Raw genomic sequence first — 102383 nt, forward strand, 5'->3', positions numbered from 1 at the left:
GAAGGTGAGCCCAGACATGCGGCCGACAATAAGTGAACTGGCTGCCAGCACGAGGACGAGGCTATAAAGTATCTTGAAACGTCGGCTTGATGATTCCGGACGGAGCCAGCGATATCCCCGCCACCCGATATAATAGACGAGACCGCCATAAAGCAGCAAGGCGATGATCAGAATGAGGATGAGCATATGGATTCTCCTAACGTTCTATTTTTCAATCTCCTTTTTTTCTTTTATTATCTCTGCAAATGAAGCTAATTTCCACTTTCATTATAATTGTAAGAATCATACATCAAATGGCTACAAAATTCCTTTTAAATGTTTTTAACTAGATTGCGAGAAGCGTACGCTTGGTGAGATGAAATCTCATTATTAAAGATTCAAAGTAGAAAACCCATACCAATTGTCATGGGTTTTCTATAGTACATTACTTATTTAGATGGCCCTCAAGTAATAGTCAATCTTTGACTTCATCCCCATTCATGCAAAAAACTTCATTACGGGCTCAAGCGTTTTACCATATTCAGTGAGTGAATACTCTACTTTCGGTGGGACTTGTGGGTACACAACCCGTTCGATTATATCTTGGTCCTCAAGCTTAAATATGGACAGCTTTAAAAGAAGCAGGATTAGGGGCATCTTTACAACATTATAATCCACTAATCGATGACAAAGTGAAAGAAGAATGGGATATACCAATCAACTGGAAATTAATTACCCAAATGCCGTTTGGTAATCCGATTTCTCTACCGGTGAAAAGGTATTTAGGCAAGTGACTTACCCCTATGTCATAAATTATAAACAGGAAACAACAAATGATTATGAGTTTTTCAAAATCAACCAAGAACTTTAACACAGCCTATATTATTTATAAAATTTGAAGCGATCTTCAACTGGTTTAATTTTAAGCTAAAGCTGTGGTAGATACATAAAGGGTACCTCGCTTAAAGTAACGGGTTCTCTTTTTTGATAATCATTGATAAGTTTTGGTGGGAAATTTTGGAGATTTAATGTATGGTATTAGTATTCACCAAGCGAATGATAACGAAAATTGTTAGCGGAGAAACAAAGCCGTTCATTTAAAGTGGGAATGAAAGGGGATTAAAAGTATGTTACTAAAAAACATTTTGAATTTTTACAATTTATTGTTGTCTTTAGGAGCTTTTTATATGGGTGTGTCAATGCTTTTAGGAAGAGGAGTTTTCGATACATTCCCACCTGAGTGGATAGGTAAATTGCCATTTAATAGTTGGGCGAGCCTAGCTTCATTTGGAATGATTATTTTTGGAATGGGAAATGCCTTTGCTTCCATTTGGGGATTTATAAAGAAAGAAAAAATAATATTTATAATGACCTTCACTATGGGTGCTTTGCTTTTCTTCTGTACCATTATATCAACTAGGTTGGTGGGAGAATGGTACTTACCAACAGGACAATTTCTGATATTAAGCATCATCCAAATATTACTTGGATTAGTTGGCTTCGTTATTTCTTACTTCACTAACAGAGCTTTGGTCGAAGAATAAATCAATAGGCTTTATTAAAGGTTTTTATGTGCTTTTTTAAATCAACCAATAACTTAAACATAGCCATAATATAAAAGGGAAATCCGTAAATATAAAAGTCTGATACGATTTGACAGGTATCAGACTTTTACTTGCGACTTCAATCCAACGGAATCTCAATCACTTGATCGTAAAAGGTAGTGATGGAATACCCCTCAATCTCTATCCCGATGGGGGCAAAAGGTTCCTTTCGATCATCCGTTGATAGCTCGATTTGATGATTGGTCGAGAAGAATCTCGGTTGCTCCAATTCGTTCAAACGGTGAAAGTTCTCGCTTGCTTTATACGTATGCCCCTCTTTATCTCTGTAATAGCCATCCCTCCTATTACCTGATGATCCTTGCCCATCTTTATCATAAAAATGAAAATGAAGCGTTTCATATTTCCGTTTGGGTTGAAGCTCTTCGGTCATCACGACTTCAGTAGGCTTACCGACCTTTATCGAATCGATGGAAATCCCACTCCCCAAATATTCAAATGTTTGTGGGAGCTCTTTTGAAGGGTCAATCGCGAAACGGGCTGAATCCTCTACAAAGAATGAAGCAGGACCCATATGAACACGGATTTCCTTAGGTTGATTGAAATATAGGGATTCAAATGTTGCCTCCGTTGAATTCCAGCCAGCTGCGCTTCCTCCCCCACCACCGCTACCCATTATTGGATAAACAAATGTTCCGTCACTTTCGATACTGGCCATTTGAAGGTACTCCATGTTTTTCTCATCATTATCGTTCCGGTAGCGATAGGATAAGATTGTCGCCGTCGGGGCGATCGTCACTTTATCAAATATAACGGGATTGCCTTCGATCTTCTTTTCCTTTTTAATCGCATATACGAGGGCTGGATGCTTCTTCACAGGAATGTCAAAATGCCATTTCCCTTCAATGAACTCATTGCTTCCCCCAGGAATCCCTTCAGAACCTTCTCCTTCTGATGATTGATTTATCATTTTCTCAAGCTTAGTAAGCTCCAGTTGAATCGTTCCTTCCTCAGCGGACATCGGTAACGCGCCAAGTTCGCCTTTATACACATAATCCTTTTCCGAATAGAGGGCCGAACTACTATTGATGGGTGAAAACGTAGAATCATCTTTCTTGTCCCAATCTCGATCTTGATTAGCGATTTTCAGCCCTTCAGTGAAATTGATGCCATATTTGTTCTCCTTCTTTCTATCTTCCACTTCATAATAAATCAGCGTCTGGATGTCATCGGCCACCACATTCGTAATGGTCACCTTCACCCCATTACTTTCAGCCACAAGGTTCAACTTCTCTCCAAGCCCCTGCTCGATATAGCTTTCCACCTGCTCAGTTTGCTTGTTGGTTGAATCCTTCCACCAATCCATCATACTTCCAAAGCCATTCGTCGCTACCGCCGTCCCCATGAATACCAGTAAGAATAACGCGGCGGCCATCCCCATCATCACCCGAAGTCGATGGTTGGGTATAAACGTGCGCCTGCCTTTTTGCGTGGTGGAAACCCTAGCGCGAACCCCAGTCATGAAATCCTCCGGAACTACTATGCTATCGTTTCCTGACTCAAGGCTCGCAATCACCTGTTTCAACCCGTTCATTTCCTTTCGGCAGCCTTCGCATTCCTGTATGTGTTCTTCCATCTCTATTGTTCTCATCTCATCTAGAACGCCTTCCAGATAATCCAGTAAATCGGCTTGTATATCTTTACACTTCATCTGCGTCACCGCCTTCGATTATTTTTCTCAGCATCAAAAGTCCTCTATATATTCTGGATTTAACGGTCCCGACCGGTAGTTTAAAAATGGTGGCGATTTCCTTTTGCGAATAGCCTTGAAGGTACCGTAACATGATCATTTCCCGATACTTTTCATCCAGGCGGTCCAGGTCATCCAACATTTCCAACTCATCCTGAAAGTGAGAAGCCGCCCCCATATCTTGTGAGAATTCCATTTCACTAGGCTTCCTTTTCCGATAAATGGCCCGGCACTCATTGATGAATATCGAAGTGACCCATGATTCAAACGATCGGTCTTCCTTCAACTGGCCGATCTTGGCATGCACCTTCATGATTGTATTGTGAAAAACATCCTCCACATCCTGATGGTTCTTCAGATACGACCACCCCAGTTTATAAAACTTTGATTGTCTAGTAGTAAACCAATCTATCACAGCGCTCATATCTTGTTTCTTAATTTTCTCCAATACCTTATTTTCCGAAATCGATGTGATCACAAATGCTAGTCTCTCCTTTCCAATTTCCCCTTTTATAAGTAGAGCATCTAAATATGGATAAAGTTCCCTCATTCATAATTTTTTTTCAACCTTGCCTCCATTTTATAGTAAAATAGTTCAATAATAAGGAAATAAGTAGGAGGTAAAGAGATGTTTATACATAAGATTGATGAAGAAGTTTCTTTGAAGATGCTAGAAATGAAGGATGCCAAGAAAATTTTCCAGCTAACGGACCTATCAAGAAATTATTTACGAGAATGGCTGCCATGGTTGGATAGGACAACCAAGATTGAGGATACACAAGCCTATATTCAACACTGCTTGAACGGGTTTGCTGATAATGCGAGCATGACAACGGTCATTTTATATCAGGGGGAAATTGCCGGGGTAGCCGGGTACAACCAGCTGAACTGGGCAAACAAAACAGCCTATATCGGATATTGGCTGGGAGAAGAATTTCAAGGGAATGGAGTGATGACCAAAGTGGCCAAGGCATTGACTGACTATGCTTTCAACGAGTTGCACCTGAATAAGGTGGAAATCAGGGCAGCGGTCGCGAATAAAAAAAGCCGGAGCATTCCCGAGCGATTGGGGTACGTAAATGAAGGCTGTATCAGACAAGCCGAATGGTTATATGACCATTATGTGGATCATATCGTGTATGGGATGTTGGCCGAAGAGTGGGAGAAGAAGAGGGTGTAAGTCACGTTATATCAGGAGGGGAAAATGGTGAATAGTACGAGTGAGAAACGACACATGAGGAAAATCAGGACTTTTATTTATCTGTCGATGGCCTTGCTTTTTTCGATGATTTTTATTTTGGTTAGTATGTTCCTTTTATATTTTCCTATGGTAAGTCTATTAGATTTTGCCTATTTCCCACCAAAACTCGCTCTTGGATCTTTCTTGGCAGCGCTTGTATTTTCTATTTTGGCCATAAAAAATCCCTTTGGTAAGATCTTGATAGCCGTGAACGTAGTTTTCGTGCTCTTCATGATTTTTCAGGGAGTATAGTGGAGAAAAGCCTTCAATCGGCTTTCTTCCACTTTCTTTAATGAACTGGAAAAACAGCTGGAAATGGGAGAAAGGAGTGTATTCCCGTTCTCAATAACGCATCACCCTTTAAACCCTTGTCATATAACAGGGGCAGACAGGGAATCGAAGCATTTTTTTGTTTATCGTCCCCTATATAGAAGGAAAAAACAGCGATGATATTTGTAACCGTTTTCCTGTTAATCCGTTGGGAATTATATGTTTAAACGCCCTCCACGATGGCTAAAGTATTAGTAGATTACTATTTTGGAGGAGGAGATTTTTTTGAATATCTATGAACAGCAAAAAAACGGACAACCGGGACAAACACAGTCCAAACAGCCTGGAATTGAATCAGAGATGAATCCGCTTCCGGTTCAGCCAACGGACTACATAGGAAGCGGTAAGTTAAAAGATCAAGTCGCCTTGATTACAGGTGGAGATAGCGGCATCGGACGTGCGGTCGCCATCGCGTATGCAAAAGAAGGTGCCCATGTGGTCGTGAATTATTTGGACGAACACAGTGATGCAGAAGAAACGAAAAAGCTGATTGAAGCGGAAGGCGTGCGATGCCTACTACTTCCTGCTGATGTTTCCGTGGAATCGAATTGTAAGGAATTAGTTCAAAAAACATTGGAAGAATTCGGTAAACTAGATATCCTGGTCAATAACGCAGCCGTACAATATCCGACCGAGAAAATCGAAGATATTACGGGCGAGCAATGGGACAAAACGTTCCGCACCAATATCTACTCCGTATTTTACATGAGCAAATATGCGGTTCCTCACATGAAACAAGGCAATTCGGTCATCAACACGACATCCATCAACCCTTATAGAGGACACGCGACATTGATGGATTACACTGCTACAAAAGGTGCAATCGTCGGATTCACTCGAAGCCTCGCACAGAATGTGGCAAGTAAAGGAATCCGTGTCAACATGGTAGCGCCAGGCCCAATCTGGACTCCACTTATTCCAGCGACATTCGATGAAAAATCCGTAGCTGAATTCGGCACCGAGGCACCACTCGGCCGCCCAGGTCAACCAGCCGACCACGCCGGAGCCTACGTTTTACTCGCATCGAATGAAGGTGCCTACATTACAGGACAATGCATTCATATCAATGGCGGAATTACGATGTCATCTTAATCCCAGGATTCAAAAACGACCGGGGCACAAAGCCTTCGGTCGTTTTTTCAAGGAGCACTTTTAATTAACTATTTTTTTCTCGATTTCATGAATATAAGCATTCAAAATACCAATTTGCTCCTCTAATTTTTTCTTATGCTGAAACAAAATCTCTTTAGTATTTATATCTTCATGTTCTAATTGTATGGATGACATGCTTGCTCTTATCTCTTCAATCGACATGCCTAGATTTCGGAAACATCTTATTAAATTAAGGATTTCTATGTCTTTATCATCGAATGTACGATGGGCTTGTTTATTTCTTTTAATAGGAGGAAGTACGTTTATTTTTTCATAATATCTGATAGTGCTAGAAGGTATTTGAGCTAATTGGCTAGCTTCTTGAATGGAATACAAAATGCTTCCTCCTTGACTTAAAGTATGGTTTAACCTTTAAGGTAAATACTATCAAACAAAAAGGAGAATGTATAATGAAAAATATCTTAGTAGTAGTCACTAATGTTTCTAAATATCCAAATCAGGAACGTGCAACAGGATTATGGTTGGGAGAAGCCGTTCACTTCGTGGACGAGGTGGAAAAGGAAGGCTATAAAATCGATTACGTTAGTCCTAAAGGTGGGTTTACACCGATTGATCCACACAGCTTGGAAGCCGATCAAATGACTGAATTGGATTGGAACTATTATTCAAACAATGAATTCTTAACGAAACTAGGCACTACTTTATCGGCAGATGAGATTAACCCTAAAGATTATGATGCCATTTATTATACAGGTGGGCACGGGGTAATGTGGGATTTCCCTGAAGATGAAAAGTTACAAAGTATCGCTAGTGCAATCCATGAAAATGGCGGGATCGTCTCAGCTGTATGCCATGGTTCTGTAGGCTTATTAAATATTAAAAATGCGGCAGGTAACTATTTAATTGCTGACAAAAAGGTTGCAGGCTTTGCAAATACGGAAGAAATCGCACTTGGACTAGACAAAGCGGTTCCATTCTTAACAGAAGATGAGCTTGTCAATAGAGGAGCCAATTACGTGAAGGGCGATGACTGGGCAGCATTTGCTGTAGCTGATAATCGCGTTGTCACTGGACAAAATCCAGCATCAGGCGCGGCCGTTGCGAAAAAGGTCATAGAACTATTAAAATCCGCACAATAATAGTAGGGTATTCGAATCCAACTGCCTCACGTCCCTGTGTCAGCCACTATTCTGACAACTGACATAGATGTATTCGCATTTTCTATAAAAGAAGAAGTAACCAGATGGAACACGGTTGCTTCTTCTTTTTTTATTGGATGTAGAGATTGCTTGTTCAAGGTTGTTTGTCCAAATTAAATTACATTTACCTTCTAAATAAATCCTTCGTTTTTAAGAGCTTGAACGCCTTTTAAGTAGTTCTCCTTAGGGCGGGATACATGCTATTTTGTTTGATCTCAACTCAGCCCTACTATTAAAGCACACACACTACTCTGCATTTTAACAAACATGACTTTTTTCGAAAATCTTCGAGATATTGCACTCATATTTATAGTATGATAAATATGGTTATTTTTGTATGTTTAGTTAAATTATATAAAGTACGACCAAAACGAAGGCTAATGCTCGCCTTTGGTATTTACACAAGAAATGGACAAGTAGTACCTTTTTTACCTAATTCGGTATTTACCCAAACACTGTACTAGTCTGATAACTGAAACAAAGAAAACAGCTTGGCTGATTTTATGCATGTTTATGCATCCATACTTTTTATTTTTGTTCTTAATAACGACCATAAATTTAATACGTTCGTTATTTTTACTATATTAATATAATAAAAGGTGAATTTTCAGTGATTATTACGCATTATGGGGGGTTTTTGGCGATATTGGACTCATCAACAAGGATTTGGTCTCTTTTGTTGATGAGTTTTTTGCTATTTTTCGATAATCCTTCTCCATATCGGCCCATTTCGATGGTTTATCGGTCAAGTTGCAGCTTTTATCGGTCAATTTCAGTATTTTATCGGTCAAATCCCACTATTTATCGGTCAAACGCCGCCCCTACCAAAGCTCCATCAACACAGAAAAACCCCCGGATGCAGATGCACCCGGGGGTAGGTCGTCATTTAGTTTTAACGATTTGCGACATGATTTCGTACGAACGAACACGTGCTTCGTGATCGTAAATATGTGAGCAGACCATGATCTCGTCCACTTGCGTTTCATCCAAAAATGCTTGTAGTTCATGGCTGATTTTAGTAGAATCGCCGATGAATGTGTACTCCAACATCTGATTGACGGCGGCTTTTTCGTATGGACTCCAGTACGTATCCAGGTTATCGACAGGCGGTTTCAGCAGTTCCTGCCCTCCCCTGATCACGTTTAGGAAGAACAATTTCAGGGATGTTGCTAAGCGTTCGGCTTCTTCAGTAGTATCGGCTGCCACTACATTCACGCAGGCGATTGCATAGGGTTCCTTTAACTGTTCAGATGGTTGGAAGGAATCTTTATAGAGCTTTAGCGCGTCCTTTAAATACGATGGAGCAAAGTGGCTCGCAAACGCATATGGCAAGCCCATCATGCCGGCAAGTCTTGCACTGAATAGACTCGATCCGAGTATCCATAGAGGGACATTCGTGCCTTCTCCAGGAAACGCCCGGACTGGACCGGATTTATTCGTGCTTAAATAGTTTTGCAGCTCGACTATATTGGAAGGAAAGTCTTCCCCGGAGCCACCGACATTCCGTCGTAGGGCCCGTGCTGTTATTTGATCCGTTCCCGGTGCTCGTCCCAAGCCTAAATCAATTCTCCCCGGATAAAGTGATTCCAGCGTTCCGAATTGTTCCGCGACCACTAGCGGTACATGGTTCGGTAGCATGATTCCTCCAGAACCGACTCTGATTTTGGTTGTACCGCCGGCGATATAACCGATTAATAGCGAAGTGGCCGAACTTGCGACACCTGGGCTATTATGGTGCTCTGCCAACCAATATCGTTCGTAGCCAAAGTCCTCTACTTTTCTAGCCAGAGCGAGTCCATTGTGAAAGGAATCCGCAGGCACTTTTCCTTGTAAAACCGTCACTAAATCCAAAACGGATAAAGAAAGGTCTTGAAGTTGTTTATTCGTGTTTTTCATGTGTGTTATCCCTTCTTCCAACAATTTCATTTCAACATATCTAAATATGTAGATATGATATGGTAAAAAAATAGGCAGAGTTTCCGCGAAATTCTACCTATAACTCTTTTTTGATGAACTCCCCTAATTCCTTGATGACTTGCTCATTACGGCGATAATAGGTCCACTTACCAATCCGTTTGGATTCCAAGAGCCCTGCCTTTTGCATCATATCAAGGTAACTGGAGATGACCGATTGTGCGAGACCCGATTTTTCCTGGATACTCCCGACGCACACGCCATCATTGAACTGTCCATCATGTTGTTGATGAATAAAGTTTTCTTCAGGATTTTTTAACCACTGTAAGATTAACTGTCTTTTTTCATTAGATAATGCTTTAAAAATGAGTAAATGATCCATGGGTTCATTATATCTATTTAAGTAGATATGTCAATCAGGCGGATTGGCCCACTTTTTTGCCCGCTTATCGATCTCTTGTATATACTTGTTCTTTCCTTCTATGTATTCAGCCCTCTCATTCGGGAACACCTTCGCTAACCTTTTCTTGAGTTGGCTGTACTTATGCGCTTCTTCTGGATGGGCAATCATATAATCCCTGAATCGTACGTGACGGATAATTTCTTCATTGCCGCGTTGAAAGACATGAACATGATGAGTCCTCTTGTCCCCACCTTTCACGAAAAAACGTCGATGGGCGATTCCATACTCACCCATGGCTTCATACCCGATCCTATCCATATCCGCATTATACTCATCCACTCGATTCAACCACTTCACTTCAACCACCATATCGATGACCGGTTTGGCATGAATTGTAGGGATGGCTGTACTCCCAATATGATGGATGTTCAAAATATCGTTCACAAAGATCTTTAGTAACTTTTCGCATTCATCCTGAAACATGTGCGGCCACTTCTCCTGATGAGAGACAACCTCCACTTTCCTCATACGAACCACCTTCTTCTTACACGATTTCTCTTAATCGATTTATTACCGCACTCACCTCTTTCGCTCCGCTTCATTCATTCACACTAGCACTATACTCTTATGTTATATATTCTTGACCGACCGATAAAAACCCTTTCTATTATCCAATATAAGGAATTATCTGAATGACACCCACCCCACTTTTATCCTATACACAAATCATCATGGTTGTTTTTACCAATTCCGTGATATAGTTTAGTAATCATAACCAATCGACTGGGGGAGTCATTGTGGCAAAAAATACATCAGAGAAAGCAGTGTGGTGGCGCTTTTCCTTACTGTTCATCCTATTTTCTTCACTGTGGTTCTTTCTTTTCTATTGGATCAACAGGAAGATACATGATACGGGAGATGTCCTGTTTTACGGAACGCCCGCTAGTTCCTATTGGGTATATTTCATCTGTGCAGTCGTATATGGCCTCACAACGTGGGGGATCTATTTTACGATGAAACAAGGCATCCATGAAAAATCCTTTCAGTCATTCAAAAAGGGTGCTCAATTTATTATGACATTAGCAGGATTGCCCCTCCTTCTTTCTTTGCCCTTTCTTTATTTAGGCGTGACACATGCCCTCGTGGTAAGTGACGAAAAGATTCAGTTTGCATCGTTCTGGAGTTTGAAAGAAACCGAGTATTCCTGGGAAGATGATGTACGAGGCGTTGTCATCGACTATTCCATTACCACCACCACGAAGATTCCCCACAAACGTCATTTTAACGGTAGGTACATCATCCATTTTAATGATGGGAAGAAAATCGATATGTGGGAAGGGGTTTTGGAAGGAAACCTTCCTGCGATCAAGAAGATAGATGAAATGATTCAAAAGAAGCAAATCCCTTTTGCGGTTCAACGAAAGCCATCTGCAGAAGAAATAGACGAATTCTTTAACAATAAAGACACTGAATTCATCAATGACCTTTATTCAAGGTGAAATTTTACATATTTTAAAAAGCCCGAATTGATTAATGGGAGTCAATTCGGGCTCACACCAGGTAAGTTTCCGCGTCAGTAGCCACCTTCATGCAAATCTTTAACAGAAGCTTAAATAAACGATTCCTCTAAAAAGGAATCGTCCGGCCTTCTCTTATTGACAAATGATCGTCACTTATAATCACGTGACCAATTAATAACGGGATCCTGAATACTCGGTTCATAATAAATTCCTGTGTACTCCTTCTCCTTGCCCGTTATTCTATTGGTCCGTGTCACAGTGTATTCTCCTTTATCGTAATTCTTCGTCCGATAAAATTTACGCACCTTAAATCCTTTATCTGGACCAATCAGTGTACTTTCCCCTCCGTACTCCCTCGGCTCATTTAAGCTTTCGGCCACAACACTTTCAATATCTAGAGGTGCTCCCTCAATCTTTACATCCGTATGATACACCCCATTCATTTTCTTCTTCACTTCTCCTGACGGCACGGATGCCACTTCAACCGTCTTATCCGTATGTTCCGAAAAGGATTTCGTGACGTTATATGTATACAAAACATGCATGGGACTGCTCTTCACCTTTTTTGCTAGCGGAGGAGTCACGGATATCATAATAACAATGGCTACAAGCAGGGTCAGTACAATAATAATTTTTCTTTTCCTTTTCATAATTTCTCCTTCTTTATACGCTCTGGTTTATTAGGACCCACTACCAAAGTAGCAAACACTAAAACCACAAGAAAAAGTATACACCCCAAGCTCGTGTTATTTTCTGTAAAAAACGCATTCGGGACAAGCTGTGCACCTATCAGGATATTCAAGATATAGGTCGATAAAAACCCGGCGTAAGCGATGCAACGCAAATAGGATCCATATAACACCCTTTTTTGTATCGTTTTGTTATGTTTTCTAAGCAGTAATAACTGTTGAAGCTGCATGGCAAATCCGCATGTGAATGCGATGACCAAAATCCCGGCAATCAGATAATCCATCCCCTCACTCATGATGCACCTCCCCCTACTTCGTTTTCTTTGCTCCCTTTCTTATCACTATTATCTGCCCATAGCCACATCATAAAGATATAAAATGTAACGTAAAACAACGAATCAAATAAGTTTTCCATCCAATGGAATTCGTGCTCCTCTTTATAATCCCAATATACCTTCATAGCAAAAATGCCAATAAAGAACAGGGTGAATTTCAAGTAAGCATGTTTTCTTATATAAGCCATCCAATTCTCCTATCCATCACAATCTGTGACCCCATTATATACGATTCGAACATTAAAAAGTTTCTAAATAAGGAATAAAATTGAATGATAACACAAAAAAAAGACCGCCTAACCGGCAGTCCCTTCATCATTTTACATCCGTAAATCCGTATTCTTCAAAAATCTTCATGGCCTCTTCCGTTTGAAGATAATCATAGAATAACTGGGCTTCTTTTGGATGTGAACTATCCTTGATCACACCTGCTGGATAGATGATCGGGTCATGTAAATCTTCCCCAGCCGTTGTGACGATATCCACTTTCGATGAAGTCAGCGCATCCGTTTTATACACCATGCCTGCATCGACATTCTCCGTTTCCACATATGTAAGCACTTGGCGAACATCTTTGGCATAGATTACGTTCTTTTCAACCTCTTCCCAAAGGCCGCTGTTTTTCAGCGTTTGCAACGCATACTGACCTGCGGGAACGGATTCAGGAGTACCAATTGATAGTTTCGTAGCTTTCGTAACATCTTTCAACGTTTTGATTCCTTTATCCGATTCCTTTGAAACCACCAACACAAGCTCATTGCCGACTAGGTCGGTGCCTTGTTTGTCATCGATAAGCCCCTCATCGACTAACGTATCGAATTTATCTTCTGCCGCTGAGAAAAACAGGTCGACAGGCGCTCCTTTGGAAATTTGTTGTTGTAGTGCTCCTGACGCTCCAAAATTAAAGTTCACATTCACATCTGGCGTTTCTTTTTCAAAGCTTGCTTTAATGTCGTTCAAGGCATCCTGCAAACTTGCAGCTGCCGAAATGGTCAAATCGACTTGCTTCGTTGCTTCCTTTTTTTTCGTTTCGGTGTTTTCATCCGATGAACATCCAGCCCCGATTACCATGACAAATAGAATCGAGATGATAAGATGGAATTTCTTCAAAATCAATCCCCCTTTCTATCTAGTTATAAGTAGATATAACTAGTTATAACTCATTATAATAAGAAACACGATGAAATGTAATACTTACTTTTCCCTTCTCGGAATTTATTTATATAAGCCACTAGGATACAATAAAGTTGGAGGGATGCACATCATGTCGAAAGAGCTATCCTATACGATTGAAGAAGTATCACAATTATTAAAGGTATCCAAACTAACGATCTATGATTTGGTTAAAAAAGGCGAGCTCCCTGTCTTCCGGGTCGGCAGGCAGATGAGAATGGATGCAAAAGACTTGGACGACTACATTCAAGGTCATAAGTCCCCATCCACCACAGCTCCGGTTACCGAAAATCAAAAAGCGCAATCGAAGGAACCGCATAACCTTGTCATAAGCGGACAAGATATGGTGCTAGATATTCTTGGTCAATATATCGAAAAGGATTCACCTTATAAAACGTTACGGTCCAACACCGGCAGTTTGAACGGACTGATCTCGATGTACAACGGGAAAGCGGATATCGCCAGTATGCATATGTTTGACGGAGATACAGGAGAATATAACCTTCCTTACATAAAGAAAATTTTGGTTGGATATCCCTATATGTTAATCAACCTTGTTTCAAGGAAAGCAGGTTTTTACGTCCAAAAGGGCAACCCGCTCCATCTTCACACATGGTCTGACTTGAATCAGGACTTGACGATCATCAATCGGGAAAGAGGGTCCGGCGCCCGTATCCTGCTTGATGAGCAGCTTAGACTCCATCAGATATCCGCTCAAAGCCTTAAGGGCTATGAACAGGAAGAAACCAATCATCTGAGTGTAGCCTCGGCTGTCTCGGCAGGGTTGGCGGATGTTGGAATCGGGATTGAAAAGGCGGCCAAAATCGTCGGGGTGGACTTCGTTCCATTAATAACCGAACGGTACGATTTGGTCATTCTAAAGACGCCAAAAACTGACCAGCTCTTAACGGTTGTTAAGGAGATATTAACATCGAAACCCTTTCAGTCCGAAATCAACGCATTGGGTGATTACGACATATCCAGGACGGGTTCGGTCATTTGTGAAACATTTTAAACGGGGAGGACTCTTTGAGGAGCCTACCCGTTTGGCATGCCTTCCAATCATTAATAATTTTCCCTCTGTAAAAGCAGGCTTGATGACGAAGGATAGTGAATATAGTAGGAAACACTATTTCTTTTATAGGAGGCTTTGAACGTGAATGTTCTAGGAAAATACAAAGAATTCCCCCATGCTCTTCAAGCATTGACTAAATTAGATCAAGATTTACAAAAGGAGGGACACAGCTTATTCGATCAGTTATCCCTATTCTTACAAGATGATGATTATTCCTACGATGTCACGCCCTATGATGTCATCCCATTCGCAAGCATTGGGGCTGATGGGATCCACTATGGATTCCTCACCGATTTTGGCAGGGTGCAACATTTAGACGAGGCCTTCATTGTTTGCGTGAGCCCCATGAATTTCGGAAATCACGTAAAAATCATAGCTAGAAATCTTGCAGAATTCATAGATGTAATTCTGACCTTGAATGATGCCTCGGTGATCGAAAACCTATTAGGTTATTCAAAAAAAGAAGAATATCAGGAATTTTCGGATTGGGTCACTAAAGAAGCAACCGCGGATCCGGAGTTTTCAGCGCAAAGTGCCTACGTCTGCAACAGGATCCAACAAGAACTCAACCGTAAACCCCTTGATGATTTATACGAATATGTCGAAGTCACTGTACGTGATCAAAGAAAAAAAGTGGCCTCCCTCCCTACTTTTGATACATTAGGGGTTGTAAGCGATGACCGTCCTAATCAGGAGACGTTTTCCATGAACAGAGATTCAACGATCAATCTAAAAGACTTGGGGAAATTTTTTGATAGAAGTGATGAGGCAACCAAATTAGCAACCATCCGAAACTTGCAATACTTCTACCTCATACAGGAAGACGATGAATTGAAAGAATGTGTAAAAACCGAAATGCTTAAGATGGGTTTGACGGATGAAGTGAACAGGATGGACATGACATGATAAGTGAGGCGTTCCCATAGTGTTAATAATGGATGAACTATATGGAACCTGCTTCTACCTTATCAGAAACTATTAAAACGATGAACGAAAGCGCTAAACGGAAAGCCAAAAAAGGAATGTACGTGAAGATCATTTCAAACTGACCATCGTCTCCCCCTCTGATTCAAATCAATAGAAAAAGCATGTTTTGAAACCGATCAAAACATGCCCTTCTATCATTTATTGTTCTTTCAAAATAGGCTACCTACCGGTTAACCCATGAAAAAACTCTGGATGGAAACCAAGAAAACAAAGAAAGCAATCCCAATGCTCAGGTGCCCCTTAAAGCCCTTTTTGTCTTTTTGAAGTTCGGCTATCCCTGTCACCAATATAAGCGCCCCTAAGAAAAACATATAATACGGCATTAACTCGGTTTCCGTTTTTAGACTATAAGCGGCTAGACTAATAACAATGGCTGCTAAGATGATTTTAACTACTTTCAAGAAAACATTTCCCCCTACTAAGTTCTGTACCATTTCTTATTAATCATATCATTTATCATCTTTTCATTTATGAGGACAAGGAACGTTTATTATGAACGGAAGTACCGTTCTAGCTCACAATAAAAAGGCCGCCTCAACACCTACTGTAACCCATGTTCCCTGTGGCTTTTTATGTTTAGGATTATTGGCCATTCTTATTACTTTTTTTGGCACGCATTCAACGTTCATATGGAGTTTAAGTACACACTCGTATTCATTTATGCTTGCCAGGTATTCTAGCATGGGGCGCTTATCAATTAATAGTTGGAGAATGAAAAGGCGTTCGTGCTAGACGAACGCCTTTTCTGCTAGGAATTTATACGTATTTAAACGGCTATCAAGACTGAATTGATTGCAGTTAATCATGGCTTCATCAAAGCCATACAAATCCATATGTGTCTGGATTTGGTCGAGTACTTCCTCTGCCGTACCAGCTAATAATAAATGACGGTTTTGCTCTAAAATCATTTTATCCATCTCCGTTAACGGATAATCATTTGCTTCTTCAGGCGATAATGTCGGATCTAAGCGACCTCGCATTAAATTCAGGCGCGAAATTTGAATCGGCATCGATAAATATTGTGCTTCTTCCGTTGTTTCGGCAACACTTGCGGCATAGGTCACAAGAATTTTTGGCTCCGGCATGTAATAGGACGGGCGGAAGGCAGATTTATAAATGTCGAGGATTCGCTTTGATAGCTGTCCTTGGAAAAACTGCGCAAACGAATACCCCACACCCATTTCACCTGCTTGCCTGGCGCTTTGTCCAGTTGAGCCGAGTAGCCACGCTTCAGGCAGTTGGATTTTTGAAGGTGCTGCGACAACGGCATCGTATACGGCATCGCCAGTTGGTTTTTCGTTGATGATGCGTAAAATCGTTTCTAGTTTGTCATATTGCTCATCTACATATGGACGTTTTCCACTTGCAAGAGCCACCATAGCAGCCATATCTCCACCTGGTGCGCGACCCACACCTAGGTCAATGCGACCAGGGCTGAGTGCAGATAATGTTTTGAACACCTCGGCAATTTTATACGGTGAATAATGCATCATCATGACACCACCTGTACCAATTCGCATACGGTTTGTAATAGCAGCTAAATGGGCAGCACTAATTTCAGGAGCAGAGCTTGCAATTGACGTTGTATTGTGATGCTCCGCCAGCCACATGCGTTCATAGCCGAGTGCATCCCCAAGCTTGGCGATTTCGATACTTCCAGCATGTGCCTCTGTTGATGTACCGCCCTTCGCTACAGGCATTTGATCTAAAATACTAAGTTTCATACGGATCACCCTTTCTTCATTCGTTCTATTTCATTTTAACGTTTGTTGCGCATTATTACAGTTTGCTGCTCTTATGTAATGAAGAAGCAAAAATGAATCGGAAGTTTCCATATCATATACTCCCCAAGTCAAGGACAAACTGAAAAAAGGGGTTAAGCAACTAGAAGATGGTTCCTGTATTGTACAGGAACCATCTTTTTAGCTGTATGAACAAAACTCTACCTCTAAAGGGTCACTACCTGAGTAACCCGTTCAGAAACAGATCCTGGACCTCAAAGGCAAACACCATAAGATCCTTCGGGTAAAGGAAGGCAAAACGCAAAAAATTCGCGACATGTATATCGCGAATTGCATCAAAGAGGTCTTTGCGTACGCCAAAAACGTCCAGAGTCCCTATTTATTCCGTCTAGGAAGCGGTGAACACCCCCTCCCCTACCCCTTACACAGGCTTACAGACAGCTAAACAAGGCCGCAGAGTTTGCGGGCGTGGAACATGTCGGCAACCATACGTTACGGAAAACGTTTACTGGTTTTATAAGGCCACAAAGGATATTGCCATGTTGCAGCGAATCCTCCATCATTCCCACCCTTCCGTCACCCTGCGTTATATCCATTCCGGAAAAAGAAACGAATAACGTCTTGAAAACATTTAGTGTCATTCAATAATTATTGCTTACTTATTAGAAATTGTTTCAAAATCAACTCGTCCAGCCTTTGACTACATGTCAGTGTTTCCCTATGATTTAGACCTTTTTGAACCCCTGTTTTAATAAGGATATTCCTAAGATGTTTTATTTTGAGTTCTAACTCTCTATATAATTTAATTTCGCACAAAGTAAGTGACTCCTTTACAGATCAGTGGTACCCCATTCAAAAAGTATATTACATTTATGGAATTATATAAACTTGTGAAATAAAGTATTTGTTATGGATTATCTAAACTACGCCAGAGTTCGTTGAAACTGCGAAATGAAAAATCAAGAGTGATATATTCAATGCTATTTCAAAATAAACAGCTAGTTCACATAAACCTTCATTATCGGTTTTACCGTTTTTATAGTTCCTGATAATGAATTATCTTTTGACATATACAGCATATTTTTGTGGATTGCTGAAGCCTAATTTATTCCCTAATTGAATAGAAGCAGTATTATCAATATTACAATCCCAACGTGGTTGAATATTTTGGGATAGACAATAGTCAATAAATTGTTCAGCAACTAAATTGGCTAATCCTTTCCCTCTATAATTTGAATCGGTTATTATATCTATTTCTGCATAATCCACTGATTTGAATATTGACACACCTTCACTAATAATCTGATTATTTTCCTTTATACAAAACCCAAAACCATTTTGAAGAAAATTAGAAGTGGAATCCCAATATTCATCATAGTACTGTTTATCAAATTCTAAGCAATTTTCAATATGAACTTGATTTATTTTTTCTATATTGTAGTTATTATGCGATATTCTTTTTCTTTTTTGTTGAGCATTCAGGTCAAAGCAGAAAGTAAATCGTTCAATTCTTCTTATTCTTTCACCTAATGTTTTTTCTCTTTCACCTAATGTTTTTTCTATAACTTGGCACCAAGATTCTGTATTAGAAAACAGTGTAAATCGTCTACCTTTAACGACCGATTCTACAAAAATACTAACTAAATTCCCGGAAAAATATTCGTCCGTTGAGGTACCTGTAACATAATATAATCCCGAATTAGTTTTAATGAGAAGAGATTCAAGGTTATTAGAATTTGAATATACAGTTCCATTAATTATGTTATCTAATATACTAAAAACAAATATTGGTGCTTCTTTTATTTTCTCTTTCACTACATGAAAATCTTCTTTAGATACTACAATCATTTAACTTCCCCTCATTATTATTCCTTTGGCCATCTAGTTATTTATATTGCCTGTTCCAGCCCATTTATAATACCTCTAACTAAAAGAACAAACGAATGGGTGGTGGATAGCCTGCTTCGGGTAAAAAATAAGCAACGAACGTGAAAAAAGTGATCAATACAGAAAAGAATAGGATGCATAGCGAGATGGCACCATATGATTTTTTCGCTAGTAAATAGGCGCTGATCAATAAACTGACAAACCCAATCAGCAAGCCAGTAGCAGCACCTATATAGACATGCAGGTTAGAAAGAATTCCGGTGAAAAAGCCGATGAAAAATATGGATTCAAGTATGATGGCTAGCGCCAGTATAACTCTTAATTTCGGCTCTGGTATTTCCGTAGTTTTTATTTTAACCGCTCCCTTCCCTTGGCCATTCCGCCTATTCCCTCCGAAGGAATAGCCAATTATTTCAAAACCACTTCCTAAATGTAACCACAATTGTATAATATAGAGAAGACATAAAATTCCACTTGAGGGGAGGGCACATTATGGTTGGCACAATAACCGTTGTCATGATATTCTCTATTCCTATTATCGCGATCGTGACAAACCATTTTCAGGAACAAGCGAAAATTAAGCATAAAATGCTTAAAGACGAAATAGAACTCGAAAAACTCAAACACGAAAACTATCTGATAGAAACAGAGAAGTTGAGGATTGAACTCGATCAAATGAAGCTTCATTCTCCTGCCGATGAATCCAAAACTCTCTAATCTTTTTCCGCTTAGAAACAGAGGTCAACATGGACGTTCATTTCTTCCACCACGATACACTTCAACCTCCGCTTTTTTCATGAAACGGTCCCATTACTTTTGATAATAAATACCACTTCTATAGGCACAAGGAAGGTCATATCTTAGTTAAAAACCACCAGGGAAAATTCACCCTATAAAAAATGAATTATTTTACAAACTTTTAAGGCTTTTGTAGTTATATTATAGTAGAATTATCACGAGGTGGGAAAGCATCATGAGCAAATCAAATTATAAAAAAGTATTTATTTCTCTTTTATGTCTAACTGTGGTTTTGGGCTTGTCCGGATTGGCTATTAAACTGTTGAAAAATAAGCATACAGTTTCCGCTTATTCCATAGATGAAAATTATCCGGATGCGGATATTCAAACGGATGTTAACGATTATACAAAAGGTGGATTTTCAGTAAGCAGGCCGATATTCCATCAAGAGTCAATCGATGAGCAGCTAGAATCCTATATTCATAAAGAAATAAAGGAGTATCAAAAGAAATGGAAGGCTGTCGATGGAGAAGCTTCTTCTGAGTTGAACATCACTTATGAAATCCTTCATTTCAGCAAACAGACCATCACGATTTCCTTCGATAAATATCAACAAATTGCAGGTAAAAAACAATCGGAATATAACATTTTCACATATGATATTCCCTCTCAAGAAATCCTCTCTTTAGATGACATTTTTTATTCTGATACTGATTATTTATCGGTCTTATCCGACATTGCCTTTGAAGAGTTAAGTGATAAGAAAGACAAAACACTTACCGAAGACATGATCAAGAAAATGACAGATCCGAAAATGGACAATTTTGATTCATTTTCCGTATTGAAAAACACGCTGGTTTTCTATATGAAACCGAAAAAAGACGGAGATTCATCCACCATACAATCCATCGCTATCAAAAAAGAGTTATTCAAAGATAGCTTGCTAGATACATATCAAAACAAGAACATGAATCAAGATCGCGTGAAGGAAAGGCAGCCCAAGCATATTGTCGCCAAGCTTCCTCCAAAGAATGATTGGATCGATCCATCCCAAAAGGTGATCGCCCTCACATTCGATGACGGACCTCATCCGGACAATACGACGGCCATCCTGAAGTCCTTGAACAAACATCAAGCACATGCGACCTTCTTCGTATTAGGAAGCCGTGTCGAGCACTATCCAGAGGTCTTGCAAAAAATGATTGCACAAGGAAATGAAATCGGGAACCATTCCTGGGATCATCCGCAACTGACACGCCTAAACAAGAAAAAGATCAAGAGTCAAATTAACAAAACACAACTTGCCGTCCTAAAAGCCAGTGGTTACGAGCCATCCCTTATCCGTCCGCCATATGGTGCAATAAACGATAAGGTTCGCAAACATATAGGCGATATGGATGTCGCACTCTGGGAAATAGACCCGGAAGACTGGAAGCTCCGGAACAAGAAGAAAGTGGTCCGCAAAGTCATGAACAAAGCGGAAGACGGGAAGATCATCCTCATGCACGACATTTACAAAACCAGCGCCCAAGCGGCTGACGAAATCATAAAACAGCTGGACCAGCAAGGCTACCAACTCGTTACCGTGTCCGAACTTGAAAAAGTGAAACAAGACCGTAAACGATATGGAATCAAAGTAAAAGAATAAATGTGAAGAGCCTGTTTTGTCATCAAAACAGGCTCTTTTCCATTCCTAATCCGTTAAAAAAGGCCTGTGATTATATCTCACAGGCCCGCTTTTCTATATAATCAACCAAGATCCACATTGTGATAAACTTGTTGAACGTCTTCTAAGTCCTCTAATGCATCAATCATTTTTTCGAATTGCTCTTGTGCATCAGCAGGAAGTGTTAGGTCATTTTGTGCAAGCATGGTAAGCTCGGCAACCGTGAACTCCGTGATGCCTACATCTTTGAATGCTCGTTGTACAGCATGGAATTGATCAGTTTCCGCATACACGATAACCGAATCTTCTTCATCGATGATATCACGAACATCAACGTCCGCTTCCATCAATAATTCTAGTACTTCTTCGGAATTCTTTCCTTCTATCCCGAAAACGGCCGTGGCATCGAACATATAGGCAACAGATCCGCTGACCCCCATGTTTCCTCCATTTTTACCGAAAGCGGCACGTACATCAGAAGCAGTACGGTTAACGTTGTTTGTCAGTGCGTCCACAATCACCATGGATCCATTAGGTCCGAAGCCTTCATAGCGAAGTTCATCATAGTTCTCTTCAGAACCACCTTTTGCCTTCTCGATTGCACGGTCAATGATCGCTCTTGGTACATTGTACGTTTTCGCACGTTCCAATACGACACGTAAAGCCTGATTCGATTCCGGATCAGGTTCACCTTGTTTGGCTACCACATAAATTTCACGTCCGAATTTTGCATAAATACGGCTAGTATTTGCATCTTTAGACGCTTTTTTTTCCTTGATATTATTCCACTTACGACCCATTATATTCCACTCTCTTTCATCATTGGATAAACAAAAATCGATTGATATGGTAAATTCCATTACCATTTTTCCATAGATCCACGAGTGAATCTACAAATTATATTCTAGTAAAAATATCACATACCGTCACTCGCTTATATTATACATCAATTGCATTAATTTGAAAAAGTCCTACACACTATGAATTTTCCACTAGAAAAAGTATCAGGTCTGCCTTCTGTTTCTTATCCCTACAGTAATCATGGCCAGAATCAGGAAGACCGTCCCTATACTCACGCCGATAAGCATGGGGTATTCCGAAACACTCCTTAACGCTAACCCCAAAAAAATGCTGGAACTGAATAAAAGCAAACAGATCGAGGTGTAATTTTTCAAAAGAATCGCCCCTTTTCCACTATTATACAATAAGACAAACCGGCAGAAGACGTAGTATAGTAAAAAAAAGAAAGTCGAGGTGCGTCATGACCGAAATTATTATCGGAATACCTGGAGTGTGGAAGAACCGCACGGAATTGATTCAGGCGGTGGCTACGCAAAGCGATGGATACCTGTTGGCTGGACACGTTTTGCATAACAAAGAAAAGAATATTACATTTCCTATCGAAGTGTATGAGTATGAACCTCATTTGAAAGAGGCCTTCGATTATGCCAGTAAAGGGGCATTTCCTGAAAGTCTGTTGACCGAAATCGATCATCATACCTTCACGGTCTATATCATTGCGGAAGTATCTGACTTTGAGGCCGTCATAAACCTGATTGATGCTGGGTCGGCCTTGCTTAAAGCTGGCGGCATGGCTGTGAAAATCGAAACGTCGGGCATGGCTCATACGAAGGAAGCCTGGCAAACTTTACAGAAGAACCCGGATATCATCCCGGTTTATGCCCACTTTGTCACCATCATCGGCGAGGACGACCACTATGGTTCATTCGGAATGAAGGCTTTTGGCCTCCCAGATGTCGTCACGCCAAACACGATGAGCCCAAAAGATGCGGTGACATTACTGAGCACCTTCAACTTTTATAACCTTGGGGAAAGACCTACCTTCACAAATGGCCAGGATTTCCGGATAAAATCGGATGCCCCCACCTTTACATTGACTAGCCGTCAAGACTTCAGGTACGAGGAAGACCATCCTTTTTACAACCCGTATGGATTGTGGAGTTTAGAAAAATAAATGTGTTATACCATATAACGATCAGGAAGCCACTTATACAGAATAGGTGGCTTTTTCATAAATTTTTCTCCATGTTCCTTCAAGGTGATTCCCCGTCTAATCTCTGCTTTTCACTTTACTTCCAACCTATTAAATTCAGGTCCTAAAATACATACTAAGGAAAATTTCCTACTATATTGACAGAAACTCTTCTTATAATGATATAATTTTATTTTGTAAATGTTTAATTAAGCAAGATAAAAAGTATAGGAGATAATTAAATGAACCAACCATTATTAAAACAAAATAAACAACCATCATTTCCAAATGAACAAAGGAAACCTTTAATTAATATTGAAAGGAAATTCAGACCCGAAATCGAGGGGTTACGTGTTATTGCTGCACTACTAGTAGCGGTGTATCATATATGGCTTAACCGTGTTTCTGGAGGGGTGGATGTATTCTTTGTCATTTCAGGTTTTCTAATTACAACTTCCATTATCTCCACAATAAACCGAACAGGTAAATTTAGTTTTCGGGCATATATTACAAAATTAGCAAAAAGATTGCTTCCTTCCGTATTTTGCATTCTCGGAATTGTTCTGATTTTAAGTTGGTTTTTACTACCAGATTCAATTTTAAGTAAAACTATACGCGAAGTATTTGCCTCCATGTTTTTCTATCAAAATTGGCAACTCGCTTTTTCTAGCACAGATTATTTAGATGCCAGTCAAATGAAATCACCCGTTGAACACTTTTGGGCTTTGTCTATACAAGGACAGTTTTATCTGATTTGGTTTTTAGTGTTTACTTTAATTTTATTTATAATAAAAAAATATAAATTAACTAAAGTTAAAACATTAATTAATACGATTTTAGGAGTATTATTTGTTTCTTCCTTTATATACTCTATATATTTAACCGCTGTCGATCAACCTTGGGCTTATTTCATAACAATGACACGTGTATGGGAATTTTCTTTAGGTAGTTTGCTCTGTGTCAATTTATCATCAATTAAGATAAACAAATATATTGCTACAATTATAGGTTGGTTAGGACTAATCGGTTTAGTTTTAACTGGAATAGTTTTCAACGTTTCTGAAATGTTTCCAGGGTATGTTGCCATCTGGCCAATGACTTGCGCCTTATTCATTGTTCTGTCTGGTACACGTGAGACAAAATACGGTATCAAACGCTTTTTAGGTTCACCTCTAATGGTGAAGCTAGGAGGGATATCTTTTGGAATCTATTTGTGGCATTGGGTAATATTGGAATTTTATCGTTATAATGTCCAAGAAACTCCAGGGGTAGTCGTTGGACTTCTAATTATTATTTCTTCTGTCGCGCTTTCATTTTTAATGACACGATATATTGAAGCACCCCTTCGAAGCTCGTCTAACAATAAATATGCATTTTCAAGACTTGCGATACTCGGTAGTATAAATATACTCTTAATTGGTTCTCTTTTGACACAAATGTATATAGACCAATCTAAGCCCCAAAAGGTAATGGATACAAAGAATTATCCAGGAGCCTTAGCTGTAAATAACCCTGATGATGTCCCTGACGAAGACCCATTACCTGCCCTTTCCGATGTATTTAATGATCTACCGAAAGCACATTTGGATGGCAGTAACCAAGGGTTAAAGGAAAGTGACCTAAAAGTCGGAGAATACGGCGAAACTGAAAATTACGATGCTACAATCGCGCTGGTGGGTAGTTCCCATTCGGAACATTGGTTAGGTGCCCTATTAAAAGCAACGAAAAATGAGAATTATCGTATATTAAATATCACTCGTTCAGGTACACGATTCTCAACAGGTTACTCGGATGACGATTTGAAAGGCATCTGGGTCAATAATGCTTTAAACTATCTAAAAAATGAAGATGTGGATCTAATCGTATCCCAAGCTACGGCTGCTGATACGTCTAACGAAAAAATACAACAACAAATGATTGATCAGCTACAGTTTGTTAAAGATGAATATGACATTGAAGTATTGGCTATTCGTGATAGCCCAAGATATAGTTTTAATGTGTTGGAATCATTAGAAACAGCTGGACTTGAAGAAACCATAAAAAAAATGAATAAAACAGATAATCAGAAAGACGAAAGCTTTTGGAAGCAATTCGAAAGTGAGAACCAATCATTGAATAAAATGGATTTAACCAATTACTTTAAAATAGACGGTAAATATCAGCCTATTATAGGAAACATCGTCATTCATCGCGATGATAGACATTTAACGAATTCTTACTCTGAAAGTTTCGCGCCTATATTCAAAGAAAAAATCAACAGTATACTCAAGAATAATTGAAAAGAAATAGGGATAATAAACTGGAGATTTCAGTTTTTATCCCTATTTCTTTTTTTAATGGCCAATAGGAATTAGGGGCATAGTTTAAATTCCCAGCCACCTCCCTCAAATTCTTGTTTCGGAAGGAATACATATATGAATCATCAGATTCACCACAACTAACCTAATAATCCTTACTTATAAACCCATGCTTTTCCACTAATTGTTTTGTTTCAAGCATAGGAAATATATCACCTTCCTTCGGCATAAAAATCCCCCTCAGAATTCAGTAGTTTCCTTTACCGGTCTTCTAATTGTGCCGTGAAATGACGAACATGTTCACCCATTTCCTTATAGCGCGTCCAATGAAGATAATGATGGCCTTCTAAGACCACGAGTTCATTTAAAGGGTTCTCCCCCAATTGCTCTTGATAAAACGTTTCATTCGATTTACCATCTTCTGTTACCTTATCTCTTTTGGCAGCAAAGATCAGGAGCGGCATGTTTGAAGGGAAGGACATCTCCTTCGTCTTGTTCACATTCTCCTCTATCGCATTTGCTTCATCGACAATATTTCGGTTGTACACTTTCCAAGCCGTAATCGTTTTGGTCATGTCTAGATTTTCTTCTGAATATATACCCTCATCCGCAATCGGCAGGACATTTTCCGCGCTCACGTAAGAAGCTATTCGTGCCAATCCAGTGGGTGCAACATACTTCAAATAGGCAGGCATGCTAGGAGCAGGCTCCTCAAAATACTCCAATGCCTTCGGTAACGTGAAATCCACTCCGATAATGGCCTTGATCTCGTTTGGATATTCATGGGCATAGTACATGCTATAGATTCCGGATAGGGAGTGGGGCATCAATATGTATGGACCTTCTATCTTTGATTTTTTCAGGGCCGTTCGTATTTCCTCCACGACGTTTTCCACGGTCCTCTCCTTATTCGTCAGCTCACTCCAACCATAGCCAAATGGCTCCACTACGACGATTTTATTATCCTTTGCCATCTCGTCAATCAATGGTTCGTAATCCAAGACAGGCGCCGCCGTTCCTAAACCGCTTAATAGAACAATCGTATGCTCCCCCTCGCCTTTGGCATACACATGCATCTCCTTTCCATCCACTTCCACCATTTGCCCCCATACCGGGTGTTTCTTTTGTTCATAGGCCTTCATGACCGTATGGAAAGCGACCCAAGCCAAGGATATGGCCACAACAAATAATAGGATTGACCGCATGACCCTGAGCGTCCTATTTCTCTTTTTCATGTTCATCCCCTTTCCCTTCTATATAAATGACGCTCCAGGTTCGGAAAAGGATACAGGATAATTTGTTAAGTTATGGATGTTCTCGCCACACAGGGTAAATTCCGGCTCGATTTCCTCATGAATCATAGTCGTTCTGGTTATAGTAAAAAAGAATATAACGGAGGAGGTTTTATGCATGGAACGTTCTGAGGAATTTGTTAAGAAAATCAAGGAACAGCAAAAAAAAGAAGCGGATAATAAACGCCGTCAGGGGAACGGACACCCAGAGAAAAGGTTGCCGAACAAACAGCATTGATCAAAGAGCCAAACAAAAAGAGCCAGAGGAGATCATACATTGATCTCCTCTGGCTCTTTTTTCCTGTTTCAATATTGCTGATATCCGCCGCCTTGGCCCATGCCGCCATGCATCGGGTATGGATGAAAGGCTCCTCCATGTCCGCCCATGCCACCTGGCATCTGCATGGGAAAGCTATTCTGTCCGCCATAACCGTGGTGCATCGGAAATCCTCCTGGAAAGCCCATTCCCGGATGACCACCCATGCCACCAAACATCGGATACCCAACTGGTTGACCAAACCCTCCTGGAACACCATATCCTCCAACTCCCGGGAATCCCCCGAAGTTTCCATATCCGCCAAAGTTCTGTCTTGTGTAGTACATCTCTGTCACTCCTCATCTAGGTTACAGTCTAGAATATGATGAATAGACAGAAGCGTGCTCAAAAATTCCAGGCGTCATATTGTCTTTAATAACAGTTTCTTCAACAGCGGGGTAAAGTGCTCTGGCAATTCAGATACAGTGGGAACCATCAGCCTTTCTTTGCCATAGATGTTTTTCATCGTCAGTTCTTCGCTTTCCTCTATGCTTCCATCCGCTAGAAACATGCCAATGACATCGATTCCCTTTTTACGTGCTTCGGATACGGCAAGATGCGTATCGACGATCCCATTCTGGTCGTAATGTGCAGCAGCCGGTTCGCCATCGGAGAAGACGAGCAGAAAGCGATTCTTCTCCCGCCTTCTTTCCAATTCCTTAGTGGCGACGCGGATGCTGTAACCGTCCCGATTATCTTCCTCAGGTTCAAGCTGCATGATCTTCGCGCCGGCATTCTGGTAAAGAGAATCGGAATGGGAGTGAATCACATGAAAATAGTTCGGTTGGTACCCTTCTTTCACATCATTGGCGTCTTCCCAAAATCCGACGATTGAATGGGGGATTTTCAATTTCTTCAGCACTTCATGAAAGAGGACAATGCCACGCTTCGTTTCATCCATTTTATTGTGCATCGAGGCCGAGCAATCGACAAGAAGTGTGAACACGGCATCGATTTCCTTGGACTCCTGGTTCTTTTTATAAAAGACCCTCGGGTTTTCATCCAGTACGAGTGGCAGCAACTTCTTGGATAACCTTCCGAACGCCAAATCTCTTCTTGGTGCATTCTTCTTATTTTCAAGCGTCTTTTCGATGGTGCTGGAAAGCTTCCGCTTGAAAGGTTCGATGTCAGCCACGAACTCTCGATACCGTTTTTCCTCATCGATTGTTGACGCCCTCGCCTTTTTGGTTATCATGACGGCATCTTTATTATCCTCGCCAAACGGATAATCTCCGTTCTTCCCGGCATTCGTTTGCTTTTTCTCGAGTGTCTCCTGTTGCTTGTAGTCCTTTTCTTTACTTTCACCGGAAGAGCCTTGAATCGAGGCCAACGCCTGGTCAGCATCTTCCGCTTCCCGTGCACCGCCACCCAGCATGCTCGTTTTCGTCCCCTGCTCCAATTCAAACTGAAGGAAGGTGGAAGGGTTCTCGCCATTCTTATTCTCCCGGTGCCATGTCGAGAACTTTTCATCGATGAACTCGCTATTCTCTTCATCCACATCTTCTGTGTCATCATTCGCTAACTCATCGTTTCGCGTCAGTTCATCGAAAAGCGTGTTGGCTGTATACTGTTCCACATTCGCGACCGGGAAGATGAAATACTCATTCATGCTATCTTGATACTCTTCATTCAAACGGAAGACGATTTGTTCGCAAATTCTTGTGATATCACTCGTTTTCCTTGCTTCAAACACCATATAAATCAACGGTTTGATTTTTTCCAATGCCTCCACCTGGCGTCCGTTGGCTCGTGGAAAAATCGGATCCGGACGATCGGAATGAAGCAGTAAATAAATCAGGCAGAACAGTTCATCAAGTGCAAAGCTCCTCGTTACGTTCGCAGCCGATTGCGTTTCAAAGTATTGCGTAAGATACGCCTCGCGTATAGAAAACCACTTCTTTGTTCCCGGGCGCTCTTTTTTGATCAATTCTTCAAGTCGTACATCTTCGAATAAGGTAAACAGCTCTGCCGAAAACTTTGGAAGCCCGCTTTCCTCGATGACTTCCCGATAGGACTGTAAATCCTTCACGCTCGAATGATGAAGGGTCCCAATCGTCCTGAGAAGGACATCCGTCTTCAATCCTGCAGCCTTTACCTCTTGGTTGCCGTTTTCCCAAAAATGACTCGCCGTGACTTTACTGTTTACAGAATCAAGGAAAGATCCATAGTTGTATTCAAATTCCAGTTCTGGAATACCGGATAAAACCGTCGATAAATCCTGAAGCTGCAAAAAAAGCGCCGTATCAATAATTGAATCGTTGAATCGAATATACTTCATGCGGCATTCTCCTAGTTAGAATAATGTGTCGGCCAAGTTCTTCACAAATTCCCGCTCCCGTTCCTCATCAAGCTTATCCACGATTGAACGAAGAATCGCCCGCTTAGGTGGGATCAGTACACTTAAATCACACGCATCAAGCAGTGCCCGTATCGATGCTGCATCCTCAGCCACTTTCCCTTGATTCACGGCATGAATCAAATCACCCGATAGCTTGACGAACAGCTCAATGGTCCGTGCATCCTTCAGTTTCGTATTGGTTTCGATCAATTGCTTAAGCTGCTCTCCTTCAATATAGGGAACCTCAATCACGATGAACCGGTTTTTCAGCGCTTCATTCAACGGCACTGTACCGACATAGCCTTCATTGATGGCCGCAATCACATTGAAGTCCTCTTTTGCCGTGACGATTTCATTCGTAAATGGATTCGTGATCGTCCTTCTATAATCAAGCACCCCATTGATCAACGGCAACGTTTCAGGCTTCGCCATGTTGATTTCATCAATATAGAGGAAAGTTCCGTGATTCATCGCATTTGTCACGGGTCCCGGAACGAATTCAATCTCCTGTTTGCCCTCGTTAAAGGATAAAGTCTTGAAGCCCAACAAGCTCTCAGCATCCAAATCGACCGAACAGTTGACGCTGAACATCGGCTGGTTGAATAAATGGGATAACGTCTCCGCAAACTTCGTCTTCCCTGCCCCTGTGGGACCTTTTAACAAAATGTTTTTCCCCATGCTCAACGCTGAAATCGCATCGACCATCAAATCCATCTCGGGTGGCAAATATCCACCTTTGGAAATCAGCTCCTGAAATTGAACAGGTTTTTTCTTATTCATATGTAAAATATTCGCTATTTTTTCTGGCAACGTATTCATCACGATCTCACTCCACTCCTTTTTCCTCATTCTAAAGTTCTTTTCCAGTAAAGACAAACATCTGCATTTAATCAAAAAGGAGCCGTCAAAAAAGACAGCTCCTTTCATTCATAATCGTATCATTTCTAGCCTTACATTCTAATTCGTTACCGGTTGCCCTTTTATCAGGCTTACGATATAGCCGATTATCCCACCAACGATGGCAGGAATGACCCAACCTACCCCTACACTGAATAATGGCAGGTAGTCAGTCAAAAATTCAGTAACCGGGTTCTTTGGTATCCCGAAAGCAATGAGTCCATCATAAATCCCGAAAATCAAGGTAAGGAAAAGACTTCCCAAATACACTTCCGATCTCCCTTTGAAAAGGGGATGTAAAAATGTCAACGCGATGATGACGATGGCAACTGGATAGAGCGCCGTCAATACCGGCACCGTATACTCGATTAAGTTGCTTAGGCCGACATTGGCCACCGCTGCACTGAATGCAGAAAAAATGACCACAAAGATTTTATAGGATACAGATGGCCACAACTTGTTAAAGTAAGTAGAACATGCCGTAATCAGGCCGATGCTCGTCGTTAAACAAGCGGCAATCACAATCAGGCCTAATAACACTGCACCTCCAGAACCGAAAAAGTGGTTCGATACTTGGGCAAGAACGTCGCCGCCATTCCCTAACTGGCCAAGCAATTCCACACTAGTTGCCCCTACATATGTTAATGACGTATAAACGATCATTAACAGGAAGGCTGCAATCAAACCGGCTTTAGTACAGAACTTCAGAATTTCCTTCTTGGAAGTGATGCCCCTATCCTTGATGGTATTGATCACAATGATACCAAAAGCAAAGGATGCCAGGGTATCCATTGTTAAATAGCCCTCTTTGAATCCTTTAAAGAATGAATTGTCAGAATAGTCTGCTATAGGAGCTTGAATGTCCCCCATTGGGTTTATGATCGCCACAATGATCAGGATGGCAATGAAAATTAATAATAATGGAGTTAATATTTTTCCGACAATATCCAAAACTTTTGAGGGATTAATAGATAAGAGACAAGCAACGCCAAAGTAGATGATGGTGAAGACCAACAAAGGTAAAAAACCGACTCCATCTGGAAGGAATGGCTTAATTCCTATTTCATAAGATACGCTTCCGGTTCGCGGAAGAGCGAATAATGGTCCAAGCGATAGATAAAGAACGATTGTGAAAATCAAACCGAACATAGGATGCGCCCGGCTTACCAGTGACTGCACATCATTTTTACCTGAAATACCAAATGCCAGGATTCCGATAAAAGGCAATCCAACTCCGGTAAGGATGAATCCAAGGTTAGCCGACCATAAGTTGGTCCCAGAGGATTGACCAAGCATGGCAGGAAAAATCAAATTACCTGCCCCAAAAAACAAAGCAAATAGCATTAAACCTGTAACCAATGTAAAAGAAAGTGGTGCTTTCTGTGACATTACGAAACCTCCAATGTTCTAATTCTCCTAATCATTAGATAAGAGAAGTGCCTGCGATTCAAAGTACCGATTCGTACAAACCCACAACACAACACTCCTAACTATAAAATGCAGTGGTACGTTTGTCAAAAACTATTTTAGTAATTATTCCGAAAAATCATTTTAGTGCTTCTTATTATCTAAATAAAAATAGTTTCATGCATGATAGTGGGTCTTTCGATACAAGGAAAAAGAACTCTGAAGACTAAAATAACGTTATTTCAGTAGCCGATAATGTTTTTGTTTGGTTAACCAGAGCTGGCCTGATAAACGCAAAAGCAGGGCCATCCATTTGGGATGGCCCTGCTCATTCGTTCTTCCTATCTTATATGGAATTCAACGCTTCAGCAATTGGAGTTTCCCCTGCAATCAAATCAAAGGAACGGTTATAGGTATGTTCCTCGGTTAAGGCAGCCACAATTGTCTTGGCCACATCCTCCCGCGGGATCGTGCCCCTTTCCAGTTTCTCGGCAGCCGTCACCTGGCCTGTTCCCGGTTCGTTCACGAGACCGCCCGGCCGGATGATTGTATACGTTAAATCGCTATGCAACAGTGCTCGATCGGCATAGTGCTTGGCCACATAATACGGTTTAATGGCTTCGCTCCAGTTTTCCCGGTTGTTTGCCTGAAAAGCGCTGACCATGATAAACCGCTTCACCTGTAAATTTTCAGCCGCTTCGATTGTCTTGACTGCGCCGTCAAGATCTACCAATAAGGTTTGATCAGCCCCTGTGCTGCCCCCGGAACCTGCTGCAAACACGATGGCGTCGCACCCTTTCGCCGCTTCTGAAATTTCTTCCACCGTTCCCGTCAAGCTGACGACCACTGATTCGACTCCGATTTCTTCAAATGATTTCTTCTGTTCCTCTTTTCGAATCATGGCCCGGACACTATGTTCACTTTCTTTCAATAACGTAACTACCTTTTTCCCAATCTGCCCATTTGCTCCAACTACGAATACTTTCATATAAAATCAGCCCCCATACTGGATAATTGGTTTTCTCATCCAATTATTTCATGAACGGTGCGCAACAGCAAACAATCAGCATAACGCCAGGATGAAAATGGAATTTCCTTGCAATGTTCTTGAGATATTTTATAATAAAGGGAATTCGATAAGGAGGTGTAATGATGGCAATGAAACGTGTTTTGCCACCTTCTGCAGCGTCTCATGCAAAGCCTGATAGTGGAGGCGATACTTTGCATGGGGTGGAAATGAAGTAAACGAACATCGCCCATCTTTTATCATTTCTATTAAACAGGCTTTGCCCCTTATTTCATTCGGAACAAAAAATAAGGAGCTGGCAGAAATGACGTATGTAAAAGCAACAGCCGTTTTACCCGAGGCATTGATTCAGGAAATTCAAAAGTATGTGCAAGGGGAAACCATCTATATTCCCAAACCTGATCAAACGCATTATAAATGGGGAACACGTTCTGGATCCCGGAAATTAATTGATGAGCGAAATGCCTCGATTAAATATGCCTTTAAAACCGGGACCGCTATCCATCAATTAGCGGAGAAACACTTTCTCTCAACGGAAACCATAAAAAAAATCATTTATTCCAAATAGAGCTTGTCTCGCAGCACTGATGAAAGAGATCAGTGCTATTTCTATGCCAAATTTGTTTCCTAAACATTTTCCACCTTTCATTCAAAAAGCGGATTCTGTAAAATGAAAGCAACAGGAACATGAACAGGAGTTGGGAAATGAAACCCTTTATCAAAAGTGAACAATATAACTTCATCAAATTACAAACGCAGATACTGATAAATGGACACGCAACAGCCAACGATAAAGATGTCGTCCATACAGTCAAGTCCGTTGCAAAAGAAAGAGTGCTTAATTTATTCAATGAACTGGATGACAGGCACAAGCAACTTCTGGATCCCATCGACACCATCAAGGATCCTGCCCATGCTGAAGCCTTTCTCTTGGAACTCAAACCCTATGTCATCCCTTTTAAAGAAGTAACGGAACAAACGGTCAAGAAGTTATTTCCGAAGGCGAAGAAATTAAAGGCCCCCAAAATGGAGAACATCGATTTACGAGAGATATCCTACTTGGGATGGGACGATAAGGGCTCTGGAAAGAAATTCATCATCACCCCCTGGCATAATAAGCTGGTTGGACTGCATGGGACATTCAAACCTTCTCATAAAAAAGGGATCTGCGCGATATGCAGCCGCTTTGAGGAAGTCGGGATGTTCATGTCTGAAACAAAAGGGACCGTTCAAGGCACATTCATAAAAAAAGGAAACTATATTTGTAACGATAGTATGAAATGTAACCAGAATATCACCACATTGGATAAATTGGATGACTTCATTTCGCGGATCAAATAAAGTGATAAAGGCAACCCTTTGGTATGAAGGATTGCCTTTTGCATGTTCCTCTTGTTTCACGATCCCCTCGTATATTTCAGAGGGATCAACTCGCTGATTTTCGTTTTAACCGTTACCCCGTCCACCTCTATGATCACAAAACAATCCTCTGCATAATCCGAGATCAGTTCCCGGCACATCCCACAAGGACTGACCACCTTTAACTCTCTATTGATTTCATCGGAATAGGGATGCTTCACAGCCACGATCGTATCAAACTCTTTTTCCCCTTCCGATATCGCCTTTCCAATCGCAACGGCTTCAGCACACACCGTGATTCGGCCGACATATGCTTCCATATGTACCGCAGCTACAATTTTACCCGACTTTGTCTTCAACGCTGCCCCTACATGGTGCTTATCTTCCTCGTACAGCGCTTTGATCTTTTCCCTTGCAGCCTCGATTACTGGATAATCGGATTCTTGTAAAGGATAGGTCATCATACAGCATTCCCCTTTTCTAAAAAACGACTAGCTCTAGACACGCCTGACTTATCAATCCACACCGAACTGGCAGTTACGGCTAACAAACGATGCGGTCCATAGAAAATATTTAAGTGAAAGTCTTATTCGTTTTTAATTCAAATCATTTATGGTCAATTCCTTGCCTGGAGTAAAACTAACATACTCATAATTTTCTTCTCCGTTCACCATACTTCGATATCCCACCTCGGTAGTATCATAATCGATCGATTCGTCATTCAATAGCTCCTGTATCATCTTGCACTGCTGAACCATCTGTTCTTTTGTTACATCGCCTTTTTCCATTTCCAGCATAATGTGAAGGGGCTTTGGCGTTTTCATCTGCGGCGTCCATTCCTCGGTAACTTCGTTGTATACTTCCACATCGGTATCCACAGAATCGACTTGCGGGATTTTTTCCTGGAGGAGCGTTAGAATATACTGTTCTGCCTCCGCATTTAGCTTTTTGGATGCGTCTTTCTCTATCTTGGATTCATGGATTGTATCACTATACACTTCATATGGTTCGATGCCGGAGACATAGAACCGATAGGTGGTTTCAACTGCTTTTGAATTCTTTACCACTACATGGAACTCATACGTTTCATCGGTCCATCCATACCCTACCGACCGCTTGATTTCATAGTCCATGTCGGGATAAGTCTGTTCTAAAAATTCCTCCAGGCTCTCCTTAGCTTTATACTTACCAGTTTTATTTCCGCTCATTTGCATATAAGCGAACACTATGGCGGCAATTAATGAAATGGCAATCACACTGTATATCATTTTCTTTTTCATAATTAATGCTCCTCTCTTATTTTAAGAATGCAAAAGCCGATGATGATTCCGACAAAAGTTAACAGCAGGTGGACAATTAAGGAAGTCAGTGCTATTAGAAGAGCTTCCGAAAAACTTTGAGCATAAAACTCGCCGAACCAATCCGTCATATATAACAGGCAATTCCATATGAAATTCGGTATACCCGCAAGCAGGATGGCAATGAGGACTGATCGGTAAAACAGATACGTGACCGTACCTAAAATGGCGTAGGTCAGAATAAAGCCACTATTGTCATTCATAATGGTCGTACTCATTGCCAATATAAAGGCAATGGCTACAAAGAAAATCTGTATTGTCGTCAATTTCAAGGTTATATTCCGCATCATTTTTTTAGAAGCACCGCCGGGTATTACTTCCGCGGGCAATGGAATCTGTGATTGTTCTGCTATCTGCCGACATTCTTGGCAACTTTGCAAATGCTCCTCAACAAACTGTTGAGTTTCCCGTTGCAATAATTCCTCTTCGTATAAAGGTAGTAAATCTTGTGTCACCGAACATCTTGTGTTCATAAAGTCTCCTCCATTGTTTTTTGAATCCTCAATTTCAGACGGTGAAAGGATACTCGCGCATAATTTTCAGATTTACCGATTAATGCGCCAATATCTGCAAAACTCAGCTCCCCGTATATACGCAGTAGTACAATCTCTCTCGCTGAATCCTCCAACTTTGAAATATGATACAAAAGATTTTTCGTATCCTCCTTAATTTCTGCTAGCTCTTCTAATGAATGGATTTCGGTTTCGGGCACCATGGAAAGTTTTTTCATTAAGTCAAGCTGATATTTGTTTTTGCGGTAATACTTCTTCAATAGATTATTTGCAATCGAAAACATCCAAGTTGATAAGGTGGAATCGCCATTATATGATGCGATGTTTTTACACGCCTCATAAAAGGTGTCGTGGCAAAGATCTTGAGCAGTTGCCTGATTTCCTGTCTTGGCATAAAAAAACGCATAAATTTTTGGTTGGATTTCTTCGTATTCTTCTTCAAGCTTCTTCATAACGCCCTCTCTCTCTTGCCTTTCCTAGTATTAATACCTCGGTTACATGTTTCGTTACAACTTTTTTTAAAAATCACCATATTTTAGGTTAATTTTGTAATTTTACTATATAGTTAAGCGAAAAATAGTTAACAGCCTTATAGATGAGTAGACTAAATGACCTTATAAAACCTGTACATTAAGATTAAAGAAAAAAAACCTAAAAAAAAGAAGTGCTAGAAACAGCACTTCTTACAGTTTATCGACAAAAGAACATCGCCTGTTTATTTAAAAGTCCCTTAAAGTAATCCAATCCATACTCTTTTGCCCGCGAAACATACTCAATCGTTTCTTTACGCTTCGGATATATAGATTTTACTTGATGATAATGCAAAGTGGATTGGAACGGAAGGTACGAGACTCCTGCGGGAAATGCGCGTCTAGGAGAGACACCGCAGGCGAAGTCGAGGAGGCTCCCCGACCGCCCGCGGAAAGCGAGTGCCTGAAGTGGAAATCAACGTCCACATTGTACAAACCATATATAAACAAACACATTTTTCATCAAGTGTGGCTACAGTCTAAAAGAAGTGCTAGAAACCGCATTTCTTACGCCAATACCGTGGCACCCATCAAGTAGCTGTTCACTTCCCTCGCTACTTCACGGCCTTCATTGATGGCCCAGACAATCAGGCTTTGCCCTCTTCTCGCATCTCCGGCAGCAAAAACGCCTTCGACATTCGTTCTATAATCACCATAGGCGGCATCGATCTTTTGATTGACAGTATCCACTCCGAATTGAGTGAGGAGCGGTTGCTCTGTTCCTTCGAATCCGATGGCAATGAAGACGAATTGGGCCGGCCATACTTTCTCCGTGCCCGGAATTTCTTTAAAGAGATAGATGCCATCTTCCCCTTTAATTTTTTCCATTTGGATCGTATGCAGTTCCTTTACGTTGCCTTGTTCATCGGCCACGATCTTTTTCGTTTGAATCGAGTATTGACGTGGATCGGAGCCAAATTTCGCTTCCGCTTCTTCGTACGCATACTCAAGTGAAAATACGTTTGGATAGGCTGGCCACATGTTATCCGACGTACGAGCAGTCGGCAGGATTGGGTGTTTCCCGAATTGCACGACACTGTTACATCCTTGGCGAAGGGCCGTCGCAACACAATCGGCGCCTGTATCGCCGCCACCGATGACGATGACATCCTTACCCTTCGTATTTAAAAACTTGCCATCTTCGAAGTTGGAGTCCAATAAGCTTTTCGTCGCCGTTGTTAAGTAATCCATCGCTAGGTGAATGCCTTTTGCTTCACGGCCTTCGATATCCAGTTCGCGTTGCTTCTGGGCACCTGTGCAGAGGATGACGGCATCGTATTGGTTTTGCAGTTCCTCTTTTGTGATGTCCTTCCCGACTTCCGTATTCAGGACGAAATCGATGCCTTCTTGATTCAATAAAGTGATCCGGCGTGCGACGACATCTTTCTCCAGCTTCATGTTCGGGATTCCATATGTCAATAAACCGCCGGCACGGTCAGAACGCTCATACACCGTTACCGAATGGCCTGCTTGGTTTAACTGATCGGCACTTGCCAATCCGGCAGGACCGGAACCGATGATGGCAATTTTCTTCCCGGTCCGCTGTTGTGGAATGCGCGGTGTGATCCAGCCATTTTCGAAGCCCTTGTCAATGATGGAGCGTTCGATGCTTTTGATGGCAACGGCCGGGTCGTTAATTGCTACCGTACACGACCCTTCGCAAGGAGCCGGGCAGACACGGCCCGTGAACTCAGGGAAGTTATTCGTCTTCATTAAACGCTCCAACGCTTCCTTCCATCTGCCACGGTACACTAAATCATTCCACTCCGGAATCAGATTGTTAATCGGACAACCCGTTGTGACCCGGTTCAATTCCATGCCCACATGACAGAAAGGGGTGGCACAGTCCATGCACCGTGCTCCCTGCCTGCTTAGTTTTTCGTCCGAGAAAGAAGTGGAGTATTCTCTCCAGTCCCTTAACCTTGTTAGAGGATTCCGTTCACTTGGCTTTTCACGCGGATATTCCATAAATCCTGTTGCTTTTCCCATTTGACTCTCCCCTTCCTTACAGCATCACAGCTTGTTTGGTGGATTTTTTACCTTGGATCGCATTGGCCTGAAACGCACCCATGAAGGCTTCTTCTTTCGATAGACCAGCTTGCTTATGTTCCTCGATGCTATTCATCATCCGCTTGTAATCCTTCGGAATGACTTTAACGAACCTTTTCACAAGATCGTTCCAGTTCTCCAGCACATAGGAGGCTTTCGCACTCTCTGTATAATGCAGGTGGTTCGAAATCAATTCTTTTACTTCATTACTATCTTTTATGTCGTCAAGCGTTTCGAATTCGATCATTTCTGGGTTACACAAGGCTTTGAATGCTTCCACTTCGTCTGCAAGTACATAGGCAATACCGCCTGACATACCGGCTGCAAAGTTTTTCCCGACATCCCCCAGAATCACGACACGACCGCCTGTCATATACTCGCAACCATGGTCGCCAATTCCCTCGACGACGACATGTACGCCGCTATTCCGGACCGCAAAACGCTCACCGGCACGTCCGTTGATGTATGCTTCCCCGCTAGTGGCACCATATAGGGCAATATTCCCGGCAATCACATTATCGCCCGCTTCCATCTGATTTCCAGGTGGAGATGTGACGACCAATTTCCCTCCTGATAATCCTTTACCGATATAGTCATTGACATCACCTGTCAAATACATCGACATCCCCTTTGGTATGAAGGCACCGAAGCTTTGACCGGCTGATCCCGTGAAGCGAAGGGTGATCGTATCTTCCGGCAGTCCTTCCTCACCATATCGTTTGGAAACTTCACTACCGACGATCGTTCCAACCACGCGATTCACGTTTGTGATTGGGAAACTTGCGTCCACTTGAGTTTGGTCCTCAAGGGCAGGCTGTACAGCAGGGAGGATTTCCCTGACATCCAAGGATTCTTCGATTTTATGATTTTGCGGATGCTGAAACGTACGGATTCCTTCCGGTTGGAAAAGAAGGGTCGATAAGTCCAGGTGTTTCGTTTTCCAATGAGCCTTGGCCCGCTCGCTCACCTGTAAAACATCCGTGCGGCCAACCATTTCGTCAACCGTTTTGAACCCTAGTTCAGCCATCGTTTCACGAACTTCCTCTGCAATGAAACGCATGAAATTCACGACATGATCCGGATCTCCGGCAAATTTGCTCCGTAGCTCAGGGTTTTGTGTAGCTACACCTACTGGACATGTATCCAAGTGGCACGCGCGCATCATCACACAACCAAGTACGACTAGTGGAGCGGTTGCGAAACCGAACTCTTCGGCACCAAGTATCGCCGCCATGACCACGTCACGGCCAGTCATCAGCTTTCCGTCCGTTTCAAGGACGACTCGACTACGTAGACCGTTCAGCATCAAGGTCTGATGGGCTTCGGCAAGACCAAGCTCCCACGGCAGTCCAGTATGCTTGATGCTCGTTTTAGGCGAGGCACCCGTTCCCCCATCATATCCGCTGATGACAATCACATCGGCAGCTCCTTTGGCAACACCTGCGGCAATCGTACCGACTCCCGCTTTCGATACCAGCTTGACGCTGATCCTTGCCTCGCGATTGGCATTTTTCAAGTCATGGATCAATTGCGCCAAATCTTCAATCGAATAAATATCATGATGTGGCGGTGGTGAAATCAGACCGACGCCTGGCGTGGATCCACGAACTTCGGCTACCCAAGGGTATACCTTATTCCCAGGCAACTGCCCACCTTCACCCGGTTTCGCTCCTTGTGCCATCTTAATTTGAAGCTCATCGGCATTCACGAGATAATGGCTTTTCACACCAAAACGACCGGATGCAATCTGCTTGATTCCACTGCGGCGGCTATCACCGTTTTCATCGATTTCATACCGATTCGGATGTTCCCCGCCTTCTCCACTATTACTTTTTCCGCCTAAACGGTTCATCGCAATCGCCAATGTTTCATGTGCTTCCTGACTTAACGACCCAAATGACATGGCCCCTGTTTTGAAGCGGCGCACGATGGATTCCACGGATTCCACTTCATCTATGGAGATACTTTGGTTCTTTTGGTTGAATGCGAATAAATTCCGCAAAAATCCAAGTCGCTCTTCATTCGCCAACTGGGAATATTGCTTAAATAGGCTGTAATCACCTTTTCGGCACGCCCATTGCAACGTATGAATCGTTTTCGGGTTGAACGCATGATGCTGACCATTTGCCCGATATTGAAAATCACTGCCCGCTTCAAGCGTCTGGTTGGAAAGATCGACGACAGCCCGTTGGTGACGGATCAATGCTTCTTCTGCAATGGTCTCCAATTCAATCCCACTAAGCTGTGACGCTGTACCACTGAAATAGCGTTCAATCACATTCGCACTAATTCCGACCGCTTCGAAAATTTGGGCACCACGGTAACTTTGGACCGTGGAAATTCCCATCTTCGACATGATCTTGACGATGCCTTCCGTCACGGCTTTCACATATTTGCTGACCGTTTTCTCGTAACTGATCGTTAAACTGCCGTCTGCGACTGCCTGCTTATACGTTTCAAAAGCAAGATACGGATAAATGGCATCCACCCCATATCCAATCAAAGCTGCAAAGTGATGGACCTCCCTTGCCTCTCCGGTTTCGACGATGATGCTGACCTTCGTCCGGTTCCCATGACGAATAAGCTCTTGGTGAAGGGCACTGGCCGCCAATAATGGAGGAATCGCAGCACGGTCTTCGCTCATGTTCTTATCGGATAAAATCAAGAGGCTGATGCCTTCCGTTATCGCTTGTTCCGCTTCCCGGCATATTCGATTTAATTCAAGTTCCAAATCTTCAGAAAATAAAGTCTCGATGACCCTACTTTTGAATTCCGGGTAGTTATTTTCTTTAAGCTGATTCATATGGCCTGGCGTCAATACCGGTGTATCCAGTTGAATGCGATGGCTATTCTTTTCATTCGGATTCAGTAAGTCGCCTTCTGCCCCTAGAAACGTCATCGTTGACGTAACTATTTGTTCACGAAGCGAATCGATTGGTGGGTTGGTCACCTGGGCAAAGGATTGCTTGAAGTAATTGAAAAGCGATTGCGGACCATCGGCCAATACCGCCAACGGAATATCGTTCCCCATCGAGCCAAGTGGATCTTTTCCTTCCTTAATGACCGGCAACAAATATTTTTGTACGTCTTCATACGTATAGCCGAACGCTTTCTGACTGAAAACCAAATCGGATAGAGGTTCCACATCGACCGGCTGATCTTCGTCCGTCAACTGCACAATCTGTTCGTCCAGCCACTTTTGATACGGTTGTTCGTTCGCCATTTCGGATTTGATTTCTTCATCCGAGATGATGCGGCCTTCCTCTAAATCAAGTAGAAGCATCCTGCCTGGGCTTAAACGCTCTTTATATAATACATTTTCCGGCTCGACTTCGATTACCCCGACTTCAGAGGAGAAAATGATGTAGTCATCTTTGGTCACATAATAACGGGCAGGTCTTAATCCGTTACGGTCTAGGATCGCCCCGATTTGTTTCCCATTCGTGAACGAAATCGCCGTCGGACCATCCCAAGGCTCCATCAACATGCTGTGGTATTCGTAAAAGGCTTTCTTTTCCTTGGTCATATGCGGATTTTCCGTCCATGGCTCAGGAATCAGCATCATCGCTGCATGCGCCGGCTTGCGGCCTGCCAGGACGAAGAATTCAAGGGCGTTATCCAAAATGGATGAGTCGCTTCCATCCGTATCCAAGATAGGCAGGACCTTTTGTAAATCATCCCCGAAAGCATCCGAAACGAACTGCTGTTCACGCGCTTTCATCCAGTTGACATTGCCCCGAAGCGTATTGATCTCCCCATTATGGATCAAGTAGCGGTTTGGATGGGCCCGTTCCCAGCTAGGGAATGTGTTGGTACTAAAGCGGGAATGCACTAAAGCGAAAGCGGACAAAAAATCTTCATGCTGCAAATCAAGATAAAATGCATCGACTTGTTCCGGTGTCAGCAATCCCTTGTAAACGATCGTCGCGCTGGAAAGACTCGCAAAATAAAAACGGTTTCCACGTTCCCTTGCCCAGTTTTCAGCCTGTTTCCTGATGATGAATAATTTGCGCTCGAAAGCCAAGTCTTCTGTAACGTCATCACTTGCCCCGATGAACACCTGTCGGATCGTCGGGCATGTTTCTTTGCCGACGTCCCCTAATTTCCCTGCATCCACAGGAACCGTTCTCCAGCCTAGAAGCGTTTGACCCTCTTGTTCGATTAATGAATTCAGACGCGCTTCAATCTCATTTCGTTCAGCATCATCGTTGGAAAAAAAGAGCATGCCCACACCATAGCGTCCTTTTGCCGGCAAATTCATTTCCGGGCAAGTCAGCTTGAAATACTTATCAGGAATTTGCACCATCAATCCTGCTCCATCCCCTGTTAGAGGATCGCTCCCTTGTCCACCGCGGTGGTCTAATTGGCACAGCATCTGCAGTCCTTGCTTGACGATATCATGTGTAGCTAGCCCCTTTAAATGAGCGTATAAACCGATCCCACATGCATCATGTTCAAATTCCGGACGGTAAAGACCTTGTGCTTTTGGTATTTGATTGTATGTCATACGTTTTCCCCCCTCTTATTTCTTACACCGTTATGTCACTTACATATTATTCTAGGTTTTCAAATCAATATAAACAATATATAATTAAGCCAAAATCTATCTCACTTTGAGATAGGTGGAAGGAGATGAGTAAATGGAACTACGTCAATTGCGTTATTTCGTCGAGGTTGCGGAGAGGGAACACGTCTCTGAAGCCGCCGAACACCTACATATTGCCCAATCGGCCATCAGCCGCCAGATTGCTAGACTGGAAGAAGAACTCGGCGTCACGTTATTCGAAAAAATCGGCCGGAACATCCAATTAACGCCCATCGGAAAAATATTTTTAGTTCATGCCAAAACGGCGATAAAGTCCATTGAATATGCCAAATATCAAATCGAGGAATTCCTGGATCCGGAGCATGGGATGATCAAAATCGGGTTCCCGACCAGCCTCTCCACCTATTTGTTGCCGACTGTCATTTCCGCTTTTAAAGATGAACAGCCGAACATCTCATTTCATTTGAAACAAGGCTCCTACTCCTACTTAATGGATGCCGTGAAAAACCGGGAAATCGGCTTGGCCTTCCTAGGGCCGGTCCCTACAAAAGATCCCGATATCGACGGCCATATCTTATTCACCGAAAACGTGTCTGCCCTACTTCCCATCACCCATCCGCTGGCTGAAAGAAAGAGCCTGCGCCTAAGCGACCTGCGGAATGATCCTTTTGTGCTGTTCCCCAAAGGTTACGTCTTGAACACCCTTGCCATCGAGGCTTGTAAGCAGGCCGGCTTTACGCCGAACATCGCTTCGGAAGGGGAAGACATGGATTCCATAAAAGGGCTTGTGTCCGCTGGAATCGGGGTCAGCCTCCTGCCTGATAGCACCTTCTATGAAATCGTTCCGAGGATGACCGTCAAAATTCCCATTGAAACGCCTTCAGTCAAACGGACAGTCGGTATCATCTCTCCAAGGAATCGAGAACTTGCCCCATCAGAAAAGGTATTTTACGAGTTTGTTAAAAAATTCTTTGCAAGGTTGGAGCAATACCAATGATATATTCTCAATAATGGGATAACTTCCGAAATGCCCACCTCTTGAATACTGTATCGAGACAATATGTTCAGGAGGTATTAACATGACACCCACACATTCACATCTTGCTTGGCATGAAACACTTGAGCTTCATGAATTGGTAGCTTCACAGTCCAATGCCCTTATGAAATTAAAAAAAGCCTATCCAGAAATAAAAGACCCGGTTTTAAAAACGCACTACAAACACATGATCCATTCGCTTACGCAAAACATCATGGAGTTGTTGCAGTTTTATCCGTTAACGCCTGATGCCAATCGGGAAGAGGACGATCGTATGGGAGAAATAATGCAAGGGGATGAAATAAGAGATGATGCATCGGCAATGGCTGCCGGGGATCTACTCGGGCTGGCCAAATCCTCCGTCAAGAATTATGCCACTGCCATAACTGAAACGGCCACCCCTTCACTACGGAAGGTCTTTAAAAAGCAATTAAATGGGGCCATCGATAATCACGCAAGAATTTTCAACTATCTATATGAAAGAGATCTCTATCCAGCATATGATTTCAACCAGCTTCTCCAAAACGACGTGAAAACGGCCAAAAAAGCTTTGTCCCAATTATGAACGAAAAAAGGTAAGTGGAAATCGACCGCCTCCACTTACCTTTTTATTTTCCCTAAACACCAGATAAGATAAATATGTAATATAACCCTTTATATGGTAGAATGATAAGCCGGAGGGGATTAAACCATGAGATTGTTTAAAATGATTTTCTTTTGTATCGGTCTTTCTCTATTCTTAAGTGCCTGTGCTTCAGAAAATGAGGAAACCGTAACTAAAGAACAAACCGAAAATACGACAGAGAACAAAACGGAAGAAAAAAAACAGCCTGACGAAAAAACCGAAGAGAATACGAAATCCGTCAAGCTAGACATACCGAATCAAGAAAGCTATAAAAAGCTTTCCGCACTACTTTCAAATCAGAATGATCCCAGTCTTGATCCTGAAGACTATCATAAAGTCATGACAGAACAAAAAGATATCAGGACCTTCATTGACAAAATGGATAAGATTGAAGTGAAAAAGAATAATGACGCAGCGGAACTACTAGATTACTCCATGGCCACCTTAGAAGAAACCACATATTTTTTTGAATTATTAAAGGAAGATCAGGAAAAAACCTATATTTCGATTGCGAAGCACCCTGAACTGTTACAGGAATTGAAAGATTCTCTTTCTATTAATTTCTAGTTTATCGTGTACATAATGAAAGCCTATCAAAACTATTTTGATAGGCTTTTTTGTCGTCATCCTATTAGAGGTTCAAGAAAAAAACGGCATGTCCCTTGTTAGTTATTTCAAACAAGGGGACATGCCGTTTCAGTTAACATTTTACTTTTTATATTTCTTCACAGTCACTTTCGTTGCTTTGCCTGTATTGCCCGCTTTATCTTTTGCTGTGACGGACAAGGTCGAACCTGCTTTTTTCTTGCTGATTTTCACGGTGAATTTCCCTTTTTTATCAGCTTTGGCCGATCCGATTTTCTTATCTTTGTACTTGACCGTAACCGTCGATCCCGCTTCCGCTTTACCGGTTACTTTTTTTGATTTGTCCGTTACTTTGTCGACTTTCGGTGCACTTGGTGCCGTTTTGTCCAACACAGTCACTTTCGCTGCTTTACTTTCCCGTTTCGCCGCGTCTGTAGCTGTTATGGAAAGTTTTGTCCCTGCTTTTTGTTTACTGATTTTTACTTTGTAATTCCCTTTGCTGTCTGCGTTGCCTTTGCCGATTACTTTTTTGGCGCTATTCTTGATGGAAATCGCGATTCCCGCCGTTGCTTTTCCCGTTACAAACGTATCTTTGTCACTTACTGTCTTCACAGTAGGTGCTTTAGGAGTTTCCCCCTTCTTCACAAACAGCTTGATTGAAGAGACAGCGACTTTAGAAGAATCCGAAATTACGACGTTTAGGCGTTGATCGGCCTTTTGAGCTGGAATGGCGACGCTGAACGTACCTTTGGCTGAAGTCACCGCTGTTCCGATTGTTTTGCTTCCGTTTTTCACTTCCACTTTTGAACCTGCTTTTGCCGTTCCTGTCAGCTTCGTTTGATTATCAAGGATCGGGTTCACTGCAGCTTTCAGGTCCACTTTACTAAGTGCACTAAAGCCATTCAGCCTTCCAAACCCTGAAACATAATCCCTGTCGACGGCTGGTGCTATCGGCTCTCCTTCATCTGTATAATCCTGATCCATTCCTTCATTGTCTTCTTCCTTGAAGGCAATGTAATCGGATGTTTCATGAAGGATGGTGCGTACGTCATTTATTTTCAATCCTGGATTACCGGATAGTAATAACGCGGCAACTGCTGCTACATGTGGTGTTGCCATCGATGTCCCATCCATTAACGTGACATTTCCGTTTGGCATAAGACTTGGGATCCCTGTTCCAGGTGCCACCAAATCAAGTGTCGGCCCAAAGTTGGAATAATCCGAAACGATATCATAGGCATTGGTTGCCCCGACGGATATTACATATTTAGAAGAAGCCGGATAAGAAAGCATGCTGGCTTCATTCCCGCTTGCGGCCACGATCACGACACCTTTGGATGCTGCGTAATTCAGGGCGTACTCGATGGTCCGGCTATAAGACCCGCCCAAACTTAAGTTAATGACCTTTGCTCCCTTGTCTGCCGCATAAATGATTCCGGCTGCAATTTTTTCCGTGTCCCCTGCTCCTGAAGAATCAAGGACCTTGACCGGAAGGATTTTGGCCAATGGATTGATTCCCTCCATGGAATATCCATTATTCGACTGGGCTGCGATGATGCCTGAAACATGTGTACCATGTCCATTATCATCAATTGCGTCCACTTTCTGATCGATGAAGTTCTTGCCTTGTCCCATATTGACTTTGTCTTTTAAATCCGCGAGCGTATTATCGACGCCTGTATCGATTACCGCAACCAATGTCTCTTTCAGATTGCGATTCTTAATAAGTTTCTGCAATTCGTCATTATGGATGTCAGCGCCTTTTTTACTTACTTCACGCCCGTCATTGTTCAAGGACCATTGATACGGTGATTGAATATCATTCGAAAGGGCTTTATACGTTTTAACCGGCTCGATATACTCTACATCCGAGAGGTTTTCAACCTGTGTAAGGGCTGTTGCACTCATCTTGCCCGTTCCCTTTAACTCCACCACATATGTATCATCGAGGATGACATCTTGTTTTTTGAAGGTCGAGAACGTTCCATAGCTTTGTACCTTGGTTTGAACCGAAGTCAATTTCTTACCCGGTTTCATCTTGACGATATACTTGCTCGTGATGCTTTTGGAAGCCGGTAGCTTATAACCCGCTTTGCTTGCGATATCGACAACACGCTCGCCTGCGAGGTTATTGATGCCGATCTTATCCGCAATGCCGTTCATTTCTTTTTTCAGTGAAGCTGGGACGGCATCGACCGTCACATCGAACAATTCTTTAATCGCTTGTTGCTGCTTATTTGAAATGACTGCCGTACTGCTTTCCCCATTTTCATTAAGGTCCGCAATAAGAGGTTGAAGGATTACTAGATTGTTGTATACATTGTCTCTTTTGCTCTTGCTGCCGACCATATCAAGGACCAAGAATGGTGCAGCCTTATAATACAAGGAAGATAGGGCGCGTCCTTCCTCTGACTTGGAAAGAACTCCATCTCTGAACTTGCGAATTTCACTCAATAGGTTTTTACCCGTAGATTTTCCTACAGCGCTTAACTCCACTGGGCATGAATCCATTCCAAGTTCGTCCGATGTTGCGGAAGGAGGCAATTTAACGGATTGTGCATGTATTTTGTAAGCCGTCTTATTCTCCGCTTCCGGTAATGATAGGCCCTCTTCATCCACTTCACCGAAATACTCTATTTTCACATAATAGCTTCCTTCCCAACCGAACGGGAAGTCGATGACGGCCTTTTCTTCAGGGCCACTAGTTGCCCGGTAGTTATCATACGTTTCATCTTTCTCTGCTTTTTCTAAAGTAGGATAGACTGAAATATTAAGATAATCGTCCGATTCTACATCGAACTCAACATGGGAAAACTGATTAGTATCATCTTTCGTTGGGGTGATCTGGAGCCAATGGGTCTCAGGCTTGTCAAAAGTGCCTTCAACCGTTTCTCCACTTTTAATGGAAGTTGCTTGTATGATTTTTGATGAATCTGTCGCAGCCTGAGATCTTTGTGGAATCAACATGCCAAAAACAAGTGAAAATATAAGTACACATACCGTAAATCGACTTACCTTTTTAACGTTCAATAGTTACCCTCCTAAAATTGCTAAAAATGCTTTACTATACCAAATTATCACACTGTTAAATATTATCAACCATTTTTTTGGCAATAACTTGAGAATGGTAGACTCCAAGGAATAAACAGGCATTTTGCACTAATACGTATCTTTGAATCTAGCTATTCTGCTTTTTATAAGAACAGGGTTTTCCTACTATTTCTTCCCCATTCACTTAGGATTCCGCCATATCCCCCATATGTGTCCGAATCTCGAATCTTGCTTCTTCCACTTTCTTCATCTGCGTTTTGGGAAGCCTTATTCTTAGGTACATAACCAACCATCATTAGCAAAAAAAAAAAAGAATCTTCAGCGAAGATCCCTTTTTTTCCGATTCAATTAAAACGCTCGATCATTGACCGATTCATTCTCTCTCTCTATTACAGGTTAGCTCTCAAAAGTTAGAAGAGTTACGTATTCTTCACCGATAAATGCATGACAAACTGTTCACCAATCGGACCGGTTTTTCTCTTACCTGTATCAGTAAAACCTACTTTTGCATACAGTCGCTGAGCAGGAACATTTTTATGATTAACAACTAAAACGATTTCATCACAGTAAGGAAATTCAGTTTTAACAAAATCACTTAGTAAGAGCATCGCTTGTTTAGCATAACCTTTTCCTTGCTTTGCATGGTTAACGGATAATGCAGTTAAGAGCATCGCTTTCGGATTATCCGAGTACGCCTTAACTCGTTCCGTTGAATGTAATAGAAAGAAGCCTACAGGCTCATCCTCACATAAAATAACAATACGATGTTGTCCTTCTTTCACCTCTAAAATCTTGCTTGGTAATGCTGTGAACTGCCCTTGTTCTTCAGGAAGTTCAAAGGAATGTAATACGTCCAAATATTCATTCGAAAAATGTTTTAACTCCACGTCATGAACTTTTTCCATAGTTATGGTTGCTCCTTGGTTTTTCATTACATATTACCATAAAAATACATATCATGATATGGTCCTAGTATTTATAAATCGACGAATGTCCCTTTCCAGGGCAACAAAAAAAGAGCTGCCCCGGCCAATATGCGGGGCAGCTCTTTTGATTGTTAGTTTGCGACGATGTTGACTAATTTGCCAGGTACGGCAATGACTTTGCGGATGGTTTTACCATCAATCTGTTCTTTGATGGCGTCTTCGCCCATCGCGATTTCTTCGAGTTTTTCTTTCGTCGTATCAGTCGGCACCATAAGTTTGGCTTTGACTTTTCCGTTGATTTGAATGACGATCTCCACTTCGTTATCGACGAGCTTCGCTTCGTCGAACGCAGGCCATGTTCCGTAAGCGATACTTTCAGAATGACCCAGTTTAGACCAAAGTTCTTCTGAGATATGTGGTGCAGCCGGTGCTAACAATTTCACGAAGCCTTCGATATATTCTTTCGGAAGTGCTTCCGCTTTGTAGGCATCGTTGATGAATACCATCAGCTGTGAAATCGCCGTATTGAATTTCAATTCTTCATAGTTCTCGGTCACTTTTTTGACAGTTTGGTGATACACTTTTTCAAGCTTGCCACTGTCGTCCGTTTCGACCAATTTATCCGTCATCGTACCGTCTTCATTGACAAGTAAGCGCCAGACGCGATCCAGGAATCGGCGTGAACCGTCCAATCCGTTTGTCGACCAGGCAATGGATGCATCCAATGGCCCCATGAACATTTCGTACATGCGAAGCGTATCCGCACCATGGCTTTCCACGATGTCATCAGGGTTCACGACATTCCCTTTTGATTTACTCATTTTTTCATTGTTCTCGCCAAGGATCATCCCTTGGTTGAATAAGTTTTGGAACGGTTCTTTCGTTGGTACGACACCGATGTCATACAAGAATTTATGCCAGAAGCGCGCGTACAATAAGTGAAGCACGGCATGCTCGGCACCACCGATATAAATGTCGACCGGCATCCATTCTTTCAATTTTTCCGGATCGGCAAGAGCTTCCGTATTGTCCGGATCGATATAACGAAGGAAGTACCAGCTACTACCTGCCCATTGTGGCATGGTATTTGTCTCACGACGGCCTTTACGTCCGTTTTCGTCAACTACATTCACCCAATCCGTGATGTTCGCAAGTGGTGATTCACCCGTTCCTGAAGGCTTGATGTCCGTTGCCTTAGGTAGAAGTAATGGAAGCTCTTCTTCCTTAAGTGCTGACATGGTGCCATCTTCCCAATGGATGATTGGAATTGGCTCACCCCAGTAACGTTGGCGGCTGAACAACCAGTCGCGAAGGCGGTACGTGATTTTTTTCGTACCGATTGCTTTTTCTTCCAACCATTTAATCATGGCCGTGATGCCTTCTTCTTTATTCATTCCATCCAGGAATCCGGAGTTCACATGAAGTCCGTCGCCCGTGTAGGCTTCATTCGTCACATCTCCACCAGCTACGACTTCTTTGATTGGCAAGTCGAATTTGACTGCGAATTCATAATCACGTTCATCATGAGCAGGAACCGCCATGATTGCACCCGTTCCATAGCTGATCAATACGTAATCGGCAATCCAGATCGGCATCTTTTCGCCATTGACCGGATTGATTGCATAAGCACCCGTGAACACGCCTGATTTATCTTTTGCAAGGTCCGTTCTTTCCAGGTCACTTTTATGTTTCACTTCGTCTAAATAAGCGTCAACGGCAGCACGTTGTTCGGATGTCGTGATCTTATCCACGAAAGGATGTTCTGGAGCAAGAACCGCATAGCTTGCACCGAATAATGTATCCGGACGTGTCGTGAACACCGTGAATGATTCATCGAATCCATCGATCGTGAACGTCACTTCAGCCCCTTCAGAACGGCCGATCCAGTTACGTTGCATATCCTTGATGTTTTCTGGCCAATCCACATCATCCAAATCGTCGATCAGACGGTCGGCATAAGCCGTGATGCGCAACATCCACTGCTTCATTGGACGGCGTTCGACCGGGTGTCCGCCACGTTCACTTTTCCCATCGATGACTTCTTCATTCGCTAAAACCGTACCAAGTGCCGGGCACCAGTTCACAGCGACTTCATCGATATAGGCAAGGCCTTTTTCGTATAATTTCAAGAAAATCCATTGTGTCCATTTATAATATTCCGGATCCGTCGTATTGATTTCACGATCCCAGTCATAAGAGAAACCAAGCGCCTTGATTTGGCGACGGAACGTGTTGATATTGTGTTCCGTGAATTCAGCCGGGTCATTCCCCGTATCGATTGCGTACTGCTCTGCCGGAAGACCGAATGCATCCCAGCCGATTGGATGGAGCACATTGTACCCTTGCGCCCGTTTCATCCGTGCCAGAATATCACTCGCCGTGTAACCTTCCGGATGTCCAACGTGAAGACCCGCTCCAGATGGATAGGGGAACATATCCAGCGCGTAGAATTTACGTTTGCCGCTATCTTCTCCCGTTTTAAACGTTTTGTTCGCTTCCCAATATTGCTGCCATTTCGTTTCTATGCTTCTATGTTCAAAACTCATTAGACTTCCTCCTATTTTCCGTATAAAAAAAACAATAAAAAACCCCTCATCCCAAATTGGGACGAGAGGATTATGTATATCTTCCCGCGGTACCACCCACATTGGCGACAACAAACAATCGCCCAGCTTAAAAGTTCCGTAACGTGGATTGGACGCCAGGCATTACTATCGCTTCACACCTGTGACTCCAAGACGAGTTCACAATCAATCCAGGTTGACTTGCACCATCCGTCAACTCTCTAAACTGGTTCTAATTGCTACTACTTCTCTTCATAGTCTTTATAAGAATATTTGATTTTATTTCATTCTAGTCAATTTTACCGACAATTGCAATAGCCGGTCACCAACATTATCTCCAGGTTTTTCATTATATATGCATCACCATTCAAAATCGTGCACATTGGAAAAGGGAGCTATGCTTCCATAGCCCCCACATACACCTTTAATGACGCAATAAAATCATATCATTCTTTATATCATTCAATTGCTGTTGCATCCTTTGAAGCATATCCCGTTGCTGGGCATCCGCACTTCCATACATTTTGTCCAAGTTCGTCAAAGCCTCTTCGATATAAAGCTGTGACTTCTGGAATTCCTCATCACTGTAATGGCCCAGCCTTGATGCTTCGTTATATTCATAATCTGCAAATCGGAGAGCCCCTTCGCATTGCTCCAATAACTGACCAACGGATTGTCTTGTTGCCATTTCAAACCCTCTCCTTCACGTTCATTTGGATGACATTACATCATCACAATTAGTTTGAACTAAGAACGGGAGGATTATCATTTTTTTTCACTTATCCCAGAACTTTACCCCTTGATGGGAAATGAATTGCTCCAGCCACTCCGCGAAACCCATATGAAGCGGCTTGCTTTCATCGAAATCATCGATATGACCTTTTACCATGATATAATCCTGCTTGCCTTTGGCCACGTCATTTCCATGGATCACGATATTATCTTGATAAATGCAGGCCACCTTATAACAGCCTTCATAATCTTCTTCATACGTGTAATTTATGATATCCTCGAGGCTGTATAGATCATTTTCGCCCCCGGATTCAACATGATCGAACAGGCGGCAGCCATTCGTTATCTTCAAAAATGCTTTATATTCATCTGGCAGCAGCAAACCGGTCTTTTCCTCAAAAGCGAGGATTTGTTCGTCCGAGGCAGGAGAATTGAAGGTACACGTTGCATTGAACACAGTCCCGTCATCATTGACTTCTAGCACCTGGTTATTTTCTGCTAATTTCTTTTTCATTTGATTTATGACTTCTTCTACTTGAACGGTCATATTCATCAGCTCCCGACTCAATTTAGATAAACGAACACACCTGTTTAACTATCTAAAATTAACCTTCAAGATACATTATACGCTTCTTTTTTAAGAAAAAGACCTATTCTCCGGAATGTTGTATAATATAGGTTGCGCTTTATTACACGTAGGAGGTTGCTGATATGGATCAAGCAAACCCGTTTATATATGCAACGGATAACAAACGATATCATACTTGGAATTACCATTTACGCCATCACTTTGGCCATAAAGTTTTCAAAGTTGCGCTTGACGGCGGTTTCGACTGTCCGAACCGTGATGGCACAGTCGCACATGGCGGCTGCACCTTCTGCAGTGCCGCAGGATCGGGGGATTTTGCAGGCGATCGCGTCGAACCGCTTGATGTCCAATTTAAGAAAGTCAGTGAAAAAATGCACCACAAATGGAAAGACGGCAAGTATATGGCCTATTTCCAAGCGTTCACGAACACGCACGCCCCTGTCGCAGAGCTTCGTGAAAAGTACGAAAGCGTCCTCACTCAGGATGGAGTGGTCGGGCTTTCCATCGCGACACGCCCGGACTGCCTGCCTGATGATGTAGTCGACTATCTAGCCGAACTGAATCAACGTACCTATCTTTGGGTCGAGCTTGGCCTGCAGACGGTCCATGATGAAACGGGGAACTTGATCAACCGGGCCCACGACTATGCTTGCTACAAGGAAGGCGTCGATAAACTGCGTAAACACGGGATCCGGGTCTGTACCCACATCATCAATGGCTTGCCTAACGAAGATTATGCAATGATGATGGAGACCGCACGTGAAGTCGCTAAACTGGATGTCCAGGGAATCAAGATCCACCTGCTTCACCTTTTGAAAGGAACGCCGATGGTCAAGCAATATGAAAAAGGAATGCTTGAATTTCTTGAACGGGACGATTATGTAAATCTCGTATGCGATCAGTTGGAAGTCATTCCCCCAGAAATGATCGTCCACCGCATTACCGGCGATGGCCCCATAGACTTGATGATCGGGCCGATGTGGAGCGTCAATAAATGGGATGTCCTGAACGCCATCGATGCCGAACTGAAACGCCGCAATAGCTGGCAGGGAAAACATTATCAATCAGAGGAGGTCCCATCACCATGAAGCTGAATCGCGTTTTGGATTTTGCGAAGCTACTTCTTGAGAGAGCCGTTCAACAAGGGGACATCGCCGTTGATGGAACGATGGGCAACGGCCATGATACCGTTTTTCTCGCCCAATTGGTCGGCGAAACCGGTCATGTCTATAGTTTTGACATTCAAGAGCAAGCCATTCACACTACCGCGAATAAATTGGAAACGGAACATTTACAAAAGCGTTGCACCCTCGTCCACGATGGACATGAACAGCTTGATACGTATATCACCGGGGAACATGCGGGAAAGATCACCGGGGCCATCTACAACCTTGGCTATCTACCTGGAGGCGATAAATCGATCATCACGCAAGCCGATACGACAATCGCTTCTCTGGAAAAACTGTTCGACATGATGGCGCCAGAGGGCATCATCGTCCTCGTCATCTATCACGGCCATCCAGGAGGAGAAACGGAACGGGATGCGTTGATGCACTATGTACAGAACCTGTCTCAACAAAAAGCCCATGTCCTGAAATACGACTTCATCAACCAAGTTCATTCTCCTCCGTTCCTCATTGCGATAGAAAAAAGGTAGAACTCCCACCACCGTTCAATAAACGGTGGTGTTTTTGTAAATCCGACCGTTTATTTTGTATTTTTAAACTTTTACCCATTATAATGAGAAAAAAATGGGTGCAGAAACATGGAACATTTATCGACTTCGTTACTGGCAGGGCAGATTTATTGACTGTGAAAATCAAACCGGATACAAGTGAATCATATGGCCAATTCGTCACCAGCCTGAATGCATTGACCGAAGATAAGAACACGATGGAAGAATTGAAGCCGTTCGAACATGCCTTTGACAAATTCCTCTAAAACAAAAGCTGCTGAAGTTTCTCAGCAGCTTTTTTCTTATTTAAACGACATAGCCCAATATCTTCAACCGGTTTTCAACGAAACTCAGTGCATATTGAAATACGTCATCCCGCTCCGGTTCATTGAAAATTTCATGATATAGTTTCGGCCATTCCTTGTATTGCTTTTCGCTGGCCAAGTTATAGTTGAACCACTCCCGGACCGCCTTTTTGTTGACGACCTTGTCATCTCCGCCCTGCATCATCAGTAAAGGCACGTCCTGAAACTCCGGAATCTCTTCAAAAGCATCCTTCATTGCCTGTACAAGCTCCCGATACCAGCGAACGGAAACTTTGGTAATGTACAATGTATCGTTCGTATCCGATTCACGGATTTCCGAATTTCTTGTCGCCATTTGGGGAGTTAACCCAGAATCCACCCGGAATTTTGGCATCACGATATTCATGCCGTGTGAAATGGCGGTTAAGTATTTGGGAGGATGCGTCATCAGGCCGAGGCATGGCGATGATAAAATGACCCCCGCGATGTCCCATTCTTCCTCCTGAAGCAGGCGGATCGCAATCAACCCACCCATACTATGTCCTAATAAAAAGACAGGAAGGGAATAATCGTATGCATCTTCAATCCAGCTTTTTACTTCTTCTAAATATTCGTCAAAGGAATCGATATGCCCCCGGAAGGCGCGTGTCGTCATTCCCTGCCCGGGTAGGTCGCCCATGACGACATGGTATCCGGCTGAAAGCCACATTTGTGTTAACCACTTGTAACGGCCATGATGCTCCATTGCCCCATGAATAATGACGATGACGCCTTTTGCATCTCCGTCCGTCTCCCATTTCCACATTCGAAATCCCCCTTTCACTTTTCTCTAGTTGTAAACGTTCCATGCAGAATGAAAAATAATCTATATGGTAAATTATAACCACATTCTCGGTTTTCGACAAAAATGAAACCTAATTAATTGTGCTCAATCAAATAGTAGCCAAGGCTATTTTGATACGGTATATTAAAATAATACAGCAAAATTATCCACTTCGGAAAGGAAATGATGAAAATTGATTATTTATCCATTCAAAAGCATGGAACCAGAAATTTCCGAAAGCGCCTATCTTGCTGAAAATGCCGTCGTGACAGGCGATGTCAAAATCGGTGATGAATCAACGATCTGGTTCAATACCGTCATTCGCGGCGATGTGGCACCCACCATCATCGGGAAAAGAGTAAGCGTACAAGATAACAGCGTACTTCATCAAAGTCCCAATAACCCACTGATAATCGAAGATGAAGTGACCATCGGCCACCAAGTCATTCTACATAGCTGCAAAATACGAAAGAGAGCCCTCATCGGCATGGGTTCGATCATCCTTGATGGAGCGGAAATCGGTGAAGGTGCCTTCATCGGCGCAGGGAGCCTTGTCCCCCAAGGAAAGGTTATCCCGCCGAACACCTTAGCCTTTGGAAGGCCAGCCAAAGTCGTTCGTGAAATTAATGAGGAAGATCGCCAGGATATGGATCGCATTGTCCGGGAATATGCTGAAAAAGGACAACTCTATAAACAGGCTGACCGAATAAAGTAACACCAATCGTATGATACAAAAAAACGCTTAGCTAAAAATAGGATTCCTTGAATTATTCCCTAGGAAGCCATATTTAATCCTATTTTTGCCCATCAAAAAAGGTGCCTTGCATTAAAGCAAGGCACCTTTTCTCATATGATTTACGCTTTAGCTTGTGTTTTTAAAGCTTCTGCTTTATCCGTACGCTCCCAAGGCAAATCAACATCTGTACGGCCGAAGTGACCATATGCAGCTGTTTGCTTGTAGATTGGGCGACGTAGGTCAAGCATCTTGATGATACCAGCTGGACGTAGGTCGAAATTCGCTTCTACCAATTCCACTAGCACCTCTTCACTTACTGTTCCCGTTCCAAATGTATCGATTGAGATGGATACAGGCTTAGCCACACCGATTGCGTAGGCCAATTGCACTTCCGCTTTGTCAGCCAGGCCAGCAGCTACGATGTTCTTCGCAACGTAACGAGCGGCATATGCAGCAGAACGGTCCACTTTTGTCGCATCTTTACCAGAGAAAGCACCGCCGCCGTGACGAGCGTATCCGCCGTACGTATCAACGATGATCTTACGGCCAGTAAGACCAGCATCCCCTTGAGGTCCGCCGATTACAAAACGGCCAGTCGGGTTGATGAAGTATTTTGTATCTTCATTGATTAAGTCAGCCGGTACGACCGCATTAATCACATGTTCTTTTAAGTCGGCTTGAATTTGTTCAAGTGTCACTTCAGGATCATGTTGTGTGGAGATGACGATTGTGTCTACACGTACAGGTAGGTTATTTTCATCATATTCAACCGTTACCTGCGTTTTTCCATCAGGACGTAAATAACTTAGCGTGCCATCTTTACGAACTTGAGAAAGACGGAATGATAGCTTATGAGCCAATGAAATGGGAAGTGGCATAAGCTCTTCCGTTTCATTGCACGCGAATCCGAACATAAGACCTTGGTCCCCTGCACCGATAGCATCGATTTCCTCATCGGACATCGTACCTTCACGTGCTTCCAATGCTTTATCAACACCCGCTGCAATATCAGCAGACTGCTCATCGATCGAGCTTAGCACGGCACAAGTCTCGGCATCGAAACCATATTTCGCACGAGTGTACCCGATACCTGCAATCGTATCGCGGACAATGCGTGAAATATCCACGTAAGCCGATGTTGTAATTTCTCCAGCAACAAGTACAAGACCTGTCGTTACACTTGTTTCACACGCAACGCGCGCATTTGCATCCTTAGCTAGGATTGCATCTAAAATGGAATCTGAAATCTGATCACAAATTTTATCCGGATGGCCTTCTGTCACAGATTCAGAAGTAAATAGACGTTTCTTTGACATCTTATTTCCTCCTTGGAAGTTAGTATGTTGTAGGCATGAGCCTGATCTTTTACGGAACTCGTTTCCCTTATTAGTTTCAATCATAGACACAGAATTAATGAATAAAAACACAAAAACCTTCCCTGGCAAATGAGGAAAGGTTTAAAAATTCTATCATCTATCCTTTCACTCTTATCGTTCAAGGGTTTTTTACCTTGCTCAGGTTAGCACCATCACCACTATTCCTTGAAGGTTCATCGCTTTATTTTCGGCGATTGACCTTGGAGTCAAGTTCAATATGGCAGGTTGCTGGGTTTCAAAGGGCCTGTCCCTCCACCAACTCGGGATAAGAGAATCCGTACAATTTAAGATACTATCGTATTTAGTCTGAATTTGTCAATGTTTTTCTAAATAGAACATTTTTCCCCAATGAAAAATAAAAAAACTTTTTATCTGGCACAGCCGGAATATAAATAGTATTCTTAAAGAGTGTAAACTAAGAAGATAAGACCATTGACTTACAATGGATAAATCAGACAAAATGAACATACCATCCGAACCCCTATATTCATCCCTTTTTCAGTTACATAAATGGTTGTTCACTTCTTTTCTTCCTATTATAAATGAAAAGGTACACTAATCCTAAAACGGGACTTCACAAAGACTTGTGGCAGCAATCGTTTTTCACATCCTAGATTCACTTCATCCAGATCGTCTCCCGATTCAACCAGATTCAAAAACATCCATCCAGGATGACTCACTGCAAGTATATGCCCGCACTATACATAAGGTTACACTCGAAGTGAGATAATTGATTAATGTGACTATTCCATTTTCATTCACAAAAAAAGTTAAATAGTATAGACTATTTAATCCAATGTGTTATACTAATTGTATTATAAAAACTTAAACAAAGGAAGGTATCTCATATATGAATTCTGTTGACGTTAATGAGTTACACCAATTATTAGCAGGAAATAATGTGCAAACTCAACTCTCAGTTCCTCAATTAGTGGAAAAAGTATTAAGCAGAAATGAAGGCGTTTTAACTTCAACCGGCGCAGTAAAAGCTGAAACGGGCAAATACACAGGCCGTTCACCTAAAGATAAATATATTGTGGAAGAAGCTTCTGTAAAGGACAAAATTGACTGGGGCCCAGTGAACCAACCCATTTCCGAGGAAGTATTCAATAAACTATATAGTAAAGTAGTGGATTACTTAAAGACAAAAGAAGAAGTCTTTGTCTTCAAAGGTTTTGCTGGAGCAGACGAATCATCACGCCTTCCTATCCGAGTGGTTAATGAATATGCTTGGCACAACCTTTTTGCTCATACATTGTTCATCCGTCCGAATGAGGAAGAACTAAGAGGGCATGAAGCAGAATTCACCATCCTTTCCGCACCTAATTTCAAAGCGGATCCAGCAGTTGATGGAACGCAATCCGAAACGTTCATCATGGTATCATTCGAACGCCGTACTATCCTAATCGGTGGAACTGAATACGCAGGTGAAATGAAGAAATCGATTTTCTCAATCATGAACTACCTACTTCCGGAAGAAGAAATCCTTCCAATGCATTGTTCGGCAAACGTAGGTCGTGAAGGCGATGTCGCTTTATTCTTCGGATTGTCCGGTACTGGTAAAACGACTTTATCTGCCGACACGAACCGTAAACTGATCGGTGATGACGAACACGGCTGGTCTTCTAACGGTGTATTCAACATCGAAGGCGGATGCTATGCAAAAACCATCAACCTTTCACGTGAAAAAGAACCACAGATCTTCGACGCCATCCGTTTCGGCGCCGTATTGGAAAATGTCGTGGTAGATCCCGAAACACGCGTGGCGGACTACGATGACAGCTCATTAACGGAAAACACCCGTGCTGCATACCAAATGCAAGCGATCGATAACATTGTGAATCCAAGTATTGCGGGACACCCGAATACAATCATTTTCTTAACGGCTGATGCTTCTGGCGTACTGCCTCCAATCAGCAAACTTTCTAAAGAACAAGCCATGTTCCACTTCTTGAGCGGATACACAAGCAAATTGGCAGGTACAGAAAGAGGTGTGACGTCTCCTGAAGCAACATTCTCTACATGCTTCGGTTCACCTTTCCTACCACTTCCTGCTACACGCTATGCTGAAATGCTTGGAGAAAAAATCGACGAGCATGACGCAAAAGTATACCTGGTTAACACAGGATGGACTGGCGGAGCTTATGGAACTGGAAGCCGTATGAAGCTTGCTTATACTCGTGCCATGATCCAAGCAGCACTTGAAGGTGAATTAGCCAACATTGAAACCGTTCAAGATGATATCTTCGGCTTGAACATTCCGGTTCATGTTCCTGGTGTTCCTGATGAAGTGCTTCAACCAATCAAAACATGGGCAGACCCTGCTGCATACACAAAATCAGCAAAAGACCTTGCCGCTCAATTCCGTGCAAACTTCAAGAAATTCGGTAGCGTACCAAACGAAATCGAAGAACTTGGCGGGCCGATTGCATAATAAAGATAGGAAAAAGGACCAAGCGAAAATCGCTTGGTCCTTTTCTTTATCATCAAAGCAAGAATGCATAGTCCTTGGATATCCTCCTCTTCCCCATATTCACATTAGCTTTCTACGCGCACACCCCTTGGCTATCCCCGTCCCTTCCTCCTATTTCATGTGACAAGCCGCATTGCAACAGAAAAAACCCGAACGACTAAAACACCGTGGGAGTGGTGTTCATCGTTCGGGCTCTTCATCGTGTTCTTAAATCTTGAAGTGGCTTACTTCCTTCTGTAGGTTTTCGGCCAGGATTGCTAGTGATTGGGCGCCTGTCGTAATCTGTTCATTCGCCGCTAGCTGCTCTTCTGTGGCTGCACTTGTATCATGTGCCCGTTCAGCAGCGCTCACCGCAATTTCCTTTACGGAAGTGGCCCCTGCTGCCACCTCTTCGGTCATGGCTTGAATGTCTTCGATAGCATTGGATGCCGACTCTATCCGTTTTCCCACTTCACCGACTGCCACTTTGATCTGGTCGAACACCTGCAAGGAATTCTCCGAGGCAATGAGTCCATCTTCCGCTTTCTTGGTTCCCATCTTGATGGATTCCACCCCTTTTTTGGTCGCATCTTGAATCATGCTGACCATGTTTGCAATCTCTGAGGCGGACAATTTCGATTGCTCAGCCAGTTTCCGGACTTCATCTGCCACGACCGCAAAACCTTTTCCATGATCCCCGGCACGGGCAGCCTCGATCGCGGCATTCAATGCCAGTAAATTAGTTTGGTCGGAAATGTCCGTAATCAAGGCTGTCACTCTTTGAATATCACTTGAATGGCTCGTCATCATTTCCATGATTTTCGCCGAGTCCTGAATGGTGGAATTGATATGATTCATTTCCTTTGTCACCGCATTCATGCTGGATGATCCCTCACGAACTAGCGAATTCACCGTTTCAGCAGATTGAAGCATGTCGACATTGCTTTCCGTAACTCTCCCGACGGCTGCAGCCATTTCATTCATGGAATCCACCGAATTTTCAATAATGACCACCTGCTGATTCGTTCCTTGCATATTATCCTCTGCCGTTTTAGCAACCATCTCCGAAGAGGCAAGGCTTTCCTCGGAACTGGCTGACATTTGCTCCGCTTGAACAGCTAACTGGCTCGAAGAATCCCTCATACTCGAGACTATCGACTTCAGTTCATTAACCATTTTGTTGAATGCACCGGCCATTTCCCCAATCTCGTCCTTGTTCCGGACCTGTATGCTTTCCACCTGGAGATTTCCTCCAGCAACCTCACCAATAGCCGCAGTGAGCTTGCGGACCGGGCGGGTGATGCTGCGACTCAGGACAGTCGGCATTACGATACTAAGTATGAAGCCTCCGATGATGACCAACGTGATGAAGCTCAGCATATCCTTAACCAAAGCATCAATCTCTTTCCTTTTCTCTTGCATATAAACCTTCTGGTTGTCACTTAACTGTATGGCTTTTTCGATGATTGTTTCTTCTAGTACACTGGTCTCTTTCGCAATGACCAAAGCTTCCTGAGTTTTCTCCTTCTGGACATTATTGATTATTTCTTCTGAAAGTTCTGTATACTGCTGTTTTGCTTTATATGCCTCTTCCAGTAAAGTCCGATCTTCTTTCTTTTCCATCGTCTTTTCTAACTCTTTATAGGCACCTTCAAACCTATCATACTTCTCGGACCGGCCTTCTAAATACTTGGCATCTCCATAGATCATATATCCCCGAATATCGTTGGAGTAATCTTGCTGATTGATGATCAGGTCATCCACAAGTTGAGTCTTTTTCACGCGATTATCCAATAAAAACGTATATTGTTTATTAAGATCATCGATAATCAACAAATATACAGTCCCAATGGCCAATAAAAATACAAGTAAAGATAAAAAACTACCCCATAATTTTTTTGATACAGTTAATTTCATATAGCATCCCCCAAGTCGATTTATCTTCTTTGACCATCATTTAAGAGTATAAAGTCCTATATCCATTTTACCATATTCTTCATAATATTTTGTCACTTCAAGGAAAAAAAACCTAATGCTCGTTAAAGAGTCATTAGGTTTCCTCGTCTTATCCATATCTCTTTTTCCTTTTTAGACATAACAAAACCCCACCTCTACTATTCGTAACGGGTGGGGTTTCTATAAGGCTTCCACATCGGCTAGATCCATCTACAAGAACACGTCCTTTTCAATTTAAATGGCTAATTTACTGTATTCGTCTAACTGATCCTCGGTTAAATGTCTGATGAAATGGTGAAAGTTAATCGACTCGATTCCATATCTTTCGCAAGTCATTAAATAGGTTTCATACGCTTTATTATACATATTCATTTTACTTTTCCCCCTCTGTTATATAACAAATTATTTATTGTATAAATAATATATAACAGAGTGAATCATTCTGTCAATATTTTTTCAGAAATTTTAAAAAAACAAAAAAGACCACCGAATAGGTGATCTCTAAATTCCATGAACTCATTTACCAAAAAAGGTGCCTTCCCTTTTCAAATAAAGCAGGATGGTACAGAAAATGACTACTTCTGATAAAGGAATCGACAGCCATGCTGCATTGGTTCCGAATAGGAAAGGAAGGGTTACCAGGAATATGAGCATGAAGAGAAATTCCCGCCCAATCGTGATCCAGGCTGCCATCTTGACTTGCCCGACCGATTGAAAATAGGTCATCATGACAAAGTTGACCCCCATCAGAATATACCCGCCAAAGAAAATCCGAATGCCGATTGTCGCGAGTTCCTTCACGTCTTGTGAAAAGTCTCCGAATAAAGCAACTATATACGGTGCCGTCACTTGTCCGAGTAAGGTAATGAATACCCCCGCACCGATGGCCGTAAAAATGGCTATGCGAACCGTCTCGCGTTTTCGCTTCTCATCTTTCGCTCCATGGTAATAGCTAACGAGCGGTTGGATGGCCGATCCGATGCCCAGGAACATCAATAGCATCACACTGTGGGCATAATTGACGATGGAAAAGGCGGACAGTCCATCTGTTCCCGCCAACCGGGAAAACACATTGTTATGCGCAATCGTAAAGACGGATACACCGAGTTCAGATAAAAAGCTCGGAAAACCGATGGACATGGTCAAAAGGAAAAGCCGCTTATCAAAGCGGAATTTGACCAGACGAAGGGTATTCTTCTTCGTGAAGAAATGGGCGGAAAGCACGACGATTCCAAGCGCCGACGCAGTGATGGTCCCAAACGCAATTTCACGTACCCCTAAATCGAACACATACAAAATGATATAATTCAAGACGAAATTCGAAACAGCCGTCACAATCAATGCCGTCATGGCCAGTGTCGGATTTCCGTTATTCCGGATAAAAATACTCAAGGCATTTTCTAAGGTGAAAACAAAACCGAGCATCAAGAAAACGTTCATATAATCCGTCGCAAAGGGTGCGGTCGCGTCATTTGCCCCTAATGCGAACACGAGCTGATTGTGAAACAGATAGGCAATCAAACCAATGACGATGGTGAAGCCTGTAATTAGAACGATGGAATGCGTAAAAATGAAGCGGGAACGCACATAATCCTTCGCTCCCATGCTTTGGGAGTATAGCGTTGCGCCGCCGACACCAATCCAGATCGACATGGCGACAAAAATGGTATAAATGGGTCCAGCAATATTTACCCCTGCCAGGGCAACGGACCCAAGTTTGTTACCGACCATGACGCCATCGACGACAAAGTTCAATGCCATCAAGATCATTCCGATCATGGAAGGAATCAAATAGCGTAAGAAAATCTTTCCCGTCGATTCTATTTCCAGAAGACTTTTCTGTTGTTGTTCTCTCATTGCCATGTTCCCATCTCCTATTGCTTAACCTTACTTGGAAATTCCGCTCCAAAATACGGTCCATAATGCGTCAAATTTATCTTCCAACCGCTTAGGGTCATCGGAGTATACAAGTTCGACCAAGATGGCCACGATCACACCTGTGTAGGCCAATGTTAGCGTCCGGGCATTTCCCGAACGAATCGCCCCTTCTGATATCCATGAATCGAATAACTTTTCTAACAGTGCTTCCTGTTGATTCTCGAGATCCGCCGCTTCCCGCTGCACCACTTTATACAAATGAGTAGGCGGAAAGAACTCCATCCTGAGCCAGAACTTTAAATTCTCATTTTCCTGAAACATCCTTCTCATCTCATCCAAGAATCCATATAGCGTCCTTTCCGGATCTTGTTTTTGCTTAAAATACGCCTCATAAAAGGATAGCTCCATCTCCTTGGCATCTGTAAGGACGGCTAAAAATAAATCATCCTTTCCTTTAAAATGAGAATAAATCGATTGTTTTTTAATTCCCACATCATCAGCTATTTGAGAAAGCGACGTGCCCTTATATCCGTTAACCGCAAAATGTTTGAGTGCCGCTTTTTTAATTTCTTCACTTTTCATTACCTTCACCCTTCATCAACCAATATTTTACCCGCACTGGTACGCTCATTATCCTAACGAACGTTCGTCAGGAAATTATCACACAGAAATTCCATTCTGTAAACAAGGAAAAGCAGCCGCAGATCATTCCACGGCCACTGGTATGTATACTTGCATTTAAATCACATGGAAATAGTTCAAGATATTCTTGCCAATCAATAAGACGGTGACGCAAATGAATAATAGCCTAACATAGGAAGATCCCTTTTTAATCGCGAAGTTCGTCCCGACTAAAGCCCCGGCCACCATGGCGATTCCCATCGGAATTCCGTAAGCAAAATTGACCGTGCCCATCGATAGGAAAACAACGAGTGCTGCAATATTACTGCCAAAGTTCAAAATCTTGGCATTGCCAGCCGCTTGAACAAAATCAAATCCTATGATCAAAAAGGCAAACAATAAAAAAGATCCCGTCCCTGGTCCAAGAAAACCATCGTAAAAACCAATTGCAAAAATGACCACTAACATCAGAATGAGCTTATTCCGGGTCAATCCCTTATACAAAGTTTCTTTACCCCAATCCTTTTTGACGATCGTGTAAATCGCGACAATCACTAATATCAACAGAATCAACGGCTTCAATATGTCAGGCGAAACAAAGTGAACGACATAGGCACCCAATATCGACCCGATCACGGTCAGCGGCAAAAACTTGATGACAAATTTGAAGTTCACTTTCCCTGCCCGAATAAATGAAATCGTACTCGTCAAGGAACCCATCGAGCTCGAAAACTTATTCGTCGCTAAAGCCGCAGATGGTGAAATTCCCGTAAACAATAAAGCAGGTATGGAAATAAGACCGCCCCCGCCCACAACAGAATCAATGAACGCAGCGATGAAACCCGCTATCACCAAAAACAGCAACGTATAAAGATTAATATCCTCCATCTACATTCCTTCTTTCAACAGCAATATCTCATCCATTATACTCCGGTGTCCTGGATTTTTTATAAATATCAAACAATTCTTCATAAAATTTCGGTTTGATCTTGTAACGTGGGCGAATCAACGACCCACGACCGGTCTGCCCGCTGTGAATGTTGAATTATCCGCGTGAATGTCGAATTAATCGCACGAACGTCGAATTATGTGCCACCAATGGCGGAATGCTGGATAGTTCGGTCGAATTCCGTCCGTTCTCTACCACATAAAAAAGCGCATGCTAGATTCGCATGCGCTTCATGTATTCAATTTGTTGAATTCAGTGAGATCAATTGATATGTAATGTTGGTTTTTTCATTCATCCATTCGACCTTGCGGATGACGGCCGTTCCACTTGAATCGGATTGAATCGTTTTACGGACATCAATCGGGATGTCGATTGGATATAAGCGGTACCCTGCTTTCGTCAGGCTGAACACATTTTCTTCTTCACGAATTTCGTTTCCCTTTGTCACGATCATGGTGTTGAGTTCCATAGGCATGCCCATGTATATCTCCTCCTCTGGTCAATATACTTCATTCTACCATTATTCGGTTTTACTTTTCATCCAAGTTGTTAAATCTTCGACCACTTTTCGATTGACCGCAGGCGGGAAGAAATGCGTGAATTGTGGGAAATACCAACTTTCGACAGGCTTATCGTGGGCCTTCAACCTTTTTTCCAGTCGATAGGCATGTTCCACCGATACATTATCATCCCTTTCCCCATGAATGATCAGAACCGGAACATTCAATTCCTCGATGGCAAACAACGGCGTCCTGTATTCATATTGCTCCGGGCATTTCTTAGGACTACCACCAATGACCCTCTTCATCATCCGCCGCATATCGACTCGTTCGACATACGTCATGAACATATCCGACACTCCACCCCATGTGACAAGGGACGCAGCCGTCTGACAATGGATCGCCGTCCATAGTGCCATGATGCCACCCCGGGAAAAGCCGAGGATATGAATATGCTCCTTATTCACCCGTGGATGCTGCTCCAACAGGTTAAAGCCCGCTATCGCATCGAACCGATCTTCTCCGGCAAAATCCTCGTCCCCCTCCCCGCCTTGGTTGCCCCTATAAAAAGGAGCAAAGACGATGAACCCTTCTGCCGCATACTGAATGATACGTCCAGGCCTTACCTTGCCGACGTTTTTAATGCCACCCCGTAAATAAAGGAAAGCATCGTGAATGTCCCCATCCACAGGCTCAGCCAGTAATCCCTTTACCTTCAAACCTTGAGACATGTATGTGACTAAAAAAAGGTGAATGCCAGGATGTGGTGAAGGGAACCGTTGCTTTGAAATCATCCTTCCGTTCTCCATGTTCCGCTCCCCCTTTCTGTTTCCCTTATTGTAAAACATTCAATCGATTTTATCCCCTGTTAGGCATTCACCATTTCTCCACTCGTTCATACGATAAGATAGGCAAAATTCCTATATATCAAGGAGGAAGGTAAATTGAAGAAATGGTGTAAAGCGGGTGTCCTATTTTTACTTGTATGCATGCTAGTCATTCCCCTTGGGGCATGTGGTTCAAAGAAAGAAGAAACGACGAAGGTCCGTGTGGCCGAAGTGACACGCTCGCTTTTCTATACGCCGCAATATGTCGCGATTGAAAAAGGTTTTTTTGAAGAAGAAGGCCTAAAAATCGATTTAAAAACGACTGCTGGCGGCGACAAGACGATGACCACTTTACTGTCTGATGGTGCGGACATTGCACTCGTCGGATCGGAAACATCCATCTATGTCCAGGCGCAAGGGTCCAGCGACCCGGTCATTAACTTTGCCCAGTTAACGCAAACGGATGGGACCTTCCTTGTTTCACGTGAAAAGATTGAAAATTTCGAATGGGATATGTTGAAAGACTCCACCTTCCTAGGACAGCGTAAAGGCGGGATGCCGCAAATGGCGGGGGAATTCGTCTTAAAAAAACACAATATCGACCCACAAAAAGATCTGACGCTCATTCAGAATATTGATTTTGCGAACATCGCGACCGCATTCGCATCCAGTAACAAAATGCATGCTTCAAGGCGCCTCGCTATCAGGAAGTTCCTCCGTGTTTTCATGTAAACATTCCCGAAGAGCCAAATTGAACGTAATCTGGACTTCATTTTTTCCAAAAACCACTTTATCCACAACCCTGGAAAGCATAGCCTTTTTCAAATCATTGTCCGCCTGATCGAATTCACTCTCCCACTGGTCAGCTAGATCGACATGCCTTGATGAGGCTTCTTTTTCCTTTTCGATATTTGCTTTCAATCCTGTGATACGTGCCGTACTTTCAGCTATCTTTTTCTCTACACTTCCCATGGCACCCGACAGTTGGTCCGGGGTGAATGCACTATCTCCCCCCAATGATTTGATGATTTCACCATGTAGCTTAGCCAATTGCTTCGTTAGAACCTGATGTTCCTTCTCCAGCTGCTTTAGGTTCCGCTCAAGCTGGGCTAGATGTGATGCCTTGTGAGAGGAGAGATCGAAGTAGGAGCCCATATCCAGTTGAGACAGAACCGCCTTCACCCTTTTCATCACGATGGCATCGTATTTTCTGCCTTCCCATGTGCTGCTTACATGTTCGCCATTCATCCTGCCTTTATTGAGCGGGCACCTATAGCGATACATAACTTTGGCGGAGTGATCCTCCTTCCCCTTACTTTTGCGATACAAGTAGTTTCCACTCAACTTTGCCCCACAATACTGGCAATAGGCCAACCCCGAAAACATCAGCTTCCCTGCCAATGGGATGCCTTCCTTGTCTTGTTGGTTTAATTTACTGCTCCTTGCACTCCTGATCCGCTCCGCTTCCTTGAATACTTCATCCGGAATAATTCGTAACTTCTCATTATATGGCTGTGTATTTCCGTCTTCCCCATTAAAGCCTTTATAGCGTTTGTGCCCGATATAAATCGGGTTGGCCAAGATGCGCTGAATGGTACTTACCCCATATATGTTCCCGTCCCTATTTCGATAGCCTTTGTTGTTCAAGTAATCAACAATTTTTCGATACCCCAGGTGTCGGTCCACGTATAAACTGAAGACTAGCTTTATCATGGCCGACTCTTCCTCATCCACCGCCAACTCTTTCAGGTGCCTGTCTTTGTTCTTCCAATGCACCCGATCTGTTTCGAGGATTCTATAACCAATCGGGGCGGCCCCACCTTGAAAATAGCCTTGCTCACTTAGCTGCTTTTTAGCTTCTCGAACCCTCATAGAAGTCTTCTGGCTTTCCCCGTCGGATTGCCAGAAACTGATATAGTTCAACAGCTTGTCGATATGTGTTTCCGTGTTCCGCTTTCCTTCTTGCGTGGACCAGACCTCTACGGCATTTTGATTCAGGAAATTGACGATTAAAGGCGTTTCATCCTCCCGCCTCCCTAATCGGTCAAACATGAACACCAAAAGAACATCCAATTCCTTGTCCAGGGCCCCTTGTTTAATCGTATTCAAGGCATCCCTTTCGTCCGCTTTCTTCGACCAGCCCGAAACCCCTTTTTCTATTAATTCATGAGTGATGCGCCAATCCGGCCTATTTTTCACGAATTCATGGCATGCGCTCTTTTGAATGGGAATATCATCATCCGTAGCCATCTGCTTCATGGTGGATACTCGATACAGGCACCAAACCCGTTTCATTTCCACACCCCTTTTTCCCTGTTTCATTCGGTTAAAATAAAACCCTCAATAAAACGGTGCTTCAAAACCATATCCCCCTAAAAAACGCTTTAAGTCCTTTTCTCGCCACCTCGTTCCTCGCCTCACTCTTGGCGAATTTCAAAGTCACCTTCACCTTATAATCGGAAATCTCCAACAAATGGTCGTATTCTTCATCTGTTCTGTATTGGTATTCCGTTTCGTCCCATATAATCAGTTTCCCTTTCCCTCCATTTGCTTCCTCTGTCATCGCCATCACCCCGTTGCCATGGATTCCTATAATCTATGGCCGTTGCGATGATAGTATTAATAGTCTTCTAATCACTACCCGTAGAATACTGGGGCAGAATGAGATTCATAAGGATAGAAAAAAGCCAGTACCCGAAAGTACTGGCTGACCAATTATGATGGTTGTTTAATCTTTGCTTTAGACGGAACAAACAGGGTTAACACGAACGCGATAATCGCTAGGATGGTCATGAAATAATAGGCATCACTCGAACCCAAAATCGAAGCTAGTGCGCGGATGGATTCACCTGTAGCATTTGGTGTATCCCCCAACAATGTTTCCGCATGCTTTGTCGTTTGTGCCGTAAACACGGTAACGACAATAGCCGTTCCAATTGCCCCTGCAATTTGGCGAACCGTATTATTCACGGCTGTACCATGTGTCACTAGTGTTTTCGGTAAGGCATTCAAACCGGCCGTGTTTAATGGCATCGTAATGAAGCTCAATCCTATGCGAAGGAAAATGGTCCGCACCATCAAAAAGACGAAGGTCGTCGATTCGGTTAAATCTGTAACCACCCACATGGACGGAATGATGAAAATCAACCCGATGATGAATACCGGTTTCGCGCCTAAGCGGTCAAACAATTTCCCCGTGACCGGAGACATCAAGGCGTTGATGATAGCACCCGGCAATAATAATAAACCGGCGTCAAATGCAGTGAACCCTCTACCATTTTGTAAATAGATCGGCAACAGGATCATATCCGCATACATCATCATCGTAACAAAGATGTTAATGATGGAAGTTAGCGTAAATACTTTATTCTTAAAAACCGATAAGTTAAGAAACGGATCAGATGATTTTATTTGTCTCATACAGAAAATCGCTATCGTCACGATCCCTACAAGTATGGTCATTATGACAACCTTATCATCCCACCCATGGCTCCCGGCATTACTGAAGCCATATAGAATAAGACCAAATCCGATGGTTGATAAAATAACACTTGCTACATCCAACTTCACTTTTTCTGTTTCCGAAACATTGATTAAATATTTCATCGCTAATAATATGACGATCACGACAAATGGAATGATCCCGATGAATAACCAGCGCCATGAATAATATTCAATAACGAAACCGGCCAATGTCGGTGCAATGGCTGGAGCGAATATGATCGCCAGTCCCATCAACCCCATCATGCTTCCCCTTTTTTCTGGAGGAAAAATAAACATGACGACGCTCATTAGCAATGGCATAATAATTCCTGCCCCAATGGCCTGAATCATACGTCCCATCAGTAAAATAGCGAAATTCGGTGCTACCGCGCACAAAATAGAGCCAATTAATAAAAACAGCATCGAACTTATAAATAATTGGCGTGTAGAAAAACGTTTCATTAAATAGGCCGTAATCGGGATTAACACCCCATTCACCAACATAAACCCAGTGGATATCCACTGCACGGTTGTAGCGGATACAGAAAATACCTCCATTAAGTTACTTAGTGCGACGTTTAAAAGGGTTTGATTTAAAGTGGATAAAAAACACCCTAAAATCAACACGGTTAATAATACCTTTTTATTGATTGGTTCCGACATATTACCCCTCACTTCATTTGCTTTTTTAACACCTTGTCAATAAAATAGATAGTACCATTCATTTTTTTGGATGCCTATTCACAATTTGTTATGAAGTGTTAATTAAACAACAGATTTGTAAAATATATTGAAGAAGTTCGAAATAATAGATGAAGGAGGTTTACGTTGTCGACACAAAAAAAGCAGGATCCCCGTGCCCTTCGCTCTAAGCGAATGATTAAAAAGGCCGTCACGGATATCTTGATTGAAAACCCTGATATATCGAAGCTTACCGTCCAAAAGATATCGGACCGCGCAGAGCTGAATCGTGCAACTTTTTATTTACACTTTGTCGATATTAATGATTTGTTAAAACAATTGGTCTATGATATTTTCGACGACTTGTCGTTGGAATTGTCACCCATCCTGCAAATTGATAATTTGAATAATGAAGAGCAATTCATTACGTTTTTGGATTACTTTTATAAGCACCGAAAGCTTTTTGCCGTGCTTTTTGCCCACCCGGGTTTCAAGAAAAAATTGCATATGATCTTAAAGGACTCCATTGCCATAAAACGTGTAAGGGACCGGACAAAGGAAGTAACGTTATCCATGGATATTCTTGCCTCCTCCATCCTGGGTGTCATCATGTGGTGGCTTAAAGATGGCGTTCATTTCAGTTCCGAATACATTGCCAAACAAATTATTGAACTCTATCGATAATCGAGTAGCAAACCAAATAATTAAAATGCTCTTTTTTTACATTTATTATGCATTCTTTTCATTAAAAGGTGTAAAATAAATATCGACCGGATTTATCTCTTTATTTACGTTCTCCATTACTTTCCTTCTATAAGAAATACGGGTGGAAAATCCAATTGGATAAACTTTTTCTGAGAGTGTTTTTAAGATATAATGGAGATAATGTATAAATGGTAGGTCATGTTTCATTGGTTTTACCTATTGGTATTGGGTTTATGCTCATAACCAAAGCAGCGATATAATTTACGTTCACTACTTCACATCATCTATATTTTAACGATATAGTATTATTGGCTATTTTAATCTATTAAAAAAAGCAATACAGTATGATATGCTTATAATAAAGACAGGAATGATGTGTGACCAGGTCACGCCTTGGCTTATTGTGACGCCTAAGCAGGACCACCTACATCCTTTCTGCAAATTTTAGGGTATAAGGATGGTAATGATGAGCAACGGAGAAATCAAAACAGACGTCATCTTAATTGGTGCCGGGATCATGAGCGCGACTTTGGGGACAATGCTTAAAGAACTAGTACCGGAATGGGAAATCAAGGTGTTCGAAAAGCTTGAAAGCGCGGGGGAAGAAAGCTCTAACGAGTGGAATAATGCGGGGACAGGTCATGCAGCACTGTGTGAACTTAATTACACAACTGAAAAACCAGATGGTTCTATTGATATTAGCAAGGCCCTTAAAATTAACGAACAATTTCAACTTTCAACTCAGTTTTGGTCTTATCTAGTAAAGAACAAGCTGATAAATAATCCACAAGACTTCATCACGTCATTGCCACATATGAGCATGGTTCAAGGGGAAGAAAATATTGCGTTCTTAAAGAAACGTTTTAAAGCGCTATCAGAAAGCCCTCTATTCCAAGGGATGGAATTTTCTGAAGACCCTGCAAAATTAAAGGAATGGATTCCACTTATCATGGAAAACCGTCCATCGAATGACCGCATTGCGGCCACTAAAATCGACTCTGGAACAGATGTTAACTTTGGTGCCTTGTCGCGTATGTTATTTGACCACTTAGAAAATAAAAATGTAGATATTAAATATAAACATTCTGTTGATAACATTAAACGGGCTAACGACGGTTCTTGGGAATTGAAAGTTCGTAACGCCAAGGGTAATGTTGAACGCCATAATGCTAAATTCGTCTTCATCGGCGGCGGGGGCGGAAGCTTGCACTTACTGCAAAAATCCGGTATCCCTGAAGGGAAGCATATTGGTGGATTCCCTGTCAGCGGGATCTTCATGGTATGTAATAATCCAGAAATCATCGAGCAACATCATGCCAAAGTATACGGAAAAGCTAAAGTTGGTGCTCCACCAATGTCTGTTCCGCATCTTGACACACGATTCATCGATAATAAAAAATCATTGCTATTCGGACCGTTTGCCGGCTTCTCACCGAAGTTCCTGAAAACAGGTTCCATGTTTGATTTAATCACTTCCGTCAAACCGAATAATGTCTTGACGATGTTATCAGCTGGCGCAAAAGAATTGCCTTTGACTAAATATCTGGTTCAGCAACTTATGTTATCGAAAGAACAACGCGTTGAAGAATTACGTGAGTTCATCCCTAACGCTAAAGTTGAAGATTGGGATTTGGTCGTAGCTGGACAACGTGTTCAAGTTATCAAAGATACGGATAAAGGAAAAGGAACGCTTCAATTTGGTACGGAAGTCATTACAGGGGCTGACGGTTCGATTGCCGCGTTATTGGGTGCATCACCAGGTGCTTCAACAGCCGTCCATGTTATGCTTCAAATCATCGACAAATGCTTCCCTGAACAGAAGCAAGAATGGGAACCGAAACTTAAAGAAATGATTCCGTCTTACGGCATTTCCTTGAAAGATAACCCAGACGTTCTTGAAGAAGTTCATTCTTCTACAGCAGAGGTACTTGGTTTACACAAAAAAAAAGAAAAAGCCTATAATTAATATTCGATAACCTTCAATCTGAAAAGGATTGAAGGTTTTTTTTTATTCATTTTAACTCAAAACTCTCCCCCTCTATTTATTCCGCCAAACTGGAAATCATGACATAGACCATAAAAATAGATTCACTAATCTTCCCATACCATGTTTTGTATGTATCTTGTTATCCATTGCCTTCGCATCCGGTACAGGTGATTTCGTCCAATTGTTTGAACCGACTGCCAGTGTGTTCGAGAAAGAAGGCAAGGGCCATATTGTCGCTTCCTTTGGTGCAGAGTCCGGTCATCTTCCCTATACCACCTTTATGGCCAAGGAAAGTTATCTGAAGGACGATAAAGAGACCGTAGAGAAATTTACTCGAGCCTTGAAGAAGGCACAGGATTGGGTGCAGGAAAATGATGCAGCAGAAGTCGCCAAAGTGATCCAACCATTCTTCGATGATATCGACGTTGAGACGATGGAGACCGTTATCGACCGTTACAAGGAGCAAGGTTCCTTTGCACCGGATCCGATTCTGGATGAAGAAGAATGGAATAACTTGCAGGATATCATGGACGAAGCCGGTGAATTGCCTACACGCATCAGCCATGATGAGCTTGTCAATACGGACTTTGCAAAAGAAGTCTCCAAATAAGGTACAGAGTAAGGAGGATGTCTCATGGGATTTTTGACGATCGAAGACATTCACCACACGTATTTTTCAAATCAGGCGGCCCAAACCGCACTTGGGGGCATTTCTCTCGATATTGAAAAAGGTGAATTCGTCTCTTTTCTTGGCCCGAGCGGTTGCGGGAAAACGACCCTGCTTTCCATCATCGCCGGACTGTTTCCACCCACTTCTGGGAAAATCCTGCTCGAGAACGAACCGCTTGGGACGGATCATGATTTTCCGATTGGCTATATGCTTCAACAGGATTACCTCTTTCCATGGAAGACGATAGATGAAAATGTTACGTTGGGGTTACGTCTATTGAAGAAAAATGAAGGATTGGAACGGGTCAAAGCGTTGAAGTTATTGAATGAGGTGGGTTTGGCCGGATCTGAAAAGTCGTATCCACGCGAACTCTCTGGTGGAATGAGGCAACGTGCAGCCCTGGCCCGGACTCTCGCCGTTGACCCGAAGATCCTGCTTCTTGATGAACCATTTTCTGCCCTGGATTATCAAACGAAACTGAAACTCGAGGACCTTGTATCGGAAACACTGAAATCATTCGGAAAGACTGCTGTCCTTGTGACCCATGATATCGGTGAAGCGATTGCGATGAGTGACCGGATCTATTTGTTCGCTGCGAAACCAGGTAAAATCCATAAGACATTCGATGTGCCCATGGAATTGCGTGAACTGACACCTTTCCATGCCCGTAATCATCCAGAGTACACCGCGTTATTCCAAACAATTTGGAAGGAGCTTGAAAGTCTTGAATATTGAACAGCTTCATGGCCAATATAAAGCCTCGTTGAAAAAAGAAAAAAAGCTGGTCCGTGTTTATCAGCTCCTCATTTTCATCGTCTTTTTCAGTGGGTGGGAGTTGTTTTCACGGATGAAATGGATCGATCCGCTCATCTTCAGTTCCCCTTCGAAAGTCTGGCAGTTATTTTTAACGAAAGTGGCTGATGGTTCCCTGCTCTCCCATTCGGGCGTGACGCTATTCGAAACCGTACTCGGCTTTCTTATCGGAACACTGCTTGGGACGGTGCTCGCTTCCGTACTTTGGTGGTCTCCTAGACTATCCAATATCCTTGATCCCTATCTCGTCATTTTAAATGCGATGCCGAAAGTGGCCCTTGGTCCCATCATCATCGTCGCATTCGGTCCCGGCTTCCCTTCGATTATTTCCATGGGAGCGATCATTTCCATCATCATCACCACGATTGTCGTCTATACCGCATTTCGGGAAGTCGACCCAAACTACCTGAAAGTCCTTCAAACATTTGGTGCCACACGGTTACAGTCGTTCCGGGAAGCCATATTACCCGCTTCCTTTCCAACCATCATCTCCACCTTGAAAGTGAACGTGGGACTCTCATGGGTGGGTGTCATCGTCGGAGAATTCCTTGTTTCCGCAAAAGGGCTCGGCTACCTAATCATCTATGGATTCCAAGTCTTCAATTTCACCCTCGTGATGCTTGCCTTGATGATCATCGCCGTCTTCGCAACCATCATGTACCAGCTTGTCGAACTGCTTGAACGAAAATTGATCAAGGACTGACCTAGCTGCTGATCGTAAATCGGCAGTTTTTTTATGTAAAGAAACAGCCTGCTGACTGTCTCTTTGTCATCCTTCCATCATGTCTTTAAGCCGTTTCAGGCTAAGCGGCAGGATTTCGTCTTTCATGATAAAACTGTACTCCTCGCCCGGGACGTCCGGCAGCTTAGCCAAAAGGAGCGGTCCGTCCGTCTCCAGATAATCCTTTTTGCTTTCCAGACCACCTAGCTCGGCGAAATAGATGGATTTAATGAACGGTTTCATGGGATCATGGACCTTGTATTGCCCTAAAAAAATCAACTCGTTCACCAATCCGCCTGTTTCTTCATACACTTCACGCTTGGCTGCCCCTTCAATCGTTTCTCCATCCTCCCGCTTGCCACCTGGAAATTCCAACCCGCGCTTCCGGTGTTTCGTCAATACCCACTTGCCACTGTATCGGCATATGACAAATACATGATAGGCAACCCCGAAAGCCTCATCATGTGAAAACTCGACCATATATCCATTTTCGTCTAGAAAGCTTTTCATATTTCCCACAACCAATCCTTATTTCACCCATTTCTCTCCATTTGAGTTATACTTATTATAAGATAAAAAAATGAGAATGTAGCAAAAAAGATGACCTCTAATATTCGAGGCCATCATCTGTCCGCTTTGCCTGCAGAATACCCATGCTTTCGATATGCCGCTTGCCTTCTTCTGTTCCTAGCATATAGATCATTTCATAAATCTTTTGAAGCGTGACATCCTGTTCATCGTTTTCACGGTCATAATGATATTGTAAATACGGTACGTGGGCACGATAAAAATTATCTTCCCCTACTGAATAATTGTAATCGAACAATTCCCGAAGCTGGATGATTTCATTATCCGTTGCCTCGATTTCAAAATTCCATGGAGAACTTTCCCGGTCCTGCGTGATTTGCCCGTTTGGGATGTATACGTAATACTTTTTCCTTGTTTCTTCCATTCGTCATCATCCTTTCCCTAACTCCTACGCTTATTTTCTCACCAGATTCCACCTTCATACGATGGAAAAATTTGTTTGCACAAATGGGAAAGATGTTAAATAATAGATTAAAGTATCTTTCAAAGGGTAAAACATATAATAAGCCCAAGCATCCTACAGATTTTTATATGCATCATGAGTTTTTTTTGATAACCTACATATAAAGAGATAACGGATTTTCAAGAAATGTGAGGTGAAAGTTATGAAGTTGATTGAAGAATTGTACAACATGTACCGTAATAAATTGACTGGTGATGAAGAAGACATTGATATGCTAACCTTTGCTGTCCTGGAACAATTGGACCGCAAGGAAATTTTTGAATTGCTTCAAGAGATGGATGACCAAGAACTAACCGATCTTATGGGCCTTTACATTATTGAAACGTTAAAAGGAAAATTCGCACAAAATAGTTTAAATGATACGAAACCTACTCACTTTTCACCAAGGAATATACATTAATTACATACCATATTAGGCGTCCCGCATCTTGGGACGCCTTTCTTTTTTTGGGATCTGTTAATAACCGAAATAATTTTCTCAGTCTACCTACTTCAACTTATCGTCTTCTAGATCCCAGGCACCTTTCAATTTCTTTATGCCCACTTGTATTTCTTCTTCTGAAACCCCTGCGAACCCTATTAAGACAGTGGTGGTCGGAGGTTGCTTTGTATAAAACAGGGAAGCGGGATAGATTTTCACGCCATGCATTTTTGCCCTCTCAATAAGCTCTACTTCATTAAACCGTGAGTCCACGTCAAGCAAGATATGCAGACCTGAATCTCCTCCCCGTATCTTCACATGTCTTCCTAATTCGTTTTGGATGGTCTCTAATACCATCTCTCTCTTTTTTTGATACAGCTTTCTCATTCTGTTGATGTGTTTTTGCCATTCGCCCCTTTTGATAAATTCAGCAAGCGTAAACTGAATGTGACAGGATATCGTTTGTTTATACAAGGAAGTGATTTCGGTACCTTTTTCTAATAGAGGTGCAGGAAGAACCATATAGCTGATGCGCAACGAGGGGAGAAGGGATTTAGAGAAAGTGCCCATATAAATGACCCGGTTATGCTGGTCAATCCCTTGCAAAGAAGGAATCGGCTGTCCGCTGTATCTATACTCCCCCTCATAATCATCCTCAATGATATAAGATTGGTTATCCTCTGCCCATTTAAGGAGCTGCCTTCTTCTGTTGACCGTCATGGTGGTGCCGAGTGGAAATTGATGAGAAGGCGTTACATATACAAGAGAAGGATTTTCATTTCGGATTCCCTGCATACAGATACCCTCTTCATCCACTGGCATAGGGAGAATCTTCATAGAATTGATTTCAAAGATCCTCCTCGCTCTCGGAAAGCCCGGATCCTCATACCCTATGGAAATGTCCCGCCCAAAGACTTGGCATAAGATCTGTAACAGTATAGGATTACCCGCCCCTAAAATGACCTGTTCAGGTTGACAATGAACACCGCGTGAATGATATAAATATTCGGCAATAAGCTCTCTCAACACAGGTTCCCCCAATATATTCCCTGGCCGATAAAGCTGTTGACCATATTGATCTAAGCTACTGACCATACTTTTTCGCCAAGAAGAAAAAGGAAAGTGGGTTGAATCCACATGGCCATAATGAAAGTCAATCCATTGTTCATTCTCTTTTATTTTGGGCTTAATGGAAGAGTCGTTTGCCATATGTACAAAATCGGATTCACTATAATCCACATACCAGCCGCTTCTCGGCTTGCTCACAATGTACCCTTCAGCCGCAAGCTGATCATAGGTACGCTCGACTGTCGTGTGGCTGATTGAAAGCTGAGACGCGAGCACCCTTTTGGAAGGAAGTTTCATCCCTTTTTGAAGATGCCCTTCCTGCATCTCTTTCTTGAAAAGCTGATAGAGCTGTTGATAAAGGGGCGTATCGTGGTTTCGATTTAAAAAAAATGTGATATCCACTTCGATGATCCCTCCTAACTGGCATGGTTTTATTTAAAGAAACTGGCTGTTTATTAAGAACCATTTTCTGTTTATATTCATTGTAATCCATTAAAAGGAATAAGACGCAGATAAAAAAGGATGTTGGAGAAATATGATTGGGAGTGATTGTAATGAAGAAAACATCAAATGGTTGGGTGAACGGTTTTATTGGCGTAATGATTTTTAGCGGCTCACTGCCTGCGACTCGCTTAGCTGTAGCGGATTTCGATCCAGTGTTCCTTACCTTGTGCCGCGCGGCGATAGCAGGTGTATTGGCAGGAGCCCTTCTTCTTCTCTTCCGGCAGTCACGTCCTGAAAGAACGGATATCGTCCCTCTTATGATCGTAGCGGTTGGTGTCGTGGTTGGTTTCCCACTGCTGACTGCCTTGGCCCTGCAATCTGTCACATCGGCACATGCTATCATCTTCATTGGTCTACTTCCGCTCTCGACGGCTATATTTGGGGTGATTCGGGGTGGGGAACGCCCACGTCCCTCCTTCTGGATATTTTCTGCTGCTGGTAGCTTCCTGGTTGCAGGGTATGCCCTCATCCAAGATGGGGAAGCTTCCCCAATCGGCGACGTTTACATGGTGGCCTCGATCATCATATGTGGTCTCGGTTATGCTGAAGGCGCTCGACTCTCACGGAAGCTAGGGGACTGGCAGGTGATCTGTTGGGCTCTCGTTCTATCCCTTCCCCTAATGCTTCCATTTTCCGTCTATCTATCCCCGGATTCGTGGGACGACATTGGTGGACCTTCACTATTGAGCCTTGCTTATGTATCTTTATTCAGCATGCTCATCGGCTTCATCTTCTGGTACCGTGGTCTCGCTCAGGGTGGTATAGCGGCGGTTGGGCAGCTGCAGCTCCTTCAACCATTTTTCGGGATGTTGCTTGCAGCTGTCTTTCTGCATGAGGAGGTTGGTCCCACACTCATAGCTGTGAATATAGCTGTGGTGCTTTGTGTGGCAGCGACCCGACGTGTAGCAAGAGCACCACGAATGAAAGCCGAGACAGAAGACGTGAAAAGTGATTTGACGAAATAGTCTAGAAACAAAAAAAGGCCCTACCGAAGTAGAACCCATCTCATTCTAAGCTTAGTTTCCTAAATAAGCACGTAGCATCCAAGCATGTTTGTTCAAGCTTTTCTTCATGCTAGTCAGCATATCGGCTGTTACTGGATCTTCCTCTTCAGCGGCTTCGATGATTTCTAGGAATTCCGTAGAAAGTTTTTCGAAATCGGTGATGACGCTTTGTACCATATCTTCTGTATTTTCTTTACCTGTCGCTTCTTCAAGAGTCGTCAATTCTAAATATTCTTTAAGCGTAGCGACCGGTTTTTCTCCGATGGCTAAAAGTCGTTCAGCTAGCTCGTCCATGTCTGTGCCGATTTCTGTGTATAATTCTTCTAGTTTTTGGTGAAGTTCAAAGAAGTGGGGTCCATTTACGAACCAGTGGAAATTGTGGATTTTTGTATAAAGGACATTGAAGTTTGCAATTTCTTTGTTTACTAATTTACCTAATTTTTTCTGAGTCATAATATCTACCTCCGTTAGTTGGTTATACCTATATAGTTCCCTCTCCACAAAAATTGAAACCTTTATCGCTTCAATTCTTATGCTAAAATGAATATATAATTTGTCCCAAAGGAGCTGTCAATATGTTTACGGTTTTGGTGATATCCATCATAGTCATCTTGATTGTACTGGGGCTATCCGTCCTGACGATTGGTAAAGGCTATAGCTACAAGCATACTGTCGATCCAATTGACCCGCTGCCAAAAAACGAAGAAGAGGAAAAAGACCAAGATAAATAAAAAAAATCCTGTCTTGGAAAAGACAGGATTTTTTTAGAGCTTAACCGAATACTTTATGAAGGTCCGCTTTATCTTGTGATAACCAGAAATTCATCAATTTCTTGGCTCCTTCAAGATCATGCAATTTTGCTTGGCCGCATTGCTTTTCATTAGCAGCTGGAATTTCCGTGATTTGCAGGGCATCCTTGAACGTATCTTCCAATACGTCGATGATTTCCGTCACGGTCGGCTCACCACTCACAACCAGGTAATATCCTGTTTGGCAACCCATTGGCGAAATGTCGATGATATCAAAATGATCGTACTGCTCGGAATGCTTACGGATGTTGAACGCGAGCAAATGTTCCAAAGTGTGGATCGTATCCGGCTTCATCGCTTGCTTGTTCGGCTGGCAGAAACGGATATCAAATTTATTAACAACACCATCTGTTCCGACCTTATGGACACCGCAATGTCTTACATAGGGGGCTTTAACAGCATTATGATCTAATTCAAAGCTTTCAACTGAAGGCATTTTATTCACTCCTTAATTGTATGTCTCTTCTATTTTACCTTGAAACACAATATATTTCACCCTTTTAAATTTATGCCAATTGGCTGAACAGGCCTAAAATCCTTTCTCACATCCTTTATTAACCTTCTAGAAAACAAAAGAAATATGGTATAATAAACGATAGTGAATTTATTTGAAAAGAGATGAAATTGCTTGCTGAAAAAAATGATCATGGGCATCATACGTTTTTATCAGATTGTGGTTTCTCCATTAAAACCGCCAACATGCCGTTTTTACCCTACCTGTTCTCATTACGGTTTAGAGGCCGTGAACCGTTTCGGTCCGATCAAAGGAAGCTGGCTAGCCATCATCAGGATTCTTAAATGCCATCCGTTCCATCCAGGTGGTATTGACCTTGTTCCAGAAAAAAAGAAAAAACAGTAATAAGAAGGAACGCGTCAAAAAAACCTTGCTTTTCGGAACGATTTTATGTATTATACTATAGTCAAATCGTAATCATTTCGTTTTCAAAACCATACATTTTAAATCGTAATCAATACGAATTATTCAAAAAGGAGAATTTTTTCATGAAAAGAAAATTATTACTTCTTTCACTCATTGCAGCATTGGCCCTTACAGGTTGCGGCAAGTCTGAAGGAAAGCAGAAGGAAGATAAAGATGTGCTGGATATATACACGACCGTTTATCCTCTGGAATATTTCACGGAAACCATTGGGGGCGAATTTGTGAACGTTGAGACGGTTTATCCTCCGGGTACAGATGAGCATACCTTCGATCCCTCCCAAAAGGATATTGTAGGCATGGCGAACTCAGACCTATTTTTCTATATTGGATATAATTTAGAGGGCTTTGTCACAAAAGCTGAACCGATCTTAAAGGGTGAAGGCGTAACTACGGTCGCTGTAGGTGAAACCGTTTCAGTAGATGAACATGATGAGGAACACGATCATGAACATGGAGAACCCGATGACGATGGCCATGATCATGGCAGCGTCAACCCACATCTATGGCTCGACCCCATCTATTCCATTCAGATGGCCGAAACCGTGAAAGACGAGTTAACGAAGCAGATGCCGGAACAGGAAAGCTACTTCACATTGCGTTTTAACGAGCTTTCAGATAAATTGAAGGCACTCGACAAGCAGTTCGCGAAAACAATCAAGGCCGGTCGTACGAATAAAGTGATTGTTTCCCATTCTGCTTATGGGTATTGGGAAGATCGCTACGGCCTTGAACAAATCGGGGTAACCGGACTTACCTCGTCAAATGAACCGTCGCAAAAACAGCTGGCTAGCATCGTCTCCATGGCTAAAGATGAAGACCTTCATTACGTCATCTTCGAACAGAATATCAGTTCCAAGCTGACCGAAATCATCCAGAAGGAAATGGGGGCGGAAGCACTCGAGTTCCACAATCTTTCCGTTCTGACAGATAAGGACATCGAAGCCGGTGAGGATTACTTCAGCCTCATGGAAAATAACATCAAGACCCTACAAACGGCATTACACTAAACATATCAGGAGGCGAACCCACATGGTTCGCCTCTTTTCCATTTTTAATCCAGTGTAAATGCACTTCCTTTGTTCAAAGCTATAGATGTACCATTAAAGGAGGAGGAATTCATATGGCTCAGGATGTAAAATGTGCTGTTGACAGCTGTACGTTTTGGAAGCACGGCAATCGTTGTTCCGCTGACATGATTAAAATCGAGCATTATTCAGAAGAACGTGCTCACACAAGCCATCAAACTGGATGCCGCACCTTCAAACCCGCTGAGGATTTGTAAGTTCATTAAGAAACCGGACTCAAAGATTGGATTTGAGTCCGGTTTTTTTCACTCGATATATTTCTCGCGTATCCTTTCCATCTTCTCCATCAAGTCTTTTCCGATGACTGGCTCGAATTCTGGATAGATGCTTGTCATTTCTTTCATCCACAGCTTTCTCTCTTTATCGGATAAGGTATAGACTTCAATCGTGGATTTCTCTTCAATGGCTTGTAGCTGGGTTTGGTTCATTTCCTTCGCCTTGTCCCAAAGCCAAGATGTGGTATCATCCATCGCCCGCGTGATTTGCTGTTGGATATCCGGAGGAAGGTCTTCCCAAAAGGATTGATTCATCATGACGACATACCCTAAATAGCCATGGTCACTTATGGTTAAATATTTTTGCACGTCATATAGCTTCTTGGAATAGATATTGGAGATCGTATTTTCCTGGCTATCTGTTTTCTTGATTTCCAGACTTTTGAATGTGTCATTAAACTCCAACTTCGAGGTTGACGCACCAAAGTGTTCGAATTGACTCTCCAGCACAGGACTTGGCATGATCCGGAAGTTTTTCCCGGACAAGTCTTCAGGACGGCGGATGGGCTCATTGCTTGTCATTTGTTTAAAGTTATTGGACCAAAAGGCAAGACCCTCGATATTTACCTCAGCTAAATGATTCAGAAGTTCTTCTCCTACTTCCCCATTCAGCGCTTCTTTGAGGGCAGCATCCGTGGGAAAGATATAAGGAAGGTCCAAAAGCATCCATTTTTCCGATATGTTCGTAATTTTAGAAGTGGTCGGTGCAATCATCTGCACCTTATTTTCTTGTAATGCCTCTATTTCTTCGCGATCACTATACAACGATTGATTCGGGTACACCTCAATTTTGACACGGTGATCGGTATATTCGTCCACAAGGGCCGCAAACCGGCTTGCCGCCAAACCCTTGGGTGTATTCTCAGCCACCACATGACTGAACTTAATCACGATTTGATCCTCCATTCCAACCTGTTCCTCATCTATGGGCAAATCGAACCCAAAGCTTGTAAAGAACGATTGAAAGGCGATATAAACCGCAACCAATACCCCTATTCCGATCAACACCAGGTATCCCCCGTAAGCACGCATAGTGACATCTCCTTACCGAACGCTTCACATTATACGTTCATTCTATCACAGCTTTTTCACCGTTGTATGACAACCTAGGAAATTGGGCGAAAATAACCGAAGATTCTGGTAGTATTAAGGAGAGATCTAATGGAGGAAAACAAATGGATAAATCCTTTCATATGCCGATTCAATTAAAGATCACCCTGCTATCCTTTATAATCGTGGCCTTTTCCATCCTCATTGGTGGGATTATCATTTTTGGGAATATCGTCTCCATCAGGGAAGAGGAAACCGGTGCCCGTTCGATGATCACGGCCCATACGATTGCAGAACTTCCCGAAGTACAAAAGATGGTCCTGGAACCTGAAGGCTGGACCGAACTGAATCCCATCATTGAAAATTTAAGAAAAATTCATCAGGCCGATTATATCGTTGTCCTGAATGAAAAACATATGCGGTACTCCCATCCGGTTTACAGCCAACTGGGAACCTTATCGAAAAGCAATGATGAGCGTGCCGCTTTTGCAGAACATGAATATATCTCGAAAGCCGTAGGGGAACTTGGCGTTTCCGTTCGTGCCTTCGTTCCCATCCTAAATGAAGAAAACAAACAGATAGGTGTCGTCCTTGTCGGGAACATCCTGCCGACGATCCCGGAAGTCATCACTGACTTAAAGACGGAAATACTGCTTCTTCTCTTTTTGACGCTTCTGTTTGGTGTATGCGGCTCATGGCTACTGGCCAGGCGCATTAAAAAGGAAACCTTCCAGCTTGAGCCACACCAGATTTCCCAGATGCTCGTTGAAAGGACGGCCGCCTTCAATGCCATGCATGAAGGGGTCATCGCCATTGACACTAATCAGATCATTACGATATTCAATGAAAAGGCCAAACAGATGCTGAACATAAGCGGTTCCGTGATCGGCAAAAAAATCACGGATGTGGTGGATGATACCCGCCTCCCAGAAGTTTTGGAACGGACTACTCCCATCGTCAATCAGGAAATTTCCGTCCAGCAAAAAAACATCCTGAGCAACCGGGTACCGATCAAGATAGACGATAAGACCGTCGGCGCCGTGGCCATTTTCCAAGACCGGACGGATGTGACGAAGCTTGCCGAAGAACTGACAAGCGTAAAGGCATTCGTGGAAGCTCTGCGTGTACAAAATCATGAACATATGAACAAGCTACATACGATCGCTGGATTGATACAACTAGGAAATTTAGACGATGCTCTACAGTATATTTTTCAGATCACCGAGGAACAGGAGGAATTGACCAGGTTCTTAACGAAGCACATACACGATGATAATTTAGTGGGGCTACTTTTGAGTAAGGTTTCCTTAGGCAGGGAACTTGGCATCGAGCTTACCATGGATAAGCATACGAAGCTGGACCGCTTTCCACCTGACATGGATTATCATGATTTTGTCTTGATCGTCGGAAATCTGATTGAGAATTCTTTTGCGGCACTCAAATATTCGACCGAAGAATCCAAGCAGGTCTATCTGTCCATCTATCAAGATGAACGGCATTGTCAAATCGTGCTGGAAGACAATGGACCGGGCATTCCCGAACCTATACATAAGGATATTTTCGAGTATGGTTTCACGACAAAAGGTTCCGGGGGATCGGGAATAGGACTTTATCTAATCAATCAAATTGTAAAAAAGGCGCATGGTGAAATGAGTTTTACGACGCGGCCTAACGAAGGGACTAGCTTTTTTCTTTCCTTTCCCATGCAGGATATAGAGGAGATCAAATGACCAATCAAATATGTGTACTTTTAATTGAAGATGACCCAATGGTCCAGGAGGTAAATAAACAATTTATCGAGCGCCTTTCCGCCTTTACCGTGGTGGATACGGCTAATAATGGACTGGAAGGTCTTGAAAAAATCAAGAAGCTAAAACCGGATCTTGTCATTTTGGACATCTTCATGCCGAACTTGAATGGCGTGGATACGCTTTATCAAATAAGGAAAGACCAACTTGATGTCGACGTCATCATCATCTCGGCGGCCAATGATCAGAAAACCATCCGGAAAATGATTCAGAATGGAGCCTTTGATTATTTAATTAAACCCTTTAAATTCGAAAGGCTGCAACATACACTTGAGCAGTATTATGCCTTTCGCATGGAAGTTGAGCCAGATCATTCTATCTCTCAAACCCAACTGGATCGCCTTCTCTTCCAAAACCAATCGTCTCCTAAGCAGACATTGAAAAAAAATGTCCCCAAAGGGTTGAACGGGTCCACTCTGGAACAGGTCACGAAATTCATCAAAACCCAACCTGGCTCTCTATCCGCAGAGGACGTCGCCGATGGAATCGGCATTGCGCGGGTGACGGCCCGACGCTATCTCGAGTACTTACATGATGAAGAAATCCTTCAACTTGATGTCCAGTATGGCAATATTGGCCGCCCTGTCAATCGATACCGCCTTAACAAGGAATAGCCCATATGAAAAGGGACCGATTCATACCATGAAGACGGTTCCTTTCATGCTTCCTTCGTCCGGTCATACATTCCCCATTTTCTTTTCAAAAGAAACAACTCGCACTCCGCTAATGCAGTGATTTCCTTAATGACAAAATCCGGCATCCCCCTTCTTAACAAAACCTCTGCAATAAGGTACGGCTTTTTCATATTCTTCCCCCCTCCCTTTCTCTAAAATGTTTTCGCTTTCTTACATTATACAAAATAATCCATAAAAAGAAAAATAGACAAAGCCCCATTTTTGAGTAAATGGGGCTTTTTTTGAATATAAATATTTTAATAAGGACTAATCATTCAATCGATAAATGAGGAGGAAGGTAAAACCAGTTACGAATTGTAATAGAGTCGCCGAATCGGAAACCGATCCAGTTCTCTCCTTTATCCATAGCAAAAAAGCTGCCCCATGACAGCTTCATCTACTCACTATAATCTCCCCTATTGCATCGGGGTTTACATTACTTATAAACGGCCCTATAGCTTGTCAGTTCATCCAACCGCTTCTCACGGATGTCAAAACCGATTCCCGGTTTGTTCGGAACCTTAATGACACCATTTTTCACGATGACTTCCGGTTCGATGATGTCACTCTCCCAATAGTGGGACGAAGAGGAGATATCTCCCGGAATCGTGAATCCTTTTAACGTGGCCAGTGCAAGATTATGGGCACGTGATATGCCGAACTCAATCATGCCACCACACCAAAGAGGAATATCGTGCTCCACACAAAGATCATGAATCTTGACCGCTTGCGACCAACCTCCGACCTTTGCCATTTTGATCGTGATCACTCCGCAGCTCTTTAGCATCAGCGCACTTTTCGCATCATGGTAGGAATTGATGCTTTCATCAAGGCAAACCGGTGTCTTTAGCCGCTTTTGCAAAATGGCATGTTCGACGATATCATCATGCCCAAGGGGCTGCTCGATCATCATAAGCTGAAAGTCATCCAGCTTTTGCAGATGCGGGACATCCGAAAGCGAGTAGGCCGAATTCGCATCCACCATCAAGGGGATATCTGGATAGGCCCTCCGGATTTGCGTCAGGTATTCCGTATCATTTGCTGGATTGATCTTGATTTTATAGCGTCGATAGCCGACCGCCAAGCCTTCCTCTATTTGCCGGAGTGCATCCTCTATGTGATCCGAGGCAACGACGACCCCAGCATCCACTTCGGTTCGTTCCCCGCCGAATAGCTTTCCGAGATAGATGCCCTCTTGCTTGGCATACAGATCCCAGATTGCCTGTTCCAAGGCCGACTTTGCCATGGCATTCCTTCTGATACCGCTCCAAAGGCCCGCAAGCTGATTGGGATGCGTCAAATCGAATGCCAAAGTCTTAGGAATCAGGAAGTCCTTCAACATATGAAAACAGGTTTTCACTGTTTCCTCGGTGTACCATGGACTCGAAAATGGCACTGCCTCCCCGTATCCAATACCCCCATCTTGATCTCGTGCTTCGACAATGATGACTTCCCGTTCCGTCACGGTTTCCAGATGGGTCGTGAATGGCCGCTTTAAAGGGGCCTTCACGAGCCTTAAAGTGATGGATGTCAACTTCATTTCTGGTCCCCCCATCGCTTCTTCAGTTCCCTCCGCAGCAGCTTACTTGCACCATTGCGTGGCAGTTCTTCAAGAAATAATACGCTGCGGGGAATTTTATAAGCAGCTAGCCCTTCTCGGCAATGGGCCAACAGCTCAGCTTCGCTAACTTCCATGCCTTTATGCCTGACAACGAAAGCAAGCGGCACCTGCCCCCATGTTTCATGATCGATACCGGTGACACCCGCCTCGAAAACGGCTGGGTGCGTACTTAGGACATTCTCAATCTCGGCTGGATAGACATTCTCCCCTCCAGAAATGATTAAGTCCGAACGCCGGTCAAGCACGTATAAAAACCCTTCTTCATCAAGGTAACCCAGATCCCCCGTGTAAAGCCAGCCCCCTGAAATCGCTTGCTCTGTCGCATCCAAACGATTGAGATAGCCTTTCGTTACATTCGGACCCGATACGACAATCTCACCCGGTACACCCGGTCCGCATATCTTTCCGTCCTTCTCTATCCTTAGTTGGGAAGGGAACAAGGCCTTACCGGCAGACCCAACCTTTGTCATCGCATTTTCCGGGGCAAGTGTCACGATTTGCGAAGCTGTTTCCGTCATGCCGTAGGTCTGATAAACGGGTATTCCTTTTTCCCTGCAGGCTTCGAGCATATGTACAGGTGCAGGGCCTCCGCCTAGCAGTGCGCAACGAAATGTTTCCGGATAACGTGCAGCACCAAGGTCATGCAGCATTCTATTCAACATCGCCGTCACAACCGATATCATCGTCACACCATTATTCAAGATGGCTCGGTTTGCCTCATGTTCATCGAATTTCTCGACCAACACGACTTTCATTCCATAGATTACACTTTTCATCAGAATCGATAACCCGCTTATATGAAAAATCGGGACTGCACAATACCAGCTGTCCTCTTCCCTCAAGCCAAGGTTCAATACGGAGCCGACCGCGCTCCACCAGTGATTGCCGAACGATTGGATGACGCCTTTTGGATGGCCCGTCGTACCCGATGTATACATGATCGTGGCCGTATCTTCCAGATAGAAGTAATTGAGTATATCAGCGGTTCCTTCAGCGGGCAACGCTTCTTTAAAAAGAACCTCAACGTCCGGAAGCAACGATTGGATCCCGGAAAGCTTTTCGATAAACCCTTCTTCCGAAATCAGCCTCATTGACTCGCTGTCCTTGATTTGCCAAGATAATTCCCTGACCGTCAGCTTATTATTGAGCACCACGATTTTCGCGCCCAAATAAAAGAGGGCATGAATCATGACGACGCTATCAATATGATTCCGAAGTAAAACCGCGCATGGTTCACCAGCCTTTATCCCACTAGCTGCCAATTTCCCCGCCATTTTTTCCGTCAACCTATGTAATTCAAGAAACGTATACGTGCTCCCTTCAAACTCGATCGCCGGACGGTCAGGTGATAAATGAGCACGGTTTTTCAGCCAATTCGGCAATTTCTCTTCAGTCATCCAAAGGCCCTCTCCTTTTCTTTTATATATAGAAAACAGCTCGACGAATAATTCCGCCAAGCTGTCCACTAATCAAACCACTCATTTTCTTACTTTTTCCATTAAGGGAAACGAGGGAATTGCCCGAAGTCTGGATCACGTTTTTCTTTGAACGCGTCGCGGCCTTCTTTTGCTTCATCTGTTGTGTAATATAAAAGAGTTGCGTCTCCAGCAAGTTGTTGAAGTCCTGCAAGTCCATCTGTATCGGCATTCATCGCTGCTTTTAAGAAACGAAGTGCTGTTGGGCTCTTCTCAAGCATTTCCTCACACCATTTAACAGTTTCAGCTTCTAATTGATCTAGAGGCACAACTGTGTTGACTAAGCCCATTTCCAATGCTTCTTGTGCATTGTATTGACGGCATAGGTACCAGATTTCACGCGCTTTCTTATGTCCAACGATGCGAGCTAGGTAACCTGAACCGTAACCGGCATCGAAGCTTCCCACATTCGGACCAGTTTGACCGAAGACCGCATTGTCAGCAGCGATTGTTAAGTCACAAACGACATTCAATACATTACCGCCGCCAATTGCCCAACCTGCAACCATCGCTACGACCGGTTTTGGAATCACACGGATCAAGCGTTGTAAATCAAGTACGTTCAGGCGTGGGATATTATCTTCCCCAACATATCCGCCATTCCCGCGTACCTTTTGGTCTCCACCTGAACAGAAGGCTTTTCCGCCTACACCTGTCAAAATGATAACACCGATGCTTGCATCATCACGCGCTCTTGCAAAAGCATCAATCATTTCTGCAGTCGTCTTTGGAGTGAATGCATTATGTACATGCGGACGGTTAATCGATACTTTCGCAATGCCATTATACTTCTCGTATAAAATTTCGTCATATTCACGAATTGTTTCCCATTGAATTGTCATCGTATTTCCTCCTTAATTTCGCTTTAAAAACCCATTTATTATTTTACCAAACTTTTGCCCATCTTCCACATGAATTGCATGCCCGACATCATTAATTTTTTTCCATTCGACATTTTTCAATCGACTTTGCATCAATTCAGCGATATGGCAGAATTTTTCATCCAATTCACCCGTCACAAGCAACACGGGAAAATCCAGGGTCTCAAGATTTTCCCAATAGGAAGGTTGGCTTCCTGTCCCCATGCCGAGCAAGCTGTTCGACAGCCCAATCGGTGTATTTGCGAGCCGTTGCTGTCGAATGACAGTTTGTATAGCTGTGGGCAACCTTTTTTGGGTTTCAAACAACGGGATGTTTTCCCACTGTTCGACAAACGCTTCCATGCCATGTTCAAGGATTCGCTTAGCAAGCTTCGCATCATTGCCCCTGCGGTGTTCTCGCTCCTCTTCTGTCTTGAGACCGGGAGAGGAGCTTTCCAGCATCAATGTATGAACATACTCTGGATACAAGCAAGAGAACGCCAATGCTAATCTGCCACCCATCGAGTAACCAAGGATATGGGCTTTTCGCAGCTTCAATGTCTCTAGAATATGCTTCAAGTCCTTTGCTACTTGCTCCATCCCATACCGCTGGAAATCATCAGGCGCCATCGTTTCCCCATGGCCGATGATATCAACCATGATCAAAGAATAGCGGTCCTGCAACATGGGAACAAGAAAGTCCCATGTATCCCGGTTCCCGGTGAACCCATGTAGACATACTATAGGTTCACCATTTCCCGCTATTTCAACAGCATATGTGACATCTCCACTGACAATTTTCATGAAATTTCCCCATCAAGCACCCGTTTTATTTCCTGGGAAACAAAACTCCACAAATTTCGATGAGTTTGCATATTGGATTCCCGCTCTGTAGGCACTTCAATGATTTTCAATCCAGGTATTTCAAAGGAATCCGTGAACACTTGTTTTAATTCATCCCAATTCCGCACCTTGTTATATTTCCCTCCATAAAGCAAAGCAGCATGGGAGAAATCAAGTCCGTGCGGCGTTCCGAATAACGTTTCGAAATGTTCCTTCTCTTTCGCCTGTGGAAGGAAGGAGAAGATCCCTCCGCCATCATTGTTGATCAACAGGACCGTGATGTTCTGCTTTTGCAGTTTGGCTGCAAGCAATCCGTTCATATCATGGAAAAAGCTTAAATCACCTATGGCCAGCACCGTATTTTCGGTAACCGTGCTCACCCCGATTGCCGTGGAAACGACACCATCAATTCCGTTTGCCCCACGGTTCGCCATCGTCTTGATGCTTTTCTCGTTGTTTAAAAAGAACGTATCCAAATCCCGGATAGGCATACTGTTCCCGACGAATATGGTCGAACCTACCGGCATCATGTCCTGGAGTAAGGAAAAGAGCTTTCCTTCACTTAACTCCGATTCATCCCGGATGGAAGATAAGGCATTCTTCGTCGCTTCATTGATGGATTGCCATAAACCAAGCCAGTCTCTGTCTGTTGCTTCAGGCAGTTTTTCACCGATGCGATGACAAAAATCGACTTCATCACAATAGATCATGCTCGTGGCCAAGCCAGCCGGTTCACGCCATCCTGCACCACCATCGATGACCAATGTCAAAGCCTGCTTCTGTTTTTTCAAGAATAAAAGCAGGGGCTTCGAGACTGGCATCGAGCCGAATCGAAGTACGACATCCGGTTGGAATGCAGCCTTGGCAGCTTCATCACGCAAAAATGTATCATAAGCCTCGATGATGGCGTCTTTGTCATGTGTGCCGCTCCGTAACTGAGAAAGCGGGTCAGCCAGTATTGGGAACCCAAGCTTGTCCGCTAATGTGATGATGGCATCCTTCATCTCTGGGTTCCTAAGTTCCCCACACACGATGATGCCTTGTTTTGCTTTTGACAAAGTAGAGGTCAATCCGTCTAATTGTGCGGCCGTTAGTGAGCGTATCCCACTATCGATCATCACAGTCGGCGTTTCCTTACTTTGCCTATATTCCTTGGCTTGTTTTAAATCTGGAATGAGTGGCTCACGTAAAGGGAAGTTCAAGTGGACAGGTCCTGAAGGTTCCATGGATGCCGTCGCTACCGCTCTCGCCCCAATGGTCCTCGCATACCGGATCATTTCATCACTGCTCTCCGGAAGCGCCATCTCGACAAACCACTTCACTTGCTTTCCATATAAATTGATTTGGTCGATGGCCTGTGGAGCTCCGACATCTCGTAGCTCATGGGGGCGATCAGCTGTCAGGACAACTAGGGGCACCCTTGAATAGAAAGCCTCAATGACGGCAGGATGAAAGTTCGCCGCAGCCGTTCCGGACGTACAAAGAAGTCCGACTGGTTCTTTTAATGCCTTAGCCAATCCAAGAGCAAAAAAAGACGCCGAACGCTCATCGACATTAATATGTACCTGAATATCAGGATGTTCCACCATCAATAAAGCAAGAGGTGTAGAACGTGAACCAGGGCTCACGACCACATGCTTCATTCGATTTTGTGCCAGCTCATCGACAAATGAAGCAGCATAGGCTGTCAATGCATCTCGGTCATTCATTCATTTTTCCTCCTAAAGCACTTAACATCGGGTTGAATTTAATCCCCGTTTCCTGGAATTCACTTTCCGGTGTTGAATCTTCTACCACGCCACATCCTGCAAAAAGCGATGCCTCATTGTCCTGTAATAGTGCGGAACGGATTCCAACCGCGAATTCACCGTTCCCCTTCGAATCCACCCAGCCGAGTGGCCCCGCATAAAAGCCTCGTTCCAGACCTTCTATTTCCCGAATGCGTGTGACAGCTTTCTCTTTTGGAAGCCCACCCAATGCCGGCGTTGGATGGAGATTCTCGACACACTCGAAAATAGTCGTATCCGCTTTACACGTTCCTTTCACCGGTGTAAACAAATGCTGTATATGACGGTTCTTCATCAACTTCGGTCCTGATGGAATGATGACCTCATCACATACGGCTTCAAAAGCGTTGGTAATCATCGAAACGACGTACTTGTGCTCTTGTAGATTCTTTTGATCCAAAAGAAGTTCATTACCTAGACGAGTATCCTCTTCTTCGGTTTTCCCCCGGCCCATTGATCCGGCAAGACAAGTTGAAAAGACTTCATTTCCCTGCTTTTTGATTAATCGCTCAGGAGTGGCCCCGACAAAGCAGTCACCGCCTGCCTCTAAACAGAAAATATAGCTCATCGGCTGCTCGGCAAGCAGTTGCTCTAGAACCTGTTTCGAATCGATGGAGCGTTCAAACACAAGGCGCAATTCCCTTGCCAGAACGATCTTATCAAGATCCGTCGTCTTAATTTCCTCAACGGCCCGCGCAACGGTCTTCTTCCATGCCTCAGGTTCGACTTCCTTCTGCTCAACAAAGACATTGGCCGGTATTTCGCCATCATCAAAGTTTTCGGTAAGGAATGCTTCCCTTTCGTTTATCATATCTATGAAGAGTTTTTCTGAATCATCCGGCGAACAAAGTAGGTTTGTCGTTAAGTAGGCCTCCCCCTCCACTATCGATAGCATGAAGGCAGGTATATAGAACAGATTGTCCCCAAATTGATTCCATAGGAACGAACTGTTGGTTTCATAATCAAAAGAAAAGCCCCCAAATAGCAAAGGGCCGGTCGCATCCACATCGGTCACTCCTGTTGTAACAGCAGTATTCTGCAGCTTGATCCAGCTCATTTCAACTTCTCTATAACGGTCGGCATTTGGTGCCGCCTGGATTTTCTTAACGTTGCCTAAACCAGTAATGGTTATATCTTTTGCGGGATCCTGCCAAAAGAAGCGTTCACCCTTATACCGTTCTCTTCCAGCTTGATAAAATGAAAGGGGGTTGTTGCACTCTATTTTCTTAATATGACTAAATAGAACTTGTTCATTCAAGTTCTTCGCCTTTTGTATGGCCATAGCCAGTCCCTGAAACCGTTCAGTTTCTTTCGAGATAGCCAAAAATATCCCCCCAAATCGTACATTTTAAAAGCTTTTTAACCTATTTAAAGATACACCTCCGTTTAACCTCATGTCAATAAAACCACCCTCGAACCGACAAATCATGCCTGCTTTTTTCCTTATTATATGATTCTTAGATAATGATGTAGCATCTCCTTCAATTTGGAAGTCCCGGCTCATCAAATCCCTTTGACACGCTCGAACACTTTTCCTACATTTTATAGGATATCCTTTTGTGAACAAATTCAATCTTTGTTATAATTTTAAGGTACTGATCATGATTTTGAGGAGAGAAATAATGCACACAGAATACGACGAGCTTCCCCTTAAACGAACCTGGAAAATCTGGTGGGAGTTAATTCGTCCACATACACTTACCGCAGCTTTTGTTCCCGTCCTGCTTGGAACCGTCCTTGCCTTGTTAGAGGATGGCGTAAATTGGTTATTATTTGCGGCCATGATGATCGCAAGCATCCTTATTCAGGCTGCAACGAACTTATTTAATGAATACTATGATTTCAAAAGGGGCCTTGATACCGAAGAATCAGTCGGCATCGGTGGCGGTATCGTCCGTCATGGCATGACCCCGAAACTGATCATGACCTTGGCCCTTAGCATGTATGGAATCTCTCTTTTACTAGGAATCTATATTTGCGCCGCGTCATCTTGGTGGATTGCCGCTGTCGGCCTTGTTTGCATGCTGGTCGGCTACCTTTATACCGGAGGTCCGCTACCGATATCATACACACCATTTGGGGAACTTTTTTCCGGTCTATTCATGGGCTTCTTGATCATCTTGATCGCCTACTTCATCCAGACCGGTACAGTTTCTTCCTTAGCCATCCTGATTGCCGTACCAAGCGGTGTTCTTGTCGGGTTGATCAATCTATCGAATAACCTTCGAGACCATGACGGCGATAAGGCCCATGGCCGCAAAACGATGCCTGTCGTTATGGGAAGGAAAAATGCACTAACTTTCATGTCCGTCATGTTTGCATTCTGTTATGTGTGGGTTGTCGGACTGATTCTCTTGGGAGACGTAACACCTTGGATCCTGCTTTCTTTCCTAAGCATTCCGAAGGCCCTGACTGCCATCAAAGGCTTTGCAGGTAAAACGGAAGCCATCACAATGGTGCCAGCGATGAAAGCAACGGCACAAACGAATACGTTCTTCGGTTTACTGATGTTCATCGGTTTACTCATCCATTATTTCATTCAATAAACTCAAAGCTTTAAACCCCGTGCATGGTGCATGGGGTTTTTTCGTTGTTTCCCACCCCGCTGATTCGGGTACTTACTAATAACTACACAAAAAACAACGATGAAACCATAATCGTACTTATAAAAGGAGAGGAAACCAATGGCGACTGAAAAACAAATCCTGAAATTAAAAGAAGAACTGTTAAGTGAAAAAGAACAGCTTCAACAAAGAATCAAGAATGATGAGACTGTAACCAAACAGTCACAAACCGACTTTTCCGGCGAAATCTCTTCCTATGATAATCACCCCGCCGACTTAGGCACCGAGCTTTTCGACAAGGAAAGATATCAAGCCATCAATGAGCACGCGGAAGAGGAAATCGGAAAAATCGATCTTGCCCTAGAAGCCATTAAAGAAGGAACATACGGTGTTTGTAAGGAATGCGGCAAAGATATCCCATATGAACGGCTTGAAGTGGTTCCTTCCACCTTATATTGTATCGAGCATACACCAGAACAAAAAGTCCATGACGACGTGACCGATGAATATAGACCAGCCGAGGAAGATATCCTGATCCCTTCTAAGGGAGATAACTTTGAGAACAGGCGCCATTCAGATACAGATGACGAAAATACGGTCAAAGAAGACAGTTTCGGTGAAGTCGCCCAATTCGGAACATCAGACACTCCTGCAGACTATCAGCATAATCGCACAAGCTATAACGAACTTTATGATACAGAAGACGATACCGAGACATTCCCTGAAGACTATGAAGGTTATGCTGCCAATGATATAGAAGGGAAAAATCGTCAAGTCGTATCCAACGAGAACAAAGAAGAATACGAAGACATGCTCGATGACCGGAAAATTGATTCTAAAATGGGCGATATCCCTTACAAGAAGAAAGACAGCTATATAGATGAAAAATAAAAAAGTGCCAGACCTTGTACAGAACTTTGTACGGGGTCAGCACTTTTTTTAATGCTATCCTTATAAGGCTTAAAAGAACACCTTTTCTACTTGATACTCTCTTTACTATCTTCTTGCCCTCCAACGACATTCTCCATATAATTTTTACCCCAATTATACATCGAATCAAGAATCGGCATCAGGCTTTCTCCTTGTTCTGTCAGAGAGTATTCCACTTTGGGAGGTACTATTGGATAGACCTCGCGATGAACAATAAGATCTTCTTCCAGCTCTCTAAGCTGGTTAACCAGCATTCTTTGAGTGATGCCCGGCATAAGTGCCTTCAATTCACCAAAACGCTTGGTCCCCTGCTTGCCTAAGTGCCATAAAATAAGCATCTTCCATTTTCCCCCTATAACAGATAGGGTCAATTCCTTCTCACAATTGAATGTTTTATTCTCTAGCCTTGTCATCTGAATTACCTCCATATTTAGAATCCTGTATCCCATAGTATACTTTTTAACACTATGTAAAATAAAAGTGCGTACTAACAAAAATATTATACTTAGTATATGATACATTGTATAGCCAAGATGATTTTCTTGCTGTGCATTGAATGAACGTGAGAGGTACATACTTACTGTGCAACATACTAAAACATACTAGTGGGAGTGAAGGATAAATGGAATTACAATTGGCATTGGACTTAGTAAACATTCAAGAAGGAATTGAATTGGTTAAACAGGTGGAAGAATATATAGATATCGTAGAAATCGGTACACCGGTAGTTATTAATGAAGGGCTTCGGGCTGTTAAAGAAATGAAAGAAGCTTTCCCTTCTTTAAAAGTATTAGCTGACCTTAAAATTATGGATGCAGCCGGTTACGAAGTGATGAAGGCATCTGAAGCTGGCGCTGATATCATCACGATTCTTGGTGCAGCTGAAGATATGTCCATCAAAGGGGCTGTAGAAGAAGCTAAAAAACAAGGCAAAAAAATCCTTGTTGATATGATCGCTGTGAAAGATCTTGAAACACGTGCGAAAGAATTGGATGCATTTGGCGTCGACTATATCTGTGTGCACACTGGCTACGATCTTCAAGCTGTTGGAAAAAACTCTTTTGAGGACCTTCAAACCATTAAACGCGTTGTAAAGAATGCAAAAACGGCTATTGCAGGCGGCATAAAATTAGATACACTTCCTGAAGTCATTAAAGTACAACCTGACCTTATCATTGTTGGCGGAGGCATCACTGGACAAGATGATATTAAAGGGACAGCTGCCCAAATACAAGAATTAATTAAACAAGGCTAATATTTAACATGCAGACTTCACAATATATGGCTAAAATCATACAAGAGCTAAGTCGTTCAGTAGACTTAATAGCTGACGAAGAAGCTGAACAACTGGTTAATCGGATTCTTGAAGCAAAGAAAGTTTTTGTAGCAGGTGCAGGAAGATCCGGGCTGATGGGTAAATCCTTTGCCATGCGAATGATGCATATGGGGATAGATGCATATGTATTAGGTGAAACCGTCACCCCCACCTTCGAAAAAGATGACCTTTTAATCCTTGGAACCGGTTCGGGAGAAACAAAAAGTTTGATTTCCATAGCAGAGAAAGCAACGAATATCGGTGGAACCATTGCGACCGTAACAATTTCCCCCGAATCGACCATTGGAAAATTGGCGGATTTCTCAATAAAGCTGCCTGGTTCACCTAAAGACCAGTCGGAAGGTGATTACCAAACAATCCAACCGATGGGCTCTCTATTTGAGCAGACTCTCTTACTTTTCTTCGATAGCGTCATTTTAAGGATAATGGATAAAAAGGGATTGAATACGAATAAAATGTATGGCCGACACGCAAATCTCGAGTAAAAAGTGAAATATAAAAAGACCGCAAGAAATTCTTCTGAATTTACTTGCGGTCTTTTTTTTTGTAAAAGGATTACAGGCTCCTATATATTCTATAAATTAAGATACCGTCCAGTGACGGAAGACATATTATATGCCCATCCTAATAAAAGGTCTCTTCCTTTAATCAAACTTATAGAAAAAAGACTCCTACGATGTAGCTGACCACCTTATATAGGTTTGATTAGCTTCTTAAGTGTACTCATCTTTTGGGAGTTACTCTATCAATTTAGAGTAATCAATCCTATATTTTTAAGTTCTCCATTGCAAATGGTACAGGTCGGATATCAACTAGCTGTAAGCGGTGTACTTTTGGAAAACTTGGCATTCACACTTAAGAACTTTTCCGTAGGATTCATTCTAGTTGCTTTCGTAGGGATGGGCGTCGGACTAATTACTGGATGGTACAAACCTTTAGGTATAAAGCTTTTGATCCTTTTCTAACCGCAATGCTAGGTACCCCTCGCATTGTCCTACTGCCTTTAATCATGGTATGGATGGGATCCGGATTTTCTAGCAAAGTATTACTCGTCTTTCTCGCAGGTGTATTCGCGATTATTCTCAATACCATGTCCGGTGTACAGAATCTTGACCCCAATCTCACAAGAGTGACAAAGGCTTTCGGAGCTTCTCAGCTTCAAACTTTCCTTACGGTCGCTCTTCCAGGTTCTTTACCCCAAATTGTATCTGGATTACGTGTAGGAATCAGGCAGTTCTTGGTTGGTGTAATTGCTGCTGAAATGTTTGTTTCAACGGGGGGAATAGGCTATTTTATTGCACAGCCTTCAGCGAACTTCAACATTGATAGAGTATTCGTAGGAATAGTAGTGATCATTATGGTAGGAATGCACGTTACGCAATCGGTTAAATAGATAGAAGTATTTTATTAAACATCCGATTAATAAAATACTTCTATAATAAGAAAAAACAGTCATAAAAAAAGAAGCATACTTATGTATGCTTCTTTTTATGACCCGTACGGGAATCGAACCCGTGTTACCGCCGTGAAAGGGCGGTGTCTTAACCGCTTGACCAACGGGCCGAATGGCGGAGAAGGAGGGATTTGAACCCTCGCGCCGCTCGCGCGACCTACACCCTTAGCAGGGGCGCCTCTTCAGCCTCTTGAGTACTTCCCCATGGCTCCGCAGGTAGGACTCGAACCTACGACCGTTCGGTTAACAGCCGAATGCTCTACCACTGAGCTACTGCGGAACAATAAAATATGGTGGGCCTAAATGGACTCGAACCATCGACCTCACGCTTATCAGGCGTGCGCTCTAACCAGCTGAGCTATAGGCCCATATTGGAGCGGGTGAAGGGAATCGAACCCTCATCATCAGCTTGGAAGGCTGAGGTTTTACCACTAAACTACACCCGCGAAATGGGGCGACTGATGGGAATCGAACCCACGAATGCCTGAACCACAATCAGGTGCGTTAACCACTTCGCCACAATCGCCGTAATATGAAATTGTAATGGTGGCTCAGGACGGAATCGAACCGCCGACACAAGGATTTTCAGTCCTTTGCTCTACCGACTGAGCTACTGAGCCTAAAAAATGGCGGTCCCGACGGGAATCGAACCCGCGATCTCCTGCGTGACAGGCAGGCATGTTAACCGCTACACCACGGGACCTAATGATTGCGGGGACAGGATTTGAACCTGCGACCTTCGGGTTATGAGCCCGACGAGCTACCGGACTGCTCCACCCCGCGACGGTAATAATGAATCATTTTGCATCAAGTTTTCATGAATACTGTTTTTTTACTTCCTAATATGTAAGGTTGCTTTAAAACAACTTGTTGCTTTTTAAAAAAATGGAGGAGGTAGAGGGATTCGAACCCCCGCGGGATTTGACTCCCCTGTCGGTTTTCAAGACCGATCCCTTCAGCCGAACTTGGGTATACCTCCGTGGCTAAGAAAAAAATTCTATGGTGGACCTTGTAGGACTCGAACCTACGACCGGACGGTTATGAGCCGTCTGCTCTAACCAGCTGAGCTAAAGGTCCTTATATTTATTGGTAGCGGCGGAGGGGATCGAACCCCCGACCTCACGGGTATGAACCGTACGCTCTAGCCAGCTGAGCTACACCGCCAAAATAATATAAGTTTTCTTTTTTTGAAAAAATGGTGGAGCCTAGCGGGATCGAACCGCTGACCTCCTGCGTGCAAGGCAGGCGCTCTCCCAGCTGAGCTAAGGCCCCATTTCATTAAAAATCACATGGTCGGGAAGACAGGATTCGAACCTGCGACCCCTTGGTCCCAAACCAAGTGCTCTACCAAGCTGAGCTACTTCCCGCAAAAAAACATGGTGCGCCCGGCGGGAGTCGAACCTACAACCTTCTGATTCGTAGTCAGATGCTCTATCCAATTGAGCTACGGGCGCATATTAAGATGGTGCCGAGGACCGGAATCGAACCGGTACGGTAGTCACCTACCGCAGGATTTTAAGTCCTGTGCGTCTGCCAGTTCCGCCACCCCGGCACATACGAAAAGTGGAGCGGAAGACGGGATTCGAACCCGCGACCCCAACCTTGGCAAGGTTGTATTCTACCACTGAACTACTTCCGCATGAATGATGCGGGTGAAGGGACTTGAACCCCCACGCCTTGCGGCGCCAGATCCTAAGTCTGGTGCGTCTGCCAATTCCGCCACACCCGCATGAAAAAGTGATGAGCCATGAAGGATTCGAACCTTCGACCCTCTGATTAAAAGTCAGATGCTCTACCAACTGAGCTAATGGCTCATGCTTGTCTTACTATGAAAATGGTGCCGGCAAGAGGACTTGAACCCCCAACCTACTGATTACAAGTCAGTTGCTCTACCAGTTGAGCTACACCGGCAGGTGTAAAAAATAATGGTGGAGGATGACGGGATCGAACCGCCGACCCTCTGCTTGTAAGGCAGATGCTCTCCCAGCTGAGCTAATCCTCCATATTTATATGCTTGGCGGCGTCCTACTCTCACAGGGGGAAACCCCCAACTACCATCGGCGCTGAAGAGCTTAACTGCCGTGTTCGGAATGGGAACGGGTGTGACCTCTTCGCTATCGCCACCAAACATTGTTAACTTTTTTAGGACATTTACTATTATAGCATATCTCTGAAAAAAAGCAAGAAGAAATTTTCATTCCTTCAAAACTAGATAATATATTAGAAGGTGTTCATTTTTTAAAAGCGTTGGTTAAGTCCTCGATCTATTAGTATCAGTCAGCTCCACATGTCGCCACGCTTCCACCTCTGACCTATCAACCTGATCATCTTTCAGG

The 102383-nt window shown here is 43.0% G+C and carries 100 protein-coding genes, 21 tRNA genes, 2 rRNA genes, 3 pseudogenes, 1 riboswitch and 1 other annotated feature (1 of these 128 running past the window's edge); of the genes and pseudogenes, 41 read left to right on the forward strand and 85 right to left on the reverse strand.

Translation table 11 applies throughout. From position 1 onward, the window contains the following. Together ACQKL0_RS11585 and ACQKL0_RS11590 are read right to left on the reverse strand one after the other, a co-directional pair. Nucleotides 1-186, reverse strand: partial view of a metallophosphoesterase gene (locus ACQKL0_RS11585; RefSeq protein WP_427687722.1) — the 5' end (the start) only. It extends 915 nt beyond the left edge of the window; only the first 186 of its 1101 coding nucleotides appear in the window; the start codon lies at nt 184-186; its stop codon lies beyond the left edge, outside the window. Nucleotides 187-467: 281 nt separating this feature from the next. Continuing rightward, nucleotides 468-594, reverse strand: a pseudogene (locus ACQKL0_RS11590) (winged helix-turn-helix transcriptional regulator); the annotation flags it as partial. A gap of 512 nt (nt 595-1106) precedes the next feature. On the opposite strand from ACQKL0_RS11590, the gene ACQKL0_RS11595 reads away from it, so the two are divergent. Continuing rightward, on the forward strand, nt 1107-1523 hold the full coding sequence (locus ACQKL0_RS11595) for a hypothetical protein (RefSeq protein WP_427687724.1): 417 nt from the start codon (nt 1107-1109) through the stop codon (nt 1521-1523). Nucleotides 1524-1662: 139 nt separating this feature from the next. Here the strand turns inward: ACQKL0_RS11595 and ACQKL0_RS11600 are convergent, their stop codons facing one another. Both ACQKL0_RS11600 and ACQKL0_RS11605 read right to left on the reverse strand, forming a co-directional pair. After that, nucleotides 1663-3252, reverse strand: a complete 1590-nt coding sequence (locus ACQKL0_RS11600) for a DUF5643 domain-containing protein (RefSeq protein WP_427687726.1) — start codon at nt 3250-3252, stop codon at nt 1663-1665. Then, nucleotides 3242-3769, reverse strand: a complete 528-nt coding sequence (locus ACQKL0_RS11605) for an RNA polymerase sigma factor (protein ID WP_402874982.1) — start codon at nt 3767-3769, stop codon at nt 3242-3244. Before ACQKL0_RS11605 ends, ACQKL0_RS11600 begins: the two co-directional genes overlap by 11 nt. Nucleotides 3770-3919: 150 nt before the next feature. Between ACQKL0_RS11605 and ACQKL0_RS11610 the strand changes: the two genes are divergently transcribed. Further along, a complete protein-coding gene (locus tag ACQKL0_RS11610) occupies nt 3920-4471 on the forward strand; it encodes a GNAT family N-acetyltransferase (RefSeq protein ID WP_427687728.1) in 552 nt (183 codons plus the stop codon). A 615-nt stretch (nt 4472-5086) separates the two neighbouring features. Further along, a complete protein-coding gene (locus ACQKL0_RS11615) occupies nt 5087-5953 on the forward strand; it encodes an SDR family oxidoreductase (RefSeq protein ID WP_427687730.1) in 867 nt (288 codons plus the stop codon). Nucleotides 5954-6013: 60 nt separating this feature from the next. On the opposite strand, the gene ACQKL0_RS11620 is transcribed toward ACQKL0_RS11615, so the two are convergent. Beyond that, nucleotides 6014-6349, reverse strand: coding sequence for a MerR family transcriptional regulator (locus ACQKL0_RS11620; protein WP_427687732.1), 336 nt, complete (start codon nt 6347-6349; stop codon nt 6014-6016). A gap of 74 nt (nt 6350-6423) precedes the next feature. On the opposite strand from ACQKL0_RS11620, the gene ACQKL0_RS11625 reads away from it, so the two are divergent. Then, nucleotides 6424-7113 (forward strand): type 1 glutamine amidotransferase domain-containing protein, encoded by a 690-nt coding sequence (locus ACQKL0_RS11625; protein WP_402987236.1) that lies wholly within the window; start codon nt 6424-6426, stop codon nt 7111-7113. Nucleotides 7114-8055: 942 nt separating this feature from the next. On the opposite strand, the gene ACQKL0_RS11630 is transcribed toward ACQKL0_RS11625, so the two are convergent. From ACQKL0_RS11630 to ACQKL0_RS11640, 3 genes are all read right to left on the reverse strand, one after another. After that, entirely contained in the window at nt 8056-9069 is a 1014-nt protein-coding gene (locus ACQKL0_RS11630) for an LLM class flavin-dependent oxidoreductase (RefSeq protein WP_427687734.1), read from the reverse strand. Between the two features lie 97 nt (nt 9070-9166). Beyond that, nucleotides 9167-9469: an ArsR/SmtB family transcription factor gene (locus ACQKL0_RS11635; RefSeq protein WP_402874996.1), complete on the reverse strand. Its 303-nt coding sequence runs from the start codon at nt 9467-9469 to the stop codon at nt 9167-9169. Nucleotides 9470-9499: 30 nt separating this feature from the next. Then, complete coding sequence (locus ACQKL0_RS11640) at nt 9500-10018, reverse strand: GrpB family protein (protein WP_427687736.1); 519 nt, start codon at nt 10016-10018, stop codon at nt 9500-9502. 269 nt (nt 10019-10287) lie between these two features. Here ACQKL0_RS11640 and ACQKL0_RS11645 point away from each other — a divergent pair, with 269 nt between their 5' ends. Further along, a complete protein-coding gene (locus tag ACQKL0_RS11645) occupies nt 10288-10989 on the forward strand; it encodes a hypothetical protein (RefSeq protein ID WP_427687738.1) in 702 nt (233 codons plus the stop codon). Nucleotides 10990-11159: 170 nt separating this feature from the next. Here the strand turns inward: ACQKL0_RS11645 and ACQKL0_RS11650 are convergent, their stop codons facing one another. The 4 genes from ACQKL0_RS11650 to modA form a co-directional block, all read right to left on the reverse strand. Then, on the reverse strand, nt 11160-11660 hold the full coding sequence (locus ACQKL0_RS11650; protein ID WP_402875005.1) for a hypothetical protein: 501 nt from the start codon (nt 11658-11660) through the stop codon (nt 11160-11162). Next, nucleotides 11657-11995, reverse strand: a complete 339-nt coding sequence (locus tag ACQKL0_RS11655) for a hypothetical protein (RefSeq protein ID WP_427687740.1) — start codon at nt 11993-11995, stop codon at nt 11657-11659. The genes ACQKL0_RS11650 and ACQKL0_RS11655 overlap by 4 nt, the downstream gene beginning before the upstream one ends. Beyond that, complete coding sequence (locus ACQKL0_RS11660; protein ID WP_427687742.1) at nt 11992-12222, reverse strand: hypothetical protein; 231 nt, start codon at nt 12220-12222, stop codon at nt 11992-11994. Before ACQKL0_RS11660 ends, ACQKL0_RS11655 begins: the two co-directional genes overlap by 4 nt. A 127-nt stretch (nt 12223-12349) precedes the next feature. Then, on the reverse strand, nt 12350-13144 hold the full coding sequence (gene modA / locus ACQKL0_RS11665; protein ID WP_427687744.1) for a molybdate ABC transporter substrate-binding protein: 795 nt from the start codon (nt 13142-13144) through the stop codon (nt 12350-12352). 154 nt (nt 13145-13298) lie between these two features. Between modA and ACQKL0_RS11670 the strand changes: the two genes are divergently transcribed. Both ACQKL0_RS11670 and ACQKL0_RS11675 read left to right on the forward strand, forming a co-directional pair. Next, complete coding sequence (locus tag ACQKL0_RS11670) at nt 13299-14222, forward strand: substrate-binding domain-containing protein (RefSeq protein ID WP_427687746.1); 924 nt, start codon at nt 13299-13301, stop codon at nt 14220-14222. Between the two features lie 141 nt (nt 14223-14363). Next, the gene (locus ACQKL0_RS11675; RefSeq protein ID WP_427687748.1) at nt 14364-15188 is read left to right on the forward strand and encodes a hypothetical protein; all 825 of its coding nucleotides are present in this window, start codon (nt 14364-14366) and stop codon (nt 15186-15188) included. Nucleotides 15189-15439: 251 nt separating this feature from the next. Here ACQKL0_RS11675 and ACQKL0_RS11680 read toward each other — a convergent pair whose 3' ends face one another. The 5 genes from ACQKL0_RS11680 to ACQKL0_RS11700 form a co-directional block, all read right to left on the reverse strand. Next, entirely contained in the window at nt 15440-15670 is a 231-nt protein-coding gene (locus ACQKL0_RS11680; RefSeq protein ID WP_427687750.1) for a DUF3953 domain-containing protein, read from the reverse strand. Between the two features lie 327 nt (nt 15671-15997). Beyond that, entirely contained in the window at nt 15998-16993 is a 996-nt protein-coding gene (locus tag ACQKL0_RS11685) for an LLM class flavin-dependent oxidoreductase (RefSeq protein ID WP_427687752.1), read from the reverse strand. A gap of 666 nt (nt 16994-17659) precedes the next feature. Next, nucleotides 17660-17827 (reverse strand): aspartyl-phosphate phosphatase Spo0E family protein, encoded by a 168-nt coding sequence (locus tag ACQKL0_RS11690; RefSeq protein WP_427687754.1) that lies wholly within the window; start codon nt 17825-17827, stop codon nt 17660-17662. A 240-nt stretch (nt 17828-18067) separates the two neighbouring features. Then, complete coding sequence (locus ACQKL0_RS11695) at nt 18068-18859, reverse strand: GNAT family N-acetyltransferase (protein WP_427687756.1); 792 nt, start codon at nt 18857-18859, stop codon at nt 18068-18070. Nucleotides 18860-18938: 79 nt separating this feature from the next. Further along, nucleotides 18939-19340 (reverse strand): hypothetical protein, encoded by a 402-nt coding sequence (locus tag ACQKL0_RS11700; protein WP_427687758.1) that lies wholly within the window; start codon nt 19338-19340, stop codon nt 18939-18941. A 50-nt stretch (nt 19341-19390) separates the two neighbouring features. Between ACQKL0_RS11700 and ACQKL0_RS11705 the strand changes: the two genes are divergently transcribed. Together ACQKL0_RS11705 and ACQKL0_RS11710 are read left to right on the forward strand one after the other, a co-directional pair. Beyond that, nucleotides 19391-19615, forward strand: coding sequence for a hypothetical protein (locus ACQKL0_RS11705; protein WP_402875029.1), 225 nt, complete (start codon nt 19391-19393; stop codon nt 19613-19615). A gap of 256 nt (nt 19616-19871) precedes the next feature. Next, nucleotides 19872-21284: a polysaccharide deacetylase family protein gene (locus tag ACQKL0_RS11710; protein ID WP_427687760.1), complete on the forward strand. Its 1413-nt coding sequence runs from the start codon at nt 19872-19874 to the stop codon at nt 21282-21284. Between the two features lie 101 nt (nt 21285-21385). Here ACQKL0_RS11710 and ACQKL0_RS11715 read toward each other — a convergent pair whose 3' ends face one another. Then, nucleotides 21386-22102 carry a YebC/PmpR family DNA-binding transcriptional regulator gene (locus ACQKL0_RS11715; protein ID WP_427687857.1) on the reverse strand — a complete coding sequence of 239 codons (717 nt, stop codon included), beginning with the start codon at nt 22100-22102 and terminating at the stop codon, nt 21386-21388. Nucleotides 22103-22563: 461 nt separating this feature from the next. Between ACQKL0_RS11715 and ACQKL0_RS11720 the strand changes: the two genes are divergently transcribed. Then, nucleotides 22564-23277 carry a DUF4261 domain-containing protein gene (locus tag ACQKL0_RS11720; protein ID WP_427687762.1) on the forward strand — a complete coding sequence of 238 codons (714 nt, stop codon included), beginning with the start codon at nt 22564-22566 and terminating at the stop codon, nt 23275-23277. Nucleotides 23278-23537: 260 nt separating this feature from the next. Further along, nucleotides 23538-25574 (forward strand): acyltransferase family protein, encoded by a 2037-nt coding sequence (locus ACQKL0_RS11725; protein ID WP_427687764.1) that lies wholly within the window; start codon nt 23538-23540, stop codon nt 25572-25574. A gap of 278 nt (nt 25575-25852) precedes the next feature. Here the strand turns inward: ACQKL0_RS11725 and ACQKL0_RS11730 are convergent, their stop codons facing one another. Beyond that, on the reverse strand, nt 25853-26827 hold the full coding sequence (locus tag ACQKL0_RS11730; protein WP_427687766.1) for an alpha/beta fold hydrolase: 975 nt from the start codon (nt 26825-26827) through the stop codon (nt 25853-25855). Nucleotides 26828-27002: 175 nt separating this feature from the next. Between ACQKL0_RS11730 and ACQKL0_RS11735 the strand changes: the two genes are divergently transcribed. Continuing rightward, nucleotides 27003-27122 carry a DUF4023 family protein gene (locus ACQKL0_RS11735; protein WP_427687767.1) on the forward strand — a complete coding sequence of 40 codons (120 nt, stop codon included), beginning with the start codon at nt 27003-27005 and terminating at the stop codon, nt 27120-27122. A 68-nt stretch (nt 27123-27190) separates the two neighbouring features. Here ACQKL0_RS11735 and ACQKL0_RS11740 read toward each other — a convergent pair whose 3' ends face one another. The 5 genes from ACQKL0_RS11740 to ACQKL0_RS11760 all read right to left on the reverse strand — a co-directional run bounded on the left by ACQKL0_RS11740 (nt 27191) and on the right by ACQKL0_RS11760 (nt 32830). Continuing rightward, nucleotides 27191-27487, reverse strand: a complete 297-nt coding sequence (locus ACQKL0_RS11740) for a spore coat protein (RefSeq protein WP_402957133.1) — start codon at nt 27485-27487, stop codon at nt 27191-27193. 74 nt (nt 27488-27561) lie between these two features. Further along, complete coding sequence (locus tag ACQKL0_RS11745; RefSeq protein ID WP_427687769.1) at nt 27562-29478, reverse strand: vWA domain-containing protein; 1917 nt, start codon at nt 29476-29478, stop codon at nt 27562-27564. Nucleotides 29479-29493: 15 nt separating this feature from the next. Next, on the reverse strand, nt 29494-30357 hold the full coding sequence (locus ACQKL0_RS11750) for an AAA family ATPase (protein ID WP_427687771.1): 864 nt from the start codon (nt 30355-30357) through the stop codon (nt 29494-29496). Between the two features lie 138 nt (nt 30358-30495). Continuing rightward, nucleotides 30496-31824 (reverse strand): branched-chain amino acid transport system II carrier protein, encoded by a 1329-nt coding sequence (gene brnQ / locus ACQKL0_RS11755; RefSeq protein WP_427687773.1) that lies wholly within the window; start codon nt 31822-31824, stop codon nt 30496-30498. Nucleotides 31825-32188: 364 nt separating this feature from the next. Further along, complete coding sequence (locus tag ACQKL0_RS11760; RefSeq protein ID WP_407406480.1) at nt 32189-32830, reverse strand: SDR family oxidoreductase; 642 nt, start codon at nt 32828-32830, stop codon at nt 32189-32191. 343 nt (nt 32831-33173) lie between these two features. Here ACQKL0_RS11760 and ACQKL0_RS11765 point away from each other — a divergent pair, with 343 nt between their 5' ends. Beyond that, complete coding sequence (locus ACQKL0_RS11765; protein WP_427687776.1) at nt 33174-33437, forward strand: CD3324 family protein; 264 nt, start codon at nt 33174-33176, stop codon at nt 33435-33437. A 137-nt stretch (nt 33438-33574) separates the two neighbouring features. Next, on the forward strand, nt 33575-34210 hold the full coding sequence (locus ACQKL0_RS11770; RefSeq protein ID WP_427687778.1) for a FusB/FusC family EF-G-binding protein: 636 nt from the start codon (nt 33575-33577) through the stop codon (nt 34208-34210). A 56-nt stretch (nt 34211-34266) separates the two neighbouring features. On the opposite strand, the gene ACQKL0_RS11775 is transcribed toward ACQKL0_RS11770, so the two are convergent. The 6 genes from ACQKL0_RS11775 to gltB all read right to left on the reverse strand — a co-directional run bounded on the left by ACQKL0_RS11775 (nt 34267) and on the right by gltB (nt 43184). Further along, nucleotides 34267-34692 carry a cytidine deaminase gene (locus tag ACQKL0_RS11775; protein WP_427687780.1) on the reverse strand — a complete coding sequence of 142 codons (426 nt, stop codon included), beginning with the start codon at nt 34690-34692 and terminating at the stop codon, nt 34267-34269. A 132-nt stretch (nt 34693-34824) separates the two neighbouring features. Continuing rightward, on the reverse strand, nt 34825-35508 hold the full coding sequence (locus tag ACQKL0_RS11780; protein ID WP_427687782.1) for a hypothetical protein: 684 nt from the start codon (nt 35506-35508) through the stop codon (nt 34825-34827). Nucleotides 35509-35510: 2 nt separating this feature from the next. Beyond that, a complete protein-coding gene (locus tag ACQKL0_RS11785; RefSeq protein ID WP_427687784.1) occupies nt 35511-36059 on the reverse strand; it encodes a zf-HC2 domain-containing protein in 549 nt (182 codons plus the stop codon). Then, a complete protein-coding gene (locus ACQKL0_RS11790; protein WP_402987293.1) occupies nt 36056-36550 on the reverse strand; it encodes an RNA polymerase sigma factor in 495 nt (164 codons plus the stop codon). The genes ACQKL0_RS11785 and ACQKL0_RS11790 overlap by 4 nt, the downstream gene beginning before the upstream one ends. A 585-nt stretch (nt 36551-37135) precedes the next feature. Beyond that, on the reverse strand, nt 37136-38617 hold the full coding sequence (gltD, locus tag ACQKL0_RS11795) for a glutamate synthase small subunit (protein WP_402987296.1): 1482 nt from the start codon (nt 38615-38617) through the stop codon (nt 37136-37138). 16 nt (nt 38618-38633) lie between these two features. Continuing rightward, nucleotides 38634-43184: a glutamate synthase large subunit gene (gene gltB, locus ACQKL0_RS11800; RefSeq protein ID WP_427687787.1), complete on the reverse strand. Its 4551-nt coding sequence runs from the start codon at nt 43182-43184 to the stop codon at nt 38634-38636. Between the two features lie 133 nt (nt 43185-43317). On the opposite strand from gltB, the gene ACQKL0_RS11805 reads away from it, so the two are divergent. The 3 genes from ACQKL0_RS11805 to ACQKL0_RS11815 all read left to right on the forward strand — a co-directional run bounded on the left by ACQKL0_RS11805 (nt 43318) and on the right by ACQKL0_RS11815 (nt 45451). Beyond that, complete coding sequence (locus tag ACQKL0_RS11805; RefSeq protein WP_402957059.1) at nt 43318-44220, forward strand: LysR family transcriptional regulator; 903 nt, start codon at nt 43318-43320, stop codon at nt 44218-44220. Nucleotides 44221-44302: 82 nt separating this feature from the next. Then, on the forward strand, nt 44303-44824 hold the full coding sequence (locus ACQKL0_RS11810) for a spore coat protein (RefSeq protein WP_427687788.1): 522 nt from the start codon (nt 44303-44305) through the stop codon (nt 44822-44824). A 126-nt stretch (nt 44825-44950) separates the two neighbouring features. Continuing rightward, entirely contained in the window at nt 44951-45451 is a 501-nt protein-coding gene (locus ACQKL0_RS11815; protein ID WP_427687790.1) for a hypothetical protein, read from the forward strand. A 141-nt stretch (nt 45452-45592) separates the two neighbouring features. On the opposite strand, the gene ACQKL0_RS11820 is transcribed toward ACQKL0_RS11815, so the two are convergent. The 5 genes from ACQKL0_RS11820 to ACQKL0_RS11840 all read right to left on the reverse strand — a co-directional run bounded on the left by ACQKL0_RS11820 (nt 45593) and on the right by ACQKL0_RS11840 (nt 53289). After that, entirely contained in the window at nt 45593-48499 is a 2907-nt protein-coding gene (locus ACQKL0_RS11820; RefSeq protein WP_427687792.1) for a S8 family serine peptidase, read from the reverse strand. A gap of 440 nt (nt 48500-48939) precedes the next feature. After that, nucleotides 48940-49425: a GNAT family N-acetyltransferase gene (locus ACQKL0_RS11825; RefSeq protein WP_427687794.1), complete on the reverse strand. Its 486-nt coding sequence runs from the start codon at nt 49423-49425 to the stop codon at nt 48940-48942. A gap of 152 nt (nt 49426-49577) precedes the next feature. Next, nucleotides 49578-51992, reverse strand: a complete 2415-nt coding sequence (leuS, locus tag ACQKL0_RS11830) for a leucine--tRNA ligase (RefSeq protein WP_427687796.1) — start codon at nt 51990-51992, stop codon at nt 49578-49580. Nucleotides 51993-52046: 54 nt separating this feature from the next. Continuing rightward, nucleotides 52047-52275: a binding site (T-box leader), on the reverse strand. A gap of 159 nt (nt 52276-52434) precedes the next feature. Continuing rightward, a complete protein-coding gene (locus ACQKL0_RS11835) occupies nt 52435-52698 on the reverse strand; it encodes a DUF2524 family protein (RefSeq protein WP_402875099.1) in 264 nt (87 codons plus the stop codon). Between the two features lie 87 nt (nt 52699-52785). Then, nucleotides 52786-53289 (reverse strand): SMI1/KNR4 family protein, encoded by a 504-nt coding sequence (locus ACQKL0_RS11840; protein WP_402875102.1) that lies wholly within the window; start codon nt 53287-53289, stop codon nt 52786-52788. A gap of 164 nt (nt 53290-53453) precedes the next feature. Here ACQKL0_RS11840 and ACQKL0_RS11845 point away from each other — a divergent pair, with 164 nt between their 5' ends. From ACQKL0_RS11845 to ACQKL0_RS11855, 3 genes are all read left to right on the forward strand, one after another. Further along, nucleotides 53454-54419, forward strand: a complete 966-nt coding sequence (locus tag ACQKL0_RS11845) for a TIGR01212 family radical SAM protein (RefSeq protein WP_402957045.1) — start codon at nt 53454-53456, stop codon at nt 54417-54419. Beyond that, nucleotides 54416-54988, forward strand: coding sequence for a class I SAM-dependent methyltransferase (locus ACQKL0_RS11850; RefSeq protein WP_427687799.1), 573 nt, complete (start codon nt 54416-54418; stop codon nt 54986-54988). Before ACQKL0_RS11845 ends, ACQKL0_RS11850 begins: the two co-directional genes overlap by 4 nt. A 98-nt stretch (nt 54989-55086) precedes the next feature. After that, nucleotides 55087-55272: a hypothetical protein gene (locus tag ACQKL0_RS11855; protein ID WP_427687801.1), complete on the forward strand. Its 186-nt coding sequence runs from the start codon at nt 55087-55089 to the stop codon at nt 55270-55272. Between the two features lie 40 nt (nt 55273-55312). Here the strand turns inward: ACQKL0_RS11855 and ACQKL0_RS11860 are convergent, their stop codons facing one another. Next, a complete protein-coding gene (locus ACQKL0_RS11860; RefSeq protein WP_402875113.1) occupies nt 55313-56116 on the reverse strand; it encodes an alpha/beta hydrolase in 804 nt (267 codons plus the stop codon). Nucleotides 56117-56330: 214 nt separating this feature from the next. Between ACQKL0_RS11860 and ACQKL0_RS11865 the strand changes: the two genes are divergently transcribed. After that, the gene (locus ACQKL0_RS11865; RefSeq protein WP_427687859.1) at nt 56331-56849 is read left to right on the forward strand and encodes a gamma carbonic anhydrase family protein; all 519 of its coding nucleotides are present in this window, start codon (nt 56331-56333) and stop codon (nt 56847-56849) included. Between the two features lie 140 nt (nt 56850-56989). Here ACQKL0_RS11865 and metK read toward each other — a convergent pair whose 3' ends face one another. After that, the gene (gene metK, locus ACQKL0_RS11870; protein ID WP_402875116.1) at nt 56990-58186 is read right to left on the reverse strand and encodes a methionine adenosyltransferase; all 1197 of its coding nucleotides are present in this window, start codon (nt 58184-58186) and stop codon (nt 56990-56992) included. A gap of 168 nt (nt 58187-58354) precedes the next feature. Further along, a riboswitch (SAM riboswitch) is annotated at nt 58355-58518 on the reverse strand. 578 nt (nt 58519-59096) lie between these two features. Between metK and pckA the strand changes: the two genes are divergently transcribed. Next, on the forward strand, nt 59097-60680 hold the full coding sequence (gene pckA, locus ACQKL0_RS11875) for a phosphoenolpyruvate carboxykinase (ATP) (protein ID WP_402875118.1): 1584 nt from the start codon (nt 59097-59099) through the stop codon (nt 60678-60680). Between the two features lie 246 nt (nt 60681-60926). On the opposite strand, the gene ACQKL0_RS11880 is transcribed toward pckA, so the two are convergent. The 7 genes from ACQKL0_RS11880 to ACQKL0_RS11910 form a co-directional block, all read right to left on the reverse strand. Beyond that, nucleotides 60927-62615 (reverse strand): methyl-accepting chemotaxis protein, encoded by a 1689-nt coding sequence (locus ACQKL0_RS11880; protein ID WP_427687803.1) that lies wholly within the window; start codon nt 62613-62615, stop codon nt 60927-60929. Nucleotides 62616-62888: 273 nt separating this feature from the next. Then, nucleotides 62889-63026, reverse strand: a complete 138-nt coding sequence (locus ACQKL0_RS11885; protein ID WP_427687805.1) for a hypothetical protein — start codon at nt 63024-63026, stop codon at nt 62889-62891. Between the two features lie 144 nt (nt 63027-63170). Beyond that, nucleotides 63171-64517: an MATE family efflux transporter gene (locus tag ACQKL0_RS11890; protein WP_427687807.1), complete on the reverse strand. Its 1347-nt coding sequence runs from the start codon at nt 64515-64517 to the stop codon at nt 63171-63173. 24 nt (nt 64518-64541) lie between these two features. Next, the gene (locus tag ACQKL0_RS11895) at nt 64542-65114 is read right to left on the reverse strand and encodes a TetR/AcrR family transcriptional regulator (protein WP_427687809.1); all 573 of its coding nucleotides are present in this window, start codon (nt 65112-65114) and stop codon (nt 64542-64544) included. Nucleotides 65115-65270: 156 nt separating this feature from the next. Then, entirely contained in the window at nt 65271-66041 is a 771-nt protein-coding gene (locus tag ACQKL0_RS11900) for a TSUP family transporter (RefSeq protein WP_407406295.1), read from the reverse strand. 299 nt (nt 66042-66340) lie between these two features. Beyond that, a complete protein-coding gene (locus ACQKL0_RS11905; RefSeq protein WP_403080354.1) occupies nt 66341-66583 on the reverse strand; it encodes a DUF2584 domain-containing protein in 243 nt (80 codons plus the stop codon). Nucleotides 66584-66622: 39 nt separating this feature from the next. Next, nucleotides 66623-67411: an alpha/beta hydrolase family protein gene (locus ACQKL0_RS11910; protein ID WP_402957029.1), complete on the reverse strand. Its 789-nt coding sequence runs from the start codon at nt 67409-67411 to the stop codon at nt 66623-66625. Between the two features lie 180 nt (nt 67412-67591). On the opposite strand from ACQKL0_RS11910, the pseudogene ACQKL0_RS11915 reads away from it, so the two are divergent. Next, nucleotides 67592-68098: pseudogene (locus tag ACQKL0_RS11915) on the forward strand (ABC transporter substrate-binding protein); the annotation flags it as partial. A gap of 18 nt (nt 68099-68116) precedes the next feature. Here ACQKL0_RS11915 and ACQKL0_RS11920 read toward each other — a convergent pair. The 3 genes from ACQKL0_RS11920 to ACQKL0_RS11930 all read right to left on the reverse strand — a co-directional run bounded on the left by ACQKL0_RS11920 (nt 68117) and on the right by ACQKL0_RS11930 (nt 71575). After that, complete coding sequence (locus ACQKL0_RS11920) at nt 68117-69724, reverse strand: recombinase family protein (RefSeq protein ID WP_427687811.1); 1608 nt, start codon at nt 69722-69724, stop codon at nt 68117-68119. 61 nt (nt 69725-69785) lie between these two features. After that, on the reverse strand, nt 69786-69992 hold the full coding sequence (locus ACQKL0_RS11925) for a hypothetical protein (protein ID WP_427687813.1): 207 nt from the start codon (nt 69990-69992) through the stop codon (nt 69786-69788). A gap of 152 nt (nt 69993-70144) precedes the next feature. Continuing rightward, on the reverse strand, nt 70145-71575 hold the full coding sequence (locus tag ACQKL0_RS11930) for a DHA2 family efflux MFS transporter permease subunit (RefSeq protein WP_427687815.1): 1431 nt from the start codon (nt 71573-71575) through the stop codon (nt 70145-70147). 165 nt (nt 71576-71740) lie between these two features. Here ACQKL0_RS11930 and ACQKL0_RS11935 point away from each other — a divergent pair, with 165 nt between their 5' ends. The 5 genes and pseudogenes from ACQKL0_RS11935 to ACQKL0_RS11955 all read left to right on the forward strand — a co-directional run bounded on the left by ACQKL0_RS11935 (nt 71741) and on the right by ACQKL0_RS11955 (nt 76471). Beyond that, entirely contained in the window at nt 71741-72277 is a 537-nt protein-coding gene (locus tag ACQKL0_RS11935; protein WP_403080349.1) for a TetR/AcrR family transcriptional regulator, read from the forward strand. 487 nt (nt 72278-72764) lie between these two features. Beyond that, entirely contained in the window at nt 72765-74264 is a 1500-nt protein-coding gene (locus ACQKL0_RS11940; RefSeq protein WP_407406251.1) for a malate:quinone oxidoreductase, read from the forward strand. Nucleotides 74265-74433: 169 nt separating this feature from the next. After that, a pseudogene (locus ACQKL0_RS11945) lies at nt 74434-74895 on the forward strand (ABC transporter substrate-binding protein); the annotation flags it as partial. Nucleotides 74896-74919: 24 nt separating this feature from the next. Then, complete coding sequence (locus ACQKL0_RS11950) at nt 74920-75690, forward strand: ABC transporter ATP-binding protein (RefSeq protein ID WP_402957022.1); 771 nt, start codon at nt 74920-74922, stop codon at nt 75688-75690. Next, entirely contained in the window at nt 75680-76471 is a 792-nt protein-coding gene (locus ACQKL0_RS11955) for an ABC transporter permease (RefSeq protein ID WP_402875150.1), read from the forward strand. Before ACQKL0_RS11950 ends, ACQKL0_RS11955 begins: the two co-directional genes overlap by 11 nt. Before the next feature lie 66 nt (nt 76472-76537). Here ACQKL0_RS11955 and ytkD read toward each other — a convergent pair whose 3' ends face one another. Continuing rightward, complete coding sequence (gene ytkD / locus ACQKL0_RS11960) at nt 76538-76999, reverse strand: RNA deprotection pyrophosphohydrolase (protein ID WP_427687817.1); 462 nt, start codon at nt 76997-76999, stop codon at nt 76538-76540. A 97-nt stretch (nt 77000-77096) separates the two neighbouring features. Further along, entirely contained in the window at nt 77097-77441 is a 345-nt protein-coding gene (locus ACQKL0_RS11965) for a hydrolase (protein WP_402875159.1), read from the reverse strand. A gap of 241 nt (nt 77442-77682) precedes the next feature. Between ACQKL0_RS11965 and ACQKL0_RS11970 the strand changes: the two genes are divergently transcribed. Continuing rightward, on the forward strand, nt 77683-77940 hold the full coding sequence (locus ACQKL0_RS11970) for a DUF6154 family protein (RefSeq protein ID WP_402875161.1): 258 nt from the start codon (nt 77683-77685) through the stop codon (nt 77938-77940). 87 nt (nt 77941-78027) lie between these two features. On the opposite strand, the gene ACQKL0_RS11975 is transcribed toward ACQKL0_RS11970, so the two are convergent. Continuing rightward, nucleotides 78028-79431 carry a PLP-dependent aminotransferase family protein gene (locus ACQKL0_RS11975; RefSeq protein WP_427687819.1) on the reverse strand — a complete coding sequence of 468 codons (1404 nt, stop codon included), beginning with the start codon at nt 79429-79431 and terminating at the stop codon, nt 78028-78030. A 152-nt stretch (nt 79432-79583) separates the two neighbouring features. Between ACQKL0_RS11975 and ACQKL0_RS11980 the strand changes: the two genes are divergently transcribed. Continuing rightward, complete coding sequence (locus ACQKL0_RS11980) at nt 79584-80498, forward strand: DMT family transporter (RefSeq protein ID WP_427687821.1); 915 nt, start codon at nt 79584-79586, stop codon at nt 80496-80498. A gap of 51 nt (nt 80499-80549) precedes the next feature. Here ACQKL0_RS11980 and ACQKL0_RS11985 read toward each other — a convergent pair whose 3' ends face one another. After that, complete coding sequence (locus ACQKL0_RS11985) at nt 80550-80990, reverse strand: Dps family protein (RefSeq protein WP_402875179.1); 441 nt, start codon at nt 80988-80990, stop codon at nt 80550-80552. Between the two features lie 122 nt (nt 80991-81112). Between ACQKL0_RS11985 and ytzI the strand changes: the two genes are divergently transcribed. Further along, entirely contained in the window at nt 81113-81268 is a 156-nt protein-coding gene (gene ytzI, locus ACQKL0_RS11990) for a YtzI protein (RefSeq protein WP_402875181.1), read from the forward strand. Between the two features lie 40 nt (nt 81269-81308). Here the strand turns inward: ytzI and ACQKL0_RS11995 are convergent, their stop codons facing one another. Further along, a complete protein-coding gene (locus tag ACQKL0_RS11995) occupies nt 81309-81782 on the reverse strand; it encodes an S-ribosylhomocysteine lyase (RefSeq protein WP_402957008.1) in 474 nt (157 codons plus the stop codon). 204 nt (nt 81783-81986) lie between these two features. Between ACQKL0_RS11995 and yidD the strand changes: the two genes are divergently transcribed. The 3 genes from yidD (at nt 81987) to ACQKL0_RS12010 (ending at nt 83568) form a co-directional block, all read left to right on the forward strand. Then, nucleotides 81987-82205, forward strand: a complete 219-nt coding sequence (yidD, locus tag ACQKL0_RS12000; protein ID WP_402875252.1) for a membrane protein insertion efficiency factor YidD — start codon at nt 81987-81989, stop codon at nt 82203-82205. 143 nt (nt 82206-82348) lie between these two features. Then, nucleotides 82349-83293 carry a metal ABC transporter solute-binding protein, Zn/Mn family gene (locus ACQKL0_RS12005; RefSeq protein ID WP_427687823.1) on the forward strand — a complete coding sequence of 315 codons (945 nt, stop codon included), beginning with the start codon at nt 82349-82351 and terminating at the stop codon, nt 83291-83293. Nucleotides 83294-83406: 113 nt separating this feature from the next. After that, a complete protein-coding gene (locus tag ACQKL0_RS12010; protein WP_402875188.1) occupies nt 83407-83568 on the forward strand; it encodes a DUF1540 domain-containing protein in 162 nt (53 codons plus the stop codon). 48 nt (nt 83569-83616) lie between these two features. On the opposite strand, the gene ACQKL0_RS12015 is transcribed toward ACQKL0_RS12010, so the two are convergent. Next, complete coding sequence (locus ACQKL0_RS12015; RefSeq protein WP_402875191.1) at nt 83617-84678, reverse strand: DctP family TRAP transporter solute-binding subunit; 1062 nt, start codon at nt 84676-84678, stop codon at nt 83617-83619. A 143-nt stretch (nt 84679-84821) separates the two neighbouring features. On the opposite strand from ACQKL0_RS12015, the gene ACQKL0_RS12020 reads away from it, so the two are divergent. Further along, nucleotides 84822-86426, forward strand: a complete 1605-nt coding sequence (locus ACQKL0_RS12020) for an ATP-binding protein (RefSeq protein WP_427687825.1) — start codon at nt 84822-84824, stop codon at nt 86424-86426. Further along, on the forward strand, nt 86423-87118 hold the full coding sequence (locus ACQKL0_RS12025; protein WP_427687827.1) for a response regulator: 696 nt from the start codon (nt 86423-86425) through the stop codon (nt 87116-87118). Before ACQKL0_RS12020 ends, ACQKL0_RS12025 begins: the two co-directional genes overlap by 4 nt. A gap of 44 nt (nt 87119-87162) precedes the next feature. On the opposite strand, the gene ACQKL0_RS12030 is transcribed toward ACQKL0_RS12025, so the two are convergent. The 8 genes from ACQKL0_RS12030 to ACQKL0_RS12065 form a co-directional block, all read right to left on the reverse strand. Then, nucleotides 87163-87309: a hypothetical protein gene (locus ACQKL0_RS12030; protein ID WP_402991844.1), complete on the reverse strand. Its 147-nt coding sequence runs from the start codon at nt 87307-87309 to the stop codon at nt 87163-87165. Between the two features lie 140 nt (nt 87310-87449). Beyond that, nucleotides 87450-87575 carry a hypothetical protein gene (locus ACQKL0_RS12035; RefSeq protein WP_407406224.1) on the reverse strand — a complete coding sequence of 42 codons (126 nt, stop codon included), beginning with the start codon at nt 87573-87575 and terminating at the stop codon, nt 87450-87452. 39 nt (nt 87576-87614) lie between these two features. Beyond that, nucleotides 87615-88718, reverse strand: a complete 1104-nt coding sequence (gene menC / locus ACQKL0_RS12040; protein WP_427687829.1) for an o-succinylbenzoate synthase — start codon at nt 88716-88718, stop codon at nt 87615-87617. After that, nucleotides 88715-90196, reverse strand: a complete 1482-nt coding sequence (locus tag ACQKL0_RS12045) for an o-succinylbenzoate--CoA ligase (RefSeq protein ID WP_427687831.1) — start codon at nt 90194-90196, stop codon at nt 88715-88717. Before ACQKL0_RS12045 ends, menC begins: the two co-directional genes overlap by 4 nt. A 101-nt stretch (nt 90197-90297) precedes the next feature. After that, nucleotides 90298-91116 (reverse strand): 1,4-dihydroxy-2-naphthoyl-CoA synthase, encoded by an 819-nt coding sequence (menB, locus tag ACQKL0_RS12050; protein WP_402875214.1) that lies wholly within the window; start codon nt 91114-91116, stop codon nt 90298-90300. Between the two features lie 12 nt (nt 91117-91128). Then, nucleotides 91129-91938 (reverse strand): 2-succinyl-6-hydroxy-2,4-cyclohexadiene-1-carboxylate synthase, encoded by an 810-nt coding sequence (gene menH / locus ACQKL0_RS12055; RefSeq protein ID WP_427687833.1) that lies wholly within the window; start codon nt 91936-91938, stop codon nt 91129-91131. Further along, the gene (gene menD / locus ACQKL0_RS12060) at nt 91935-93686 is read right to left on the reverse strand and encodes a 2-succinyl-5-enolpyruvyl-6-hydroxy-3-cyclohexene-1-carboxylic-acid synthase (protein WP_427687835.1); all 1752 of its coding nucleotides are present in this window, start codon (nt 93684-93686) and stop codon (nt 91935-91937) included. Before menD ends, menH begins: the two co-directional genes overlap by 4 nt. Further along, nucleotides 93679-95088: an isochorismate synthase gene (locus ACQKL0_RS12065; RefSeq protein WP_427687837.1), complete on the reverse strand. Its 1410-nt coding sequence runs from the start codon at nt 95086-95088 to the stop codon at nt 93679-93681. Before ACQKL0_RS12065 ends, menD begins: the two co-directional genes overlap by 8 nt. Nucleotides 95089-95386: 298 nt before the next feature. On the opposite strand from ACQKL0_RS12065, the gene ACQKL0_RS12070 reads away from it, so the two are divergent. Further along, nucleotides 95387-96310, forward strand: coding sequence for a 1,4-dihydroxy-2-naphthoate polyprenyltransferase (locus ACQKL0_RS12070; protein ID WP_402875228.1), 924 nt, complete (start codon nt 95387-95389; stop codon nt 96308-96310). 138 nt (nt 96311-96448) lie between these two features. Further along, nucleotides 96449-97219, forward strand: coding sequence for a TraR/DksA C4-type zinc finger protein (locus ACQKL0_RS12075; protein WP_402956990.1), 771 nt, complete (start codon nt 96449-96451; stop codon nt 97217-97219). Between the two features lie 86 nt (nt 97220-97305). Here the strand turns inward: ACQKL0_RS12075 and ACQKL0_RS12080 are convergent, their stop codons facing one another. Next, the gene (locus tag ACQKL0_RS12080) at nt 97306-97671 is read right to left on the reverse strand and encodes a winged helix-turn-helix transcriptional regulator (protein WP_402875234.1); all 366 of its coding nucleotides are present in this window, start codon (nt 97669-97671) and stop codon (nt 97306-97308) included. A gap of 209 nt (nt 97672-97880) precedes the next feature. On the opposite strand from ACQKL0_RS12080, the gene hxlA reads away from it, so the two are divergent. From hxlA to ACQKL0_RS12095, 3 genes are all read left to right on the forward strand, one after another. After that, nucleotides 97881-98513: a 3-hexulose-6-phosphate synthase gene (gene hxlA / locus ACQKL0_RS12085; protein ID WP_403125294.1), complete on the forward strand. Its 633-nt coding sequence runs from the start codon at nt 97881-97883 to the stop codon at nt 98511-98513. Nucleotides 98514-98521: 8 nt separating this feature from the next. Continuing rightward, the gene (hxlB, locus tag ACQKL0_RS12090; RefSeq protein ID WP_427687840.1) at nt 98522-99079 is read left to right on the forward strand and encodes a 6-phospho-3-hexuloisomerase; all 558 of its coding nucleotides are present in this window, start codon (nt 98522-98524) and stop codon (nt 99077-99079) included. A 437-nt stretch (nt 99080-99516) separates the two neighbouring features. Then, complete coding sequence (locus tag ACQKL0_RS12095) at nt 99517-99987, forward strand: ABC transporter permease (RefSeq protein WP_427687842.1); 471 nt, start codon at nt 99517-99519, stop codon at nt 99985-99987. A gap of 98 nt (nt 99988-100085) precedes the next feature. Here ACQKL0_RS12095 and ACQKL0_RS12100 read toward each other — a convergent pair. The 23 genes from ACQKL0_RS12100 to ACQKL0_RS12210 form a co-directional block, all read right to left on the reverse strand. Continuing rightward, nucleotides 100086-100157: transfer RNA gene (locus ACQKL0_RS12100), tRNA-Glu, on the reverse strand. 3 nt (nt 100158-100160) lie between these two features. Next, nucleotides 100161-100251: transfer RNA gene (locus ACQKL0_RS12105), tRNA-Ser, on the reverse strand. Between the two features lies 1 nt (nt 100252). Beyond that, nucleotides 100253-100327, reverse strand: a tRNA-Asn gene (locus ACQKL0_RS12110). Between the two features lie 11 nt (nt 100328-100338). After that, nucleotides 100339-100415 (reverse strand) — tRNA-Ile (locus ACQKL0_RS12115). Nucleotides 100416-100419: 4 nt separating this feature from the next. After that, nucleotides 100420-100493: transfer RNA gene (locus ACQKL0_RS12120), tRNA-Gly, on the reverse strand. Nucleotides 100494-100497: 4 nt separating this feature from the next. Next, nucleotides 100498-100573 (reverse strand) — tRNA-His (locus ACQKL0_RS12125). Nucleotides 100574-100591: 18 nt separating this feature from the next. After that, nucleotides 100592-100667 (reverse strand) — tRNA-Phe (locus tag ACQKL0_RS12130). A 7-nt stretch (nt 100668-100674) separates the two neighbouring features. Further along, nucleotides 100675-100750: transfer RNA gene (locus tag ACQKL0_RS12135), tRNA-Asp, on the reverse strand. Between the two features lie 6 nt (nt 100751-100756). After that, nucleotides 100757-100830 (reverse strand) — tRNA-Met (locus ACQKL0_RS12140). A 103-nt stretch (nt 100831-100933) separates the two neighbouring features. After that, nucleotides 100934-101026: transfer RNA gene (locus ACQKL0_RS12145), tRNA-Ser, on the reverse strand. Nucleotides 101027-101047: 21 nt separating this feature from the next. Then, a tRNA-Ile gene (locus ACQKL0_RS12150) sits at nt 101048-101124 on the reverse strand. Between the two features lie 10 nt (nt 101125-101134). Beyond that, nucleotides 101135-101211 (reverse strand) — tRNA-Met (locus ACQKL0_RS12155). 32 nt (nt 101212-101243) lie between these two features. Then, a tRNA-Ala gene (locus tag ACQKL0_RS12160) sits at nt 101244-101319 on the reverse strand. Nucleotides 101320-101337: 18 nt separating this feature from the next. Next, nucleotides 101338-101414, reverse strand: a tRNA-Pro gene (locus tag ACQKL0_RS12165). 10 nt (nt 101415-101424) lie between these two features. Next, nucleotides 101425-101501 (reverse strand) — tRNA-Arg (locus tag ACQKL0_RS12170). 9 nt (nt 101502-101510) lie between these two features. After that, nucleotides 101511-101599: transfer RNA gene (locus tag ACQKL0_RS12175), tRNA-Leu, on the reverse strand. Between the two features lie 12 nt (nt 101600-101611). Further along, nucleotides 101612-101686: transfer RNA gene (locus tag ACQKL0_RS12180), tRNA-Gly, on the reverse strand. Nucleotides 101687-101694: 8 nt separating this feature from the next. Beyond that, a tRNA-Leu gene (locus ACQKL0_RS12185) sits at nt 101695-101776 on the reverse strand. A gap of 12 nt (nt 101777-101788) precedes the next feature. Continuing rightward, a tRNA-Lys gene (locus ACQKL0_RS12190) sits at nt 101789-101861 on the reverse strand. Nucleotides 101862-101882: 21 nt separating this feature from the next. Beyond that, a tRNA-Thr gene (locus ACQKL0_RS12195) sits at nt 101883-101958 on the reverse strand. Between the two features lie 15 nt (nt 101959-101973). Next, nucleotides 101974-102049, reverse strand: a tRNA-Val gene (locus ACQKL0_RS12200). A gap of 10 nt (nt 102050-102059) precedes the next feature. After that, nucleotides 102060-102175 (reverse strand): 5S ribosomal RNA (gene rrf, locus ACQKL0_RS12205). A 119-nt stretch (nt 102176-102294) separates the two neighbouring features. Further along, nucleotides 102295-102383, reverse strand: a 23S ribosomal RNA gene (locus tag ACQKL0_RS12210); the annotation flags it as partial.

The organism is Peribacillus sp. NPDC097264 (genome assembly GCF_050277925.1).
GTDB lineage: Bacteria > Bacillota > Bacilli > Bacillales > DSM-1321 > Peribacillus.

Excerpts from the sequence above, each read along its gene's own strand:
- ACQKL0_RS11715 (WP_427687857.1), bottom strand. The coding sequence starts at position 22,102 with ATGGGTCGTAAGTGGAATAATATCAAGGAAAAAAAAGCGTCTAAAGAT.
- ACQKL0_RS11630 (WP_427687734.1), bottom strand. The coding sequence starts at position 9,069 with ATGAAAAACACGAATAAACAACTTCAAGACCTTTCTTTATCCGTTTTG.
- ACQKL0_RS11730 (WP_427687766.1), bottom strand. The coding sequence starts at position 26,827 with ATGAAAAAGAGAAATAGGACGCTCAGGGTCATGCGGTCAATCCTATTA.
- ACQKL0_RS11825 (WP_427687794.1), bottom strand. The coding sequence starts at position 49,425 with ATGGAAAAAGTTCATGACGTGGAGTTAAAACATTTTTCGAATGAATAT.
- ACQKL0_RS11900 (WP_407406295.1), bottom strand. The coding sequence starts at position 66,041 with ATGGAGGATATTAATCTTTATACGTTGCTGTTTTTGGTGATAGCGGGT.
- leuS (WP_427687796.1), bottom strand. The coding sequence starts at position 51,992 with ATGAGTTTTGAACATAGAAGCATAGAAACGAAATGGCAGCAATATTGG.
- ACQKL0_RS11770 (WP_427687778.1), top strand. The coding sequence starts at position 33,575 with ATGAAACCCTTTATCAAAAGTGAACAATATAACTTCATCAAATTACAA.
- ACQKL0_RS12080 (WP_402875234.1), bottom strand. The coding sequence starts at position 97,671 with ATGACAAGGCTAGAGAATAAAACATTCAATTGTGAGAAGGAATTGACC.
- ACQKL0_RS11670 (WP_427687746.1), top strand. The coding sequence starts at position 13,299 with ATGTCGAAAGAGCTATCCTATACGATTGAAGAAGTATCACAATTATTA.
- ACQKL0_RS11750 (WP_427687771.1), bottom strand. The coding sequence starts at position 30,357 with ATGAATACGTTGCCAGAAAAAATAGCGAATATTTTACATATGAATAAG.
- yidD (WP_402875252.1), top strand. The coding sequence starts at position 81,987 with ATGATCATGGGCATCATACGTTTTTATCAGATTGTGGTTTCTCCATTA.
- ACQKL0_RS11885 (WP_427687805.1), bottom strand. The coding sequence starts at position 63,026 with ATGAATATGTATAATAAAGCGTATGAAACCTATTTAATGACTTGCGAA.
- ytzI (WP_402875181.1), top strand. The coding sequence starts at position 81,113 with ATGTTTACGGTTTTGGTGATATCCATCATAGTCATCTTGATTGTACTG.
- ACQKL0_RS11790 (WP_402987293.1), bottom strand. The coding sequence starts at position 36,550 with ATGAAGAAGCTTGAAGAAGAATACGAAGAAATCCAACCAAAAATTTAT.
- ACQKL0_RS11895 (WP_427687809.1), bottom strand. The coding sequence starts at position 65,114 with ATGAAAAGTGAAGAAATTAAAAAAGCGGCACTCAAACATTTTGCGGTT.
- ACQKL0_RS12015 (WP_402875191.1), bottom strand. The coding sequence starts at position 84,678 with ATGCGTGCTTACGGGGGATACCTGGTGTTGATCGGAATAGGGGTATTG.
- ACQKL0_RS11640 (WP_427687736.1), bottom strand. The coding sequence starts at position 10,018 with ATGAGGAAAGTGGAGGTTGTCTCTCATCAGGAGAAGTGGCCGCACATG.
- ACQKL0_RS11970 (WP_402875161.1), top strand. The coding sequence starts at position 77,683 with ATGAAGTTGATTGAAGAATTGTACAACATGTACCGTAATAAATTGACT.
- hxlA (WP_403125294.1), top strand. The coding sequence starts at position 97,881 with ATGGAATTACAATTGGCATTGGACTTAGTAAACATTCAAGAAGGAATT.
- menB (WP_402875214.1), bottom strand. The coding sequence starts at position 91,116 with ATGACAATTCAATGGGAAACAATTCGTGAATATGACGAAATTTTATAC.
- ACQKL0_RS11785 (WP_427687784.1), bottom strand. The coding sequence starts at position 36,059 with ATGAACACAAGATGTTCGGTGACACAAGATTTACTACCTTTATACGAA.
- ACQKL0_RS11635 (WP_402874996.1), bottom strand. The coding sequence starts at position 9,469 with ATGGATCATTTACTCATTTTTAAAGCATTATCTAATGAAAAAAGACAG.
- ACQKL0_RS12035 (WP_407406224.1), bottom strand. The coding sequence starts at position 87,575 with ATGAAGCTGTCATGGGGCAGCTTTTTTGCTATGGATAAAGGAGAGAAC.
- menD (WP_427687835.1), bottom strand. The coding sequence starts at position 93,686 with ATGAATGACCGAGATGCATTGACAGCCTATGCTGCTTCATTTGTCGAT.
- ACQKL0_RS12005 (WP_427687823.1), top strand. The coding sequence starts at position 82,349 with ATGAAAAGAAAATTATTACTTCTTTCACTCATTGCAGCATTGGCCCTT.
- ACQKL0_RS11685 (WP_427687752.1), bottom strand. The coding sequence starts at position 16,993 with ATGAAACTTAGTATTTTAGATCAAATGCCTGTAGCGAAGGGCGGTACA.
- ACQKL0_RS11845 (WP_402957045.1), top strand. The coding sequence starts at position 53,454 with ATGGATCAAGCAAACCCGTTTATATATGCAACGGATAACAAACGATAT.
- menH (WP_427687833.1), bottom strand. The coding sequence starts at position 91,938 with ATGAAAATTGTCAGTGGAGATGTCACATATGCTGTTGAAATAGCGGGA.
- ACQKL0_RS11595 (WP_427687724.1), top strand. The coding sequence starts at position 1,107 with ATGTTACTAAAAAACATTTTGAATTTTTACAATTTATTGTTGTCTTTA.
- ACQKL0_RS11760 (WP_407406480.1), bottom strand. The coding sequence starts at position 32,830 with ATGAAAGTATTCGTAGTTGGAGCAAATGGGCAGATTGGGAAAAAGGTA.
- ACQKL0_RS11660 (WP_427687742.1), bottom strand. The coding sequence starts at position 12,222 with ATGGCTTATATAAGAAAACATGCTTACTTGAAATTCACCCTGTTCTTT.
- ACQKL0_RS11625 (WP_402987236.1), top strand. The coding sequence starts at position 6,424 with ATGAAAAATATCTTAGTAGTAGTCACTAATGTTTCTAAATATCCAAAT.
- ACQKL0_RS11710 (WP_427687760.1), top strand. The coding sequence starts at position 19,872 with ATGAGCAAATCAAATTATAAAAAAGTATTTATTTCTCTTTTATGTCTA.
- ACQKL0_RS11740 (WP_402957133.1), bottom strand. The coding sequence starts at position 27,487 with ATGTACTACACAAGACAGAACTTTGGCGGATATGGAAACTTCGGGGGA.
- ACQKL0_RS11610 (WP_427687728.1), top strand. The coding sequence starts at position 3,920 with ATGTTTATACATAAGATTGATGAAGAAGTTTCTTTGAAGATGCTAGAA.
- ytkD (WP_427687817.1), bottom strand. The coding sequence starts at position 76,999 with ATGAAAAGCTTTCTAGACGAAAATGGATATATGGTCGAGTTTTCACAT.
- ACQKL0_RS12020 (WP_427687825.1), top strand. The coding sequence starts at position 84,822 with ATGGATAAATCCTTTCATATGCCGATTCAATTAAAGATCACCCTGCTA.
- ACQKL0_RS12045 (WP_427687831.1), bottom strand. The coding sequence starts at position 90,196 with ATGACTGAAGAGAAATTGCCGAATTGGCTGAAAAACCGTGCTCATTTA.
- gltD (WP_402987296.1), bottom strand. The coding sequence starts at position 38,617 with ATGGGAAAAGCAACAGGATTTATGGAATATCCGCGTGAAAAGCCAAGT.
- ACQKL0_RS11940 (WP_407406251.1), top strand. The coding sequence starts at position 72,765 with ATGAGCAACGGAGAAATCAAAACAGACGTCATCTTAATTGGTGCCGGG.
- ACQKL0_RS11905 (WP_403080354.1), bottom strand. The coding sequence starts at position 66,583 with ATGGGCATGCCTATGGAACTCAACACCATGATCGTGACAAAGGGAAAC.
- ACQKL0_RS12025 (WP_427687827.1), top strand. The coding sequence starts at position 86,423 with ATGACCAATCAAATATGTGTACTTTTAATTGAAGATGACCCAATGGTC.
- metK (WP_402875116.1), bottom strand. The coding sequence starts at position 58,186 with ATGTCAAAGAAACGTCTATTTACTTCTGAATCTGTGACAGAAGGCCAT.
- hxlB (WP_427687840.1), top strand. The coding sequence starts at position 98,522 with ATGCAGACTTCACAATATATGGCTAAAATCATACAAGAGCTAAGTCGT.
- ACQKL0_RS11835 (WP_402875099.1), bottom strand. The coding sequence starts at position 52,698 with ATGGCAACAAGACAATCCGTTGGTCAGTTATTGGAGCAATGCGAAGGG.
- ACQKL0_RS11780 (WP_427687782.1), bottom strand. The coding sequence starts at position 35,508 with ATGAAAAAGAAAATGATATACAGTGTGATTGCCATTTCATTAATTGCC.
- ACQKL0_RS11910 (WP_402957029.1), bottom strand. The coding sequence starts at position 67,411 with ATGGAGAACGGAAGGATGATTTCAAAGCAACGGTTCCCTTCACCACAT.
- gltB (WP_427687787.1), bottom strand. The coding sequence starts at position 43,184 with ATGACATACAATCAAATACCAAAAGCACAAGGTCTTTACCGTCCGGAA.
- ACQKL0_RS11890 (WP_427687807.1), bottom strand. The coding sequence starts at position 64,517 with ATGGCAATGAGAGAACAACAACAGAAAAGTCTTCTGGAAATAGAATCG.
- ACQKL0_RS11980 (WP_427687821.1), top strand. The coding sequence starts at position 79,584 with ATGAAGAAAACATCAAATGGTTGGGTGAACGGTTTTATTGGCGTAATG.
- ACQKL0_RS12070 (WP_402875228.1), top strand. The coding sequence starts at position 95,387 with ATGCACACAGAATACGACGAGCTTCCCCTTAAACGAACCTGGAAAATC.
- ACQKL0_RS11705 (WP_402875029.1), top strand. The coding sequence starts at position 19,391 with ATGGTTGGCACAATAACCGTTGTCATGATATTCTCTATTCCTATTATC.
- menC (WP_427687829.1), bottom strand. The coding sequence starts at position 88,718 with ATGAAGTTGACATCCATCACTTTAAGGCTCGTGAAGGCCCCTTTAAAG.
- ACQKL0_RS11925 (WP_427687813.1), bottom strand. The coding sequence starts at position 69,992 with ATGACAGAGGAAGCAAATGGAGGGAAAGGGAAACTGATTATATGGGAC.
- ACQKL0_RS11765 (WP_427687776.1), top strand. The coding sequence starts at position 33,174 with ATGACGTATGTAAAAGCAACAGCCGTTTTACCCGAGGCATTGATTCAG.
- ACQKL0_RS11725 (WP_427687764.1), top strand. The coding sequence starts at position 23,538 with ATGAACCAACCATTATTAAAACAAAATAAACAACCATCATTTCCAAAT.
- ACQKL0_RS12010 (WP_402875188.1), top strand. The coding sequence starts at position 83,407 with ATGGCTCAGGATGTAAAATGTGCTGTTGACAGCTGTACGTTTTGGAAG.
- brnQ (WP_427687773.1), bottom strand. The coding sequence starts at position 31,824 with ATGTCACAGAAAGCACCACTTTCTTTTACATTGGTTACAGGTTTAATG.
- ACQKL0_RS11860 (WP_402875113.1), bottom strand. The coding sequence starts at position 56,116 with ATGTGGAAATGGGAGACGGACGGAGATGCAAAAGGCGTCATCGTCATT.
- ACQKL0_RS11850 (WP_427687799.1), top strand. The coding sequence starts at position 54,416 with ATGAAGCTGAATCGCGTTTTGGATTTTGCGAAGCTACTTCTTGAGAGA.
- pckA (WP_402875118.1), top strand. The coding sequence starts at position 59,097 with ATGAATTCTGTTGACGTTAATGAGTTACACCAATTATTAGCAGGAAAT.
- ACQKL0_RS11600 (WP_427687726.1), bottom strand. The coding sequence starts at position 3,252 with ATGAAGTGTAAAGATATACAAGCCGATTTACTGGATTATCTGGAAGGC.
- ACQKL0_RS11655 (WP_427687740.1), bottom strand. The coding sequence starts at position 11,995 with ATGAGTGAGGGGATGGATTATCTGATTGCCGGGATTTTGGTCATCGCA.
- ACQKL0_RS11995 (WP_402957008.1), bottom strand. The coding sequence starts at position 81,782 with ATGCCTTCAGTTGAAAGCTTTGAATTAGATCATAATGCTGTTAAAGCC.
- ACQKL0_RS12030 (WP_402991844.1), bottom strand. The coding sequence starts at position 87,309 with ATGAAAAAGCCGTACCTTATTGCAGAGGTTTTGTTAAGAAGGGGGATG.
- ACQKL0_RS11735 (WP_427687767.1), top strand. The coding sequence starts at position 27,003 with ATGGAACGTTCTGAGGAATTTGTTAAGAAAATCAAGGAACAGCAAAAA.
- ACQKL0_RS11815 (WP_427687790.1), top strand. The coding sequence starts at position 44,951 with ATGAGATTGTTTAAAATGATTTTCTTTTGTATCGGTCTTTCTCTATTC.
- ACQKL0_RS11880 (WP_427687803.1), bottom strand. The coding sequence starts at position 62,615 with ATGAAATTAACTGTATCAAAAAAATTATGGGGTAGTTTTTTATCTTTA.
- ACQKL0_RS11650 (WP_402875005.1), bottom strand. The coding sequence starts at position 11,660 with ATGAAAAGGAAAAGAAAAATTATTATTGTACTGACCCTGCTTGTAGCC.
- ACQKL0_RS11965 (WP_402875159.1), bottom strand. The coding sequence starts at position 77,441 with ATGGAAGAAACAAGGAAAAAGTATTACGTATACATCCCAAACGGGCAA.
- ACQKL0_RS11840 (WP_402875102.1), bottom strand. The coding sequence starts at position 53,289 with ATGACCGTTCAAGTAGAAGAAGTCATAAATCAAATGAAAAAGAAATTA.
- ACQKL0_RS11950 (WP_402957022.1), top strand. The coding sequence starts at position 74,920 with ATGGGATTTTTGACGATCGAAGACATTCACCACACGTATTTTTCAAAT.
- ACQKL0_RS11720 (WP_427687762.1), top strand. The coding sequence starts at position 22,564 with ATGACCGAAATTATTATCGGAATACCTGGAGTGTGGAAGAACCGCACG.
- ACQKL0_RS11695 (WP_427687756.1), bottom strand. The coding sequence starts at position 18,859 with ATGATTGTAGTATCTAAAGAAGATTTTCATGTAGTGAAAGAGAAAATA.
- ACQKL0_RS11775 (WP_427687780.1), bottom strand. The coding sequence starts at position 34,692 with ATGATGACCTATCCTTTACAAGAATCCGATTATCCAGTAATCGAGGCT.
- ACQKL0_RS12095 (WP_427687842.1), top strand. The coding sequence starts at position 99,517 with ATGGTACAAACCTTTAGGTATAAAGCTTTTGATCCTTTTCTAACCGCA.
- ACQKL0_RS12075 (WP_402956990.1), top strand. The coding sequence starts at position 96,449 with ATGGCGACTGAAAAACAAATCCTGAAATTAAAAGAAGAACTGTTAAGT.
- ACQKL0_RS11920 (WP_427687811.1), bottom strand. The coding sequence starts at position 69,724 with ATGAAACGGGTTTGGTGCCTGTATCGAGTATCCACCATGAAGCAGATG.
- ACQKL0_RS11930 (WP_427687815.1), bottom strand. The coding sequence starts at position 71,575 with ATGTCGGAACCAATCAATAAAAAGGTATTATTAACCGTGTTGATTTTA.
- ACQKL0_RS11745 (WP_427687769.1), bottom strand. The coding sequence starts at position 29,478 with ATGAAGTATATTCGATTCAACGATTCAATTATTGATACGGCGCTTTTT.
- ACQKL0_RS11805 (WP_402957059.1), top strand. The coding sequence starts at position 43,318 with ATGGAACTACGTCAATTGCGTTATTTCGTCGAGGTTGCGGAGAGGGAA.
- ACQKL0_RS11985 (WP_402875179.1), bottom strand. The coding sequence starts at position 80,990 with ATGACTCAGAAAAAATTAGGTAAATTAGTAAACAAAGAAATTGCAAAC.
- ACQKL0_RS11810 (WP_427687788.1), top strand. The coding sequence starts at position 44,303 with ATGACACCCACACATTCACATCTTGCTTGGCATGAAACACTTGAGCTT.